The organism is Cohnella ginsengisoli (assembly GCF_029525555.1).
Taxonomy (GTDB): domain Bacteria; phylum Bacillota; class Bacilli; order Paenibacillales; family Paenibacillaceae; genus Cohnella; species Cohnella ginsengisoli.
Genome location: NZ_JAPDHZ010000006.1, coordinates 225,206 through 340,548, shown reverse-complemented (window position 1 = coordinate 340,548; position 115,343 = coordinate 225,206). Strand labels below are relative to the sequence as shown.

Annotated in this window: 102 protein-coding genes, 10 pseudogenes, 1 riboswitch and 1 other annotated feature (2 of these 114 running past the window's edge); of the genes and pseudogenes, 47 read left to right on the top strand and 65 right to left on the bottom strand. The window is 59.4% G+C overall.

Features of this window, described 5'->3' with window-relative positions; all coding sequences use genetic code 11:
- On the bottom strand, positions 1-249 hold the 5' end (the start) of the coding sequence (locus OMP38_RS28100) for an IS256 family transposase (RefSeq protein WP_277564084.1). The gene continues 954 nt to the left of window position 1, outside the view; the window shows 249 of its 1,203 coding nt (coding positions 1-249); its start codon is at positions 247-249; its stop codon lies beyond the left edge, outside the window.
- A 387-nt stretch (positions 250-636) separates the two neighbouring features.
- Here OMP38_RS28100 and tnpA point away from each other — a divergent pair, with 387 nt between their 5' ends.
- From tnpA to OMP38_RS27995, 21 genes and pseudogenes are all read left to right on the top strand, one after another.
- Positions 637-966, top strand: coding sequence for an IS66 family insertion sequence element accessory protein TnpA (tnpA, locus tag OMP38_RS28095; protein WP_277568028.1), 330 nt, complete (start codon positions 637-639; stop codon positions 964-966).
- A gap of 16 nt (positions 967-982) precedes the next feature.
- Positions 983-1,353, top strand: a pseudogene (locus tag OMP38_RS28090) (YdeI/OmpD-associated family protein); the annotation flags it as partial.
- Between the two features lie 245 nt (positions 1,354-1,598).
- A complete protein-coding gene (locus OMP38_RS28085) occupies positions 1,599-4,208 on the top strand; it encodes a glycoside hydrolase family protein (RefSeq protein ID WP_277568027.1) in 2,610 nt (869 codons plus the stop codon).
- A gap of 115 nt (positions 4,209-4,323) precedes the next feature.
- Complete coding sequence (locus tag OMP38_RS28080) at positions 4,324-5,331, top strand: LacI family DNA-binding transcriptional regulator (RefSeq protein WP_277568026.1); 1,008 nt, start codon at positions 4,324-4,326, stop codon at positions 5,329-5,331.
- 284 nt (positions 5,332-5,615) lie between these two features.
- Positions 5,616-6,980: an ABC transporter substrate-binding protein gene (locus tag OMP38_RS28075; protein ID WP_277568025.1), complete on the top strand. Its 1,365-nt coding sequence runs from the start codon at positions 5,616-5,618 to the stop codon at positions 6,978-6,980.
- 84 nt (positions 6,981-7,064) lie between these two features.
- Positions 7,065-7,712, top strand: a complete 648-nt coding sequence (locus tag OMP38_RS28070) for a carbohydrate ABC transporter permease (RefSeq protein ID WP_277568024.1) — start codon at positions 7,065-7,067, stop codon at positions 7,710-7,712.
- 1 nt (position 7,713) lies between these two features.
- Entirely contained in the window at positions 7,714-7,956 is a 243-nt protein-coding gene (locus tag OMP38_RS28065) for a carbohydrate ABC transporter permease (protein WP_277568023.1), read from the top strand.
- Positions 7,957-8,268: an ABC transporter permease family protein gene (locus OMP38_RS28060; RefSeq protein WP_277568022.1), complete on the top strand. Its 312-nt coding sequence runs from the start codon at positions 7,957-7,959 to the stop codon at positions 8,266-8,268.
- Between the two features lie 155 nt (positions 8,269-8,423).
- Positions 8,424-8,813, top strand: coding sequence for a carbohydrate ABC transporter permease (locus tag OMP38_RS28055; protein ID WP_277568021.1), 390 nt, complete (start codon positions 8,424-8,426; stop codon positions 8,811-8,813).
- A gap of 25 nt (positions 8,814-8,838) precedes the next feature.
- Positions 8,839-12,324: an alpha-L-rhamnosidase C-terminal domain-containing protein gene (locus OMP38_RS28050; protein WP_277568020.1), complete on the top strand. Its 3,486-nt coding sequence runs from the start codon at positions 8,839-8,841 to the stop codon at positions 12,322-12,324.
- Positions 12,227-13,951 carry a hypothetical protein gene (locus OMP38_RS28045; protein ID WP_277568019.1) on the top strand — a complete coding sequence of 575 codons (1,725 nt, stop codon included), beginning with the start codon at positions 12,227-12,229 and terminating at the stop codon, positions 13,949-13,951. The genes OMP38_RS28050 and OMP38_RS28045 overlap by 98 nt, the downstream gene beginning before the upstream one ends.
- A gap of 3 nt (positions 13,952-13,954) precedes the next feature.
- Positions 13,955-14,404, top strand: coding sequence for a glycoside hydrolase family 36 N-terminal domain-containing protein (locus tag OMP38_RS28040; RefSeq protein WP_277568018.1), 450 nt, complete (start codon positions 13,955-13,957; stop codon positions 14,402-14,404).
- Complete coding sequence (locus OMP38_RS28035) at positions 14,373-16,151, top strand: glycoside hydrolase family 36 protein (RefSeq protein WP_277568017.1); 1,779 nt, start codon at positions 14,373-14,375, stop codon at positions 16,149-16,151. Before OMP38_RS28040 ends, OMP38_RS28035 begins: the two co-directional genes overlap by 32 nt.
- A gap of 139 nt (positions 16,152-16,290) precedes the next feature.
- Positions 16,291-17,262 (top strand): SGNH/GDSL hydrolase family protein, encoded by a 972-nt coding sequence (locus OMP38_RS28030; protein ID WP_277568016.1) that lies wholly within the window; start codon positions 16,291-16,293, stop codon positions 17,260-17,262.
- 249 nt (positions 17,263-17,511) lie between these two features.
- Positions 17,512-17,689, top strand: a riboswitch (cobalamin riboswitch).
- 606 nt (positions 17,690-18,295) lie between these two features.
- Entirely contained in the window at positions 18,296-19,189 is an 894-nt protein-coding gene (locus OMP38_RS28025; RefSeq protein ID WP_277568015.1) for an ABC transporter permease, read from the top strand.
- Positions 19,190-19,193: 4 nt separating this feature from the next.
- The gene (locus OMP38_RS28020; protein ID WP_277568014.1) at positions 19,194-20,090 is read left to right on the top strand and encodes a carbohydrate ABC transporter permease; all 897 of its coding nucleotides are present in this window, start codon (positions 19,194-19,196) and stop codon (positions 20,088-20,090) included.
- Positions 20,091-20,159: 69 nt separating this feature from the next.
- Complete coding sequence (locus tag OMP38_RS28015; protein WP_277568013.1) at positions 20,160-21,461, top strand: type 2 periplasmic-binding domain-containing protein; 1,302 nt, start codon at positions 20,160-20,162, stop codon at positions 21,459-21,461.
- 508 nt (positions 21,462-21,969) lie between these two features.
- The gene (locus tag OMP38_RS28010) at positions 21,970-23,760 is read left to right on the top strand and encodes a cache domain-containing sensor histidine kinase (RefSeq protein ID WP_277568012.1); all 1,791 of its coding nucleotides are present in this window, start codon (positions 21,970-21,972) and stop codon (positions 23,758-23,760) included.
- Positions 23,757-24,413, top strand: coding sequence for a response regulator (locus tag OMP38_RS28005; RefSeq protein WP_277568011.1), 657 nt, complete (start codon positions 23,757-23,759; stop codon positions 24,411-24,413). The genes OMP38_RS28010 and OMP38_RS28005 overlap by 4 nt, the downstream gene beginning before the upstream one ends.
- Positions 24,304-25,368, top strand: a complete 1,065-nt coding sequence (locus OMP38_RS28000) for a helix-turn-helix domain-containing protein (RefSeq protein WP_277568010.1) — start codon at positions 24,304-24,306, stop codon at positions 25,366-25,368. Before OMP38_RS28005 ends, OMP38_RS28000 begins: the two co-directional genes overlap by 110 nt.
- 17 nt (positions 25,369-25,385) lie before the next feature.
- Positions 25,386-28,316, top strand: coding sequence for a glycoside hydrolase family 2 TIM barrel-domain containing protein (locus tag OMP38_RS27995; RefSeq protein ID WP_277568009.1), 2,931 nt, complete (start codon positions 25,386-25,388; stop codon positions 28,314-28,316).
- Between the two features lie 158 nt (positions 28,317-28,474).
- Here the strand turns inward: OMP38_RS27995 and OMP38_RS27990 are convergent, their stop codons facing one another.
- The gene (locus tag OMP38_RS27990) at positions 28,475-28,825 is read right to left on the bottom strand and encodes a hypothetical protein (protein ID WP_277568008.1); all 351 of its coding nucleotides are present in this window, start codon (positions 28,823-28,825) and stop codon (positions 28,475-28,477) included.
- Positions 28,773-29,207, bottom strand: a complete 435-nt coding sequence (locus OMP38_RS27985; RefSeq protein ID WP_277568398.1) for a DUF4405 domain-containing protein — start codon at positions 29,205-29,207, stop codon at positions 28,773-28,775. Before OMP38_RS27985 ends, OMP38_RS27990 begins: the two co-directional genes overlap by 53 nt.
- Between OMP38_RS27985 and OMP38_RS27980 the strand changes: the two genes are divergently transcribed.
- Entirely contained in the window at positions 29,103-29,555 is a 453-nt protein-coding gene (locus tag OMP38_RS27980) for a hypothetical protein (RefSeq protein WP_277568421.1), read from the top strand. The two genes, OMP38_RS27985 and OMP38_RS27980, sit on opposite strands and share 105 nt — an antisense overlap.
- A 46-nt stretch (positions 29,556-29,601) precedes the next feature.
- Here the strand turns inward: OMP38_RS27980 and sigJ are convergent, their stop codons facing one another.
- From sigJ to OMP38_RS27965, 3 genes are read right to left on the bottom strand one after another with little or no spacing between them, the layout of a single operon-like run.
- Positions 29,602-30,507, bottom strand: a complete 906-nt coding sequence (sigJ, locus tag OMP38_RS27975) for an RNA polymerase sigma factor SigJ (RefSeq protein ID WP_277568007.1) — start codon at positions 30,505-30,507, stop codon at positions 29,602-29,604.
- Positions 30,497-31,600, bottom strand: coding sequence for a phytoene desaturase family protein (locus OMP38_RS27970; RefSeq protein ID WP_277568006.1), 1,104 nt, complete (start codon positions 31,598-31,600; stop codon positions 30,497-30,499). Before OMP38_RS27970 ends, sigJ begins: the two co-directional genes overlap by 11 nt.
- Before the next feature lie 16 nt (positions 31,601-31,616).
- Entirely contained in the window at positions 31,617-31,817 is a 201-nt protein-coding gene (locus OMP38_RS27965) for an FAD-dependent oxidoreductase (RefSeq protein ID WP_277568005.1), read from the bottom strand.
- Between the two features lie 820 nt (positions 31,818-32,637).
- Here OMP38_RS27965 and OMP38_RS27960 point away from each other — a divergent pair.
- Positions 32,638-32,853 (top strand): phage tail protein, encoded by a 216-nt coding sequence (locus OMP38_RS27960; RefSeq protein WP_338130678.1) that lies wholly within the window; start codon positions 32,638-32,640, stop codon positions 32,851-32,853.
- Here the strand turns inward: OMP38_RS27960 and OMP38_RS27955 are convergent.
- The 6 genes and pseudogenes from OMP38_RS27955 to OMP38_RS35210 all read right to left on the bottom strand — a co-directional run.
- A complete protein-coding gene (locus OMP38_RS27955; RefSeq protein ID WP_277568004.1) occupies positions 32,850-33,350 on the bottom strand; it encodes a GNAT family N-acetyltransferase in 501 nt (166 codons plus the stop codon). The genes OMP38_RS27960 and OMP38_RS27955 overlap by 4 nt on opposite strands.
- 20 nt (positions 33,351-33,370) lie before the next feature.
- The gene (locus OMP38_RS27950; RefSeq protein WP_277568003.1) at positions 33,371-34,372 is read right to left on the bottom strand and encodes a glutathione S-transferase family protein; all 1,002 of its coding nucleotides are present in this window, start codon (positions 34,370-34,372) and stop codon (positions 33,371-33,373) included.
- Positions 34,373-34,458: 86 nt separating this feature from the next.
- Positions 34,459-35,565, bottom strand: a complete 1,107-nt coding sequence (locus tag OMP38_RS27945) for a mannosyltransferase YkcB-related protein (RefSeq protein WP_277568002.1) — start codon at positions 35,563-35,565, stop codon at positions 34,459-34,461.
- 343 nt (positions 35,566-35,908) lie between these two features.
- Positions 35,909-36,733, bottom strand: coding sequence for a glycosyltransferase family 39 protein (locus tag OMP38_RS27940; RefSeq protein ID WP_420869760.1), 825 nt, complete (start codon positions 36,731-36,733; stop codon positions 35,909-35,911).
- A 313-nt stretch (positions 36,734-37,046) separates the two neighbouring features.
- Positions 37,047-38,195 carry an ABC transporter ATP-binding protein gene (locus OMP38_RS27935; protein WP_277568001.1) on the bottom strand — a complete coding sequence of 383 codons (1,149 nt, stop codon included), beginning with the start codon at positions 38,193-38,195 and terminating at the stop codon, positions 37,047-37,049.
- Positions 38,196-38,286: 91 nt separating this feature from the next.
- Positions 38,287-38,559 (bottom strand): annotated as a pseudogene (locus OMP38_RS35210) (ABC transporter ATP-binding protein); the annotation flags it as partial.
- Between OMP38_RS35210 and OMP38_RS27925 the strand changes: the two are divergent.
- Positions 38,515-38,670 carry a hypothetical protein gene (locus OMP38_RS27925; protein ID WP_277567999.1) on the top strand — a complete coding sequence of 52 codons (156 nt, stop codon included), beginning with the start codon at positions 38,515-38,517 and terminating at the stop codon, positions 38,668-38,670. The pseudogene OMP38_RS35210 and the gene OMP38_RS27925 overlap by 45 nt on opposite strands.
- A gap of 222 nt (positions 38,671-38,892) precedes the next feature.
- Here the strand turns inward: OMP38_RS27925 and OMP38_RS27920 are convergent, their stop codons facing one another.
- From OMP38_RS27920 to OMP38_RS27895, 6 genes and pseudogenes are all read right to left on the bottom strand, one after another.
- The gene (locus tag OMP38_RS27920) at positions 38,893-39,807 is read right to left on the bottom strand and encodes an aldolase (RefSeq protein ID WP_277567998.1); all 915 of its coding nucleotides are present in this window, start codon (positions 39,805-39,807) and stop codon (positions 38,893-38,895) included.
- A gap of 91 nt (positions 39,808-39,898) precedes the next feature.
- Positions 39,899-40,036 (bottom strand): paeninodin family lasso peptide, encoded by a 138-nt coding sequence (locus tag OMP38_RS27915; protein WP_277567997.1) that lies wholly within the window; start codon positions 40,034-40,036, stop codon positions 39,899-39,901.
- Positions 40,037-40,065: 29 nt separating this feature from the next.
- Positions 40,066-41,991: pseudogene (locus tag OMP38_RS27910) on the bottom strand (asparagine synthase-related protein).
- 810 nt (positions 41,992-42,801) lie between these two features.
- A complete protein-coding gene (locus tag OMP38_RS27905; RefSeq protein WP_277567996.1) occupies positions 42,802-43,509 on the bottom strand; it encodes a tyrosine-protein phosphatase in 708 nt (235 codons plus the stop codon).
- A 191-nt stretch (positions 43,510-43,700) separates the two neighbouring features.
- Positions 43,701-44,078 carry a YciI family protein gene (locus tag OMP38_RS27900; RefSeq protein WP_277567995.1) on the bottom strand — a complete coding sequence of 126 codons (378 nt, stop codon included), beginning with the start codon at positions 44,076-44,078 and terminating at the stop codon, positions 43,701-43,703.
- Between the two features lie 5 nt (positions 44,079-44,083).
- Positions 44,084-44,851, bottom strand: a complete 768-nt coding sequence (locus OMP38_RS27895) for a class I SAM-dependent methyltransferase (RefSeq protein WP_277567994.1) — start codon at positions 44,849-44,851, stop codon at positions 44,084-44,086.
- A 194-nt stretch (positions 44,852-45,045) separates the two neighbouring features.
- Here OMP38_RS27895 and OMP38_RS36700 point away from each other — a divergent pair, with 194 nt between their 5' ends.
- Positions 45,046-46,461 carry a phosphotransferase enzyme family protein gene (locus OMP38_RS36700; RefSeq protein WP_277567993.1) on the top strand — a complete coding sequence of 472 codons (1,416 nt, stop codon included), beginning with the start codon at positions 45,046-45,048 and terminating at the stop codon, positions 46,459-46,461.
- A 25-nt stretch (positions 46,462-46,486) separates the two neighbouring features.
- Here the strand turns inward: OMP38_RS36700 and OMP38_RS27885 are convergent, their stop codons facing one another.
- Positions 46,487-46,954 carry a MerR family transcriptional regulator gene (locus OMP38_RS27885; RefSeq protein ID WP_277567992.1) on the bottom strand — a complete coding sequence of 156 codons (468 nt, stop codon included), beginning with the start codon at positions 46,952-46,954 and terminating at the stop codon, positions 46,487-46,489.
- 186 nt (positions 46,955-47,140) lie between these two features.
- Here OMP38_RS27885 and OMP38_RS27880 point away from each other — a divergent pair, with 186 nt between their 5' ends.
- Entirely contained in the window at positions 47,141-47,995 is an 855-nt protein-coding gene (locus tag OMP38_RS27880) for an SDR family NAD(P)-dependent oxidoreductase (protein ID WP_277567991.1), read from the top strand.
- A gap of 113 nt (positions 47,996-48,108) precedes the next feature.
- Here OMP38_RS27880 and OMP38_RS27875 read toward each other — a convergent pair whose 3' ends face one another.
- From OMP38_RS27875 to OMP38_RS27825, 10 genes and pseudogenes are all read right to left on the bottom strand, one after another.
- The gene (locus OMP38_RS27875) at positions 48,109-48,465 is read right to left on the bottom strand and encodes a hypothetical protein (protein WP_277567990.1); all 357 of its coding nucleotides are present in this window, start codon (positions 48,463-48,465) and stop codon (positions 48,109-48,111) included.
- 13 nt (positions 48,466-48,478) lie between these two features.
- On the bottom strand, positions 48,479-48,649 hold the full coding sequence (locus OMP38_RS36300; protein ID WP_420869775.1) for an ankyrin repeat domain-containing protein: 171 nt from the start codon (positions 48,647-48,649) through the stop codon (positions 48,479-48,481).
- Entirely contained in the window at positions 48,627-49,031 is a 405-nt protein-coding gene (locus OMP38_RS27870; protein WP_277567989.1) for an ankyrin repeat domain-containing protein, read from the bottom strand. The genes OMP38_RS36300 and OMP38_RS27870 overlap by 23 nt, the downstream gene beginning before the upstream one ends.
- Positions 49,032-49,297: 266 nt before the next feature.
- Positions 49,298-52,504, bottom strand: coding sequence for an ATP-binding protein (locus OMP38_RS27865; RefSeq protein ID WP_277567988.1), 3,207 nt, complete (start codon positions 52,502-52,504; stop codon positions 49,298-49,300).
- Positions 52,505-52,555: 51 nt separating this feature from the next.
- Positions 52,556-52,900 (bottom strand): GerAB/ArcD/ProY family transporter, encoded by a 345-nt coding sequence (locus tag OMP38_RS27860; RefSeq protein WP_277567987.1) that lies wholly within the window; start codon positions 52,898-52,900, stop codon positions 52,556-52,558.
- A gap of 88 nt (positions 52,901-52,988) precedes the next feature.
- Positions 52,989-53,624, bottom strand: a pseudogene (locus OMP38_RS36295) (GerAB/ArcD/ProY family transporter); the annotation flags it as partial.
- Between the two features lie 35 nt (positions 53,625-53,659).
- Positions 53,660-53,869: a hypothetical protein gene (locus OMP38_RS27845; protein WP_277567984.1), complete on the bottom strand. Its 210-nt coding sequence runs from the start codon at positions 53,867-53,869 to the stop codon at positions 53,660-53,662.
- Between the two features lie 36 nt (positions 53,870-53,905).
- Positions 53,906-54,127: a Ger(x)C family spore germination C-terminal domain-containing protein gene (locus OMP38_RS27840; protein ID WP_277567983.1), complete on the bottom strand. Its 222-nt coding sequence runs from the start codon at positions 54,125-54,127 to the stop codon at positions 53,906-53,908.
- Positions 54,084-55,100, bottom strand: coding sequence for a Ger(x)C family spore germination protein (locus tag OMP38_RS27835; protein WP_277567982.1), 1,017 nt, complete (start codon positions 55,098-55,100; stop codon positions 54,084-54,086). Before OMP38_RS27835 ends, OMP38_RS27840 begins: the two co-directional genes overlap by 44 nt.
- The gene (locus tag OMP38_RS27825; protein ID WP_477100087.1) at positions 55,097-56,593 is read right to left on the bottom strand and encodes a spore germination protein; all 1,497 of its coding nucleotides are present in this window, start codon (positions 56,591-56,593) and stop codon (positions 55,097-55,099) included. The genes OMP38_RS27835 and OMP38_RS27825 overlap by 4 nt, the downstream gene beginning before the upstream one ends.
- Before the next feature lie 176 nt (positions 56,594-56,769).
- Here OMP38_RS27825 and OMP38_RS27820 point away from each other — a divergent pair, with 176 nt between their 5' ends.
- From OMP38_RS27820 to OMP38_RS27805, 3 genes are all read left to right on the top strand, one after another.
- Entirely contained in the window at positions 56,770-57,495 is a 726-nt protein-coding gene (locus OMP38_RS27820; protein ID WP_277567981.1) for a 3-ketoacyl-ACP reductase, read from the top strand.
- 19 nt (positions 57,496-57,514) lie between these two features.
- Complete coding sequence (locus OMP38_RS36695; RefSeq protein ID WP_477100086.1) at positions 57,515-58,351, top strand: AraC family ligand binding domain-containing protein; 837 nt, start codon at positions 57,515-57,517, stop codon at positions 58,349-58,351.
- A 100-nt stretch (positions 58,352-58,451) separates the two neighbouring features.
- Complete coding sequence (locus OMP38_RS27805) at positions 58,452-59,441, top strand: aldo/keto reductase (protein WP_277567980.1); 990 nt, start codon at positions 58,452-58,454, stop codon at positions 59,439-59,441.
- A gap of 45 nt (positions 59,442-59,486) precedes the next feature.
- On the opposite strand, the gene OMP38_RS27800 is transcribed toward OMP38_RS27805, so the two are convergent.
- The 13 genes from OMP38_RS27800 to OMP38_RS27740 all read right to left on the bottom strand — a co-directional run bounded on the left by OMP38_RS27800 (position 59,487) and on the right by OMP38_RS27740 (position 73,474).
- Complete coding sequence (locus tag OMP38_RS27800; protein ID WP_277567979.1) at positions 59,487-60,812, bottom strand: LLM class flavin-dependent oxidoreductase; 1,326 nt, start codon at positions 60,810-60,812, stop codon at positions 59,487-59,489.
- A gap of 40 nt (positions 60,813-60,852) precedes the next feature.
- Positions 60,853-61,167, bottom strand: coding sequence for a hypothetical protein (locus OMP38_RS27795; protein WP_277567978.1), 315 nt, complete (start codon positions 61,165-61,167; stop codon positions 60,853-60,855).
- Between the two features lie 4 nt (positions 61,168-61,171).
- Entirely contained in the window at positions 61,172-62,713 is a 1,542-nt protein-coding gene (locus OMP38_RS27790) for a sodium:solute symporter family transporter (RefSeq protein WP_277567977.1), read from the bottom strand.
- 701 nt (positions 62,714-63,414) lie between these two features.
- The gene (locus OMP38_RS27785) at positions 63,415-63,789 is read right to left on the bottom strand and encodes a hypothetical protein (RefSeq protein WP_277567976.1); all 375 of its coding nucleotides are present in this window, start codon (positions 63,787-63,789) and stop codon (positions 63,415-63,417) included.
- 226 nt (positions 63,790-64,015) lie between these two features.
- Positions 64,016-64,645: a 6-phosphogluconolactonase gene (locus tag OMP38_RS27780; protein WP_277567975.1), complete on the bottom strand. Its 630-nt coding sequence runs from the start codon at positions 64,643-64,645 to the stop codon at positions 64,016-64,018.
- A 168-nt stretch (positions 64,646-64,813) separates the two neighbouring features.
- Complete coding sequence (locus tag OMP38_RS27775; RefSeq protein WP_277567974.1) at positions 64,814-65,215, bottom strand: hypothetical protein; 402 nt, start codon at positions 65,213-65,215, stop codon at positions 64,814-64,816.
- Positions 65,166-66,674: an alpha/beta hydrolase family protein gene (locus tag OMP38_RS27770; protein ID WP_277567973.1), complete on the bottom strand. Its 1,509-nt coding sequence runs from the start codon at positions 66,672-66,674 to the stop codon at positions 65,166-65,168. The genes OMP38_RS27775 and OMP38_RS27770 overlap by 50 nt, the downstream gene beginning before the upstream one ends.
- Before the next feature lie 52 nt (positions 66,675-66,726).
- A complete protein-coding gene (locus tag OMP38_RS27765) occupies positions 66,727-68,163 on the bottom strand; it encodes a DUF4832 domain-containing protein (RefSeq protein ID WP_277567972.1) in 1,437 nt (478 codons plus the stop codon).
- Positions 68,164-68,181: 18 nt separating this feature from the next.
- Complete coding sequence (locus OMP38_RS27760) at positions 68,182-69,978, bottom strand: hypothetical protein (RefSeq protein ID WP_277567971.1); 1,797 nt, start codon at positions 69,976-69,978, stop codon at positions 68,182-68,184.
- An 11-nt stretch (positions 69,979-69,989) separates the two neighbouring features.
- Entirely contained in the window at positions 69,990-70,436 is a 447-nt protein-coding gene (locus tag OMP38_RS27755; RefSeq protein ID WP_277567970.1) for a hypothetical protein, read from the bottom strand.
- 87 nt (positions 70,437-70,523) lie between these two features.
- Positions 70,524-72,143: an extracellular solute-binding protein gene (locus OMP38_RS27750; protein WP_277567969.1), complete on the bottom strand. Its 1,620-nt coding sequence runs from the start codon at positions 72,141-72,143 to the stop codon at positions 70,524-70,526.
- Between the two features lie 61 nt (positions 72,144-72,204).
- Positions 72,205-73,092, bottom strand: coding sequence for a carbohydrate ABC transporter permease (locus tag OMP38_RS27745; RefSeq protein ID WP_277567968.1), 888 nt, complete (start codon positions 73,090-73,092; stop codon positions 72,205-72,207).
- A 19-nt stretch (positions 73,093-73,111) separates the two neighbouring features.
- Positions 73,112-73,474, bottom strand: coding sequence for an ABC transporter permease subunit (locus tag OMP38_RS27740; protein ID WP_277567967.1), 363 nt, complete (start codon positions 73,472-73,474; stop codon positions 73,112-73,114).
- 67 nt (positions 73,475-73,541) lie between these two features.
- Between OMP38_RS27740 and OMP38_RS27735 the strand changes: the two genes are divergently transcribed.
- Positions 73,542-74,048, top strand: coding sequence for a hypothetical protein (locus OMP38_RS27735; protein WP_277567966.1), 507 nt, complete (start codon positions 73,542-73,544; stop codon positions 74,046-74,048).
- A gap of 307 nt (positions 74,049-74,355) precedes the next feature.
- Here the strand turns inward: OMP38_RS27735 and OMP38_RS27730 are convergent, their stop codons facing one another.
- From OMP38_RS27730 to OMP38_RS27705, 6 genes are all read right to left on the bottom strand, one after another.
- Entirely contained in the window at positions 74,356-74,526 is a 171-nt protein-coding gene (locus tag OMP38_RS27730) for a helix-turn-helix domain-containing protein (protein ID WP_277567965.1), read from the bottom strand.
- Between the two features lie 5 nt (positions 74,527-74,531).
- A complete protein-coding gene (locus OMP38_RS27725) occupies positions 74,532-75,473 on the bottom strand; it encodes a hypothetical protein (RefSeq protein WP_338130698.1) in 942 nt (313 codons plus the stop codon).
- Positions 75,391-76,038 carry a response regulator gene (locus OMP38_RS35190; protein WP_338130677.1) on the bottom strand — a complete coding sequence of 216 codons (648 nt, stop codon included), beginning with the start codon at positions 76,036-76,038 and terminating at the stop codon, positions 75,391-75,393. The genes OMP38_RS27725 and OMP38_RS35190 overlap by 83 nt, the downstream gene beginning before the upstream one ends.
- 13 nt (positions 76,039-76,051) lie before the next feature.
- Positions 76,052-76,417: a sensor histidine kinase gene (locus tag OMP38_RS27715; RefSeq protein ID WP_338130676.1), complete on the bottom strand. Its 366-nt coding sequence runs from the start codon at positions 76,415-76,417 to the stop codon at positions 76,052-76,054.
- 15 nt (positions 76,418-76,432) lie between these two features.
- Positions 76,433-77,830 (bottom strand): cache domain-containing sensor histidine kinase, encoded by a 1,398-nt coding sequence (locus OMP38_RS27710; RefSeq protein WP_277567962.1) that lies wholly within the window; start codon positions 77,828-77,830, stop codon positions 76,433-76,435.
- A 126-nt stretch (positions 77,831-77,956) separates the two neighbouring features.
- Positions 77,957-78,850: an AraC family transcriptional regulator gene (locus OMP38_RS27705; protein WP_277567961.1), complete on the bottom strand. Its 894-nt coding sequence runs from the start codon at positions 78,848-78,850 to the stop codon at positions 77,957-77,959.
- A gap of 124 nt (positions 78,851-78,974) precedes the next feature.
- Between OMP38_RS27705 and OMP38_RS27700 the strand changes: the two genes are divergently transcribed.
- Genes OMP38_RS27700 through OMP38_RS36285 form a run of 3 tightly spaced genes read left to right on the top strand, consistent with a single transcriptional unit; the run spans position 78,975 to position 81,344 of the window.
- Complete coding sequence (locus tag OMP38_RS27700; RefSeq protein WP_277567960.1) at positions 78,975-79,769, top strand: alpha-L-rhamnosidase N-terminal domain-containing protein; 795 nt, start codon at positions 78,975-78,977, stop codon at positions 79,767-79,769.
- Complete coding sequence (locus OMP38_RS27695) at positions 79,721-81,127, top strand: alpha-L-rhamnosidase-related protein (RefSeq protein WP_277567959.1); 1,407 nt, start codon at positions 79,721-79,723, stop codon at positions 81,125-81,127. The genes OMP38_RS27700 and OMP38_RS27695 overlap by 49 nt, the downstream gene beginning before the upstream one ends.
- Positions 81,042-81,344, top strand: coding sequence for an alpha-L-rhamnosidase C-terminal domain-containing protein (locus OMP38_RS36285; protein ID WP_420869759.1), 303 nt, complete (start codon positions 81,042-81,044; stop codon positions 81,342-81,344). Before OMP38_RS27695 ends, OMP38_RS36285 begins: the two co-directional genes overlap by 86 nt.
- A gap of 39 nt (positions 81,345-81,383) precedes the next feature.
- On the opposite strand, the gene trpS is transcribed toward OMP38_RS36285, so the two are convergent.
- Both trpS and OMP38_RS27685 read right to left on the bottom strand, forming a co-directional pair.
- Positions 81,384-82,349 carry a tryptophan--tRNA ligase gene (trpS, locus tag OMP38_RS27690; protein ID WP_277567958.1) on the bottom strand — a complete coding sequence of 322 codons (966 nt, stop codon included), beginning with the start codon at positions 82,347-82,349 and terminating at the stop codon, positions 81,384-81,386.
- A 116-nt stretch (positions 82,350-82,465) separates the two neighbouring features.
- Positions 82,466-82,757 (bottom strand) — a binding site (T-box leader).
- Between the two features lie 47 nt (positions 82,758-82,804).
- Positions 82,805-83,197, bottom strand: coding sequence for a VOC family protein (locus OMP38_RS27685; RefSeq protein WP_420869758.1), 393 nt, complete (start codon positions 83,195-83,197; stop codon positions 82,805-82,807).
- A gap of 320 nt (positions 83,198-83,517) precedes the next feature.
- On the opposite strand from OMP38_RS27685, the pseudogene OMP38_RS27680 reads away from it, so the two are divergent.
- Together OMP38_RS27680 and OMP38_RS27675 are read left to right on the top strand one after the other, a co-directional pair.
- Positions 83,518-83,903: pseudogene (locus tag OMP38_RS27680) on the top strand (VWA domain-containing protein); the annotation flags it as partial.
- 144 nt (positions 83,904-84,047) lie between these two features.
- Complete coding sequence (locus tag OMP38_RS27675) at positions 84,048-85,028, top strand: vWA domain-containing protein (RefSeq protein ID WP_420869774.1); 981 nt, start codon at positions 84,048-84,050, stop codon at positions 85,026-85,028.
- Between the two features lie 105 nt (positions 85,029-85,133).
- Here the strand turns inward: OMP38_RS27675 and OMP38_RS27670 are convergent, their stop codons facing one another.
- The 3 genes from OMP38_RS27670 to OMP38_RS27660 form a co-directional block, all read right to left on the bottom strand.
- Complete coding sequence (locus tag OMP38_RS27670; RefSeq protein ID WP_277567955.1) at positions 85,134-85,529, bottom strand: VOC family protein; 396 nt, start codon at positions 85,527-85,529, stop codon at positions 85,134-85,136.
- A 99-nt stretch (positions 85,530-85,628) separates the two neighbouring features.
- Entirely contained in the window at positions 85,629-85,859 is a 231-nt protein-coding gene (locus OMP38_RS27665; RefSeq protein WP_277567954.1) for an effector binding domain-containing protein, read from the bottom strand.
- 92 nt (positions 85,860-85,951) lie between these two features.
- On the bottom strand, positions 85,952-86,311 hold the full coding sequence (locus OMP38_RS27660) for a winged helix-turn-helix transcriptional regulator (RefSeq protein WP_277567953.1): 360 nt from the start codon (positions 86,309-86,311) through the stop codon (positions 85,952-85,954).
- Between the two features lie 133 nt (positions 86,312-86,444).
- Here OMP38_RS27660 and OMP38_RS27655 point away from each other — a divergent pair, with 133 nt between their 5' ends.
- Positions 86,445-87,077, top strand: a complete 633-nt coding sequence (locus OMP38_RS27655; RefSeq protein WP_277567952.1) for an NAD(P)H-dependent oxidoreductase — start codon at positions 86,445-86,447, stop codon at positions 87,075-87,077.
- Between the two features lie 103 nt (positions 87,078-87,180).
- Here the strand turns inward: OMP38_RS27655 and OMP38_RS27650 are convergent.
- The 5 genes and pseudogenes from OMP38_RS27650 to OMP38_RS27630 all read right to left on the bottom strand — a co-directional run bounded on the left by OMP38_RS27650 (position 87,181) and on the right by OMP38_RS27630 (position 94,817).
- Positions 87,181-88,756: pseudogene (locus OMP38_RS27650) on the bottom strand (ABC-F family ATP-binding cassette domain-containing protein).
- Between the two features lie 73 nt (positions 88,757-88,829).
- Positions 88,830-89,706 (bottom strand): annotated as a pseudogene (locus OMP38_RS27645) (carbohydrate ABC transporter permease).
- A gap of 16 nt (positions 89,707-89,722) precedes the next feature.
- Positions 89,723-90,680: pseudogene (locus OMP38_RS27640) on the bottom strand (ABC transporter permease).
- Positions 90,681-90,757: 77 nt separating this feature from the next.
- Positions 90,758-91,777, bottom strand: a complete 1,020-nt coding sequence (locus tag OMP38_RS35185; protein ID WP_338130674.1) for a type 2 periplasmic-binding domain-containing protein — start codon at positions 91,775-91,777, stop codon at positions 90,758-90,760.
- A 751-nt stretch (positions 91,778-92,528) separates the two neighbouring features.
- A complete protein-coding gene (locus OMP38_RS27630) occupies positions 92,529-94,817 on the bottom strand; it encodes a helix-turn-helix domain-containing protein (RefSeq protein WP_277567951.1) in 2,289 nt (762 codons plus the stop codon).
- A 334-nt stretch (positions 94,818-95,151) separates the two neighbouring features.
- Between OMP38_RS27630 and OMP38_RS27625 the strand changes: the two genes are divergently transcribed.
- The 8 genes and pseudogenes from OMP38_RS27625 (at position 95,152) to OMP38_RS27595 (ending at position 105,603) form a co-directional block, all read left to right on the top strand.
- Positions 95,152-95,604: a VOC family protein gene (locus OMP38_RS27625; RefSeq protein ID WP_277567950.1), complete on the top strand. Its 453-nt coding sequence runs from the start codon at positions 95,152-95,154 to the stop codon at positions 95,602-95,604.
- A gap of 31 nt (positions 95,605-95,635) precedes the next feature.
- Positions 95,636-96,517: a TolB family protein gene (locus tag OMP38_RS27620; protein ID WP_277567949.1), complete on the top strand. Its 882-nt coding sequence runs from the start codon at positions 95,636-95,638 to the stop codon at positions 96,515-96,517.
- Positions 96,518-97,085: 568 nt separating this feature from the next.
- Positions 97,086-101,498, top strand: a complete 4,413-nt coding sequence (locus OMP38_RS27615) for a fibronectin type III domain-containing protein (protein WP_277567948.1) — start codon at positions 97,086-97,088, stop codon at positions 101,496-101,498.
- Positions 101,499-102,433: 935 nt separating this feature from the next.
- Positions 102,434-104,101, top strand: a complete 1,668-nt coding sequence (locus OMP38_RS27610; protein ID WP_277567947.1) for a cadherin-like beta sandwich domain-containing protein — start codon at positions 102,434-102,436, stop codon at positions 104,099-104,101.
- Positions 104,052-104,222: pseudogene (locus OMP38_RS36280) on the top strand (S-layer homology domain-containing protein); the annotation flags it as partial. The gene OMP38_RS27610 and the pseudogene OMP38_RS36280, both read left to right, overlap by 50 nt.
- 100 nt (positions 104,223-104,322) lie before the next feature.
- Positions 104,323-104,406 (top strand): annotated as a pseudogene (locus OMP38_RS27605) (S-layer homology domain-containing protein); the annotation flags it as partial.
- Between the two features lie 15 nt (positions 104,407-104,421).
- The gene (locus tag OMP38_RS27600; protein ID WP_277568394.1) at positions 104,422-104,688 is read left to right on the top strand and encodes an S-layer homology domain-containing protein; all 267 of its coding nucleotides are present in this window, start codon (positions 104,422-104,424) and stop codon (positions 104,686-104,688) included.
- 246 nt (positions 104,689-104,934) lie between these two features.
- Positions 104,935-105,603, top strand: coding sequence for a DUF559 domain-containing protein (locus OMP38_RS27595; protein ID WP_277567946.1), 669 nt, complete (start codon positions 104,935-104,937; stop codon positions 105,601-105,603).
- A gap of 624 nt (positions 105,604-106,227) precedes the next feature.
- On the opposite strand, the gene OMP38_RS27590 is transcribed toward OMP38_RS27595, so the two are convergent.
- The 7 genes from OMP38_RS27590 to OMP38_RS27560 form a co-directional block, all read right to left on the bottom strand.
- Entirely contained in the window at positions 106,228-107,229 is a 1,002-nt protein-coding gene (locus tag OMP38_RS27590; protein ID WP_277567945.1) for a zinc-dependent alcohol dehydrogenase, read from the bottom strand.
- An 86-nt stretch (positions 107,230-107,315) separates the two neighbouring features.
- Complete coding sequence (locus OMP38_RS27585) at positions 107,316-107,564, bottom strand: helix-turn-helix domain-containing protein (RefSeq protein WP_277568393.1); 249 nt, start codon at positions 107,562-107,564, stop codon at positions 107,316-107,318.
- A 517-nt stretch (positions 107,565-108,081) separates the two neighbouring features.
- Positions 108,082-109,578 carry a hypothetical protein gene (locus OMP38_RS27580; RefSeq protein WP_277567944.1) on the bottom strand — a complete coding sequence of 499 codons (1,497 nt, stop codon included), beginning with the start codon at positions 109,576-109,578 and terminating at the stop codon, positions 108,082-108,084.
- 48 nt (positions 109,579-109,626) lie between these two features.
- The gene (locus tag OMP38_RS27575; RefSeq protein WP_277567943.1) at positions 109,627-109,854 is read right to left on the bottom strand and encodes an ABC transporter permease family protein; all 228 of its coding nucleotides are present in this window, start codon (positions 109,852-109,854) and stop codon (positions 109,627-109,629) included.
- Complete coding sequence (locus OMP38_RS27570; RefSeq protein WP_277567942.1) at positions 109,851-110,489, bottom strand: carbohydrate ABC transporter permease; 639 nt, start codon at positions 110,487-110,489, stop codon at positions 109,851-109,853. The genes OMP38_RS27575 and OMP38_RS27570 overlap by 4 nt, the downstream gene beginning before the upstream one ends.
- Complete coding sequence (locus tag OMP38_RS27565; RefSeq protein WP_277567941.1) at positions 110,483-111,388, bottom strand: ABC transporter permease; 906 nt, start codon at positions 111,386-111,388, stop codon at positions 110,483-110,485. The genes OMP38_RS27570 and OMP38_RS27565 overlap by 7 nt, the downstream gene beginning before the upstream one ends.
- Positions 111,389-111,481: 93 nt before the next feature.
- Complete coding sequence (locus OMP38_RS27560) at positions 111,482-113,116, bottom strand: extracellular solute-binding protein (protein WP_277567940.1); 1,635 nt, start codon at positions 113,114-113,116, stop codon at positions 111,482-111,484.
- Positions 113,117-113,478: 362 nt separating this feature from the next.
- Here OMP38_RS27560 and OMP38_RS27555 point away from each other — a divergent pair, with 362 nt between their 5' ends.
- The 3 genes from OMP38_RS27555 to OMP38_RS27545 all read left to right on the top strand — a co-directional run.
- On the top strand, positions 113,479-114,624 hold the full coding sequence (locus OMP38_RS27555; RefSeq protein WP_277567939.1) for a GntR family transcriptional regulator: 1,146 nt from the start codon (positions 113,479-113,481) through the stop codon (positions 114,622-114,624).
- Between the two features lie 141 nt (positions 114,625-114,765).
- Complete coding sequence (locus OMP38_RS27550; protein WP_277567938.1) at positions 114,766-115,272, top strand: apurinic/apyrimidinic endonuclease family protein; 507 nt, start codon at positions 114,766-114,768, stop codon at positions 115,270-115,272.
- A 13-nt stretch (positions 115,273-115,285) separates the two neighbouring features.
- A protein-coding gene (locus OMP38_RS27545; protein ID WP_277567937.1) for a hypothetical protein crosses the window boundary here: on the top strand, positions 115,286-115,343 show its start. 326 nt of this gene lie beyond the right edge of the window; only the first 58 of its 384 coding nucleotides appear in the window; the start codon lies at positions 115,286-115,288; the stop codon falls past the right edge of the window.

Sequence of the window (115,343 nt, the reverse complement as noted above, 5' to 3'; positions counted from 1 at the left end):
AAACCTCGGAACCTCCAGCTGCAGCTTGCCTACCCGTGTCGTTAATCCTCGCGCATAACTGCCGTTTCGCTGGCCTTGACGGGTTTGCGTACGCTCGTAAGGTTCGGCCTCCAGTTGATCTGTTGCTTGCGCCTTCAACACCTGGTTGAGCACCGTCTCCAGCAGCTTGGCCACTCCCTCGTCACGTGCCTGTCCAATAAACAATTGATGCAATAGTGCCTCGTCTAGTGTAATCTGATACTGAGCCATGAATAGCCCTCTCCCTTGAATGTTGTCTCGACAACTCCATTCTAGACGAGGTTCTATTTCATGGCTCTCCTTATTTTCAAGAGGCCATCCATTTTACACAATTATATGGACTCAACTCCCGCTCGCAACCCCGCCGCTCACCTGACACTCCAAAATAGCGCAAAATCACGCTATTCTCCCACTCACTCCTCCCGCTCGCAACCCCGCCGCTCACCTGACACTCCAAAATAGCGCAAAATCACGCTATTCTCGCGCCCACGCCCCCCCTCCCGCTACCTCGTCGCTCTCGTGACACTCCAAAAGTAAGCGTCAAATCCTCCCCCACCTTCGCAAGTGTCCATCGGCGTGAGATCATTCTCCCACAACGTCAGACGGGTAGGACTTTTAATGGCTAGAGCAGAGATTCAACAGAAATGGGAAACGCGCGTCGCTGCATTTCGTGCGAGCGGAGAAAAAGCAACGAGCTGGTGCAAAGCCAATGAGGTGGACCGTCGCCAGCTCTACATCTGGATGAAAAAGCTCAGCGGTTCATCCGAGCGTACCGTAAGCGGTGGCAACTCCATCCCCTTCCTCCAGGTCGCCGTCGCATCTGAAGCAAAAGCGAGACCAACCCCCTCGATTCGAATTCAACTCGGCTTAGCCACTATCGAAGTAGATGCTGGATTTAACGCCGCTTTACTGCGCGACGTGGTCCAGGCGTTGGAGGGCGTATGCTGAGCGACCTCACCAGCTGGATCCGAACGGGATCCTGATCCAACAGACGGAAAACGTACAAGCCGGTCGCCAGATTCGGTTCACGAACGTCCAGGAGATCGTAGAGCGTGCGGCGATATTAAAAGACTACATTCAAGATGCGGTCAATGTTGAAAAGTCGGGACAGGAAGTGGTGTTTAAAAAAGAACACCGAATTCGCCGTCGCCGAGGAGCTTCAACGTGAATTCGACGACAATCCGGCTTAAAAAAACGGCATTCGAAGCATTAACGCCTGGGCGCCAAAGGGCTTATTTGCTCCATTTTTCTCAGCCTAAGCAGGCTAAAACGAGAGAGGCCAGAGTGGAGAAATACAAACCTAAAATCCTTGAAGGGAAAGGGTTGGACGATTAGAAAGCTTAGATAAGCCGAGCGGACACATATCTTAGCGCTTGAAAGAGCTTGTTTCCCGAGGTCGGCTGATACCGCGGTCCATCGAAGTAACGCTATCCAGCGTTACATGGGATCCGTTGTCGCCGCGGTCCATCAAGTAACGCTCTATTGAACATGGGACTCGGAGTTCCCTCTTGTCAAATTAATGCGCTTACATTATGATTAAATAAAAATAAAACGTTTCACTAAAATTGGAGGGATTTTTTATGAAAACGAAATGGCTCTCGTTTGTTCCTGCAATTCTGCTTTTATTATTATGCTTGCCAATAACCGCAAGCGCCGTTTCGTCAACTTCGCAGCAGCTTGCGGTCGTTGGCTCTCCCGGTTGGGATATATACAGCGGAGCGACGATCGGCGGATATCGTTACGGTCCTTCTTTTATCGTGAATAGCGACGGCAGCATCGACATGTGGGCTTGCTCCGAGGGAGGCAGTCCGTTGCCTTACGATTACATCCGTTACCAGCGGTCTACGGACGGCGGGGTGACGTGGGGGAGCAATCAGATCGTGCTGCCGCCGACGGCCGGTTCGATGGATGCGCTCTCGACTTGCGATCCGGGCGTCATCAAGTTCGGCGGCTATTATTATATCGCTTATACGTCAACGACCAACCGCGGAGGCACGAACAACCAGATCTTTGTCGCGCGGTCCACGAGTCCGACGGGGACATGGGAGAAGTGGAACGGCACGGGCTGGGGGGGCAATCCGCAGCCTTTTATCGTCTATGACGGCAGCCCGCTCGTTTATGGCGCAGGTCAGCCTTCATTTGTCGTCAAAGGCTCCACGCTCTATATCTACTACAGCTGGATCGATAACAATATGAACCAGATGCGGGTAGCTACCGCATCGACCGTCAATGCGAACTGGCCCGGAAGTCTGACGTATCATGGCGCAGGCATCAATAAATCGTCCTTTGAGGATGCTACGGACGTCAAATACGTCGAAGCGCTCGACAAGTTCATCGGCGTGCAGACCAACAATTGGGGCTCGGATGTGTCTTATATCGAAGTTTACAGCTCGTCCAACGGCTTCGATTTTACAAAGGAATATTATATGGACGGCGATCATTATGCCAGAGCGAGCAACGCAGGACTCAGCGGAGATGCCCTGGGCCATATTAAAGCGACCGATTCCCCGTTCCTGAGCTACGCTTACGGTTCATTCGGCGCCACGTTGAACTGGAATACGCGGTTGACTCCGATCACGATGAGTTTAAAAACGAGCGGCGCCTTTAGCGATAATTTCTCCGGCGGCGCCGGCAAATGGACGGCCTACCAAGGAAGTTGGTCGGTATCGGGAGGCGCATATACGCAAAGCAGCCTTACCGCAGACACAGCCTATGCAGGCGCGTCCGGAACTGTATTCGGCAACGCCATCTACGATGCCGACGTGCGCATTACGGCTGCAGCCGATCCCGGAGAATGGGCGGGGCTCCATATCGGAAAGATCAAGGAGAACGATAATTTCACCCAAAGCGGATATCTCGTCTTTATAAGAGCGAACGGCAACATGGCCCTGTTCAAAGCCGGAACGGGGCAGGTAACGGGAGAAACGGCTAGCGGCCTGGATCCGACTGCCGGCTCCGTTCATTTGAAGGTCGTAAAGAGCGGAGGCAATATCAAAGTGTTCACGAACGGCAGCGCTTCGCCGCTAATCGACTGGACGGATAACGGACTTTATTATGACAGCGGTTATTTCGGCGCGGTAACGCGGCTTGCCAGCGCGACATTCGATAATGTCGCGGCCATCAACAACTTTAGTGACGACTTCACTTTCGGTGCAGGCAATTGGACCGCGAATTCGGGGACCTGGGCCGTGTCGGGCGGCACTTACAATCAGACGAATGTCGCGGCGGACCCCGGTTCAAGCACGCTGAACAATCTGGTGCTCGGCAATGGCGTGATCGAGGCGGATGTTAAAATAAACGCCGGCACCACCGGCAATTGGATCGGGCTCAGCTTCGCAAAGACGCTTCCCACGGACGCTTATTTTGACAGCGGCTATCTCGTCTTGCTGGAGCCGAGCGGGAATGTCTCTTTGTATAAAGGCGGAACCGAAAATAAGGTGGTCGTGAAGCCAGTAACGACAGGGACAAATCCAACGACCGGCTTTGTCCATTTGAAGGTGATGAAGCATGGCGGCAACATCCAGGTGTTCGTAGGCAATGTGGCAAGCCCGCAGATCGATTGGAACGATCCAAAAACGGTATTCGGAAGCGGATATGCCAGTCTCACCAATGTCAAAAGCAGTGTTTCGTTCGATAATATCGCATGGACGACACAGAAGGTTCCGGGAGGGTCGACGAATCTGGGCGCATCCAACATTCCCAATCTGGCCAGGTTCAAGACGGTGACCTCGAACGATTCGCTGGTCATTGCCGACTGGGACGTGTCGCGGTTGACGGACGGCATAGAGACGCCGGTATTCGGTTCGGCCGGTTATACGACAAGCTCGTATAGCGCTGCCAATATTTCCGCCACGCCGGTTTGGGTCGACATCGATCTCGGTTCGGATCAGACCGTGGACAAGGTGAAGCTGTTTCCGAGGCTGTTTACCGAGGCGGTAGGGGGAGGATCGCCGAACTTTCCCGTCGACTTCACGATTCAGACGGCGCCGGACGGGGGGGAGCTACGGTACGGTCGCAACGATCTCGAATCAGGGCAATCCCGTCGGCTTTCCCCAAGAGTACAATTTCACGCCGGTAACTGCCCGCCATGTTCGCATATTCGTCACGAAGCTCGGAACGCCGACCGTCGACGATCCCGGCAGCTATCGTCTTCAATTGTCGGAGATCGAAATTTACCACTATCAGCTTAGCTAAAGATTAAAGGGATAAAGGCGCAAGGGCGGGAGAAGTTTCTTCGCTCTTGCGCCTTTTGCTTGCACTGTGTTATGTTCATTTTATTAATTAAACGATTTAGGAGTTGTTTATTTGGCTACTATCAAGGATGTCGCCAAGGCGGCCGGCGTATCGATCGCGGCCGCTTCTCTGGCGCTCAACGGCAAAGGAAGCTTGTCCGAAGAAACCCGCGCCAAAATTATCGAGACGGCCGAAAGGCTCAATTATAAGCCGAATGCGCTTGCGAAAGGCTTGGTTACGAGCAATAAAATCAATACGATCGGCATTATCATCCCGAAGCCCGGTACCGAGTTCTTGCCTTTTGTCGGTATGGACATCCTGGGCGGCATCGGCGAGGTGGCCAACGAAAAGAAGTATAATATGCTGCTCGACTGGGAGGAAGGCCTGGGCGGCACCAAGGTGCTCGACCTCGTTCGCAGCGGGATCGTACGCGGCCTTGTGTTTTTCCTGCCGCTTAACGACGTAACGACCTTCCGGGCGCTCAACGATCTTAATTTTCCTTATGTCCTGATGAGCAGGCCGCCCGAAGGCGTATACTGCAGCTGGGTAGACGTAGACAACGTGGATGCCGCCTACCAGGCGACCGTATCGCTCATTAAAGCCGGCCATACGCGGATTTCCTTTTCCTCCCCGGGACCCATCGACTTCCTCGTCAGCAGCGACCGTCACTCGGGCTATCGCCAGGCCTTGCTCAGCCACAATATTGCTTACGACGAATCCTATGTATCGATCGGCAACGGCGATATTCAGAGCGGTAAAGCGGCCATGACGCATTTTCTTAGCCTAAAGGAACCGCCGACAGCCCTTATTGCCGGTTCCAACCTGCTCGCGATCGGCATGCTCGAATCGCTCAAAGAGCATGGACTGGACCATCGGGATAAAGCGATCATTACGTTCGACGACAGCCCGCTCGCGGAGAGCTACGGCATCTCGGCCATTCATATTCCGACGAATACGATCGCGAAGGAATCCGCGCGTCTGCTGATCAAGCGTATTGGCCACACCCGTCGCGTAGAACCGGAAAACATCGTCATCGATGCGCAGCTCATCGTCCGCAACACGTTCGTCCCAGCCAGATAATAAGCAGCCTCGTTCGGAATGTCCGGATCGCCCGGGAAATTCCCGAACGGAGGCTGTTTTTTACACAAGTCCCCTCGTTTTTAGCATTGACAATTTAATCGCCTGGGGATAAAATCATTTAAGTAAAACGTTTTATGTTTGTTTTACTTAAGCGTTGATCAACCATACAGGGGGGAAGCAAAAAAAAGGAGGAAAGCTTGAAACGAACCGCAGCCGCTTTAAATGCCATTGCAATCGTCAAGACATCATCTCAATCGCGCTGAACAATCGAGGAGGTTAACCAAATGAAAGCAGGCAAAATGAAAACAGTAGTATTGGCGACGGTCATGATCGGCTCGATGCTGATGAGTGCCGCATGCGCGGGGAATTCGGACAGCAACAATTTGAAAACGAATACAAACGGTGCGACCGGAAGCGGCGCAGCGGTTCAATCGGACGCAAGCAAGTCGCATGACCCGGTCGAACTTCGCGTAGGCGTACCCGAATGGCCGGGCGAGTCTGAAAATGTGGAAGCCGTTGTAAGCGCGTTCAAAGAAAAATATCCTTACGTGACGGTCAAAGTCGAGAAGATGGTCGGGGACCCTCACGCGAAGGTGCTCGCGCAGGCGGCGGCGAACGAATTGCCGGACGTATTCTGGCTGCCGGATACCTCGGTAAGAGAGTATCAGGATCTGGGCATCCTTGCTCCGCTCGACGCCTATTTCGAGCCGAATGGCGTTGACGTCGCCGACGTTTACCCCAGCATGCTCGACCTGGGAAAAGTAGACGGCCAAACGTACATGGTCCCGCGGGATTACGCGCATGTCGTCACGCTGGTCAATACGTCGCTGCTTAAGGAAGCCGGATTGCCGCTGCCGTCTAACGACTGGAGCTGGGATACGTTCATGGACTATGCCAAGAAGCTGACGAAGAAGGATGCCTCGGGCACGACGACGCAATGGGCGGTCAACTCCAACATTCACTGGTGGGCGGTATGGACGCCGTTTGCGCTGGGCCGCGGCGGCAAGCTGATCGACGAAGCGGGCAGCAAGGTAACGGTCGCTTCCGATCCGCTCGTAGGCCAAGGATTAAAGGATCTGTGGGATTTGTCCAAGGACGGTTATGCGCTCGACCCGAACGGCCAATATCCGGAAGACATGTTCATGGCCGGCAAGGTCGCCTTTTACTTCGCGGTGAAGTCCGTCGCCTCTTCCATCAACGACGTCTCCAAAGCCAAAGGGTTCGAATGGGATGTCGTACCTTTCCCGCGATTGCCTTCCGTTCATGCGGTCGGCGGCGGCACGAGCGGATACAGCGTCAGCTCGAAGTCGAATAACAAGGACGAAGCGGGCGCTTTCGTATCGATGTTCCTGACGGAGGCCGGCCAGAAGGCCTTTAACTCGGCAGGCAACTCGGTTCCGGTCCTCAAATCGCTGGCCGGCGACGACGTATGGCGGAACAGTCCGGTGGAGGGCAAGAACGTCGAAGCGTATACGATCGCGCCTGAAGCCGACATTCTTCCGATTTTGAGCGCGAAGCTCCCCGTATCGCTGATCAACGAATCGAACGCCGGCTACGAGGACGCGATGAACAAGTATTTGCTGGGCAAGCTGCCGTTGGAGGATGCGCTTAAGGAATGGGAAGAACGCATTAACAAGGCTTGGAAATAACCGAAGGGCAGCGCAGCAGGAGTTTCGGGGCGGGGGGAGCGAGCAGGTGTCCCTCCGCCCGAACGCGGAAAGGGGAAGAGCTTCATGAGATTCACAAAAAAAGTGCGTGAAGCGATCGCCGGCTATTTGTTCACATCGCCCGTGACGGTCGGCATACTGCTGTTCACCGCTTGGCCCGTACTGCAGTCTCTGTACTACAGCTTCACGAAATTCAATATTATCAAGTCGCCCCAATGGGTCGGCACGGACAACTACGACAAATTGCTGCATGATCCGGAGTTCTGGCAGTCTTTAAAGATTACCGGCATTTTTACCGGCATTTCCGTGCCTGCATCTCTCCTGATCGGTTTTCTGCTGGCGCTGCTGCTCCATCGCAATCTGCCCGGCATCGGCTTGTTCCGGACGATCTTTTATTTGCCGGTCGTCGTTCCGGTCGTGGCGCTGGGCATTTTGTGGAAGCAGCTGTACAGCCCGACTTACGGCTTCGCGAACAAGTTGCTGGATATGGTCGGATTGCCGCCGTACACCTGGTTCTCGCATCCGGAATCGGTTATGCCTTCGCTCATTATTATGGGGCTGTGGCAGGCGGGCGGATCGATGATCATCTGGCTGGCCGGCTTCCAGGGCATTCCCGCTCAGCTGTACGAAGCGGCGATCGTGGACGGCGCATCCCGGATGCGGCGATTCTGGACCATCACGATCCCGATGATTACGCCGGTCATCTTTTTTTAATTTGATCATGGGCTTTATCGGCTCCTTCCAGGTGTTCGGCCAAGTCATGGCCACGACGGCGGGCGGGCCGCTCAACGCAAGCAACTTTCTCATGGTGATGATTTACAAGAAGGCGTTTCGCACGCTGGAGATGGGGTATGCTTCGTCGCTGGCATGGGTGCTGTTCATTATCGTGCTGCTGCTGACGGCATTCATCTTCAGAACGAGCCGATCCTGGGTCCATTACGAAGGAGAGGTCAGATAGATGAGATTGCCCCTTAAATCTTCGTTGGTGCTTTATGCCTTGCTGCTGGGAAGCGCGGTCGTTTTTCTGTTTCCGCTGATCTGGATGGTCGCCCGCAGCTTTATGGGACTAGACGATCTGTACAAGGTTCCGCCGGTCGTCTTTCCGACGCAATTCACGGCAGAGGCGTATTCCGAAATTTGGACAATCAAGCCATTTCTTTCTTATATCGGCAACACCGGCATCGTTGTCTTTTTCAGTGTCGTCGGGGGCACGCTGTCGGCCGCTTTTTTGCGCTTTCGGATTCGCCCGGTTGCGGTTTCCCTATCGTAATCTCATATTCGGCATCGTACTTGCGACGATGATGCTACCGGGCGCGGTGACGATGATTCCGGTTTACGTGCTGTTCAGCAAGCTGAATTGGACCAATACGCTGCTCCCGCTGATCGTACCGACTTTTTTTGACGGCGGAGCGTTCAATATTTTTTTTGCTCCGGCAGTTTTTCGCGACGCTTCCCCACGATTTCGACGAGGCCGCCAAAATCGACGGCGCGAATCTCTGGCATATTTTTTGGCGCATTTCCATGCCGCTGTGCAGGCCGGGACTGACGGTTGTGGCCATCGGTGTATTCATGTCGACCTGGAACGATTTTATGGGGCCGTTAATTTATTTAAGCAAGGAAAAAAGCTTTACCCTGGCGCTCGGATTGTATGCATTGTCCCCAGGCGAAGCAGGCGGCGCAACCATCGGTTCGATTACGACGGCGCAGCTGATGGCGGCCTGCAGCCTTGCGGTCGTCCCGGTCATTCTCGTCTTTTTCTTCGCGCAGAAGAAGCTGATCTCGGGTACGGTCGTCTCGACGGGCATCAAAGGTTAAAGGTGAATGGAAGGGACTGAAGGGCGTGGCTGACAAAGCGGTACCGAAGTGGATCTGGCACGAAGCCGGCAGCGATCGCATGCAGGTCGTGTTGGAGAGAAGCTTCATTGTGGAAACGGCGGAAAACGATGCAAAGCTCTACTTGGCCGCGACAGGCCATGTCGTGATTTCTTTGGACGATCGGCTGGTCGGGGAGTTGCCGGAGCATCCGGGCAATCTCGCTTCGTTTACGGAAATTGGCTTCCCTGAAACGATCGCCCCAGGCCCTCATCGGATTGAATTGAAGATCGTCTGCAACGAGCCGATGCCGATTGTGGACGTCAATGTCCATCTGATCGAACGGCGCGTTGGCTGTATCGGCTTTCTAGAAGGAAACGGGGCGTGGCTGCCGACGGACGAGAGCTGGATCTCCGAAGACTTGCCGGCCCGAGCCGTCTGCGTGTATGGAGAAGAGCCGTACGGCGACCTGGAGAACGCACCTTCATGGTTCGTCAAAGGCGGGTACGGCGACATCGGGACGAGCGCCTTGACGTACTTCGACGTATTGGAACAATCGAAGTTAGCCGCGCAAATCGGCGAAGAAGGCATTTTAACGTTAAAAGGGATGTATGCGAAGGAAACTCAGCTCCCGGAGATAAGCCGGAACGAAAGGCATATTTTTTACCATTTGCGCAAGCAGCAGGAATGGACCGAGCTGCGCGATTTTCAGCTGCAAGCGGGCCTGGATGAGGGACCGTGGATTCGCGTAGCGATGGATGCCGAATACAATATGCGGTTTCGCGTCGACAACGACTCGGATCGGCCGGCCTTGCTCTTATGGAACGGCGCGGAATCGATTGCCGAGCTGGACAACTATGCCGGCTGCATCACCGAAAGCTTCGCGGTCGACCCTGGCGGGAGCTTCACGATATTGCCCCAGGGCATACGATACGTGCAATTTTTCATGATCGGTCCTCCGGAAGAAGCGTTTAAACTGCGCATCGCATTCGAAGCGGTCGGCGTCATGCTTGAGCCGATCGGGCAATTCCGCTCCGACCTTCCCGCTGCAGACCGGATCTATCAAACGTCGATGCATACGAATCGGATCTGCCATCAGACGGGGCTATGGGACGGCGTGAAGCGCGATCGCCTGAACTGGACCTACGATTTCTTTATGGCCGCCAAAGCCGATTACGTGCTATGGAACGATTTTGCCGTTTTGAAGCGTACGATCCGGGAGCTGGGCGATACGCCTTACGGTTATTGGATGAATTCGATTCCCGCCTATACGTGCTGGTGGTTCGTTAACGTATGGGACTATTACTTGCATACCGCCGACCGGGAATTCGTGATAGAAATGAAGCCGGACCTGACCAGGCATATGGGATGGATCATCGAAAATATCGATCCTGCGTCGGGGTTTTTGAAGCAGCGTCACCAGGCGTTTATCGAATGGGTGCCGATGACGGAGGCGGATGCCTGGCATACGCTGCATGCGGTACTCGCGCTGGCGATCAAAAGCGTGCGTCAACTGAACGAAGCGATTCCCGGCCTCGAACTGCCCGTTCCCGCGAACCCCTTGCCGGCGATTCCCGCCTCCGAATTTTTGAACAGCTCATCCTTGATTGCGCTCTTGCTCGGCGCCGAGAGCGGCTATGTGTGCGAAGCGCAGGAGGTCGCCGCCTTGAACCGCATCGCGTTAAGCGATCCGGTAACGCCGTTATCCGCCTATTGGCTGGCCGAAAGACTTGCGCTCCGTGGGAAGCAGGACCAAGGCTGGGAGGCGGTCGAGCGCGTATGGGGCCGGATGCTCGAACTAGGGGCGACGACCTTTTGGGAAAGCATTACGCTTGCGCCGGCGGACGATTTTCATCATGCCTTGACGACTTACACGGCTTACGATTCTTATCGGATCAGCCTGTGCCACAGCTGGTCGAGCACGCCCGTCCAGTGGATGAGCCGACATCTGCTCGGCATTCGGCCGCTTGCGCCCGGCTACAGCAAGATCGCCTTCCAACCGCATGCGGTGCCTGGCATGAATCGCTGCCAGGGAACTGTTAGTACGCCTCTGGGACCTGTACTTGTTAGGTGGGAGAAGCAAGCTGACGGTACGTTGGTTTCGACGATCGAAGCGCCTGAAGGCGTTGAGATTGTCGACGGCACCGGAGACGATCGCTTGCAGCCGCTAACCAGGGGGGAATCGGAAGTGAATCCATCCGAATTCAAGGAGCCGGCAGTCGAGTTCCGCCCCGTTCCGTTCTGGTCGTGGAACGGCGGACTGACCCCAGAACGTCTGCGGACGCAAATCTCTCAAATGCGCGAGGCCGGCGTCGGCGGCTTCTTCATGCATGCCAGAAACGGACTGAAGACCGGTTATCTGGATGAAGATTGGTTCGACTGCGTCCGGCTATGTATCGAAGAAGCGGATCGGTTGGGCATGAAGGCATGGATTTACGACGAAAAAGGATGGCCGAGCGGCTTCGCCGGCGGCATTATACCTTCGCTGGGGCGCCAATATCGCGCAAAAGCGCTTGTGATGCTGCCGGAGCGGCGGGAGGACGACGAGATTTGCCGGCTATTGAAAGTCTATGAAGCGGACGGCGACACCCATTTCTTATACGAATGGGTTCAACCGTTAGGCGATGCGCGATTCGAAAATGCTTCTTATGTGGACCTGCTCGATGGGCGGGTCACCGAAGCGTTTATCGAGCGCACGCACCGGCATTACGAGGCGCGGTTCGGTTCGAGCTTCGGGCGAACCGTCCCGGGCGTTTTCAGCGACGAAGCCTGCGCCTTGCTATGGCTGAATCCTGATGTTCCGGCGCTGCCATGGACGACTAACCTGGATGAGCTTTTTTTCGATAAATACGGCTACAGCCTGCTTCCTCGCTTGCATGCGTTGTTCTTACCGGAAGGCGACTTCCGGAGCGTCCGGTACGATTATTGGTCGCTTGTCGTGGAGCTGTTCGCGGAGCGCTTCAGCAAAGTGCTGTACGACTGGTGCGACAGCCGCGGCCTTCTGTACACCGGTCATCTCATGGCCGAGGACAAGCTGGTCTACCAAATGGAATGGGTCGGCGACGTAATGCGGCAATACGAGTATATGCATATTCCCGGCATGGATCATCTGGGCCGGTATTTCCAGGTGAGCCGCCCGGAGCAACGAGAACAGCCCTACACGACGGTCTTGTCTGCGAAGCAGGTGACGAGCGTCGCGAACCAGCTCGGCAGAGAGCGGGCACTGTCCGAGCTGTTTGCATGCGCCGGCCAAGGCTTCGAATTGAGCAAGCAAAAGTGGATGACGGACTGGCATCTGATCCACGGCATCAACCTCTTTAGTCCGCATCTGCTCCCTTATTCGATGGAAGGCGAGGGGAAGCGAGACTATCCCCCCGACGCTCGGCCCGCAGCAGCCCTGGTGGGGAGACTATCGCTTGCTGACGGACTACCAGGCGAGAATGAGCTATGCGCTCACGCGCGGGAAGCGAATCGCGCCGGTGCTCGTCATTCATCCGATCGAATCGGCATTTGAATTGTATTCTCCGCTCGATCATTCGCTTGTGCCCGAGTTGAACGCGGCTTTGGAGAAGCTGTCGCTGCAGCTGCTGGACGCCCATCTGAATTTCGACTACGGCAACGAACACCTGCTGGACAAATACGGCTCGGTGTCCGAGGATGGTTTGCGCATCAAGGAAGCCGTTTATCAAGCCGTTATTATTCCGCCGTGCACGCGCCTGCGAAAATCGACGATAGCGCTGCTTGCACAGCTGTCCGAGCTAGGCTTCCCGATCTTCTGCGAAAACGGGTCAGACACACCTGTCCCGCAGGACGCCCGTGACGGCCGGGTGCCTGATTCATCGATGCTTCCCGAGCAACTCAGGCAGCTTCCTCTGCTGTCATTCTCGATCGATCGATTAAGCAAGCAAGTGCCGCAGTCGATTGTCGTAGAAGGGGAGGATGGCGGCTCCATTTGGCTTCATGAACGCGAGACGGGCTCGCAGCGGCTTTATTTTCTGGCCAGCATGTCTGAAAAGAAGCGCATTCGCGTTAAGCTCAAGATTGCGTTTGCCGCGAATTTATTCGAATGGAACGCGGAGACCGGCGAAGTTCTTCCGATCCCTGCCCCCACCGAAGGCAACCGAACGGAAGTCGATTGGATTTTCGAACCGCGCGGCACGCTGCTGCTCGGCGCCACTCCGCAAGCCGGCGAAGACGGTGTCGCCGGATACCCGATTAATGGCGCGGAAGAACGCTTTTCGATTCCCCTGGATACCGCACCTGTTCCGCTGCAGCCGAACGTGCTGTTATTGGACCGATTTTCGCGCTACGAAGAGCATGCAGCGCTGTGGTCCGCGCCGCTCCCGTTGGCGGAATGGATTCATGCCGGGTCTGCCGCCGACCCAAATACGCGATTTCTCGCCAAAGCTCATATCGGCGAAGCCATGCGCGAACTGCAACTGCAGGTCGTCGTCGAGCGCCATCTGGCTCTGGAAGTCCGATGGAACGGCTGTCCGCTCATTACAGACGGTTCCACCTGGATGGATCCGGATTGGCTCTGCTATCAGGTTCCGCCAGACCTTGTGAGACATGGCAGCAACGAAGTAGAGGCACGTCTTGGCGTTCGGGATGGTGCCGGGCATATGGAAAACATGTATGTGATCGGCGATTTTTCCGTCTTGTTAACGGATGGAAAAGCGCCGATCCTTCAGCCAGCGCAAGGTACGATAAAGGATCCGACAGGCGATCTGAGCGAACAAGGTTATCCGTTCTATGCCGGAAGCATGGGATTCGGCTTCTCGTTGGACGAAATGGAAATTCACCGGAGGCAGCAGAGGCCGCCGGGAAAATGGCTGCTTCGGTTAACCAGGCCGCAAGCCGGCTCGATTCGTTTATATGTGAACGGAATCGTTAACAATGCGCGAGCTTGGGAGCCTTGGGAATGGGATATTACGGAGCAATGGACAGGCCGAGACTGCCGTTTCGAATTTAATATCACGGGCTCGCTGCGCAATCTGATCGGTCCGCATCATCTCGCCGACGACGAAGCCATTAACTTTTTTGACGCCGTCCCATTTCTTCGACCGATCCGGATGGACGGACCGCTACGTGCTGAAGCCGCTGGCGATCGGCGAATTGGAACTCGTCTACAGGGAGATTAGCCAATGACGGATAAACCGGAGACGCTGACGATCGAGCATGCCGGCATGGCGATCGGCTTTACGGATACGGAAAACGGACTCATGCAATATACGTTTAATACCGAAAGCAACCTGAAATCAAAGGTTCCCGCGATTCCTTTTCCTCCTTTCGAACTGGCGGTCGCCGGCATTCCGTACGGACATTCGCCCGCGCTGATTGCAGGACTGACGAATCTTCCGCGAGAAATGAAGCTGCAGTCTTGGAGCTCCGACGAAGAGAAGCTTACGATGGCATACAAGCATGAGCGGCTAGGCCTAAAGGTTGAGACGGAGCTGCGATTCATTCCGGGTGCGGCCGTCATCAGGCAGTCGACTGTCGTTACGAACGAAGGCACGCTGCCTGTCGTTCTGACGCACGTCTCCTCGATGTGCGTGCAGGGCATTGCCACCGACGGGGGGGCTGCCCTGGCATGATAAAAACAAAATACGCGTCCATTATTGCCGGCAGACGTGGAACGGCGAGGGACAGTGGCGCGGCGGCGACCTGGAGGAGTTGGGGCTATACCCCACGTCGACGCACCCGAGCGCGGCCGCCGTTCATTTCTCGTCCGTGGGAAGCTGGAGCACGGGAAAACTGCTTCCGATGGCTGTATTGGAGGACCTCGAAACGGGGAAAGCGTGGTATTGGCAGATCGAGACGTCCGCGGACTGGCATTTCGAGATCGGCCACCGCGGCTCCTGGAGCGACGACAGCGGAGCAATCTTTATTCATGCGGACGGCGCCGACGAGCGGTACGGCGGATGGAGCTTGGAGCTGGCGCCCGGCGAAAAATACGAGGCCGTTCCGGCTGCCTTTGGCTGCTGCAACGGAGATTTTACGGATGCCGTCAGAGAATTGACGGGCTATCGGAGATATTTGACGCGAGCGATGAACGGGACCGTGCCTATGGCACCTGTCGTCTACAATGACTATATGAACGCGCTATGGGGCGATCCCTCCAAGGAGAAGCTCGTGCCGCTCGTCGAAGCGGCTGCCGCCGCGGGCTGCGAATATTTCTGCATCGATGCCGGCTGGTTCGGCGAGCTTGGCGCGTCCTGGGGCAGCGGGCTGGGCGATTGGCGGCCAAGCCGCAACCGGTTCGGCGAAGAAGGGCTTGAAGCCTTCCTCGCCTATATCTCCGCGCAGGGGATGGAGCCCGGCTTATGGCTCGAGATGGAGGTATGCGGCGAGGATGCCGCGTTAGCCGCCAAGCCGGACGACTGGTTCATCCGGCGTTACGGCATTCGCGCAGGCGGAGGGCCGCGCTGGTTCCTTCAATTCGGCAACCCCGACGTGCGCGCCTATATGCATGAGGTCATCGATCGTCTCGTACGGATGGGCGTACGCTATATCAAAAACGACTATAATCTTTGCATCGGAACGGGCGACGACACGGGCGGAAAAGCGGCAGCGGCCGGTCTGCAGCAGGCGATGCGGGATTTCTACGATTTTATCGGACAGGTCAAATCGCGGCATCCGCACCTGCTATTGGAAAACTGCGCATCCGGCGGCATGCGTGCGGATTACGAGGCGCTCTCCCATTTCCATCTGCAAAGCTCCAGCGATCAGGAGGATTACCGCAAGTACCCTTCGATCATCGGAGGCAGTCTCGCCGCCGTATTGCCGGAGCAGCTCGGGATATGGGCGTATCCTTACCCGCTTTTGCATGCCGATCTCGCTTTTCCTGGTAAATTAATGGAAGATTCGTATCTACAAGCGATGGAAGATGGGGAACAAACTATATTTAATATGGTTAACGGTTTGTGCGGGAGCCTTTATGTATCGGGGCATCTTCATCTGGCCGACGAAACCAATCGCCGCTTGATCGCGGATGCGGTAGCCGTGTATAAAAAGGAGAGAGACTTTATCGGCGGGTCTCATCCGGTCTGGCCGCTGGGCTTTAAGCGCATCAACGACACGGAGAGCTGGAACTGCGTAGGCTTGGCATCGTCCGACCGGAAACGCATGCTGCTATCCGTATGGAGACTCGGAAGCGGTGCCGAATATCAGACGATTCCGCTTGCGCGCTGGCGGGGGCGTAAGGCGACGGTTAACCTTGTATATCCACATGAGGATCAAGGCGTCGAAGCCACATACAGCGCCAACAAAGGGCTGCTTACGGTTCGTTTTCCGAAAACCTATCAAGCCCGGCTGTTCGAGGTTCGCTTCGACACCGATTAGGAGGACGCCATGCCGGAGACACGATTCGAGACCGCTCGCTTAAAAGAGCTGACGAAGCCCTTTTGGACCGGAAATTTCATGCTTTACGAGCCTATTCTGCCCGTCGCAAAGGGAGAGGGGGGAACGGATCGAGGGCCGATTGCTGTACAAGCCGGAGGAGATCGTTGAAGTACGCAACGCCAGATTAGACACGATATACGAGGAAGGAAAGGATTGGGTCGTAGAAGACGGACGACTGTGGTTCCCTCCCCAATCGCGCGTTCCGATTACCCGTATCGAGGAAATGTTCCCGGAGGAGAACCGGGAGGGATGGGTACAGAAGAGAGTGGGCGGCGGCTACAGCTTGTTTTCGGAAGGCCGCTTTTTCCATGACAAGCAGGTCGTTGTCAGCTACAAATGCCGTAAAACTAGCAGGTATCGCGCTATTGGGGCACCTGAGGCAGCATGTCCCAAACGGACGGCCGCAAAGTTGGCGAACGCCGAGCCGCTCAACCTGCTCGTATTCGGAGACAGCATCGCGGAAGGCGCGAATGCAAGCGGAAAAACCGGTGCAGCTCCTTTTATGCCGACATGGGGCGAGCAAGTCTCGGCGATTCTGGAAGAAACGTACGGATCGAAAATCGCTTATAAAAATGGTTCGGTCGGCGGAATCACCAGCGAGGGCGGGCTTCGGATCGTGGACCGGGTATTGGAAGACTTGGCACCCGATGTGGCCATCATCGCCTTCGGCATGAACGACGGCACAAGCAAGGTCGCGCCGGACCAGTATGCGGCCAACATCTCGGCGATCATGAAGCGGGTGGAGAACGTAAACGGCGCTGCGGATTTTATACTGGTCGCGCCGATGCTGGCGAACCCGGACACTTTTTTCTCGGGAAATCAGGCGGAATATGCGGATGTCCTGCGCGATCTTGCGAGCGCAAGCGGCGGCAGAGCAGCGGTCGCCGATATGACGGCCGTTCACCGGGAGCTGCTGAAGTACAAGAATTATGCCGATCTGACCGGCAACAACGTTAATCATCCGAACGATTTCCTCATTCGCTGCTATGCCCAGGTCCTGTTGTCTTTGATCATGGGAAGAGGAGAGGAAGAGAACGTAAGCAACCGCTAGCCGAACAAAACCAGCCGACCCCCGTTAGTTCATTGGGCAGTCCGGCTGGTTTTTTGTTGTCTCCGCTCTCGCGACCAACGCGGCTTGTCTGGATTATAGTCGGAATCTTCTTTGCTCAGCTTCGTCTTGATCGTGCTCTTGTTACGGACGTTAAAGATGCTGTTTACTGGAAGGCTGCTCGACGGAAAATCCTAAAGCGGCGCAGCGCGAGATAGACAAACAGCGAGCATACGTACATGATCGTAATAATTGAATAGACCAAGTCAAGGTGCAATGTAAATACGGACATTGCTTAATAGGGAAGTCCGGTGCAAATCCGGCGCGGTCCCGCCACTGTAAATGAAGAGGGAGCCACTGGCGCAAGCCGGGAAGGACTAGGGGAGCGATGACGCATAGCCAGGAGCCCTGCCTTGACTTGTCGTTCACCTCCAGAATAGCGCAAAATTACGCTATGCTCGCGCCCACGCCCCTCTTCCGCTACCCCGCCGCTCACCTGACACTCCAAATAGCCCAAAATTGCGCTATGCTCGCGCCCACGCCCCTCTCCCGCAACCCCGTCGCTCACGTGACACTCCAAAATAGCGCAAAATTGGGCTATTCTCTCACTCACTCCCCCGCTCGCAACCCCGCCGCTCACGTGACATTTCAAAATAACGCAAAATTGCGCTATTCTCGCGCCCACGCCCCTCTCCCGGTACCTCGCCGCTCACGTGACACTCCAAAATAACGCAAAATTGCGCTATTCTCGCGCCCACGCCCCTCTCCCGCTCCCCCCGCCGCTCACGTGACACTCCAAAATAGCGCAAAATTGGGCTATTCTCGCACCCATGCCCCTCTCCCGCTCCCCCGCCGCTCACCTGACACTCCAAATAGCCCAAAATTGCGCTATTCGCGCACCGTGCCTCTCTCACACTCCCCCCGCAGTTCCCCGCCCACCGCCTCATCTCCCAATCAAAACGATAGAAATCCAATCGCCGTCTCGTGGATGCGCTTACCCTCCACCCTTTATGATGAATTCATAAGGAGGATGGCCATGTACGCTAAGTTTTACAAACATCGTTGGCAATACTTGATGATCCTGCCGAGCGTCGTGCTGCTGTTCCTGTTCAGCTATATGCCGATGGCCGGCATTCTGGTCGCCTTCCGCGACTTTCAGATCGGGACGTCCATCTGGAGCGCGCCGTGGGTCGGGCTCGACAACTTCGCCTTCCTGCACGAGCCTCAGTTCTGGACGGTCGTGCGGAATACGCTGTACATCTCCGTGCTGAAGTTTATCTTCGGCTTCCCGGCGCCGATCCTGCTGGCGCTGCTGATCAACGAGGTGACGCATTCCACCTACAAGCGGTTCGTGCAGTCGGTCAGCTACCTGCCCCACTTCTTCTCCTGGATCGTGGTCGCCTACATGCTGCAGTCGTTCCTGACGCTGGACGGCGGGCTCGTCAACCAGCTGATCGGCAAAGCCGGCGGGGACCCGGTGTTCTTCCTGGGCTCGACCGAGTGGTTCCGGCCGATCATCGTCGGCAGCGGGCTGTGGAAGGAGACCGGCTGGAATACGATCCTCTATCTCGCGGCGATCACGACGATCGACCCGCAGCTGTACGAAGCGGCCAAGGTGGAGGGCGCGGGCAAGATGGCGCAGATCCGGCATATCACGATCCCCGGCATCCTGCCGACGATCTCTATCGTGCTGATCCTCAGCATCCCTAGCCTCATCAACGTCGGGATGGATCAGATCTATCCGCTGATGAACTCGGCCAACATGGAGGTCTCGGACGTGCTCGATACGTACGTGCTGCGAAGCGGGCTGCAGCAGGGCTACTTCGGGATGTCGACCGCAGTCGGGCTGCTTTCCTCCGTCATCGGTCTCGTGCTCGTCCTCGGGACGAATCAGCTGTCGCGCAGAATAAACGGCGAAGGATTGTGGTGAGACGATGAGAAAGAATTCCGCGGAAAAAGTTGCCTACGGCTTCATCGTCGCCCTTCTGGCATTATTGTGTATAAGCGTCGTATACCCGTTCCTGTACATGCTGGCCATCTCGCTCAACGACGGCGCGGACGCGGCCCGGGGCGGCGTCTACGTCTGGCCGCGCAGCTTCACGACGATCAACTACGAGATCGTGCTCGGCAACGAGGTCATCCGGCATTCGTACCTGATCACGATCGGCAGAACGGTGCTCGGCACGGTCCTCGGACTGTTCGTCACCCTGCTCGCGGCGTATGGCCTGTCGTACAGGAACCTGCCGCTTCGTTCGGCGATTCTCGCCTACGTCCTGATTACGATGCTGTTCAACGGCGGGCTCGTCCCGTTCTACATTCAGCTCAACAACATGCACCTGCTCGACACCTTCTGGGTGTTCATCTTCCCCGGCCTGTTCTCGGCCTGGAACATGTTCGTCATGCTGAAGTTCATCCAGGGCATCCCGGAGGCGCTCATCGAGTCCGCCGAGCTGGACGGCGCCGGCCCGCTGCGGACGCTGCTGCAGATCGTCATGCCGCTGTCCAAGCCGATGCTCGCCGCGCTGGGCCTGTTCACGGCGGTCGGACACTGGAACGATTGGTTCTCGGGCGCGTTCTACGTGACCTCCCAGTCGCTCATCCCGGTGCAGACGTTCCTTCAGCAGCTGCTGTCGGCGTCGGATCTGTCGGCCGTGCTCGGCTCCAATTCGAACCAGGAAGCGCTCGCCCGCAGCGCCGAGATGCAAAATATTACGCTCATGTCGATCAAGATGGCCGTCGTCATGGTGAGCGCGCTGCCGATCCTGTGCGTCTATCCGTTCCTGCAGAAGTATTTCGTCAAGGGCGTGCTCATCGGTTCGGTCAAAGGCTAGACTTGTATCTCCCGCCGGGTATACGCAAGATGTTCATATACCAATACCACACAGAATAGGGGAAATCGAATGCGCTCCATCAAGAAGGGCAAGGGAACGGTCGCGCTGTCGCTGGCGGCCATGCTCGCCGTGCTCGCAGGCTGCTCCGGCAACGGCGGCAACAATGCGAACGCCGGCTCCGAAGCCGCGGGCACGCAGTCCGCACAGGCATCCGCATCCGCAACGGCATCCGCCAGCCAGGCTTCGGGCGATCCGCTCGCGTTCAAGCTGTGGCTGGGCTGGACGGCCACGATTAACAACGACAGCCTCGTGCAGAAGTACTGGCGGGAAAAAGAGCCCGGCGTCGACGTGAAGCTCGAGGCGACCCAGGGCGACGCGCTGACGGCGCTGAACCTCAATATTAATACGGGCGGCTTCGACGACGCCGCGATTTTCAGCCGCAACGATACGGTCAAGAGCGCGATGGGCCGCTCCAACCAGATCCAGTCGCTCGAGCAGTACTTCGACATGCCGGACAAATACCCGGGCCTCGCCTCCATTCCGAAGCAGTATCTGGAGCGGATGAAGGACAAGGACGGACATATCTGGTCCATCCCGGCCTGGTTCGACCAGAATCCGAACGATCCGTGGCCGGGCTGGTCCTCCCTGGCCTGGACGGTGCGCACGGACGTCGTCGAGAAGGCGGGCATGAAGCTCGAAGACCTGTCCACGCTGGACGGCGTCGAGACGTTCCTGAAGAAGGCCGCCGAGCAGAAGGACGCCTCCGGCAAAGCGCTGCTCCCGATGTCGTTCCTGATGGATACGAACGATACGGCGGGCTGGAACGACGAGAACGCCATCCTGACCGCCTTCGGCGTGTCGACTTCCGGCAAGGGCGTCGCGAAGAAAGGCGACGACTTCGTATTTACGTTCGACGATCCGCAGTACAAGGCCGCCTACCAGTGGATGAACAAGCTGTATCGGGAGAAGCTGATCGATCCCGAAGTCGTCACGGACAAGAAGGAACGGTACAAGGAGAAGAACAAGTCCGGCCGCGTCGCGCTTAACGTGGGCAGCTTCTTCAATATCGACACGTCGCTGTGGGAGACGCTCGACGGTCCGACGGAGCCGGGCTGGTACTATCAGGTCATCCCGTTCCCTAAGGTTCCCGGCGTCGATCAGGTCGGCACCAACCAGGTCGTCAATCCGTATCCGGGCTATGACGTCTACATCAGCAAAAAAGACGAAAAATCTCGACGCGATCCTGAAGTTCTTCGATTATACGCTGGCGCCGAAGCCGGAGCAGCAGCAGGTCATCAACGAAGGCCCTGCCGGCCTTTATTGGGACTGGATCGATCAACCGCTTGGAAAGTGGAAATACATCGACGATAATTATAAGGCCGACCGCAACTCGGGCGACGTCGCCCGCAAAGCCAAGGTCACGCCGGAGCTGTACATGACCTCCTCCTACAACAATAAGTGGTATCCGTGGTGGAACAGCGAGGTCGACAAAGCCGGCGCGGCCAAGACGCCGGCGTTCACCGAGGCCGTCGGCAAGATGGGCGGCGTGCGCGCGGCGCACAATTACGACCTGCTGACGCCGAAGGAAGGCGGCACCTGGGAGAAGTACGCGCCCGAGATCGAGAATCTTCGCAAGGAATACCGCGCGAAGCTGCTCATGTCCAAGGACGACGCGCAGTTCGAGTCGACCTGGAAGGCGTTCCGGGACGCGCTGGAGAAGCGCGCGCACTGGAGCGAGATGAAGGCCGAATGGCTGGAGACGTACAAAGCGGACGTCGCGGCGAACGGCGAATTTTAAACGAAGCAGGAGCAGCCCTTCGGGGGTGCTCCCTTTGCCTTTATTCAGGCGCGAAGTGAATTCGGGGACGGGGGGAACGGCATGAAGTTCGGACAATCGTTGGAGAGATCGATCATTCGGGCGACCAGGTCCATGAATATGCGGGGCAAGATCGTCCTTCTCTACGGATTGATCGTCTTCATCCCCACCGTCCTGCTGGCGCTGGGCGCGGGCTACCTGACGTTTCACAACGTGCGGTCCAACTACCTGCTCACCATCAAGGAAGCGGTCCGGCAGACCGCGCAGAGCATCGATTTTCGCAAACAGACCTACGATCTGCTCGCGACGCGGACGGCGACGGACGGCGAGCTGATCTCCCGGCTGTCCCGGAATTACGCGGACATGGCGGAGCAGCTCGAGACGGTGAAGTACGTGGACCGCTCCTTCCTGTTCACCGCCAAATACTTGCCCGGCATCGAGGACTTCCGCATCTATCATACGAACGGTACGCTGGTGCAGGACGGCGGGCTGCTGTGGAAGCCCGAGGACCGGACGCTCGCCGGCATGCCCGAGCGCGACTGGTACGAGCGGACGATCGGCGATCCGGGCATCCTCAGCTGGACCAACGCCCAAGACGACGCGCGCAAGCTCGTCGTGTCCCGCAAGATCATGGACGGCTACGGCCGCGCACACGGCGCGATCTACCTGCTCCTCGATTATAACGACGTGTTCGCGGAGCCGCTCGATCACCCCTTTAACGGGGCGGGCGACCTGTATATCGTCGACCAGGACGCGCGGATCATCGCCTCCTCCGAGACCGCCGCGATCGGCGCGGATCTCTCCGCCTCCTCGCTGGACCGCTACTGGGGTCATGCGAACCAGGTGAACGACGCCATCGCCGGCAAGGTGCTGATCGTGCAGCGGATCGCCGGCGGCTGGTCGGTCGCCGCGCTCGTGCATATCGAACAGTTGGAAAAGCAGTCCAAGCGAATCTACTACGCGGTCGGCGTCGGCATCGCCTTCTTCCTGCTGCTGTCCGTCTTCCTGATCACCGCCGTCGTCAAGAACGTCGTCTGGCGCATCCGCAAGCTCGGCAGCCGCATGACGGACATCTCGCAGGGGGTGTTCGAGGTCACCGTCAAGAACAGGGACCGCGACGAGCTCGGCGAGCTCGAGGTGCTGTTCAACTCGATGTCGGGCCGGCTCGGCCGGCTGGTCGAGGAAAACACGCAAGCGAACCTCAAGGAGCGGGAGCAGTCGTTCAAGGCGCTGCAGGCGCAGATCAATCCTCACTTTATCTACAACTCGCTGAGCCTGATCCGCTGGCGCGCGATGGACCTGCAGGACGAGACGCAATTGCGGACGATCGACGCGCTGACGACCTTTTACCGGCTGGCGCTTAACAACCGCGTGAACGTGACGCGCATCCGCGACGAAGTCGGACATCTCAAGGCGTACCTGGAGATTCAGCAGCTGCGCTACCCGGACCGCGTCCAGGTGGCTTGGGAGATCGACGAGGATGCGCTCGAGCTGTATACGATCAAGCTGCTGCTGCAGCCGATCGTCGAGAATGGCTATCTGCACGGCGGCATCACGAAGCGTCCGGGCGCGCTCATCCACATCGCCGTCCGGCGCGAAGGACAGTCCGTTCGCTTCCTCGTCCAGGACAACGGGAAAGGCATGACGGCAGACGTGCTGGAGCGGGTGCGCGCCGGCGACTACGAAGGCACGAACAACGGATTCGGGATGAACAACATCCGCGAGCGGCTGCGCCTGTACTTCGGCGAGGAGGGCCGCCTCGATATTGATAGCGCCCCTGACGAAGGAACGTCCGTCTCGATCCTGATTCCCGTCTGCGAGGAACGGCCCGAATTGAAGCGAGGTGAAGGATGATGATACAGGCATTGATCGTGGACGACGAGCCGCTGCATATCCAGGGACTCGTGCGCCACGTCGGCTGGGAGCGGCTCGGCTACGCGCCGCCGCTGACCGCCGAATCCGGCGAGGAAGCGCTCGAGATCCTGGCCGATGCGGACGTCGACGTGCTGATCACGGACGTCTCGATGCCCGGCATGACCGGGATCGAGCTGCTCGCCAAGTGCAGGTCGGACTATCCGAAGCTCCAGTCGCTCCACACGCTCATGATCAGCGGCTTCGACGAGTTCGAATTCGTACAGGAGGCCATTCATCTGGGCGCCAAGGCGTATGTGCTCAAGCCGATCCGCACGGAGGAGATCGAGGAGAAGCTGGCCGCCTTCCGCACGGCGATCGAGAAGCGCGAGCAGATCGAACGGGAGACCCGGGCGCTCCAGGACAAGCTCACCGGCAGCCTCGACGTGCTGCAGGACCGGTTCGTGAACGATCTGATCGAGGGGCGCTCCGAAGACGCGGAGCTGATGGATTCCTGGCGACGGCTGCTGGATCTCCCCCGAGACGGTGCGTCACATTCGGCTCATCCTCTTCAAGTTCGATCGCCAGGAGCGGGGCGCGGCTGCCGATGCGCGGCAGCGGATCCTGCTCGCGGACGGTCTGTGGAAGGCCGTTAAAATCGGGCTGGCCGGCTGGGAAGGGACGTACGTCGGCAAGACGGGCGCGAGCGAGACGGCGGTCGTTCATCTGAACGCGATGCCCGTCGACCGGGCCGGCATGGAGAAGCAGCTCCAGTTCATGCAGGAGATCATCCGCGAGCAGTACGACGCGTCGGTCACGATCGGCGTCAGCCGGGATGGCGACGGCTGGGAGGAAGTCCCGCCGCTGTACAAGGAAGCGAAGCATATGCTGGCCAAGGCCCGCCTGGGCGGCGGGGGCCGCATCCTCTACTTCGACCGGGCCGAGGCGGAGGAATACCGCGATTACCTGCTCAAGGAAGAAGAAGTGCCGGAGATCATCCGGCTGCTCGAGCGGGGCGAGGACGACCAGGCGCGCGTCATGTTCGACCTGGCGTTCGAGCGGCTGCTGGCGCGACAGCCCGTGTCCTTCTCGTACTTGCAGGCGTTCGGTATGGGGATCATCAGCGAGCTGGCGAAGATCGGCTCCGGCAAGGACGACGGCCCGGACAACGCCAACATCCTCGTCTGGCAGCGGCTGATCGACTGTACGGGCGCGGACGAGGTGCGGGAGGCGGTACTCGACTACATGGCGCGGTTCAGCCGGTCGATCAAGCGCGAGGACGCCGCGCCGCAGCACAATCTGATCCGCAGGATCGCGGACTATATCGCGGCGCATCTGCAGGACCCGATGACGGTCAAGCAGCTGGCGGAGCAGTTCCATCTGAACGCGAGCTACCTTAGCGTCCTGTTCAAGAAGGAGACCGGCCGTACGATCTCGGATTATGTCCAGGACGCGCGCATGACACGGGCGAAGGAACTCTTGCGGGACCCGAACGTCAAGATTTACGAAGTCGCCGCGCAGGTCGGCTTCCAGACCGCAGCGTACTTCACGTACTTATTCAAAAAGGTCGTAGGGCAGACGCCCCAGGAATATCGCGACTATGCCAAATAATCAGCAGAGGTGATCGCTTGTTAACGACAATCGACCTGTCCGGGTCATGGAACGTCCAACTGGATGCGGGAAAAAGCGGGCTGCGGCTGCCGTTCGAGGATACGATGATACTCCCGGGCACAACCTCCCACGCGCGAAAAGGGCCGCGGAACGAAGCGGTCGAAACGGGCCATCTGACGGACGAATACAAGTTCGAGGGCTGGGCCTGGTTCTCGCGGGAGGTGGACGTTCCCGAGACGGCTGCCGGCGGCTCGGTCTTCCTGTACCTCGAACGGACGCGGATGACGACCGTGTGGATCGACGGCCGGGAGGCGGGCGGGCGCGACAGTCTCGGCACGCCGCACTTGTACGAACTGACAGGCTTGCTTGGGCCGGGCAGGCATACGCTTACGGTCCGCGTCGACAACACGGACTATCCGACCAAGGGCGGCCATCTGACGTCGCCGGATACGCAGACCAACTGGAACGGGATCACCGGCCGGATCGAGCTGCGGCTTGCGGCGGCGACGCATCTGCGCGACGTTCAGGTGTATCCGGACGTCGCGGATCGGTCGTTCGTCGTGCGCGCGGATTGGGTCGGCCGCGGCGCGACGCGGCTCGCGGTCTCGGCGGCCGGCTTCAACGGGCACGGCCATGCCGCTGCGGAGCGGATTTACGACTTGGACGGTGGCGGCGGCGGCAGTGACGACGGTAGCGGCAGCGATGGCAGCAGCGACGGCGGCAGTAGCGGCGGCAGCAGTGACGACGGCGAAAACGCCTTCTTGACCTCCTCTGCCTCCGTCCGATACGCGCTTAGCGATGACGCCCGGCTGTGGAGCGATGCGGAGCCTTATCTATATCTTCTCTCCGTCCGACTGCTGGACGCGAACGGCGAGACGCTGGACGCGCGCGAGATCGTCGCAGGGCTGCGCGAGTTCAAGGCGGACGGGGACAAGTTCGCGATCAACGGGGTCCGCACGTTTTTGCGGGGCAAGCACGACGGCCTTATTTTTCCGCTGACCGGCTTCGCGCCGACCTCCGTCGACGAATGGCTGCGCATTCTGGGCATCGCCAAGTCCTACGGGATCAACCACTATCGCTTCCATACGTGCTGCCCGCCGGAAGCCGCGTTCGAGGCAGCCGACCGGCTCGGCATCTTCATGGAGCCGGAGCTGCCGTTCTGGGGCACCGTCACGGACGAAGGCGACGCGAATCACGACCAGGCGCAGCAGGACTATCTCGTCCGCGAAGGCTTCGCCATGCTGGACGCCTTCGGCAATCATCCGTCGTTCGTCATGATGTCGCTCGGCAACGAGCTCTGGGGGAGCAAAGCTCGGCTGGATGCGATCCTGGCAGCCTACAAAGCCCATGACGACCGCCATCTATACGCGCAGGGCTGCAACAACTTTCAGTTCGCGCCGGCCATCTTGCCGAACGACGACTTCTACGTCGGCGTCCGGTTCGCGCGGAACCGCCTGTTCCGCGGCTCGTACGCGATGTGCGACGCGCCGCTCGGCCACGTCCAGACGGACCGGCCCGGCACGCGCAAGGACTACGACGCGCAGATCGTGCCGCCGGCGAGCGGCGAACGGGCGAACGCGGGCACGGGCAGCGGGGCCGACAAAGACGGCAAGGGCGAAGGAGCCATCCAGATCCAGTTCGGCACGGGCACCAAGACCGTGCAGGCGGATGCCGCGGGCGAAGCGCTCGTGCCGAAAATCCCCGTCGTCTCGCACGAGATCGGGCAGTACGCGATGTATCCGCGCTACGACGAGATCGCCAAGTACACGGGCTCGCTGAAGGCGCGCAACCTGGAAACGTTCAGGGAACGGCTGGAGGCCAAAGGGCTGGGGCATCTGGCTAACCGGTACTTCGAGGCTTCGGGACGGCTGGCCGTGGCCTGCTACAAAGAAGAGCTCGAGGCCGCTTTCCGCTCGCGGCGGCTCGCCGGCTTCCAACTGCTCGACCTGCAGGACTTCAGCGGCCAAGGCACGGCGCTCGTCGGCATCCTCGACGCCTTCATGGACAGCAAGGGGCTCGTGGCGCCAGAGGAATGGCGCAGCTACTGCTCCGATGCGGTGCTGCTCGCGCGGTTCGACAAGTACAACTATACCGCAGGGGAGCGCTTCGACGCGCATGTCGAGCTTGCCTACTACCGGCGGGCGCCGCTCGACCGCATCGAGCTCCGCTGGGAGCTGGCGGCCGGGGACCGCGTGCTCGCCGCCGGCAGCGCGGACGCGACGGCGCAGGCGGGCGAAGCCTATATCGACATCGCGGACCTGAGTCTCGAGCTGCCTGACTTGGCGGCGATGACCAAGGTCGTCTTGAGCCTCGAGATCGCAGGGACGGACATTCGCAAGACGTACGAGCTGTGGATTTATCCGCGCGAAACGGATTGGGACCCTGCGATTGCGGGCGTTCACGTCGCGGATTCGCTGTCGGACGGAACGCTGCGCCTGCTGGAACAAGGGGAACGCGTGCTGCTCCTGCTGAAGCCGGAAGACGCGAAGCGCAGCATCGAGGGTACGTACTGCACGGACTTCTGGTGCTACCCGATGTTCCGCTCCATCTCCGAGAGCATGAACAAGCCGGTACCGGTCGGCACCCACGGCCTGCTCATCGAGCGAGAGCACCCCGCGCTCGCGAACTTCCCGAGCGAGACGCATTCGACCTATCCCTGGTGGAGCCTGGTCCAGCATTCCCGGTCCTTCATTCTCGACGATCTCCCTTCGGCGCTCGCGCCGATCGTACGGACCATCGACAACATCGAGCGCAACCACAACCTGGGTTTCCTGTTCGAATGCCGCGTTCTGAACGGCAGCCTGCTCGTCTGCGCGCTCGACGCCGGGCAAGCCGCGGACACGCCGGAGGGCCGGCAGTTCCTGACCAGCCTCGCCCGCTACGTCCGGTCCGACGCGTTCGCGCCGCAGGTCGAGGTGTCGGTCGCGGACTTGCGCAACCTGCTGTAGTTGCGCCTTTTCATTCGTCTTGCGCAAGCAGGCATGCGCCGCCGCGCTATCGCGTATTTTTGCGCGGTAGCGCGGCCGATTGCGGGCGCCGATAAACGTAAAGGGGCTGCCCCAAGTCGCCGATCGGACTTGGGACAGCCTCTCCTTGCGTCTATGGCTCAGGATTCGGCGGTCGGACTCGGCTTCGCCCGCGGCCGCGCCGGCTTTTTGCGGGGGATCAGCTTGTTCAGGTAGTGGGCGAGGATGACGAATACGCCCATCATGCCCAGGTAGGTCGCCAGCACGTTCAGCGGGTTCGCGCTCTCGCCGCGTCCGCCCTCCCGTCCGCCCTCGCCGGGACGGCCGCCGCGGAAGGCTTGCGGCGCCGTCATGCCGCTCGTGCCGTCGAAGCTGCCGGTACCGGCGCTGTTATTGCCGTCGATGTTGCCGGTGCCGGCGCTGCTGCTGCCATCAGTGCTATCGCCATTGACGCCTTTGTCGGCGCTGGGGTTGCCCGCGTTGTCCGTCATGCCATCCGCGTCCGGCCGAAAACCCCGGTCGCCTCTTCCTTCCATGCCGAATCCCTTCTCCATGCCGCCTGGACCGCCCTGCACGGAGGCGCTGCCGAACGCCGAACCGACGCTGGACAGACGCTGGACGTAGCTCGTCTGGGTCATCTCGTAAATACCGAACGCCAAGACGGCGACCATCGCCAGCTTGAGCGCGACGCCGAACGCGCGGGACGAAGAGCTGCGGCCGGCCATCTTTTTTGACCATGTTCATGACCCAATTCCAGTGGAGCCCGACGTGAACGCCGACGATCGCGAGGACCAGGAACGACACGCTGATATGCGTCACCTTGAACCACATCTCGTTGCCGACCGCGACTTGCGGAAAGACGATGCGGGAGATGACGATCCCGCTAACGATGATGAACGTCATGGAAATCAAGAGCAGCAGGTTCAGTCCGTACTCGAATCTCGTTTTCCAGGGCAGCTTGCGGTCGAGCATCTTCGTCGTGACGCGTTTGACCCAGCCTGCGTTCAACAGGACGTGCACGATAAAGGCAACCCCGATACCGAGACCGGCCATCTCGTGAAAGGACAAGCCTCCGAGCACTCTATCGTTGAACAGCAGCACAAAGGTGACCGCCATGAGCAAATCCAACGCAAATTTAAAAAATTGCTTTTTCATCTCATCCTCGTCCCATCTCTTGAGAAGTTATCCCGATCATACTCGGGACAACTTAATAGAAGATGAGCCTTGGCTGATCGTTCGCTGAATGTTGAACGCGCCCCGCCTACCGTTATCCCAGGTTCAGATGCTTCAGCTTATCCGGATTGCGCAGGAGGTACATCTCCCGGACGCGATCGCCCTTGAACGCCAGGCTGACGAGCGTCGGAAACGGCTCAAGCGGGCTGGTCAGCCAGAAGCCGAGCTGCCCATTGATCTTGACGAGACGCACTTCTCCCTGGCCGTGGCCCTTCGACACGAGTCCCTGAATGAACGCCAGGACGCGCGGGCTCGACGTAATCGGCCTGACCGCGGCCATAACCTTGCCGCCGCCGTCGCTGTACAGCACGATGTCGTCGGCGAGCATCGCCAGAAGCCCCTTCATGTCGCCCGAAGCCGTCGCATGGAGAAAACGGAGCACGAGCTGTTCGCCCCTATCGCTGGGGACCGGCTCGGAGATCGGCTCTTCCTGGATTTTGCGCTTGAGACGGCTATAAATTTTGCGGCATCCGATCTCCGTCTTGCCCACGAAGTCCGCGATGTCGCGATAGTCGTACTCGAAGGCTTCGCGGAGAATGAACACCGCGCGTTCGATCGGCGTTAACCGGTCGAGCAGAACGAGGAAGGCGTAAGATATCGTATCCTGAAGCACGACCGTTTGGAGCGGGTCATGTCCAGCCGGGGAGCCTTGGCCCACCGAATAATTCTCTACGAGCGGCTCGGGCAGCCACGGTCCGACGTAGACCTCCCTTTTCCGGCGTGCGGACTTCAGGGCGTCGAGACAGCGATTCGTGACGATTTTGCACAAATACGCCTTTAAATTGAGGATCGGTCCTCCTCCTTGGCCCGTATCCTGCTGCTGAACCGTGACGAAGGCATCCTGGACGAGATCCTCGGCCTGCGCGACCGAGCCCAGCATGCGATACGCGAGAGATAGAAGCAGCGGTCTGTACGTCCGGTACGCGGCATCAAGCTCCACGATGCATCCCTTCCTTGACTGTGTCCTTACCGGCAATTATACATCGGGCCGCCTCTCTGGCGCTCGCCAAAGATGCGTTCAGCAGCATGCCCGACGTTCCGACCCAGTCTCCCGCCACATATAGTCCCGGCCTACCCTCGACGGCCGGCCCCGGTCTGCCGGAGAAGCCGCCGCTGCTCGCTTCTACGACGGCATGCGAGACGAGCATCCGCGGCAGGAAGCGGCGCTGCACGACATGCCGGCGCCAGCCCGGTTGGATGAGGTCGAGGAATCCCTCCAGCTCCCGTTCGTCCTGCAGGGCGTCCGTCTCCTTCGATACCGGCAAATACTTCATGACGTGCACGACTTCGCGCGCGGGATGGTCGGATAGCGCGGACGCGGCCGAATGGTTGGAGTAATACCAAGGCTCGTCTGCGCCCAGCACGAACCGGGTTTTGGGCTGCGGCATGCCGGACACGACGAGATCCAGGCATGCGGCCCGAACCGGGGTCAGCCGCTCGTACAGGGCGGCTTCGGCAGGCGTCAACGCGGGGTTGAGCAGGCCCAGCGTCTCGGCCGGCCCGGCTGTCGAGATCACGTGGCGGGCAGACAGCCGCGTCCCGTCCTTCAGCTCGACCGTCATGCGGGGGGCGCTGCCTCCGATCTCCCGCACGGGCGAACGCGTGCGAATCGACGCGCCGGCCTGCAGCGCTTGCTCCGCGAGCCGGTTCACGATCGACTGCCAGCCGCCGTCCACGTACATGACCTGGGCCTGGCTAAGCTGCTCGACGACGGCGCCGGCGCTCAGCAGATGAGGGGCATGGCAATACGTAGCTAAGCGCACGAGCGCGAGCACGGCGCTGCGCACGCGCGGACTGCCGAGCTCCGATTCCAAGTAGGCCTGCAGGCTGACCTTCTGCAGGGCGGCAGCATCGGTCTTGCGGAGCTTCGCGTAAAAACGGAGAAGCTGCGTTTTCTCGTGCCACTTCAGAAACGTGCCGAGCAAGAGCTGCCCGAGCGGGAGCGCCTTGTACCCCCCGCCCGCTTGCTTGAATACGAACGCGCCTGACGTCTTGGGCGTGCCTCCCGCCGGTTCGACGCCGACCTCGCGCAAGATCGGCAGCGCGCTTTTATACAGCGCATGGCCCCCCCATGTTGACGCGCGACTCCGCGATCTCGTTCGATGCCGCGCGCCCCCCCAGGCCCGCGCCTTTGTCGAGCACCAATACGCTTCGGCCCGCCCGCGCCAAGTAGATCGAAGCCGTCAAGCCGGCGACGCCTCCTCCGATGATGACGACGTCCCATTCCTTTTGATCGCCAATTTCCGACATGCTTGATCCATCCTCTCCGGTCTGATGCCAACATGACGATCGAGGAATCGGATCTGTGACACGGCGCTCCGTTTTTTTCAAACGCGATCGAAAGCATACATTTTTGAAGCCGTCCATACATTCTAATGAAACGGCCAACGCACGGAATACTGGGGGTATAACGGTGTATTTGAGCAAAAAAGGCCATCTTGATTATGGCAGGCATTCTGGTTCTGCTGCTCTCGGGCGCGAGCGTCTACGCGGCCGCGGCCGCGACTTCGAACAAAGCGACGAGCACGATCTACGCCTGCGCCAAAAACGACGGGCAACTTCGAATCGTCGCCAAAAGCGCGTTGTGCAAAAAAACCGAAAAGGCGATCTCCTGGAATGTAGTGGGTCCTAAAGGGGATAAGGGCGATACTGGCGCTGCCGGACCGGCGGGCCAGAAGGGAGCGAAGGGCGATACCGGCGCGACTGGCGCGACCGGACCGCAGGGGCTTCAAGGCGCGAAGGGCGACACGGGTGCAACTGGACCGCAAGGGGCGAAAGGCGATACGGGTGCCGCAGGTGCCACAGGGGCGAATGGGCCGCAGGGGCCTCAAGGCGCGAAGGGCGATATCGGTCCTGCCGGCGCGAAAGGCGACACGGGTGCTACCGGCGTGGCCGGGCCGCAGGGTGCGAAAGGCGAGAAAGGCGACACGGGACCCGCCGGCGCGACCGGACCGCAAGGCCCCCAAGGGCCACCGGGAGCCCCGGCGCTTCCGGCCCGAAATTCGGAGATCCGTTCATCGCCGACGGATCGGCGGGCGAAGGCGGGAGCTCGGCCGGCTACATCGGAGAAGTGTGGCTGTTCGCGGGCAATTTCGCCCCCGCCGGCACCCACGTATGCGACGGCGCGCTGCTGTCGATCGCGCAGAATACCCCGCTGTTCGCGCTAATCGGCACCCAGTACGGCGGAGACGGGAAAACGACCTTCGCGCTGCCGGATCTGCAAGATTACGCGCCGGCGGGCGTCAGCTACGTCATTAACCTGACGGGCATTTTCCCGCCCCGCTAAAGGTTCAGCCGGAACGCCATGACCGTAATGCCGTCGTCCGCAGGCTGAAAATCGTACTGCGGAAGCCGCTCGAATCCCAGCTTCTCGTACAGCTGGCGCGCATCCTTCATGAACTCGCCGGTGTGCAGGCCGACGGCCCGGCTGCCGGATTCGCGGGCGCGGCGAATACATTCGGCGATCAGCGCCGAGGCCGCGCCCTTGCCGCGGTGCGCCGGAGCTACCGCCAGCATGCGGATCTCCGGATAGTCCTGCTTGTCGGCATGGCCGTCATAGGCATCCGTATTCGCGGGAAACAGCACGACGCTGCCTGCGATCTGTCCATCCGCTTCGGCAACGATCAGTTCAGCGCCGGGCTGCGCGTCCGCTTCCGAGCCGATCGCCCGCGCCAGCGCCCGCCAATGGCCGTCCGGGATCGACTGCGCGTGCTCTCGATAAGCATCCAACCGCTGCTCCCGGATAAAGGCCCGCTCTTCCGGCGCGGCATCGCGTATTTGCATCTTTTTCGACTCCTCCCGATTCATTCGCGTATGAGGAACTTCTCTTCCTTGCCGCTTAGCCGCTGCCGGCCGTGAGGGCTCTCCCAGACCGCGAGGTCGGGTCCCTTCGGCAGAATGTTCACTTCCTGCTTGTCCGTCGCGATGGTGATCGACAGATGATAGTGGCGCTTGATCGCGTCAAAATCGGTCGTGTCCCCGAACCCCGGGGTCTGATACAGGTCGCGGGCGTAACCCCATAAATGCTCGAACTCGCGAAGCAAATTGCGGTTGGTCCGGAACGCCGTGTAGTACGCCGCATCGAACCGGGCGAGCGTCGTATAGAGCCGCACGTCGGAGTCCGTGATGAAGTCCCCGTTCAGGAAACGGCTGCGCGACAGGCGCTGCTCCAGCTCGTCCAAACGCGCGAACAACGTGTCGTAGGCCGCGTCGTAGGCTTCCTGGGAATGGGCGAAGCCGCATTTGTATACGCCGTTGTTGATGTCGTGGAAGATGACCTCGTTCAAAGCGTCGATCTGCTCGCGCAAAGCCTTGGGATACAAATCCGGGGCTTTCGGTTTGTGAAAAGGCGCCCAGACGGTCTCGAAGTAGTTGGTGAGCTTGAAATAATCGTTGTTCGCCACCGCTCGCTTCTGTACATCCACGACGACCGGCACGGTCGGCCGGCCGCTGTAGTCCGGGTCCGTCTTCAGGTAGATCTCGCTGATATACCGGACGCCAAGCACGGGGTCGACGCCGTCCGGATCGAGCGAAAATTCCCAATCGACGCGCGGCAGCCTCGGCCGCATCGGGCTCACGGTCCCCAGGCTGATCGCTTCCTCGAGCCCGAGCACGCGGCGGACGATGACGGACCGGTGCGCCCACGGGCAGGCTGCGGACCAGAGCAGGCGATACCTTCCCGCTTCGACGGGCAGCTCGCCCGCCCGATCGCCGAACGGCGCGACGAAGCGGTTCGTCTGACGTTTGAACGAACCGTCCTTCGTAATCTCGGCCGGCTTGCTGCCGGCTTGTTCGTTTGCGGACATGGGCTTCATTCCTTTACTGGAGGATGGTAGCTTCATTGTAGCCGATCCGGGCCGAAAAGGCTCGTAAGCCGTATAACGCCGGGTCGTCAGGCGCTTACGCCGTCAACGACATACAACGTCGCGCCGCCTCCGAATCCGCCGATCCCGTCGATCGCCCGGCCTTCGCCGGTATCGGACTGCAAGGCGCCGCCGTTCGACGAAGACTGCCATTCGGAAGCGGGAATCGCCTTGCCGTGCTCCTGAATCCATTGCGTGACCTCGGCGTTCCCTCCGCGGCCGCCGCCCCCGCCCATGCCTCCGCCGCCGATCAGGAAGTACTTCACTTCGCCTTTGGCCACCAACGCTTGCAGCTTCTCGGGCGTGTAGACCTGATCCGAGCCGTTGAATCCGTTCAAAATGACGACCGACTCGCCTTTGTCGACCATGTACGGCGCGGCCGTACCGTAGTCGGATACCGCGAGCAAATATTTCTGACCCGTATTGTGCGCCTTCAAATAGGCGTACAGCCCCTCGTCCAAGCTGCCGGTCGATTCGCCGCCGCCCTGCCCGCGCCCCGAGAAGCCGCCGCCCTGCGGTCCGCCCGCCTCGCGGGACGAGCTCGGGCCGACGATCGGCGTCATGCTGCTCACGCCGTACGTGATCGGCGTCAGCGCCCAATACACGGGGCCGACCAGCAGCGTCAGCAATCCTGCGATCGCCCATATGCGGGCAGGGCGCAGGTTTTCCCTCGTCCTCCAGACGATCAGGAGCGCCGTCGCGATCACGCCGGCGAGTCCGATGCCCGCAGCCCATCCGCCGCCGATCGTCGCGTCGTACGGATGAACGATGTACCAGGCGAATACCGTCGTGGCCAAGATCGCCGCGGGGAGCAGCCAAGACGTCCATCCCGCCCGATCCCTGTATGCCCGCCACATCTCGACGAATCCCGCTCCCGTCAACGCGGCGATCGGAGGCGCGAGCATGATCAGATAGTATTGGTGGAAAAAGCCCGCGACGCTGAAGAAGGCCGCTGCGGGAAGCAGCCAGGCAAGCCAGAAAATCGTCTCCTTGTGCTTGTCGGTCCACTTTCGCCTGCGGATGCTGCCGAGCAGGCCGATCGCGCCGATGACCGCGAACGGAATGAGCCAACTGGCCTGGTCGGACAGAGACGCTTGGAACAAGCGCAGCGGTCCGGCTTGGCCCGTCCCGAACATGCCGCCGCTGCGGCCGCCGTTAGCGCCGTTTGGGCCGCCGAATCCGCCTGCGCCGCCCTCCTGCCGGAAGCCGCCGCCAAACCCGCCTGCGCCGCCGCCCTGCGGGGCACCCTGGAAGCCGCCGCGGTCCTGCTGGCCGGATGCCTGGTCTTGGCCTGGCGCCGCGTTTTGGCCCGGCGCCTGATTTTGTCCGTTCCCTTGGTCCTGAGTAGGCGCCTGGTTCTGGCTCGTTCCTTGGTTCTGGTTCGTGCCTTGGTTCTGGCTCGTGCCTTGGTCTTGGCCCGTCCCTTGGGCCTGTCCGAACCGTGGGCCCTGACCGTCCGCCGAAAAACCGCCGCCGTTTCTAAAGTTCGTCGCGCCTCCCCCCGCCCTGGCCGCGGTCGCCCGTCAGCCGGGACACGCCGTTGTAGCCGAACGCCAGATTGAGCACGGAATTCGTGCCGCTGCTGCCGATATAAGGCCGTTTGTCCGCGGGGATCGCGTCGACGACGACCGCCCACGATACCGAGATGGCCAGCATGAGCGCCGTAGCGCCTGCGAGTACGCCCGTTCTCTTTTTCCAGGAAGGGCCGGACGCGATCCAATAGAACAAGTAAAAGGCCGGAAGCACCATGTATGCCTGCAGCATCTTCATATTAAAGGCGACGCCGATGAGCGCGAACGCGCCTATCACGCTCCACGCGCTTCTTTTTCGCACGCCCCGGAAAAGCAGAGCCGCAGCGAGAAGCAGCGCGAATACGAGCATGCTGTCGATGTTGTTCGTCCGGCTGACGGCCACCGCGATCGGCGTGCAGGCCATGACGAGAGCGCCGACTCGCGCCGCGGTGACGCCGAAGGTCGGCTTGACGAGTTTGTACGCGAGGATCACGGAGCCGATGCCGGCCAGCGCCTGAGGCAGGATGACGCTCCAGCCGTGAAGTCCGAAGAGCTTGGCGCTGATCGTCTGGATCCAGAATACGACAGGCGGCTTGTCTACGGTGACCGAGCCTGCGGAATCGAGAGAAACATAGAAAAAATTGTGCAGGTTCTCCATCATCGCCGCGACTGCGGTCGTATAGTAGGTATTCGCATACTTATCCGTCCAGATGTCGTAGCCGTTCAAAAACGCGGACAGCACGACAATAAGCAGCAGAGGAATATCGATTTTCGCCTTTGCGGGAGCTTTCATTTGCAGGCCTCTCCTTTTTTTAACGATCACATCCTTTAACTATGGACATTGAAGCTAAGCCGTACATTAAAACTAACTGAATGTTTTCTGAGAATGCGACGGCGCAGCGGGGGCCAGGCGCCTTCGCTGCGGGCCGACGGCAAAAATAAGCGCTAAAAGCAGCTATTTTCACCCGTTGCACGCACTCTGGCTGAAATAACGCAAAAGCGCAGCTATTTTCCCGAGACGGGGTCCATTTTTCGCCCGCGGCCGAGATTAGCTGCACTTTTGCATTTATGTGTTCGTTTTTCCGCAGACTGAAGCGTGATCCCCGCTACCCGCTCGCCTTGGCCTGATAGGACAGCAGCTTCCCGAACAAGCCGTCTTGCTCCTCCGAGAGCTGCGTGTACCCTCCATTCTGAACGATCGTCCCGTTGTCCAGCACGATGATTTGGTCCGCGCCGCGGATCGTGGACAAGCGATGGGCGATGACGATCAGGGTCATCCTGCCCCGCAGCCGCTCCAGCGCTTCCTGAATGCCGGCTTCGCGCTCGCTGTCCAGCGCGCTCGTCGCTTCGTCCAGCACGAGGACGGACGGATTGCGCAGAATCGCACGGGCAAGAACGATGCGCTGCCGTTCGCCGCCGGAGAGGCGAACCCCACGGTCCCCCAGTATGGTATCGAGCCCTTCCGGCAATCTTTTAACAAACGCGTCCGCCGCCGCGAAACGCAGCGCTTCCCACATCCGCTCCTCGCTGGCGTCCGGGGCGGCGATCGCCAGATTGTCCCTCACGCTCTCGTGGAACAGGAAGGGATCCTGCGAGACGTAGCTGACCGACCGCCTCAATTCATATGCTTCGCCCGCGCCGAGCGGCTTGCCGTCCACGAGCACTTGCCCGCGCTCGGGCTGCACGAGTCCGATCAGAAGGTCGATCAAGGTGCTCTTCCCCGCGCCCGACCGGCCGACGACGGCCGTCATCCGATGCGCCGGGATACGCAGATTCACGGCTTGCAGGGCATACGTCTCCTGCTCGCGGTCATATCGGTAGTACACGTCCCGCAGCTCGAAGCCCTGCGCGACTTGAACGGCGCCGCCTTCCGCAAGCCGGAGCGGCTCAGGCTCCCGGGCGGCCTCGGACGCCTGCTGCAGCTCCCGCAAATGCCGGAAGGCGGGAACCGTCTGGCCGATCTGCTCCAGGTTGGACTGCAGCGCCGAAAACTTCGGCCACAGCCGCGAAAAAACGAGAACGATAAAAACGAGCGTCTCGGCTTGAACATGGAGCACCGCGAAGGCGAAATAAACGAAGACGGCGATAAGGACGCTCGCCGCGGCTTTGTAATGGAACTGGGAGGCGGACTGCAGTCTGGTGAATTGAACGAGGTTGCCTTCCAGCCGGTCGCACAGGGCGCGGAACCAGGACAAATGCTGCTGTTCCATCCGGTTGCCCTTGATGTCCTTGATGCCGTTGAAGTGGTCGGTCATCCCCCCCCACGTAGCGCTGCATCAGCTCGGTCGTGTCCTTCCCGATCTCCCTCGACTTCCTCACCTGGGACCGGGAGTACGCGGCGAGCGCCAGCCCGCATAGCAAGACGGCCAGGGTGAGCGGCGCGGACAGCCACAAGGCAAAGCCGATCTGAATCAGCGTGAACAGCAAAGTCGTGGCGAGCCGCAGGCACATGAACACACCGAAGCTCACCCGGGGCAGCTCGATCGTTGCATGATGGATAAAGTCCGACCTTCTCCTTTTCAGAAAAAAAGCCCAGTTCGATTGCAGCAAGCCTTGATAGAGGTCAAGCCTCAGATGACGGATAAAGCCCTGCTCGAGTTCGGCGCTCAGGTTGGACAGCAGACGCTGCAGCAGTCCCTGGCCGAGCAGCAGGGTCAGGAAAACGGCGAGCACGGCGGGCAGCCTCAGATCGGCGGGCAAGCGTTGAAGCGGCTCCACCGCGGCGGATAGCAGCGGGATGCCGCCCGAAGACGCGTCCATCAGTCCGATCAGCCCGAGCATCGGGGCCAACAGGAAAATGCCGATGCCCTCCAGCATGCTGACGACGATCGTCCCTGCCAGATTCGCATACAGCTTGGGCCCCGCAAACGCGCGTAGCTTTTTGAGATAGAAGAGCACGGGGGCGACGTCCAGCTTCCCTTCGCCCTTCACCCCTGCATGACCTGCTCTCCTTCAAGTACGGTACGCAGCACCGCGTCGGCCATCTTCGGCGCCGAAAATCCGCCGCCAGGCCGCTGCAAGCGGTACACGTCGATCCGGCTCGCCATCCCGGTCACTGTCGAAAAATGCCATTGGTCCCCCGCCAATCGCGAAGCCAAAAAAAGGCCGGTACGTATGGATCCGCAGGAGCGCCAGCTTTGCGAGCGCCTGACAGCGCGTGAGCGCCACCTCGTCCTCGTCCGTCCGCGACAGCTCGAACACGCCCGCCAACGGCACGGCATCGACGGAAAATCCGGACGTAACGGGTATGGCATACTTGGACAGATACAGATGGCGATAACGATCGGACTGCAAGCCCAGCTGTTCGATGCTCTCCTGCCACAGCTTCTGCTGCGGATAGGCCGGCATGACGACCGGCGTGCCGCCGTCCGCGCCGCCGGACGCCACCGCGATCACGTCGTCGGTCAGCAGCCGATAGCCGCGGCTTCGGAACGCGGCAGCCAGCGTCGACTTTCCCGCGCCGGACTCTCCGATAAAAGCATAAGCGCGCCCGTCGACGACGACGGCGCTGCCATGAAGCGGAAGCGTCCGGCGCTGCATCAGGATCGCGCCCATGCACGTGCCGAGCAAGTAAAGGCGAAGGCGCTCGTCCTCGGCGCCGGCCAGGGGCGACACGATAATCTGCCTCCCGCCGCGAATGGCGTAGACGGCCACCTCGGGCACGTAAAATAAAAACCGGTCTTCCTCGAACGCATAAAAATCGTCCTCGACATCCGCTGCGCGCCAGTCTTTCGACAAGTCCCCGAGCCTGATCTCGACGTCCGCCCCGCCGATCCGCGCGGTCGTCACGAGCTCCGGCAGGTTGATCTCGCTGGATATATGAAGGCCGAATGCCTGGTACATGGTCGGCGTGATCGTATTCCTCATAGAAAATGCACCTACCTCTCCCTCTCGCATGCGTCGAACAAGGGCCCTATACATCCTGGATGCATGAGGACCCTTGAACATTTCGATCTAATTAAGAAGCCTCCGGGGCATGAGGATGGCCGTTGTTCGTTCCTTTGCCGTTGCGGTCCGGGTACAGGCCGTTCGGTCCACCGAACGTCTGGTTGACGTCGAGCACCTCAAGCGTTGGCTGGTTCCATTCTTGCTTCATCTGGTCTCACCTCCTTTCAAGCGGGATCGTCAGGCGCTGTGCCGGAGAAACCGATATACGATCAGGCTCTGCATCAGCAATCTGGCGTGCCGGTCGAAGGCGCGGTCGGGACGAGGCGGATGGCCCAGCTCGGCCAGCGAGCCGCGAACCTGCTCTATGTTCAGCAGCCGCGAGGCCCGAGGATCGTCGCACAGCCGCCGCAGCTCCGCCGACATCTCGTCCCACGCAGGGAGCACGCGATGGATCCAGTCCGCCCCCCTGCACGCCCCGGACGCGCTGATTCAACCGAACGGAATCAGGCAGATAGCCGGCGGACGCCCGCCGGACGAGCGCGCGGTCCATCCCGTCCTGCACGTACTGTTCGACCGGCACGGACAGGCAGAACCGGACGACCCGCGGATCGCAGGTCGGGTCTCTCTCCCTGACGGCGTACCGCAGCGACAGCTTGGTCGACGACGTTCCCTGATGGTTCAGGATCGACAGGTTGTCGAACTGATACGTCCGGGCTTCGAATTCGTCCATCCAGGCGTCCGTCAATCCGACGTCGTGGCCCTTCAGCCTGTCGAATACGCCGGTGCGCGCCGCCAGCTCCGGGTGGATCAGCAGCGGGATACCCGCCAGCGGCTTCGGCGTCGGCTTGGCGAACGCCATTTTGCCGATGTAGGGAAGGAGCAGCGACCGGCCGACGCTGACGTTTCTGCCGTACTGCGCCAGCTCGCGATACAGCCGCACCCAACGCAGCCGGCGCAGGAGCAGCGCATAATAGTCCATCGCCGGCCCCCAAGAGATGGAGTAGTTGCCGTTGCCGCCATGCAGCAGGACGCCGACGTCCTGCTCGCTCGCTTGCGCGAGAATGCCCTTGAACCAGTAAGAATTTTCAAAAAATTTGTAGGGCGCTTCCACCAAATCGATCAGATCGTCGATCTCTTCGAAGGAGTTCCGGTTCGCGAAGTCCATATAGGTGTGCGATACAGCGCCTACGTGGTCCACGATGTCCTGGATGTACGGCGTCTCGTCGGCCGCCATGCTCCGCGGGGTCCAGTCCTTGAAGTCCGGGCGCGGGACATAGCTGTATGTATGCAGCGTCTTGCCTTGCTCGCGCAGCGGCGCTGCCGCGAAGCTGACGACGGCCCCCGAGTCCAGCCCCCCCGCTTAGGCTCGCGCCGACGTTCCGGCACGTCCGAAGCTTCGAGACGACGGCTTCCCTGAACACCTCGCGAAACGCTTCCTCGTATTCGCCGCTCGTCCTTAGCTTCAGCTTCGGCACCGCAGCCGCCAAGGAGCCGTAGCGTCGGACCTTCAGGCTGCCCTGTTCGAAGGTAAAGGCGTGCGCAGGCGGAATCTGGCCGATCTGGCGGTACACCGTGGAGCGAACGTCGATCGTGTCCAGGATGATCGGGATCGCCAGAAACTCGGCCAGCCAGGACTCGTCCAGCTCGCGGCCGACGCCGGGCAGCGCGAGCAGCGGGTTCATCACCGTGCAGAACGCGAATTGCTCCCGCCGATGGACGTAATACAGCGTTCGGCTGCCTGCCAGATCCCTGGCCCCGAACAAGCGGCGTCTCCGTTCGTCCCACAGGACGAAGGCGAAGTCGCCGATCAGGTAGTTCGGCGCTTCCTCTCCCCCACTTGCGGTACGCCGCCAGGATCAGGTCGCCGTCCGTCATCCCCTGCCGGCGGGCATGCTCGACCTGCAGCCGGCCGAAAAGCTCCTCCCGGTTGTCGATGATCGCGTCCGCGGCGATGACGAGCGTTTGTCCTTCCTCGCGGCAGGGCTGCCGGTCATGCACCGACTCGGGCGTGAACCACTGCGCATGGCAGCCCATGAAGATCTGCCGGTCATGCCAGGTACGCACGTGATGGGCCGGATACTTCTCCAACGCCTTCATCATCAGGCCCGCCGATTCAATGGAAACTGGCTCCTGCTCGTTTAGCAACCCGGCTATAGCGCTCATAGTTCTCCTATCTTGGACGTGGTAGCGTTTTCTTTGGGCCTGATTATATCAATTTCGACTTATGAATGTTGTCGCTTTTTGTCTTGGGGCTTATTATATCAACTTCGACAAAAATGCAAATGCCGCGGGAGGAGTAGCCGGGGATAGCGGAAAGTAGTACGGGCAAGCAAAAGGAGCGGTTCGGCAGCGATTACCGTCCCGCCCCTTTCAATATATTCCCAGCGTTCGGGCTTCGAAAAAGACGGTTATTTCACTTTCCGAATCCGGATCCGATACATCCATAGACCGGCGACCAACCGCAGCTTATCGCAACTAAAGAGAATATCGATAACTTGGATCGTTCGATCGAAAGTCGCCCGATAGCTGTCAAAAGGCATTTAATTCTACTCGTACTCGGCCGCCTGCCCCGAATAGTTGTTAAAAGGCCGTTATTTGCTTGCATATGATCTCATATCGCCTTCATCCCACGAATTAACTGCCTTTTAACACTTATCGCTTCTATGGTTGGGAGATTGGCAAAAATAGCAGCCTTTCAGCAACTATTCCACTGCAGAAGTTGGCAGAGTATCGCCACAAAGTCACTTTGCAACGACTCATTTCGCAGCCTGGAAGGCGTCATCGGCATAAAAGACAGCACGGGCGACACCTCGATGCTCAAGACGCTGACGCGGGCAACATCGCGTCCGATACGCTGCGGCTGCCGATGAGTCCGATCTCGCAGTCGCTGCGCGAGGAGCTGGAGGCCTTGCTGCGGGTGTAATAAGAAATCGCCGGGGCGGTATGCCCCGGCGATGCATCCCAAGCTGCGCGTCAGCCGGCCAGGATGCTGCGCATTCGCGCATCCAGCTCCGCTCTCGCCTGCGCGCCGGCCACTTCCTCGAAGATGGCCATGCCCGCGCCGAGATTCGGCTTCCGGTTCACGTTGTGCGCGTCGGTCGCGAGCGTGTGCGCATGTCCGGCCGCAATGAGCGCGCGCCCGTACCGCTGCGCCTCCGGTCCGAAATTGCCGACGAGACTGTCCGCCGACACCTGCGTCCATAGACCGAGCTCAATCAGCTGCGGCAGCAGCTCCGGGTCGTCCCTGAAGAACGGATGCCGCTCCGGATGCGCCATTACCGGCGTCACGCCCGCATCCAGCAGCCGCTGCACGATCTCCGGCGTCGCCGGGTCGTAGCCGCTCCAGCGCTGCTCGAACAGCAGATGCGTACCCCTCCGGCCGAGCCGGGCGTAAGAGCGATTCCTCGTGTGCTCGTCGAAAAACGCCGCGCTCACCAGCTGAACCTCGTTGCCCGGATGCAGCCGGATATCGATCCCTTGCCTGTCCAGCTCGCGCTCCAGCTCCTCCAGCTTGCGGTGCACGACGTCCGACACGGTGAGGTACAAGCCGTTGAAGTGAGGCGTCACGACGATATCCCGTATGCCATCCTCATAGGCGATCCGCGCCATCGCCACGGATTCGTCCAGATCCTTCGCGCCGTCATCCACGCCATGCAAGATGTGGCAGTGTATATCGATCATGTCTGCACCTCCCTTGTGTTTTTCCTATGTTAGCAGACGGCTCCGCGAGGGACAAGGAAGATGTCGAATCATAGACCTGCCCGGCATGGTTGAAGCTAAACGGACAACGGCAACAACAGCTTGCCGTCCTGCTTTTCGTATCATTTTATCATCGAAATATGAGTTCCATATAAAGCGCACTTGGCCCCGCTCTATCCTTCTTTCCCTCTAAAAGAATGAACCGGATAAATGTCGATCTCCCATCCAAGCCGTTCGCCCGCCTCCACCTGAACGGTCGGATGCAAGGAAGCCAGCCGGATCGCTTCCTCCATATCCCGCGCTTCGATGAGAAAGACGCTGCCTGGCGTCCCCCGCGCATCGATCGCCGGAACGTCCGCCGCCTCCACTTCGCCATTCCGCCGTCGAAGGCGCATCGGCCCCTGGTCTAGGCCGGCATCGAGCACGACCCGACCGCTGCCGTGAAACGTCTCCAGATGCGGCTTGCATTCACGCATGATGGCATGAACCTCATCCTTGGGGAGCGCATCCATCTTGGCCGCGTCCAGATACCCTATGCACATAAACTTCATATCCGTCACCCTCCTAGATCTGCAGCATTCCGCGCGCTTATCATAAATCGCTTCGCATTCGTGCGGATTCCTTTATCGGTCCGATTCTCTTCCATAAACGCTCGTAAAACCTCGAAGTCGCCCTGCTCTTGCCCGAAGCCCGGAATGATCGGCGTATGCTTGAGAAGAAAAATCAGGTCCTCGGGCGTCTGGTAGTACTCTACCGTGACGTATTCTTTCGTCCGGATGTCCCTGAAACCCGCTGCCTCCAGCTCCAGCCTGTATTTCCGCAGCAAGGTCCCGTCCGGTTCCCCATCACTCTGGCCTCGGCCGAAGGCTTGCTTCAGATTAAGCTTGTCTCCTTCCGCAACCTGCTGAGTGATGAACAAGCCTTCGCGTGACAGCACTTTGGCCACCTCGCGCGCGCTGAATCCGGCATGTCTGCATGTCGCGATATCGAAGAATTGCTCGGGAAAACCGAGCTGTTCGGCCTCCATATGAACAAAGCGCACGTTCGTGGCGCCGGCATTCGCCAGATTCGCCCTCGCCGTCTGAATCATCCCCTGCGAACGGTCGATTCCCACCAGCAGCAGCGCCGCGTCGCGTATGGCTAAAATAGCCTCGCCGCCCCCGGTTCCGATGTCCAGCAGCAGATCGGATTTCCGGCACATCCGTTTGGCTTCCTCGTAGATGTCGGCCTGCTCGCCCGCTACCCGCACCTTCAGCCTGCTGAAGTCCCAGCCGTTCGCTTGGCCGACGCGGTCGTAGAAGGCTTTGTAGTCTGTATCATTCATTAAGCATACCCGCCATTCGGATGAGGCTCCCTCTTGTACCTTTCTTAAATTTAACCGAAAATGGATAGGAAGGTAAATTCCTCGCAAAGGAGTGATGGTGTTTGATTACGAACCGCCATACAAATAAGCCAATGAGAGGTCGTTGTCTTTAAACGAACGGACCTCTCATTAGGCAATGGGAGGCCATCCGGCAAATGATGAATTTACAGCGAATGGTACGCGGCATGATGAATGACACCGTCGCGAAGCAATTCATTCAGCGTTGGGAACACGATTCGCAGACATTGAAGTTTTGGAGAGCGAGCAGCAATTTTGTCTTTACGTTCGAGAGGGATGGCGTTCGGCAGTTCCTCCGTTTTATTCATGAAGAGGACAACGCGATCAGCCATATTCAATCGGAACTCGACTTTATGCTGTATCTGATCGAGAACGGCTATCCGACCGTGGCCCCGATCCGGTCCGCCGACGGAAACTGGATCGAGACCGTTCAGGTTGACGAAGATGGCCGCTACTATGGCGTAGTGTTCGAGCAAGCTAGAGGAAGCTGCGTGCCGCTGGATCAGATGACCGATCGGCAGGCAGAGGCTTGGGGCGCGGCGCTCGGCAGTTTGCACCGATTATCCGAGCTTTACGCGCCCGGCCCGACATCGCGAGGAAGCTGGCTGGATGCGCTGACGTTCGTTTCATCCGTATTGGATCGTCATCCACGGGAAGCAGATGCACGGCACGAACTCGAACGATTAAGAGAGCAGCTCTCCGCGCTTCCTACCGGCGCCGGGCATATAGGCTTGATACATTACGATTTCGAAATGGACAACGTCTTCTTCGAAGCGGAGACGTCACGATATTTTGCCATCGATTTTGACGATTCGATGTACCATTGGTACGCGATGGATGTCGCATCCGCGATATCCGATCTCCTCGAGCAAGAAGATGCCGACGCGAATGAGAAAATCGCGCATTTTCTAACCGGCTATCGTAAGATGAAGCCTTTAGATGAATATGAAGTGCGGCAGTTTGCGTTGTTTCAAAGGTTCGAGGACCTGTATAGATTCGCGCGGATGCTCAGCAGCGTCGAGGGTTTCGAGAGCGGCGGCTCACCGGCGTGGGCGCTAGCGCTGAAGGAGAAGCTGCTGGGTGTATGCGACCGGATCCGCGAAGGTTATCGCCCCCAGGTGAGCCTCAGGCCTGTCGACCAGAACAATTGGTACGCCTGCACCCAGCTGGAAGTGACGGACGAACAAAAGAAAGTTTTCCCCGTGCCGGCCGTATACTGGCTCGCTGAGTCGGCTTATTGCGGGTTTAACCCCCCTTGCATTGTACGTGGGAGATCAATTGGCCGGATTAGCGATCTGCGCAGTCGATCCGGACGACGAAAGCTGCTGGATCGTGGCATATATGATCGATCGTCACATGCAACAACGAGGAGTAGGTCGTTCAGGCATGGAGGCGCTTATTCGTTATTGTTAGATAACTACGCTAGCGATAAAATCAAACTCGGTCACCGGCCCGAAAACGAGACCGCATCCCGCTTGTACGCTTCTCTAGGCTTTGAAGTCGTAAACAGCACCGATCGAGAAGTCGTGCGCGAATGGACGATCGCCAACTAACGAGACGTCCTTCAACAAGCTTGCGTTACGGCTTGCCCGTCCTGCCCGCTACGGAAAAATGGCTCATCTCCATTGGAGAGATGGGCCTTGTTTTCTGCCCACTCCGCTCCTCGTCGGGGCATTCCCCGCGGTACCGCCCTTCGTCCAGCTTCATGTCGATAAAGTCGACGACCTGCTGCAGCGACGCGATCTGGCTGACGATATTTTCCCGATGATGCCGCAGCTGCGCCACCAGCTCGGGGTAATCCGCAGGATCGGCATCGGCGGACACCGCCAGGAACGGCCGCATCTCCTCCAGCGGCATCCCCGTCTTTTTCAGGCAGGAGAGCAGCCGGATCGTACGGATATCCTCTTCTCTGTAAACGCGATGCCCGTTGTCCTTCCGCTCCGCCCGGGGCAGCAGCGCGATCTTCTCGTAATAACGAATCGTATCCTCGGTGACGCCAGTCTGATCCGCGGTCTGCTTGATCGTATAAGCGGGCGCGATCTTCATCTTGGTCCCTCCCGGAGATTGCTTGTGTTTGCATTGTACATCTTGGAGCCGGCTCCAAGTCAAGCGAGTCGAACGAAGGATCGGAACTTGTTTGCCGCGCTCTTGACTTGGAGCCGACTCCAACTTTTAGAATGTGCGCTACGGGGGTGAACGCCGGCCCCGGCATTCGAAGGAGGCGTACGAGGCATGAACACGAACGAACGGGAAAATATCGCTCTGGTAACGGGCGCTAATGCAGGGATCGGACTGGCGTTAACGAAAAAATTGCTGGCGTCGCAGTGGCAGGTAGCGGCTGTCATCCGCTCCGGCTTGCCCGACGATGATCCCGACATCCGGGAGGCCGTCCGGAACGGCTGGCTCCGGACTTATCAAACGTCGGACCTCGCCGATTTTGCCGGCCTGCGGCGGGTTCTGGAGGAGATCAAAGTTAAGGAACGGCGACTCGATGTGTTGTTCAACAACGCCGGCGGGTCTTTTCCCGAGCTTAGCTACTCGGCGCAGGGGCGCGAGAAGCATTACGAATTGATGACTGTCGCCCCCTATATCATCTTGATGGAGCTCATGGAGAGCCTGAAGAACGGCCGCCTCAAAACGGTGATCAACACCTCGTCTTCGGCGCTCAAGTACACAAAAGCATTGAGTATCGAAATGCTTGAACGTCCAAAAACCTTCCGCAAGCTGCTCGGTCCGTACGCCGCCTCCAAGCTGGCGCTCTCGCTGTGGACGCAAGCGGCCGCCCCGCAGCTGCTGAAGGACGGCATTCGGATTCGCAGCGTCGATCCCGGCGGCAACAATACGCTCCGAAAAGGCAAAAGATCCGGATTGCCTGTCGTCGTGAAAGCATTGATGAAGCTGTTCTTCTCCCCGCCCACGCAAGGCGCCGACCGATTGTACGAGGGCGCCCTTGGGGAGCACCGTACGAAGACCGGCATCTATCTGCAAAAGGGCCGCATAACGGAATTAAAGCATCAAGATCAGGCACGGAGCGTGCTGGATCGAATGCATGCGATTTACGAACGGGAGTTTCCCGCTCGGAGATAATTGTACGGACGGGGCGGCGCCGGTCGCTGCTCCATCCTTTTTCCGCAGCTTAACCTGCCGATTCCGCCTCATATTCCCCGTCAAGCAGGCGATCCAGGAACACGCCCGGCGTCTTAAAAAAACTTTTTCCAGGTTATGCCGCGGAAAATCGTCAGGCTCTCATGCTCGGTATCGTAGCTGCCCAGACTTTTCTGAGACGGAATCCACACCAGCATTCCCGAGGCGCCGTACGCATCTGCATCCGCCAGCAGATTGATCAGTTTGATACTATCCGCTTGAAATTCGGTAATCTCGAACAGAGAGCAGAACGCTACGTAGGCAAAGTATTTGGAGTCGGGGAGTTCGATGCGTATTCTCGTTTCAGCCAGATCTTTAATGATGGCGGTCGGCAGCTTGGCCTTCTTCAGTTCTGCGATCCGATTGTCAAGATCGTGAAGTTCCTTGGGTTCGTACCCGGCAATCAGCTCCATAATCTCGTGACGCTTATTGAATCTTGCTACGTGATAGGGTCTGTCGCCGTAGTGGTTTTTTTAATCGGACGTCCGCCCCGCGCTCGAGCAAATATCGAACGACCTCGATATGGTCGGCGCATGCTGCAGCATGCAGCGGCGTATTGGAGTCATCCGGATGTCTAGCGAAGGATTGATAGTTGATATCGACCCCCCTCCTCCACCAGCAGCTTTACGAAGGAGAGATGTCCGTTAAAGGCCGCCACCCCCAGAGCCTTGCCGCCATGGCTGGACAGATCCATGCCGTTTCGGATGAGAAATGCGCCCATCTTCACGTCCCCTGCATAAGCTGCTTGCCACAGCGCCGTGGTTCCGACATGGGTCACCGCATTGATCTGTGCCCCGCGATCCAATACATATTGAACCTCGTGAATTCGGCCCTGTCCCGCAGCAGACACAATCGAAGGATAGGCCTTGTCGTTCAGGTCCGCACCGTATGCGATAAGCAGCTTGACGATCTCAAAATCCCACTCGCGGTACCCGCCCCAAGCCCAATCCAGGTAGCTTCCCCCCGGGGCTTGGCGCATTCAAGTCAATGCCCGACTCGACGATGGACTTTACCTTATCGCGATCGACGCTTTTAATGGCTTGCATCAAGTCTTCGTCAAGATGTACCAACGCTTGAACCTCCTCATGATATCCCGATTCTAGACGGCCCCTTTGTGCAGTGCGCGGCGAAATAACGATGCGCCATCGTCTTATTTTCGCGGGATTGGAGCGATGCACGCCCGAATAGCGATCCCCCCCCCCCCGTCAAGGCGCCGGCTGGCTCCACGGTTCAAAACGTCGTCTGCTACGTTGGGAGCCGGCGTTTTGCCGCCGGTATGGGAACGACGAAGGAGACGATCGTCCCGCCGCCGGGACGGCCGCGAACGAGCAGCCCCTTGCCGTAAAGCTGCTTCAGCCGGCGATCGGTATTGGCGAGGCCGATGCCCGCAGGACGTCCCTCGGACCCGACGGGAAGTCCGCCGCGCAGCTGCGCCTGCGGCAGCCGATCGGGCGCCATGCCCACCCCGTCGTCTTCGATCGATATTTGGATCCCGTCTCCGATTTCCTGGATTCGAATCCGCACGGTACCGCCCTCGGGGCGCCTCAGCACCCCGTGCCGAACGGCGTTCTCCACCAAAGGCTGGATGGACAGCGGCGGGACGGGCAATTGGAGATGGTCTTCCGCCTCCCAGATGACGGCAATCCGGTCGCCGAAGCGTTCCTTTTCGATATATAGATAGGCCCGCACCAGGTCCAACTCTTTGCCGAGCGGCACGACCCGGTCCGAGTTGGCGGTGTCGAAGCTGGCCCGCAGATAGTCGCCGAACGCCGACAGCAGGTCGCGCATGCGGGCGTTATCGACATCGGCCAGCGCGGCGATCGAATTAAGCGTATTGAACAGGAAATGGGGCTGAATCTGCGCCTGCAGCCATGCCGCCTCCAGCCGTTTCTGTTCGCGCGCCGCCCAGGCGACGTCCGTCAGCGCCTTTACCCGCATCCGCAGCTCCTGCGCGTCGACGGGCTTGACGATGTAATCGTTGGCCTGCGCCGCGAAGCCCGCTTCGATGTCCTCCGCCCGGTAGCGAGCCGTGAGCAGCAGGATCGGCAGCTCGGAGGGGGAGAAAAACGTCCGGGCGGTGCGGGCGACTTCGTACCCGGAGATGTCCGGCATCATGACGTCCGCGATCAGCAGATCCCAAGGTCCTGAATTCAATAGAGACAGCGCTTCGGCGCCGCTGGTCGTCGCGCGGATCTCGTACAGATCGGCGGAGAGCACGTGCTCGAGCACGCGCAGATTGACCGGATCGTCGTCGACGGCAAGGATGCGGGAACGATCGCCGCGCGCGGGCGCTTCCGGCGGAGCGTCCGCCGCCGTCCCGGCGACCGCGGGCTCCGGCGTTTCCGGAACCTGCCGGGCTGCGGCAACTTCGCGATGCGCCGAGTCCGTGCCGGCCGCGGCCGAGGAGACGGGATCAAGTCGGACAAGGCTCGAAGATGCCAGATCGGAGTAGGCCGAATCCGAAGAGACCGACTCCGCCGCGGGCAGCGTAAACCGGAAGACAGAGCCGACGCCTGGCGTCGAGGCGACCGTCAAGCGCCCGCCATGCAGCTCCGCCAGACGCTTGCTGATCGCCAGCCCCAATCCGAACCCCGCCGCGTTCGTATCCGGTTGAAGCTCGCCTTGCTCGTAAGGCTGAAAGGCGCGCTTCGCCGTGTCCGCATCCATCCCGATTCCGGTATCCCCGACGCAAACGACGACCCGATCCCCTTCGACGAACGCGTCGATCCAGACGCGACCCTCGTTCGTGAATTTGACCGCATTGTGCAGCAGGTTGAACAGGATCTGCACCAGCCGATTCTCGTCCGCCAGCACGGCCGGCAGCGAATCCGGCACCCGGTTCTCAAGCCGAACCGGCTTGCCGGCCGCCATGAACCGGACCATGTCCAGCACGCCCGCGGCTTCGGTCTGCAGCCGGAGCGGTGCGGGGTTCACCGACAGGCGATTCTCCCGCAGCCGGTTCAGGTCGATGAGGTCGCGCAGCAGAAAGGACATCCGCTTGCCCATCGCGACGAGCAGCGCCAGCCGGTCCCGATTGGCCGCTTCGCCGGCGCGCTCGCCGCTGTCAAGTACGGCCTGGGCCATGTTCAGCATGCCGTGAAGCGGATTGCGAAGCTCGTGCGAAGTATGGACGAGGAACTCGTCCTTGCGCTTGTCGGTCGCCTGGAGACGCTCCGCCAACCGGACGGTCTCCGCGGCATTGCGGAAATACCGCTTGAACCAATAGAGCGCGAACATAATAAAGAACGCGAGCATATCGAACGGATAATAGCCGATATCCAGCGAGGACGCGTAGCCGAAAATTCCCCAGAGCAGATTCCAAGCGACGGCGACCACGCCTAGCAGCAAATAGATGGCGTCGGGAGCGCCTCTGCGAACCGCAAGATAGATGACGATCGGGGCGGTAACGAACGATGCCAGCAGTAGAGCCGTATGGAGTCCGTCGGCAAGGGCAAAGGTGAACACTTTGACCGGAGAAGCCAGCACGAATAGGCCGAAGAGGACGCACGCGGCGAGGTGCCAGCGCGCATGGCGAAGGATCGCGAACTCGGGCAGCAGACTTTTCAGATATTGCAGCAGCAGCGCCGCCGCGCCCAGATAGCATAAGTAGAAAGCTTTATAGAACGTCTCGAAGCCGACTCCGAACCAGGCGGACAGCAGGCGGTCCTTGTTGCAAAGGATCGATAACGCGCCGCAGATCCCGAGCAGGGAGAAGAGCAGGAGCGGCCGCTGCCGGGCGCCGATGAAGTAGAGGGCGATCGCGTACAGGACATGCATCGCCATCAGCAGGACAAGCGCCGCTTCAGAGCCGGCGGTGACCCAGCTGGCGCGGCTCATCGCCCGAGCCGTCCCGAGCTGGATGGACGCCGTCAAGCCGCCCGCGACGCGATCGTCGTAATTCGCGACTTGGAGCACGAGATCCAGCACGTCGCGATCGGCGGTCAACGCGACGGAATACGGCACGCTGCCCGCGGTATATTCGGAAGCGCGGTCCGCCGGATGGCCGGCACCGCCCCGCAAGCGTCCGTTCGCGTACAGCGCCGACGACGAGGAGATCCCCGGGACGCGGAGAGTCAGCTCCTGCCCCTGCAGGCCGCCGGGCGGGAGCAAGATGCGCAGCCGATAGGTTCCGTATCCGACCGAGCCGTCGCCCGACGGCCCGAGCGCCCCCTTCCAATTGCCGGGGACCTTCAGCGTTCGGGCGGCGCCGGCTTGCTGTTCGAGCGTGCCGTCCGAATCGGGCGTCTTCAGCTGCGAAGGGTAGAACGTCCATTGCCCGGAAAGCGAAAATAAAGGTTTGGACGCCGGATCCCAATCGCTTAAGTCTAGCAGGCCGTTCTGGACCTCCGCTCTCGCGTAATTCGTCTGTATGCCGACCCAAGTCAGGCGAATCCCCGTCAGTACGATCAGGAACAGCCCGACGACGGCTAGAATTCTTCTCTTTTTCATCATAGGGATACGGGTTCGACAAAAGCGGCTCAATTCCTTCGCCGCCACGCGACGTTAAGCCGCCCGCTTTCGGATCAACGATACCGCGTACAAGACGAGCAGCGGCATCGTGCCGCAGCTGACGACCCATAGGGGGTGGATGCTCGACACGATAAAATTCCATTTCGCTTCGCCTCGGAGGCCGACGGCGAGCGAGATGAGCGCCGTTAAATAAGCTAGCGGGAACAAGAGCTGGCGATTGTCCCGGGGCAGCTTGAGCAGGCTGTTCAGCGTCAGATTCGCCGAGAAGAGCACGATGGTCGCCTTCATGAAGGAAGCGACGATCATGGAGTAGCCCATCAGCGCCTCCATGCGTTCTAAAATTTCGGTGATATTGACCGTCCGGGCCACCTCGAACATCGAGTATTTCCGCTCCCCCCGAGAGCGGGCCGAAGACGAGCACCGTTGCCGTCGTGACCGCGAGCAGCGAAGCCGCGTTCAGCGCGACGGCCAGCGCCAATTTCCTCCCGGTAGTGTCCTTGTCCCGGGTCCTGGCGCGGATGAGCGGCAATATCATGCAGAACATGACCAATTCCCCGTACGGGAAGCCGTAAATAAAATAAATGCCGTGCCAGATCGGCTTCCATCCATCTTCGAGTTGCGGGAGCATATAGGCCGTGTGAAAGCCCGGAGAGGCCAACGAGATATTGAAGACGACGAACAGCATGACGGACGTCATCAGCAAGCCGAACATCCCCGCAAACCGGCCGATGCCGACCCGGGCCGTCAGCGCCACGGCGAGCGAGGTCAGGACGGTAAAGTAGCCGTAAGGCGTATTGCGCATCATCGAGCTTTTGAGAAACATCGAGATATCCATAATAATGCCGGCGACCGTGTGTACATGAAGGATCAGGAGCAAAATGCCGAACACGACGGCGACCGGCCGCGTCACCAGCTTGGCCCCGTACTCGATGTAATCCATATCGGGAAATCTGCGGGCGAGACCGACGAGCGGGATCAGGAGGAGCAACCCGAGCCCGGCGGCCGCGAGCAGGCAGATCCAGGATTCGTTGTCGCTGATGGCGATGAGGGGCGCCGGAATGTTAATGATGGAGGAGCCCGTCAAAAAAACGAACAGCAGCATGGCCGCCTGCTTGGGCGTAATCGCGTTTTTCAAGGCTAGGCCCCTCCTTTCGGACTCAGATAGTCGACGATCCGCTCCGCGAGTCCGCCGTAAATCCACGTGAAAACGTCGTAATAGGATGGCGCGGAGATCGCCCCCAGAACGATCAGGAAATGATAGCCGCTGGCCAGCAGCAGCAGCGCGTAAGCGGCCTTGGTCCGCCATCGAGCGCTGCGCAGCTGTCCGGCGGTCCAGTCATGGACCAAAAAAGGCGATCAGCGCGAAAACCAGCAAGGCGCGCATTAAGAATCACCCGATCGCTCGTCGACCGGCTTGCCGACATTCGTGCCCGAAGTGAAGATGGTGACGTCCGCGTGGACCTCGTAGGTCGAACGCGCGAACTGCCGCGGCCAGTCCGTCTTCCACTGCCGCCACAGCCCTGTATGCCGCTCGAACAGCCGGTTCCCCGCCCCGACGACGTCAAGCTGCTTTTGCAGCAGCCAGTCCATGCTGTCGCTCATCATCTGCTCTATCGCCTTCTGAATCCGCAGCTCCAGCGCCCGCTCCCCCCTTAGGCTTGAGCGTCTGTCCGCAGACGAGCTCGGAGAGCGCGGTGATGGCCTTTACCCGAAAAACCAGATGCACATGGTCTCCCGCCGGGCGCACCCGCATCGCGGTCTTGGTCGACAGCACCTCTACCGAATCCTCCTGCTGGACTCGCTCGGCGGCCGGAGCCGCAGAGCACGGCACTTCGACGATCCCGTTTTTGTAGCCGTTGTCCAGCAGTTGAACGCCTTCGAGCAGCTTGGCCGGGACGACCTCTTTCAACCGGCCGTCGACGAGGATCGCCGCGCCGGCTACCGTGGGAGCCGATTCGCCCAGCGAATCCCGCTCATACAAGTAAGGCAGCTTCGCGACCGCCGACGGACTGCGGGACTCAAGCGCGAGCTGCAGCAGATTGGCGGATACCGACTTGCCCGTCATCGAATCCGAGGATTTCTCGCTTAAAAAATATTGCTGGCTGACCGAATTTTCGATGTACGGCGCCGTGTCCATATAATGCGAGGCTTCTCCCTTGGTCACGAGCAGGTGGGTGGTCAGTCTGGGCTCGTGATCCCGGTACAGAAAGTCGAGCAGGCGCAAGAGCGAATACTTGCGCGCGAGCGCATCGCTTACCAAGATGATCCGCATATGGCTCCACTGGGCTTTTCGCCCGAGATGGATCGTAATATCCCTGACGGCTTCGATCACCGACTCGTCGTCGGTCTTGATATTGATGTAGGCTTTTTCCGGCTTGCCGCGCCCGACGATGTTCTGCGAGGGCTTGAAAATCTGCACGGTCAGCCCGATCCCTCCTTCCGGGGCCTCGTCCAGCGCAAGCCCCATCACGAAGCCCCGCTGCGGGATCTCCGCCCGGTCCCCGCAGCCGGCCAGCAGCGGACCGAGCAGCGTCGTCAGGAGGACGAGCCTTCCAATGGTCGCGTATCGGCGTATCATGCGGCACCTCCGCAGCGGTGGATTAGGTAGAACGGGGCGGCCTCGGCCGCCGGATCAGCGCGGGGAGCTTGGTGCGAATCAACGTATCGCGGAACTGATCCGCCTTCCAAGGCGCGATTGGCGTCAGATATGGCACCCCGAGCGAGGTAAGGGTGACCAGATGGAGCCAGATGAACAGGTAGCCGAGCAAAATGCCGAAGCCACCGAGCATCGACGCGAGCGCCATCAGCGGAAATTGGATCAGCCGCAGGGCGATGGACAAGTTGTACTGCGGCAGCGCAAAGGACGCGATGCCCGTCAGCGCGACGACGACGATCATGATCGGCGACGCGATCCCTGCGTTGATCGCCGCTTCCCCCGATGACCAGCGCGCCGACGATGCTCACCGCCGAACCTACGTTCCGCGGCAGGCGGATGCCCGCCTCCTTCAGCAGCTCGAAGAAAAAAACCATGATGACGGCTTCGACGAATGCGCCGAAGGGAATGCCCTCGCGCGAGTCGACGATCGCGAGCAGCAGGACGGTCGGGATCAGCTCGGTATGGAACGTCGAGGTCGCGATATACAGACTGGGCAGCGAGACGGCGATTAAGAGGGCGATGAAGCGAAGCCAGCGGATAAAATTCGATACGAGTATCCTTTGATAATAGTCTTCGCTCGACTGCAGCAGATCGAAGAACAGGCCCGGACAGATCATGATCGAGCCGGAGCCCTCGACCAGCAGGACGATCTTGCCGCCCAGCATCGAAGCCGCGGCCACGTCGGTCCGCTCCGTATAGCGGAACTGGGGAAACGGAGACAAAGGGCTGTCCTCGATCAACTCTTCGATGAAGGAGGTGTCGATGATGTCGCCCTTTCCCTTGCAGCGCTGCAGCCGCCGCTCGAATTCGGCCAGCAGGGCGGGATCGACGACGCCGTCCAGATACCCGTAGCCGATCATCGTATTGGAATGCCCGCCGGCTCTGAAAAACTGAAACTTCAATGCCGGCGTCTGCAGCCGCATGCGGATCATGCCGACGTTTTTCTGAAGATTTTCGACCGTGCCCTCGCGCGGCCCCTGAACGACCGGTTCGGTCTCCGGCTCCGCGACCGGACGCGTCTCGAGCCGCTTCGACTCGAAGCAGAGCGCCTGGTCCCAGCCGTCGATGAGCAAGATCGAATAGCCTTGCAGCATGAACCGGTCCGCGGCCGCCCACTCGCTCTCCAGGCTCGCGCTCTCCGCGGACACGCCGCGCGCGCCGAAAAACGCGCGGATGAGCGCCGGCGTGACGTCGAGCCCGGGGCCGATCACATGATTGGACAGATCCTGCAGGGCGCTTTTCATATAGTTCGTGCCGCTGTCGGCTAATGTCTTGAAGTGAACGGAGGCCGCCCTGTGCTTCAGGTCCGGCCCGTAACGCCAGTCCTTCATTTCCAGGTCGTCGCACTGCTTGTAGACGCGCCGCAGCCGATCCAGATTGGCGGACAGCGATTTGGACAAACGTTCGGCAGCCATACGTACCCCCTCCGTGCAGTGAGTCGGATGTTGTAAGGTTTTCCAACGCGGTGCCAATTTTATGCAGCCCGCGACCTTCCGGCAAGCGGGTTCGTGCATTCATTTGGGATGATCGAAGTAATTCGATATAATTGCGGTATCAGGTTTTCCAATCGCAAAATGAAGGAGTGTCTAACGTGGCGCAAACCATTAAAGGAAAAGCAGCAATCGTGACCGGTGCCGGGAAAGGGATCGGCAAAGCCGTCGCGCTCGAACTGGCCAGAGAGGGCGTTCATGTCGGACTCATCGCCCGAACGGAGAGTGACCTGCTCGAAGCGGCGCGCGACATTCAAGCGCTAGGCGTTAAGGTCGCTTACGCGGCAGCGGACGTGTCTTCCCTGGCGCAGGTCGAACAGGCCGTCGAAAAGATTGTCCGGGAGATCGGTGCCGCCGATATTCTGATTAACAACGCCGGGATCGGCACGTTCGAGAAATTGGTCGAGATGGATCCCGAGCATTGGAAAAAAATCATCGACGTGAACCTGCTGGGCACCTACTACGTGACGCGCACCGTCCTCCCGCAGCTCATCGCCAAAAACGGCGGAGACATCATCAACATCTCTTCGACGAACGGCCTGAACGGCGCGCCCGGCTCCAGCGCTTACAGCGCTTCGAAGTTCGGCGTCATCGGCCTGACGGAGTCGCTGGCGCAGGAAGTCCGCCGCAACAATATCCGGGTCACCGCCCTGACGCCGAGCACGATCGCGACCGATCTGGCCAAGAGCTCGTCGTTGATCCCGGAAGGCAAGGACGAGCAGTATATGCATCCGGAGGACATCGCCGAATTCATCGTCGCCCAGCTGAAGCTGCCTCAGCGCATGTACATCAAGACGGCGAGCATGCTGAATACCAATCCGTATTGAAAAAGGGAAGCGTCCGCCGATGAAAGCACTTCACGACAACCCCGACCGTCCGTTCCGGGACAATCCGGATTTTTACGTCTCCCACTTCGGCAAAGAGGATTGCTTCCCCGGCCATGCCTTCGGCCCCGGCGTGCGCGATCATTACAAGATCCACTTCGTGCATCGGGGAACGGGCATCGTGCAGGCCGGCGGCCGTACGTACAGGCTGTCCGCGGGACAAGCCTTCCTCGCCTATCCGGACAAGGTCATCTTTTACCAGGCGGATACGACGGAACCATGGACCTACTCGTGGATCGGATTTCGCGGCGATCGGGTGGCGGACGTGCTGGCACGAACGCGGCTGACGCCGGAAGCGCCCGTATTTCCGATGGATATGCGATTGATGCCGAATTTGTACGAGCTGCTGCGGGAAGCGGAAGGCCGGTCGGTCAACCGCGATCTGCGGCTGACTTCGCTGCTGATCGAGGTGCTCACGGCATTGGTCGAGCAGATGCCGGCATCCGCCGGCGGAAGTGCCGGCGACGGTCTGCCTGCACGCAAGCAGGACGCTTACGTTCACCGGAGCCTGGACTTTCTTCACTGCCACTTCAGCGAACCGATCACGGTCGAGCAGCTGGCGTCGACGCTCGGGCTGGACCGCAAGTATTTGTCGGTCATCTTTAAAGAGGCCACCGGGCTGCCCCCCGCAGCAATATTTGCTTCACTATCGGATGGATCGGGCCGGAGAGCTGCTCAGAAAAGGGCAGTACACGGTCGGGGAAGTAGCGCGTTCGGTCGGATACCGGGATGCGCTCCTATTTTCGAAAATGTTCAAAAAGCTGAAGGGCGTACCGCCCAAACAATATTGCTAGCCTAGAAGAACAGACATTATGCCATATTTTCCTTCCATGCGGATATAGGCTCATCCCTGTCGTCGAACTATAATGAGCCTAATCTCATGAGAAGGAGTGCTTAAATTGACCTACTCGGCAAGACAAGACCGATACGACGCGATGACATACAATCGCAGCGGCAGGAGCGGATTGAAGCTCCCGGCCATCTCGCTCGGCCTGTGGCATAACTTCGGCGGCATTAACACGTACGAAAATGGCAGGGCGCTCGTCAGACGCGCGTTCGACCTCGGCATCACGCACTTCGACCTGGCGAACAATTACGGCCCGCCTCCCGGATCGGCTGAGGAGTCGTTCGGCCGCATGCTGAAGGACGACCTGCGTCCTTACCGGGACGAGCTGATCATCTCCACGAAGGCCGGCTATTATATGTGGCCCGGCCCTTACGGCGAATGGGGCTCCAAGAAAAGCCTCGTCGCCAGCCTGGATCAAAGCTTGAAGCGGATGGGCCTCGACTACGTCGACATTTACTACCATCACCGGCCCGATCCGGACACCCCGCTGGAAGAGACGATGGCGGCGCTCGATCTCATCGTTCGCCAGGGCAAGGCGCTGTACGTGGGCTTCTCCAATTATCGCCCGGAGCAGACGCGCGAAGCGTCGCGGATCTTAAAGCGGCTCGGGACGCCTTGCCTTATTCATCAGCCGAACTATTCCATGATGTCTCGGTGGATCGAGGACGGTCTGCAGGACGTGCTCGACGAGGAGGGCATCGGCTCGATCGTCTTTTCGCCGCTGAACCAGGGCATCCTCACCGACCGTTACCTGAACGGCATCGCTCCCGACTCGCGCGCGGCGGGACCGAGCGTGTTCCTGCGCTCCGAGGGCATCGACGAGGCGCTCATCGCGAAGGTCCGGCAGCTCAACGAGCTGGCGGAGAGCCGCGGGCAGAAGCTGTCGCAGATGGCGCTGGCCTGGGTGCTGCGCGGCGGCCGCGTCACGTCCGCGCTCATCGGCGCGAGCAAAGTCGGCCAGATCGAGGACGCCGTCGGCGCGCTCGCCCAGCCGTCGTTCACGCAGGAGGAGCTGGACCGGATCGATCGGATATTGGCATAGAACAGCAGCAGAGGGCGCCGGATGAGCCGGCGCCCTCTGCTGCTGTCAGTCGTTCAAAAGATTTTCCCTAAGCGTCGTGCCCGGATAAGAACGGCGATAGCGGCCGCGTCTTTGCAATTCGGGGACGACGAGATCGACGAAGTCTTCGAAGCAGCCCGGCGTGTTCGTGGCGATGAGCATAAATCCGTCCGCCCCTCCCTCGTCCATGAAGCGCTCCATTTGATCGGCAATATCCGAAGGCGTGCCTACGATGATAGGCATGCCCATACCCTGCGCGTAATAAAGCGCAGCCTCCCGAATCGTTACCGGCGCGCCGCCTTTGGAATAAATCACGGACTCGAACAACCCTTGAATGCCGGGAACTTCAATATTTTGCACGTACTCGTCGGGACTGAACTTGGAGAAGTCCAGCCCGAAGTGACCCGAGATCCAGGCGAGGGCCGCTTCCGGAAGAATGCCCTCCTTAATACGGGCATATTTCTCCTCCGCTTCGGACCTGCTCAGCCCCACGACGGTCTGAAGGCCGAAGATGCGCACCACCGAATTTTCCGGACGGCCGAACTTGGTCAGACGCTGATTGATATCGTCCGTGTATTGCCGCATACGCTCCGCGTTCGGATGCACCGCGAAAATCGCTTCGGCGTATTGCGCGGCAAAGTCCCGTCCTCGGCCGGATGAGCCCGCCTGCCAGAACACGGGCCTGCCCTGTGGGGAAGGGGCGCAAAAATGCCGGCCGTAGCTTTGAAAGTATTTCCCCTTAAAGTCCACGACCCTCACTTTATCGGGATCCGCGTAGATGCCGGTCGCTTTGTCGGCGATCACGGCGTCCGGCTCCCACGAATCCCATAGCTGGCAGCATAGGTCGACATACTCTTCCATCCGTTCATAACGATCGGACCGCAGGGTCATATCCTGGCCGTAGGCATCCCATTCGCTTTTCGAGTAGGAACTGACGATGTTCCAAGCGATCCGGCCCGATGACAAGTGATCCAGGCTGGATAGCCTTCTGGCCATCGAATAGGGATGTTCGAACGCCGTAGACAGCGTCACGCCGACGCCGAGCCGCTCGGTAGCGGTCGTAATGAGGGGGACGATCGTCGACGGCTCGTGCGTCGGGCATTGCACGCCGTATTTGACGCAGGCATCCGAGCTGTCTTGATACGTGTTGTACGGCGCGAGCTCGTCGGCAATGAACATCGCGTCGAACAGTCCCCGCTCCATCGTTCTGGCCATATGCTGCCAATACGCGGGCTTCGTCCAGTCCCAATTCACTTTATCCTTGGCGTGCCGCCACATCCCGATGGCGTGGCTGTTCACGCCGTGCTGAATGAAGCCCAATAAATGCGCTTGTTTCTTTTTGTCCGGAAGCATGTGTCGCAACTCCTTCAGTTTGTCTGATCAGATTTATGATTTAGATGCGTTTGCGCCGCTCGAATGTAAAGGCGGCGATCACAGCTACCGCGGATCCGATGGCGATAAACGGTACGTAGTTCCATAGGAAGGCCCACTTGCCGATGCTGTACAATATCGCGCTGGAGGCGACGATGCTGACAAACGCTTTCCAGCTGAACCATGCTTCGTCCTCCGCAACTGCCGCCTCGGAAGCGCGCCCCCGCTGCTCCGATTGTCTGTCGCGACTGACTTGGCGGAAGGAAATCCAGACGTTGACCAAATAAGCCAGGCTGATCAGTGCGCCGACGACAATGGAGATCGTGACATAAACCATGCGACTATACCTCCCTTCCAAGCTGCGGGATCGACCCGACGGACGGCTCGACCGGGCCGCCCTTGGCGGATCCCGCGAAGAATTCGGCATCGTCCAGTTGTTTGGTATGCTTTAGGACGGCGTAATCGAAAGGCGCTTCCTTGGACAGCAGGCTCCAGATCACGGGGACGACGGCGCTGATGCCAAAGATGACCAGCGTGCCTACCAGCTCATCGTACGCGATGCGTACCGGCAGTCCGATCGCGATGCTGAGGACGATCCCCCAGAGGAAGCCCCGGCTCGTCAGGCGCGGCCAGAAAATAGCCAGAATAAGCGGAATGAGCAGCGATGTCTTGATGGCATACGTCGTCAGAACCAAGCTCACGAAGTTGACGCCGGACATGACGATAGCTGCGGCGACGAGCGCGCAGACGACGATGCTCAGCTTGGTCGCGGCGAATAAGCGCCGCTCGGACAGCTTGGGCCAAAGCGGCTTCACGATATCGACGGCTACCAGAGAGGTTAAGGCGGAGAAGGCGCCGTCGATCGTGGAATAGCAGGCGTTCAGAACAAGAAGGGCATACAGAACGACGATGATGAGCGGGAGCCCCAGATGGGATACTAGATACGGTCCGACGGCGGTCACGTCTCCGCCGATGTCGTCTAATTTTAATCCGGTGCCGAGCGCGGCCAATCCGATCAAGCCCAGCGCGATCGGGATCGGGTAGAACCAAGCCCCGCCCCAGATGAACGTCCGCTTGACATGCTGGGGCTTGATCGCCCATACCTTTTGCCAGAAGGTCTGATCCGCCACGGTAGAAGCCAGAAGGCCTAGCGCCAGCGTGATGCCGAAGCTTGCGGCGGCCTCTGGCCTGAAAATCGATAACAGCTGCGGGTCCTGCTTGTTCAACGATTCGAAGAGGACGTCCGGTCCTCCTACCTTGTACAGGACGAACAGCGTGACGACGGCGGCCGGCACCGTGATGAGCAGCGTATTGACCGTCGCCGTAATCGCGGAGGTCCAGATCCCGCCGAAATAGGAGTATACGGTTACGATCAGAATGACGACTGCAAGAATAACGATCTCCTTGATGCCGAAGATCGTCTCCATCAGCAGGACCGCGCCTTTTAAATTGATGATGATCTCCAAAAAGATGCCGAAGATCATGCCGATGACCGCAATGACGAGCGCCGGCCGATTCTGAAAACGGGAGCGGATGAAATCCGTGATGGTGTAGCCGTTAGGAATGACCTTCCGAAGCTTCAACGCAAAAGGAACCATGGCCATGACGGCGATGCCGTTGGGCACGGTGAACCAGAACAAGCCGGAAAGGCCCCAGGTGTAGGCTTGACCCGAGGACATCATCACGGCCATCGCCCAAGTCCACACCGCGATTACGGACCCTACGCCGAAGCCAAGTCCGATCCGGCGGTCCGCGATAATGTAGTCATGCGTATTGCGAACAAGTGACGATCTGACCGCCAAGGCGATGACAAGCATAAAGAGTCCAAGCCCAACCATGACGATGTATCCCACATACGGTTGAATCGAATTCGCCTGCAGCATCCGCAACTTCCCCTATCGTATTTTGATATAAAAAACAAAAAACAAAGACTCCCTCCTTGAAGGGCGCCTTTGTCTCTGGCGGTCCAGTCGACGAATATGAACCAACATTCCCCACCGGAAAGCTTGGTTTTTTTATATCTTACAGTGCTCTATCGAGGCTGTCAACTATCGTTGCCAGCGTTTATCTCCCAAGTTTGACGGTATACGTTCCGCATCAAAACTGTTTCGCCGAGAAACAAAGTCGAAGTCGTTGACGTTGATGGCGAGGTGCTCGATGCCATGGCCGTTCATCTAGTTGGTCTCCCCCGCATATGGATAAATGGGATCTCTCAATTCAAAATCCGCCTGGAGCGGCGAAGGCGTCACCCGCGTCACGATCCAAGCTGCCCTAGAGGACGATCACTCCTCTACAACGGTACACGGATTATTCTCATAATCGTCGGAGTCGCAATGAGGCGGCTCCGATGAATGATTGCTAATCCAAATAACAGTCGAATACTGACCGTAGGGAGATTCATTAAAACTCCCGTAATCAATCGATATCCTCACCTTATACTTTGCAGGAGGAATGGCCGCTATTACTGTTTTTAAATCCTCGGCGGACAGCATTCCATCCTTTTTTCTCAGCATGATCTGGATGGTATCTCCCCCGTCTTTCCAGTAACTTAATGTTTCGGCTGTACTTCCCTTATCATCGAGTTCTATTGGCGCGATCTGCTCGGCTGATGTCTTTTTTGAGCTCCTGTATGTACTTTGTAAAATAAGGCTTGGCACGATTCGCTTGGTACACATCCACGTAATGAGACCCCTTTTGAATAGCTGGCATCGTAAATATAGCAGCCCCGAAGATATTCATAGGATTCGTAAAGCAGCCTTCCCAGGAAGAGAAAACCGACCGTGACCGTCATCGCTAAAGCGGCTGCTGCGATAGCGGCTCCCTTGTTATCCTGGCCTAGCAGACTATCCCCAAGGTTAAAGGCAAAAAACAGGAATGCATAAAAGCATCCGGCTCCGACCCCTGCGGCTGAAAGCATATAGACGGTTTTCCCAAGCTTGTGCCAGAACCCCATATTCATTCTCCTTCGTCGTTTGATTCGATCATAAGGAGATTGGCGCAGTCGTCATAGTTCCAACTTTTTATGGTACCTCGGTCGGCCCTTCCGGAGAGCTGTCCGTGCCACCTTGTCCAATGGGGCGTTCTCTGCGGCGATTTTTTATTTAATGAAAGCATCTGTCATCTATCAACATAAAGGGGCCTCCCCCTAAGGAAGACCCCTCCAGCTTTTTAGGCGCCAACATATACTACAGCAACGAAGATGACTCGCGGTCCAGATACAAGTCCCAGCTCGCGTGCGTCTTGAGAATGGATGCCGGGACCCGGTTCGTGACCCCTTCGGCAAGCGCGTGCTGAATGGCCCGCGCCTTGACCTGATGCGGCACGCAGGAGATGATGTGCCGGCTTCTCAAGATTTGCCGGACCGTCATCGTGATCGCTTGGCGCGGCACGCGCTCCGCCGACTCGAACCAGCCTTCGCGCACCTGCTGCGCCTTGCACGCCTCGTCCAAGTCTACGACTTTGTACGCCGCTTCATCGTCAAAGTCCGCCGGCGGATCGTTAAAGGCGATATGCGCGTTCTCGCCGATGCCGATGAGCGCCAGATCGATCGGCGCGCTCGCGATCTCTTCGCCGAGGCGGGCGACGGTCGCGTCCAGGTCGCCTTCCCCGTCGATCAGATGCGCGCGGCCGACCGGCGCAAACGAGAGGAATCGCTCGCGCAGGTATAGGCGGAAGCTGGCCGGGTGCGTATCCTTGAGCCCGACGTATTCGTCCAGATGGAACATCTCCACCTTGCTCCAATCCAGTTTCTCGGCGGCCAGCGCGCGGAAGAACGTAAACTGCGAAGCCCCCCGTGGACAGCACGATTCTTGCATAACCCTGTTCGCGCAAGCAGTCCTCTAGGATACGAACGCTTTGCTTCGCGGCATCCCTGCCCAGCGCTTCGGCAGTATCGCACACATGCAGATTCAACCTAGTCCCCCCCCTTTTGCTTCAGTTCCTTCCCAGCTTCCGATCTTAAATCCCTACCGCTCCTTCTGTCCCTACAGATCCTGCAAATCAAAGTGGCGCAGCATCCCCGGCATGATAAAGCCAATATGATTGTATTCGTCGTAGTACCGGGACTTCACCCAGGAGCTGAAGTCGGTCGTTCCGCTCACCGCTTCCACGCGAGCGATACGCGAATCCAGCGCGTTGGCCAGATGGGCGTAAAGGCTGAACCGGCCTGTCGTATAGATTTGAATGTCTCCTTTGTTCGCCCCGCTCAGCCTCTCGGCCACGTCGAGGGCGCGGATCACGTCGTAGACGCGCATGGCCGCCAGACTGTCGCCCAGCCAGAACAGATCGGTGGTCAGCTTGTGCACGGTGCCGTAGAACGCGTACGACTCGTAACGGTTAATCGCGTTCGGACTCAGCGCGCCGCTGCCCGACACGTCGAGGACCACCAGCTGTCGGCCGCCGTCGCAGATCTTGCGTATCGTCGGCGCATGCCGATGCAGATCGCGCGTGCCCTTCTCCCATAAAGCGATCGTCACCGGTCCTTCTTCGCCGGTACGCCCCGAATCGCCGAAAAGAAACGCATGGCCGTGCAGCCCCGCCTGGCTCCACCAGACGACGCTCCGTACCCGCAGGCCGTTCCAGTGTCCGAGCAGCGTGACGCGGGGGTATAGCGGGCTCTCCCTGCGCGCCGTCCATACCCGCTCCTTCAGCCAGGCCAGCGCGTCTTCCCTGCGGACCTTGGCCGGCAGCGCTTCGCGGGCTTGCTCCAGCGCGCGCAGCCGGTCCATGGTCTCCTCGTGGACGCCGCGCGCATCCGGGATGTCGCCGCGGACCTGTCCGGACACGGTGCACCACAGCTGACGAGGGTCGACCATGACGGCTTCCCCCCGCCGTCTGCTCCTCCGAGTCCGCTAGCAGATGCTCGCGGAAGAAGCCGGCCGCGGCTTGCGCCAGCGGGACGGTGTACTTGTGATGGGAGTCGTCCTCGACGAAACGAAGCCGATCCTCGCAGCCGTACATCGTCCAGATGCGCCGGACTCGCTCGACGGTTCGGTGCGTGCCTTCGATCGGGAAGAAATCGTTCGTGACGGCGAGCACCAGCACCGGCTTCGGCGCCATCGCCATCAGAATGTCCTCGTGGTCCAGCCCCAAGGCCGTCATGCCGAACCATATCTGCTCGGCGTCCTGGGCTTGGCCGGTGACGAGATAGCTCTCTCGGCTCATGATGAAGGTGGCCGGCGCGGCCGCCGCGATGCGGGGATCGGCCAGCATCATCAGGCTCGTCTGCGTGCCGCCCCCGGAATTGCCCGTGACGCCGATCCGCGCGGGATCGACCTCGGGGCGGCCGGCCAGATAGTCGACGGCCCGCATCGCGTCGTGCAGAAAATACCGGGCTAGTCCGTCCCCGAGGGGCAAGCATTGCTGGCCGGCATAATCGTGCTCGACGATGCCGTCGGTCACGGCGAGCGAGCCGGACGACGCGTCGTAGTAGCTGAAGCGCTCGCCCTGCCCGATCGGGTCCATCGCCAATACCACCAGGCCGGCCTTGACCAGAATTCCGCATACGGTCTGATACTCTTCGCCGTGCTTCGCCTCGTGGTCGTGTCCGCACAGGAACAGCACGGCTCCCCGGGGAGAGTCGATGCCGTCCGGCACGTACAGGTTTGCTGTCACATAGGCGCGAGGCCTGGATTCGAACATCACCTTCTCGATGACATAGCCTTCGCGGGCGACGACGCCCCTCGTCCGCGGGTTAAGCGGCGTATCGCCGGAAGGCAGCCCGCCGATCGCCGCGATGAGCTTCTCCCGCAGCATCTCCCGGCGGGCTTCCAGCTGTCCCCGGTCCGCGATCGCGTCTCTGTCCCGGTCGCCTTGCGCGAAGGCAGCCATAGATCGATCGTACACGAGCTTTTTCAGCTCGTCCCGGACGTCGTAGTCAATGAAGTAGTTTTCCAGTTCAAAAAGGTTCAGGTTCAGCTGCGTCTACCTCCTCGTCTCGATGCCGGACCTCGATGCCGCCGACCGCGTACCAGCCGTCCGGGCCCCTGCCTTCGACGGCCAGCCGGATGGCCGGCTCGCCGGAATGCGGATCCAGCAGACCGAGGGCTACCTGATAATGTCCTTCTTGCAGCGCATCCGGAAGCCGGAGCGCCCCATCGTACAGATTGTCGCCGGGCAGCCACGCCCGGATGTCCGCAGCGGTTTTCAATACGATCTCGTCCCGCTCGTTCTTCAACCGCACCGCCAGCTCGTACTTGCGGTAGCACGGCGCGACGCCGAGGTTCTCCCACCATGTCGCGATCGTCATCTCGCCGCCCGGCCGGACGACGCAAGGATAAGTCAACTTGCGAAGCGCGAGCCGGTAGCCCATCCGGTTCAGCCAACGCCTGACGTTCGGCTCCCACGCCTCCGGGATCGGAGACGACTTGGCGTTGAAGGAGGAGATGTGCCACTTCAGCGATTGGTCGATGATATAGTCGATATCCCACTTGCGGTCGTACCAGTCCTGCACGACCCAGCATACCTCGAACGACACTGGCGCCTTCTGCCAGGCGTCGCGGAAGCCGTTCTGGATGATTTTCTGCGGATAGTGATCCATCATATGAGACCAGTCGAGCGGAACATCGTGATAGTCGTTCGCGCTGCCGGGCAGAATCTCCATCAGGTTGGTCCAGCTGCCGCCCATATCGCCCAGACAGTCCGCGCGGTATCCGACGTTGCGGCGGGACAAAGCATACCGGTTCGTCCGCTCGTCCGTGAGGAGCATCAAGAGCGGCGTCTCGCGGAAGCTGTCGACATAGCCGTCGACCAAGGCTTCCCGCGTCCGGTCCGTCAGCTTCTCCGTGCCTTCGCCCTCTCCCCACGGCCCGACGAAGGACACGTCTACGGCTTCCAGTCCGGGGTGGCCGTCGTAGCGCCGGCCCAATGCCCGGACCATGCCGCCGAAATATTGCGCGTACCGCGGATCCTCCGGATCGACGAGCCACTTCGGCTGGATCGGGTTGCCGGTCACGCCCGGAAGCTCCCGATACCAGTCCGGCACGTCCGTCTTCTCCGTCGACTCTCCGTAGGGCGCGATTCGCAGCATCAACGTCTGCCCGCGTTCCTTGGCGGTAGACAGCGCGCGGTCGATCACCGCCCAATCGTATTGTCCCGGCGCGGTCTCGAGGAACTGCCAATAAAGCCGGAAATAAGCGATCGTCGTGCGGGGATGCCGCTCGTTGGACAGATCCCCGCCTGCCGGCTGGTATTCGATCGGGAAGCCTTCGGTCCAGCCGTTGCCTTCGTTCAGCCGATCGCCGTTGAACCGTTGGAAGGTCATGAAGCCGATGCCGGGATTGTCCAGCACGTCGTCGATCACTTTAGGCCTGACCACGTACCGTTTGGTTTTCATGCCGCCCGTCGACTCCCCTCATTCGAATAATCCGGTCGAGCCGAGGTAGGCAAGCACCTCTTGCCGGAGCCGCTCCATCATCCGCGGCGACTTGCCTGAAGCAGGCGCCGGCGAGCAGGCCTTGTCGACTTCGCCGCCGCGGCCGAAATCCCAGTAGCGAGGCGGCGTGTCCGCGAAGTCCGGCGTTTCCTTCCACCAGCCGTCGTCGCTATCAAAGCCGTAATGCTTGTTCACGATGTCTTTGACCTTGCGCTTCAAGCCGTATTTGCTCTCGATGTCGAAGCCGTTCGTGCCCATCATCGCATCGGCCAGCTGCATCGTATTGCGCATGAACTTCAGCCGGATGGAGGGCAGCGGAGCCTCCAAGCCGAAGCGGACGCCGGGATACATGATGATCTCGTCCGATATAGGCGCTTTCAGATAATCGCTCGCGCCGTGGCCGAAGGCGTTCCAGACGCAGAAGCCGTCGACGTCCGCCATGAACGCGTGCATCGGCGAGGTGAACTGCGTGACGAAGCTGTCGGAGAGCCCGCGCAGGACGCCGCCGTAGAGCCAGACCGTCTTGCCCTTCTGCTTCAGGTTCTCGGCGGCGTCGGGGAACCAGCTGAACATCCCCGTATTGACGACCCACAGGTCGCAGAAGTCCGCATAATGGTTCTGCGCGTGAACGCCGTAATAATTGCTCTCGTCGGTCCGGAACAGGAAGCGCACGCCCGTCGTATCGTACGTTTCCTTGATGATGTCGTAGTACGCCTCGAACGGCTCCTCGTCGTGCTCGTACCAGATCTCGTCTAGCGTGAACGGGTAGAAGCGGTAGTGCTTTTTATGGTTCAGGAAAATCTCGAAGCCCGTCTCGGTCCAGCCCATCTCCTCGAAGTGACGTACGAACTCAGCCATGATGCGGCGCACTTCGGTTCGGAAGCCCTTCTTCCCCCACTTCTCGAAGCGGGCGGGCCAATTCATATGGAAGGGCAGGTACAAATATTCGATCGGATACGCGCCTCTGCGCGATCCGCGGAAGGCCGAGCCGTCCAGATAGGGACCGAAGTGGCGATCGAACCGCTCCCAGGACTTGACCCGAATGTTTTTCCCTTCTCCCTCCAGCTCGGGCGCAAAGGATGGCACGACGATGCCCGAATGCTTGTAGCCCAAGTTGTGATACAGCGCCCGATGCTCGCGGGACATCGCCACGACCTGCTTTTCCATTTCGAAAAAGCTGCCGTCGTCGTAACGGTTCGGATTGGAGGCAAGGTGCGGAAATACCGGGGAAATGGAATCCGCATACGCATTCAGATCCGCCGTCATCAGGCTCTTGTCGGGCACGGTAACGGCGTGAACGACGAGGCGCAGCCCGAATTCCTTCGCCGAACCGTTCGCTTGCGCGCGAACCGTCCCCGCGTATTCGCCCGGCACGAGCCCCTTCGGCACGAACCAGTCCACCCAGAGGGCGCCCACCTTCTGTCCCGGCAAGTAGACGTCGTCCTGCGGGACGCGGAAGGGCCGTTCCGCGGACAGCGGGACGAGACAGTCGGGAACCGCGCAGCCCTCGGTCTCGTGGAACCATTCGACGAACACTTCCGTATCCGGCGTCAACGCGCCGCCGGGCCCGCGGAGCTCGCCGAACGACAGGTCGGATGCCGTGATCGCTTCCCCTTCGGTATCGAAGATCACCTGGAACGAGACATATTGATTCATCGCGGTATGCAACTCGATGTCCCGTTCGAACGTCTCGAATTCCTCGCGGCCTTCCATTTCGATAAACGCCCCGGTAACGCCGTCAACGCGCACGTAGTCCTTAAGCAAGTAGATGTTCATCGTCGGTCTCCTTATAGATCCTCGATATAGGTCATGCCTTGCAGCAGCTCCAGCACGCCGACGATCTCGTCGTCGCTGTTTTTTACCGGGTAGTACGTGGAGATCAGGTCCGCTTCCCGCTTTCTCGTTTGCGGCGTGCCGTTGTCCCGCGTCCGGATCATCTCGGCGCAGGCGGGCGTACGCGCCCATCCTTCCGGCGGCAAGGACTTGCCGACGACGACAGGCACGGCCAGGCGGGGATTTTTCGGATGGAACTGCCAGAGAACGGCGCAGACGGCCAGGCGGGGATTGATATTTTCCAATCGGGTCAAATCGTTCTTCACGTTCGCGAATCGCTCGAAGTCATAGTCCGTATCGCCGTGGCGGTCGAGCTGCACGTCCTCGAATTGGTCGCCGTCCAGGTACATGAGCCCGATGCGGGCCACGCTGTCCAGGTCGAGCTCCAGGTAGTTCGCCATTATCTGTTCATCCTCTCTGATCCGACAAGAATCCGGAGAGAAGGGAGGAACCCAGGTAGCGTCCCTCCCTTCCTATTGTTCGAAACTTTATCTGTACGTCGGTTCCGCGCCTGCTTCCTGCATCTTTTTGTTCACTTCGTCAATGACATCCTGTCCGCCGTTTTTAAGGAAATCCTGGACCATTTTATCCCAGTTGTCCATAGAAGAATTGCCGACGATCATCTTCGTTTGTTCGTCGATCAGCTTCGTGTTCAGTTCCCAGAACTTCGTATCGTACAAGTCCGAATGAATGCTGAATACCGGGTTGATATACGTCATGCCGGGCGTCGACCACAGCTTCACCGCTTTTTCGGCGTACGCCTTTTGAATCGGGTTCGTTGCTTTTTTCTCGACCTGCAGCGCTTCGTCGCTAGGCGCCCACTCCGCGATCTCCAGATACGATTTCGGACGTTGGCTCAAGGATTCTTCCGGGAAATTCGCAATGCCGTTCTCCATCGTATAGCCTTTTCCGACGCCGCCGTTTTTCCAGTCGAAATCGGGATTGTTCTCGTTCTGCTGTTCGGGAGGAATAAAGGTAGCGAAGTAGTTGATCATGCTCAAAATGCGGTCGACTTTGTCGGGATCGTTCTTGAGCTTGCCGTTCAGCGAATACATCTGGTACCAGCCGCTCAGACCCGGCAGCGCCTGCGAGCCGTCCGGCGCCTTGAATGGCGGAATGGTCTCCACGACTGCGCTCGGAGCCGCCTTGAACAGTTGATCGAACAAGCCTTTGTTGCCTGGCGTGCCATCGTAATAGATACCGGCTTTGCCGCCATAAAACGTCGTCCGGTTGTCCTTGTAGGTCAATACCGGCCAATCCTTGGGGACGACGCCCGCTTTGAACGCGTCGCGAAGGAACTGGATGCGCTGCTTGCTGGCATCCGTAATAATGCCCGGGAGGTACTGGCCTTTATCGTTCTTCATCGACCAGGTGTCGCTGTAGAAGCCGGAGCCCATGGCCATCTCGTTATCCAAGCCGTTGGCCATGACGAATCCGTAGGTGTCGTCCTTCCCGTTGCCGTCGGGGTCGTCGAAGGTGAACGCTTTGGCTACGTTCAGCAGTTCTTCGTAGGTCGTCGGCATCTGCAAGTTGAGTTTGTCGAGCCAGTCCTTCCGGATGATCGGCACGTTCCTGTATTTGGTCGTGAAAAACCGGGGAATCGCGTAGATGTTGCCGTCTACCGTAACGGAGTCCCAGGCGGTCTTGGGAATGAGCTTCAGCACCGGATACTTGTCGATATAGTCGTTCAGCGGCAGGAATGCACCTTGCTTCGCCCACTTCAAGTAGCTGGGATCCGCGCCTCCAAGGCCTACGAAATCCGGCATGTCGCCCGAAGCCATGAGCACGGCCATCTTCTGTCCGCCTTGGTCGAAAGGGACCAGGTTAGCCTTAAAATTAACGTTGAACTTCTCGTTGATCGCCTGAACGCCCGCTCCGTTCGGATCCGGAATGGCCGACCACACGCCTTCGAACAGCGAGATGTCGAGCTTCTTGGCGATAGGGTCCGCGCTTGACGAAGCCGTCGCGCCTGCAGAGCTGGCGGCCGGGGCCGTACTGGTACTGCCGCTCGAGCTGGTCGGCTGAGCTTCTTCCTTGTTAGCGGAACAAGCGGTTACGCCCAGCGATAGGGAAAGCATAAGCAGCAAGCTTGCGTTTTTCTTTTTCATGTGGACCCTCCGATTAATCAATTTGTCCTCAATGAAACCGGCGTCTCTTCGCTTAAACGAGCTAGCCCTTGATCGAACCGAGCATCACCCCCTTGGCAAAGTGCTTTTGCAGAAACGGATACAAGAGCAGGATGGGGATCGTGGCCACGAGTACGGCCGCCATGCCGATCGTTTCGGGCGGCGTCTGCTGATCGAGCTGCGCCATCCTCGCTTCCGGAGATTGATGAAGGGTATCCGAGACATTTCCCAGGATGACGAGCTGGCGAAGGACGACTTGGAGCGTCCACTTCGTGGAGTCGTTCAAATACAGAATCGCGTCGAAAAAGGTGTTCCAGTGGCCGACCGCGTAGAACAGCGAAAAAGCGGCAAGCACCGGCTTGGATAACGGGAGGACGATTAAGACGAAGATCTTGACCTCGCTCGCCCCGTCGATGAGCGCGGCGTCGTTCAGCTCGTTCGGAATGCCCCGGAAAAATTGCCGGATAATGATCAGGTTAAAGGCGCTGATGCAGCCTGGAATGATGAGCGCCCAGTACGTGTCGATCAACCCGGTGGACTTGACGATGAGATACGTCGGAATCATCCCGCCGCCGAACAGGAAGGTGAATACCACCATCATGTTAAAAAACTTCCGGCCGGGAATGTCCCGGGACAGCGCGTAGGCCATCGAGGATGTCATGATCAGGTCTACCAAGGTTCCGGCGACCGTCACGAACACGGTGCTTCCGATGGAGCGGACAAAGGCACGGGACTCGAAGATGGATCGATAGGCATCCAGCACCCACTGCTTCGGCCACAGCACGACCCCGTGTCTCAGGTAATCGTCGTAAGAGGAGAATGAGATCACGATCATATAGTAGAACGGAAAGAGCATGAGCAAGGACGTCAGCACGAGCAGCAGGATAATGCTCCCATCGAACGTTTTTTCGCCTAATGATTTGCGGTACACCCTATATCCTCCTTTCGTCTTAAAATACGCCTTCTTCTCCGACTTTCTTAGCCAAGCGATTGGCGCCGAGGATCAGGACCAGACCGATCAGGCTCTTGAACAAGCCGAACGCGGTAGCGAAGCTGTAATCCGCGCCCTCGATCCCTTTCTGGAACACGTATAGGTCCAAGGTCGTCCCGACTTCTTTGGTCAGCGAGTTCACCATGAGCAGGATTTGTTCGATGCCCGTATCGAGCACATGTCCCACCTGCAGAATGAGCAGAATGGCAATCGTCCCGCGCAGAGACGGAAGCGTAATGTATCGGATGCTCTGCCAGCGGTTCGCACCATCGATGACGGCCGCTTCGTACAGGTTTGGATTGATCCCTGACAGCGCTGCCAAAAAAGATGATCGTGCCCCAGCCCGTCTCTTTCCACATGCCCTCGAGCGTAATGAGAGGCATGAACCAATGGGGCGAAGTCAGAAAGTTGATGGGCTGGAAGCCCAACGTCTCAAGCACGCCGTTGAGGATGCCCTCGCTGCCGAGCGCGGTGAGCGCGATGCTGACGACGACGATCCAGGATACGAAGTGAGGCAGGTAAACGATCGATTGTACCGTTTTCTTGAAAAAGCTGTTTTTGACTTCATTCAGCATGAGCGCCATCACGATGCCTGCTGGAAACGCGAACAGCAGCTGGAGCGCGTTCAAGTAAAGCGTGTTGAAAAAAATGCGGACCATGTCGGGCGAGTCGAAGATGGTGCGGAAGTGCCGCAGCCCCACCCAAGGGCTGTTCGTGAATCCCTGGAAGGCGCTATAATCTTTGAATGCGATTACCAAACCGAACATCGGCAAGTATTTGTAGACGATGAAATAAATCAGTCCCGGCAGCAGGAGCAGGTAGAGAAAGCGATACTTCCAGACCTTCGCGATGTACAAGTGTCAGCACCCCTCCTTCGCTTGTTGAGGAAATTATAATTCAGGCTTCCCGTCGGCAATAGGTGAATCCGATAACCTCAACGGCTGAAGAAAATGACTTTGTTAAGCCGGCGTAAACATATGCGCTGCTAGCGCGACCGCCGGGGCCTCGGCCCTCGCCATGGTGCACATTTTTGTGCGCCAGCACGGCAACTGCGCCGATGTGCGGCCCAGCCCTCGCCATGGTGCACACTTTTTGTGCACCAACGCGGCTTCATCGGCAACCCGCCGTGCAAGGCGAAGGGGGACAAAAAAAGCCGCCCGAAAAGTCAAAGAATATGACTTTTCGGACAGCCCCTCGTCCTGTTCATGCAGTTCCATGCTCTTCGGTCGTCCGGGAGCGGGATACCTCGCTCGGCATGACGCCCCAATATTTGCGGAACAGCCGCGTGAAATAGCTGATGTCCCGGTACCCGATCAGGCGTGAGGCTTCGTATACCTTAGCGCCCTCTTGCAGCAGTTCCTTTGCTTTTTGCATCTTTTTTATCGTGAATATAGGCGGAAAAGGTCATTTTGGTTTCTTTCTTGAACAATCTGCTGAGATACGGGGGGGCTGACGTACAGGCGGTCGGCGATCTCGTGCAGGCCGATATCCTGGTCCAGGGATTGCTCGACGATGGCCATCAGCTCGTCAATGAACCGATGACGCTTGGATACGCGCTGTTTGTCCGCATACGCCAGTATTTTGTCGATTGCTCTTCCGGCCCAGGCCGCAAGATGCTCTTGGCGAGCGAGCTCGTCCGGGTCGCGGATGGCCGCCAGCTCCTGGGCGGCGACGCCCCGAACCGACCACCCCTGCGCATGGATGTAGCGGGTCAGCAAGCTGTGCATGAACAGCACCGGCTCGAGCAAAAGTTCCGCCGAGGAGGCGGGCTCGCAGCAGCTCTTGTACCACTGCATGACGAGCTGATGCGCCTTGGCGGCGTCGCCCGACTCCAGCGAGAGCAGCAGCCGGCGCTCCAGCTCCGCGTCAGGCAGCAGGGCTTCCTCCTTCGGGCCGGCGCCTCCGTTCTCAAAGGGGATAACCAGGTTGTGCCCGTACATGTACCGCTCCAGCAGCGCGCTCTTCGCCTGACGGTACGATACGTGAACGCCGCCGCGCTTCGCCGGACGCCCGATCCCCGCGCTCGCCGTGGCCTTCAGGCAATCCAGGACGACTTCCTGGAGCTTCACGATGCCCATGTTGATCCGGTACAGCCACTGCTCCTCATCCTCGCCGGCGCCGGGGAAGACGGCCACCGTCGCCCCGTTCTCATCCATAAACGAAAAACAGCCGGATCCTTCGAAATAAGCCGCGACCAAAGTATGCAGCGACGATTGCAGCCACTGCGGATCCCGCTCTTTATCCGGCTCCCGCTCCATCTCCGTCTCCGCCGAAGCCGAAATCGAACCCGACGGCGATTCCGCGGCCGGGTCCAGGTCCACGACCGCGACCAAGTAGAGCCTGTCCGGCTCGGAGAGCGGCGCCAGCATGAATTCGTCCGCGGCCTTCTCCATGTCCGCATCCGTGGCGGAGCCCTTCACCCAACGCTGCAAAAAGCTTTTTTTGCAGCTCAGGCAAGTGCTCTTTCCACCTTCGCTGGAGCAGCTCCATGCCGTACTTTTGCGCCCTCTCCGCCTTGATCCGTTCGGTCGACTCGAGCACCGCCGCGACGACGTCCGGATTCCCCGCGGGCTTGAGCAGGTAGTTGTCCGCGTTGCAGCGAAGCGCCTTCTGCACGAACTCGAAGTCATCGTGCCCGCTGAGCACGATAAAGCGGATGTCCGGATCGATCTCGCGCACGGCCTGCATCAGCTGCAGACCGTCCATCCCCTGCATCTCGATATCGATGATCATGAGATCCGGCTTTCTCAGCGGGATCAGGAGCAGCGCCTCCTCCCCGCTGGCAGCGGCGCCTACGACCTCGATGCCGTGGTCTTCCCAGCCCATGTTGTAAGCCAGGTTGTTCTGCAGCTTGAGCTCGTCCTCCACGATCATCAGATAGTACATGTCATCGTCCTCCTTATTTGTTCGGCGTAGGACCCAGGCAAGCGTCCAGGGGCAGCCAGATCGTAACCTTCGTCCTCTCCTCCTCGTTGCTCTCGATTCGCATCCCGGCTTCGTCTCCGTAATAGAGCTTGAGCCTGCAGAGCACGTTCAGCATGCCGAAGTAATCCGGCGACGGCTTGTATTTTTCAAGATACGCGGTGGTGATCTCCGCAAGCGCTTCTTGAATGCGCTTCAGCTGCTGCGGCTCGATCAGCCGCCCGCTGTTGTAAACGCTCAGATACAGCAGGTTTTCCGCACGCCTTGCCGATACGATCAGCTTCCCGCCCGGCGGAGATTTTTCGAGCCCGTGAATGACTGCGTTTTCAACCAACGGCTGCAAAATCAGCTTCAGGACTTACAAGTCTTTGCAATCGTCGGGAATATCCAGCCGAGATTGGAAGTGGTCCGTAAACCGCAGCTCCTGGATCCGAATATAATAGCCCAGATGCTCGACCGTCTCCGCCAGCGTGAAGCTTTCCCGGCCTTTATTCAGGCTTAGCCTGAAGAAGCTGGAGAGGCACAGCACCATCTCGCAGATCTCGTCGGCATCGTAATTTACGGCGCTTGCATGGATGGAATCGAGGGTGTTGTACAGAAAATGCGGGTTGATTTGTGATTGCAAAAATTTCAGCTCGGTTCGCGTCTTTTCGACCTGATGCTCGAAGATATCGTCGACATACCGCTTTTGCTGCTCCGCCATCATATTGAACGATTCGGTCAGCGCGCCGAATTCGTCGACTCTGTCATGCTTGAGCTGCACGCTGAGGTTGCCGCGCGCGAGCTCCCGGATACCGGACAGCAAATTGCGCAGCGGCGCGGAAATGCCGGTATAGACGATCCATGCGATGCTGAGCGCGAGCAGGCAGCTGATCCCGATCACGCCGTAGATGAACCGCTGAAGCAGGCTCGACTTTTCGGTCAGATTGCGCTTGGGCTGCGCGAGTACCATGGACCATCCGGATTCGTCCGAACGAACCTTCGTCACGAACATCGAACGGTCCAGCGCGGCGTCGCGTCTCTCGAAGTAAGCCTGGTCGTTGTCGGGGATATCGTACGGAATCGCCGAATCGCCGTTGGACGATACGATCAACTCCTGATTCGCGTTCATCAGATACAGGCTGGCGTCATTTCCCTTTAGCAGCTCCTTGGCGAAGTCGACGAACGTGCTCAATTCGATCGTAACGCCGAGCGCATGCGGGCTGGGTCGAAGCGAATTGGCCGACATCCCGCGCGTAATCGTCATGCTGTCCGGAAGGTCGAGCGGATCGTAGACGCCCGGCGGATCGGGCACTTTCGCATTCCAGTTGCTTAGCAGAACCGGGCCTCCCGCATTTTCGACGGTCAGACGATACCAATCCCGATTTTTATAATCGATTCGTTTGCCCCCGTCCTGGACGGACAGCACCAGCCCCATATCGGCGTCCAGAATCCATAGATCCGATATCGACTTTTCCGCCAATAAAAAATTTTTTAGCCTCCTCAAAATTTGCTGCGCGTCGATGATCTGCTGGGAGGGATCGGCATCCGGACGCAGGAGCTCGTTCAGCTCGGCGTCGTTCGAGATCAACAGGGACAAGTGGTTCATGCTCGACATGAATTGATCGATATAAGCGAGCGAAGACGCCATCGCCGCCCGCGTCTGTTCGCCGGATTGCTCCTCGAGGATGCGCTGGGACTTCCCGATCGAGTACAGGCTGACCAGGATCAGCGGCAGGATCGCCAGAATAAAAAAAAGCGTCAACCGGTACCGCACGGATTTTTTGTAGCCCAAGCGGATCGAACGGATTGCGGCTCTCGTATCCCCTCACCTCGCCGGCATTCAAGTTACCCTTAAACATACGGTATCTTTCGATAGGCTGGTATAAGAGGATCTTGTCCTTTACTGGTACATCGTTGATCCATATGCGTGCCGATACTGCCTGGGCGCCAGCCCCGTGACGCGTTTGAACATTCGGTGAAAGCTTTTCATATCCACATAGCCTGCGCGTCTTGCGACGGCTTCAATCTTCTCGTTCGTAGCAAGCAGCAACTCGCAGCACCGCTCAATGCGCAGCTTGTTCACGTAATCGCTATAGTTCATGCCCGTACGCGCGGCGAACCGGCGCCGGAACTGCCGTTCGCTGAATCCCGCTCTCGCCGCCATCTCGCGCATGCGGACCGGCCGCGCCGGGTCCCGGCGGAGCGCATCCAGCATCGAAGCGAGCGTGTCTTCGCCGGCTCTCGCCGCCTCGGGCAGATCGCCGATCTTGGCGATGCGCCGAAGGAGCAGCAGCAGCTTGATCAGCTCGGCCTGCATGAGACTGAGCGAGTCCGGCCGTCCCGCTCTGCTCTCTTCGAAGAGCGTATTGAATATGCGTTGAAAAGCGCCGTCCTTATCCTTGGCCTGCATCCAGGGCTGTTCGGGATAAGGCGCGCTCATAAACGCGAGCATCTCGGGGTCCTCCGCGAAAAAGCCGCGAAGCGAACGGCTAAACGCGCCGTCGAACAGGCAGTTGTACACGATGAGTTGGCCGGATTCGGGCCTTGCGTGCGAGGGGCGGAAAACGTGCGACGCGCCGGTCGGCAGAAAAAACAAATCGCCTTTCGTCACCGGCAAGGTCTGCCCCTCGATGTACTGAAAACCGGTTCCCTCGCTCACGAAGTTGATCTCCATAAACTCGTGATTGTGCTCCGACATCTCGAACGACTCCTGCACCCGATTGATAAAGATCGGTTGCTCCTGCGACAAATAGCCGGCTGCGCGCGTCGTCAGCACGACGGTTCTGATGCTCAAAGACTCACTCCTCCGTGACTTAATGTCCGAATACGCCCTGTATTTCGTCCGGTTAAACCTACGTTTTCAGCTCAAGCCTAGTTTATATTATTTATAAAATTTAACAATCCGGAGGCCGAAGAGATTGAGCGACGACGCCATGAAGGAAACCCGGTGGATCTGGCTGCAGGAAGAGCAGATCATCGAAGGAAAAGGGCTGCAGGAGCAAGTCTATTTCCGAAGAAGCTTCGAATTGGAAAATGCCGAAGATGCCGCGCTGCGACTAAGGGTGTCCGCGGACAGCCGCTACCGGTTGTACGTCAACGGCGTTCCGGTATCGCGGGGACCCGGCAAGGGAGACAGCCATACCCAATATTACGAGGAGGTCGACTGTTCCCCGTACCTGCGCGAAGGACGCAACGCGATTGCCGCCCGCGTCGTTCACTTTCATGGCATGGAGGGGCCCATATCCGTCTGGAGAGCGAACCGCGGAGGTTTTTTTCTGTCCGGGGAGGTCATCGATCGGGAAGGCAGAACGATGGTCAAGCTGCATACCGACGAGCGCTGGCGTTGTCTGCAAGAGACGGCCATCGTCTTCGAGGTGACCGACTGGGAGACGGGCTTCGCGGGCGGTACGGAAAACGCGGCCGGTAAGCAGCGCATGCTGGGCTGGACGACGGCGGACTATGCGGATGCAGACTGGCACACTGCCGCGGAGGTGAGCCCGTACGAGGATCCGGTCTACGGCCAGTTAAATCCCTGGACGCTGACGCCTCGCGATATTCCGACGCTCTACGAGGGGGGAGCGCGCCTTTGCGGCGGTGACGAAGACCAGCCGTACCGACCTCGGCCCGCAGGTCGGTACGGGCGGCTTGAAGCGTCCCTTCACGCTTGGCCCCCCGCCAAAGCGTCGTCCTCGAGCTTGACGCGGGCGAGCTGACTACCGGCTATCCCGTCTTAGCGATGGCCGGCGGAAAAAACGCCAAGGCGAAGCTGCTCTACGCCGAATGCTATCGGCAATACGACGAGACGTCCGGCACCTATGTCAAAGGCGTCAGGGACGATGCCGCCGGCACGCTGATCGGCGTCTTCGATCGCTATGAAGCAGGCGGATACGGTACGGCGGAGCGGCCGGAAGCGTACGAACCGTTCTTGTTCCGAACGTTCCGGTACGTGGCGCTGGAGATCGAGACGGCCGAGGAACCGCTGACCGTCCTATCGTTTGATTACAGGGAAACGGGCTATCCATTGGCGGTCAAAGCCAGCTTCTCCAGCTCGGATGCCGGCCTGCAGCCGCTCTGGGACATCAGCGTCAACACGCTGAGACGCTGCATGCACGACACGTACGAGGATTGTCCGTATTACGAGCAGCTGCAATACGCGATGGATACGAGGCTGCAGATTCTGTTCACCTACCAGCTGAGCGGCGACGACCGCCTGGCCCGGAAGGCGATGTTCGACTTCCACAGCTCCAGGCTGCCGAACGGCATGCTCCAAAGCCGATACCCGTCGATGCTGCCGCAGGTGATCCCCGGCTTTTCCTTGCACTGGATCATGATGGTCCATGACCATTACCTGTACTTCGGGGATCTGTCGCTGGTCCGGACGTACATGCCTACGATCGACGGCGTACTGGAATGGTTCAATCAAAAGCTGGATGCCGACGGCCTGTTGGGTCCGATGCCCTCGAACTATTGGTCTTACGTGGACTGGGTCGAAGAGTGGCGGGAGCTGCAGGGCGTGCCGACGGCTTCGCGGCAGGGCAGCAATATCATCTACAATCTAATGTACGCCGCCTCGTTGAAACTGGCGGCCGAGCTGCAGGACGCGCTGGGCCGAAAAGACGGCGGCGACGAATACAGGTCCCGCGCCGAGGATCTGATACGGACCGTTAATCGCACCAGCTATTCGGCGACGCTCGGACTGTATCAGGACGCGCCCGGGATCGAGGCTTACAGCCAGCATGCGCAGATCTGGGCCGTGCTCGCGGGTGCGGTTCAAGGCGAAGCCGCCAAGCAGTTGATGGCGCGCACGCTGGAAAACCGGCAGCTGGCCAAGGTGTCCTACGCCATGTCCTTTTTCCTGTTCCGGGCTTTGGAGCGCGCCGACGCGTACGAACGATCCTTCGAGCTGTGGGACATCTGGAGAGACCTGGCCGCGCTGGGACTCACCTCATGGGTGGAGGATCCGGTGAGCCAGCGAAGCGATTGCCATGCTTGGGGGCGCCGTCCCTCTCTACGAATTCAGCGCCCGGATACTCGGCGTCGCCCCTGCCGCTCCCGGCTGTGGCACGATTAGAATCGCGCCGCAGCCGGGCTACCTGACGCGCGCGTCCGGTGACGTCGCGACGCCGAAGGGTGTCGTCAGCGTCGCCTGGGAGATCGGTGAAGAGAGACAGTTTACGATGACCGTATCCGCCCCGGTCGAGTCGCGGCTCGAGGTGGTCCTGCCGGACCGGTCCGTGCATGTGCTTCAAGGCGGGAAAGAGGTTCGCTTTAGTTGTCCGCTGCGATAGGGGCCATCGCCGCTTGCGTACAGCCAGTTCGGATTCGGCTCAGTCGAAATAGTTAAGGCTCATCGCCTCCCGAACCTCTCCCATCGTGTCCCGGGCGATACTGCGAGCGCGCCGGGTACCGCTAATCAAGATATCATCAACGGTATCCGGCCGCGCGGCATAATAAGACCTGCGCTCCCGCATGGGCTCAATAAGCTGTTCTAGCGCGAGCGCGATCTGCCCCTTGCATGCGGAACACCCCATCGTCCCTTTTTCGCAGCCCTCGCGAATTTCTGGCGCTTCGTCCAGCCTGAACGCTTGATGATAAGCGTAAATCGGGCAGACTTCCGGATGCCCCGGATCGGTGGTCGCTCTTTGGATTTTAAACGCGATCTCTTCCGTCGAGGAATCCAGCGCGACGGCGTTGCCTAGGCTTTTGCTCATTTTTCCTTTGCCGTCGGTCCCCACCAGCCTAGGCGTTTCGCTGATCAGCGCCCGCGGTTCTACGAGCACAGGCTTATAGAGTTCATTGAACCGGCGCACGATTTTTCGCGACTGTTCCAGATGAGGCAGTTGGTCGTCCCCGACCGGAACGATCGTCGCTTTGCAAAAGGCGATGTCGGCCGTCTGGCTGACCGGATAACCCAGAAAGCCGTAGTACATATCGTCCAAGCCGCTGTTCTTGGACTCCGACTTGATCGTCGGGTTATGGCGCAGCGCATTGACCGTGACGAACATGGAGAACAATACGGTTAGCTCCGCAATCTCCGGAATCATGGACTGGACGAAGATCGTTGCGCGATCCGGATCAATGCCGACCGCCAAATAATCGAGCGCCACCTCGCGCAGATGGCTTCTGATGAGATCCGGCTTGTCGAAGTGCGTCGTTAACGCTTGCACATCCGCCAGAAGGATATACGTTTCATATTGTTGCTGCAGAGCCACGCGATTCTTGAGACTGCCGACGTAATGGCCAAGGTGAAGCTTGCCGGTAACGCGATCTCCTGTCAGTACCCGTTCTGTCATTGAATAACACGCTCCTTAATTTGGATAATGCAATACGAAACCCTCGGATCATCCAGCGCCACCACCAACCATCTTCCATGGCCATCACCCCCTTTAAAATCAAAAAAACTTCATCCAATAAGGACGAAGTTATCGTGGTACCACCTTAAATGAACGTACCGTCGCGCATGCTGCGCGAACGATCCGATCGGCTCTGTACGGTGCGGAGATCCATACAGTCAGATCTCGATACCGCTCCCTTGGTAACGGCGGGATACCCGGCATTCCCCTACTGCATTCCATATCCAATGGTTCTGGGAAGCAACTCCGAAGGCCATTCGAACATACGCTGGACACCGGTTCGCAGCAACCACCGGCTCTCTGCAAGTCCATTCTGTATGCCTACTTACCCTTCTTCTGCGTTATTGTGATATGAGGGAGATTTTAACATAAAGGGATGCGGCCAGCAATCCGCATTAGTTAATCCGCTCCGCCAGCTCCAGAATAATGCCCTCCGGCCCGCGGACATAACACATCTTATAGATATCTTTATAATTCTGTATCTCACTAAAGGCTTCCATGCCTTTCTTTTTCATTTTGTCGACGAGCGCTTCGATATCATCGACGGCAAAGCAAATATGACGGATGCCGAGTGTATTCGAATGCGTTTGCTGAATGCCGTTTTCATCCGTTGGATGGATATACCGGACCAGCTCCAGCCACGTCTGGCCGTCCGGCGACCGCAGCGCGACACAGGACGTCTTCACGTTTTCAAGCCCGACGATCACATCCAGCCAAGCGCCCTCCGCTTCCCATTCCCCATGTACCTCAAGTCCGAATTCGACGAAAAAAAGCTTTGGCCGCGACAAGATCGTTGACGTTGATGCCGATGTGGTCGATGCGATGGATTTTCATGAGTTAGGCCTCCTTGGTTTTCTCAAACGCAGCTGCAAGCTTTACTTGCGTTAGCTGCACAGCTTCCTTATTTTAACATGACATCGCCTCGGAACATCCTTCATTTTAACGGATAATTTTTACATCCCTTGCAACATTGCCTTGACCTGGATCGTCTAAATACCAATCGCTGCGTTACACGACAGAAATGTGATTGTAATATTTTTGTAACATTAAGCGATTGAACCGCATTGAATAAAAGGAAGCGCTGCACAATTTATCGGGGGTGTTGAGGATGAGAAGAAGAATGAGCTTGGGGTTGGTGCTTTTGCTTGGCGCGCTAGTCGCAGGATGCAGTTCAAGCAGCGATTACGATTCATCAAATGACAGCGCGCCGCAGTCGGTATCCGGAGCCGAATCCAAGGCAGCGGAAGCGTCCCGCGCGACAGCCCCGCCCTCCTCCGCACCCTACGATATGTTTTTTCAAGATTACGGCACCAATCCCTATGTGTCTACGGCAGACGATCGGCTATCTACGTTCGCGATGGATGTGGATACGGGCTCTTATACCTTGGCGAGGAGATATATCGAGGACGGGAACGTGCCGCCCCCGAGGCGATCCGGCTGGAAGAGTTCATTAATTACTTCGACTTGAACGACGCGCCGCCCAAAGACGACAAGTTCGCCATCCATGTCGACGCCGGCCCTTCTCCGTTCGGGGAAGCGGGCACGCAGCTCGTGCGGATCGGCATCAAAGGCAAGGAGATCGAATCGGAGGAGCGGAAAAGAGCGAATCTGACGTTCGTCATCGATGTGTCCGGCTCTATGGACCAAGACAACCGGATCGGACTGGTCAAGCGAAGCCTGGCGCTGCTGGTCAATCAGCTGAAGCCCAACGACAAGATCGGCATCGTCGTGTACGGCTCGACGGCGCGTACGGTTCTGGAGCCCACATCCGTCGAGGAGGCGGATACGATTCTGTCCGCCATCGACAATATTCAGATCGAAGGCTCGACGAATGCGGAAGCGGGACTGTTGTTGGGTTACAAAATGGCAAGTAAGCTCAATGACGACGAGGATGCGATCAACCGCGTCATTCTGTGCTCCGACGGCGTCGCCAATATCGGCGAGACCGGACCCGAAGGCATTCTCCTTACGATCGAAGACTACGCCGGGCGGAACGTGTATCTTAGTACGTTCGGCTTCGGCATGGACAATTATAACGATGTGCTGATGGAGCAGCTGGCCGACAAAGGCAACGGCGCCTACGCCTATATCGGCGACATCGACGAGGCGAAGAAGGTTTTCCAGGAGCAGCTGACCGGGACGCTGCAGACGATCGCCAAGGACGCCAAGATTCAAGTCGACTTCGATCCCGCGCAAGTAAAGGGTTATCGCTTGCTAGGCTATGAAAACCGCGCCGTCGCGGATGAAGATTTCCGCAACAACAAAGTAGACGGCGGCGAAGTCGGGGCCGGGCACTCCGTTACCGCGCTCTATGAGCTTCAATTAAAGGACGGCGCCTCCAAGTCCTGGGGCAAGGTCACGATTCGGTACAAGGACGTGGACAACAATAATCGATCGCGGGAGTCGAGCGCCACGATCGGTCCCTCCGGCGAGCTGTCCGACGCTACCTTGTTCATCGCGGCCGTCGCCGAATTCGCCAAGATCATGAAGGACAGCGAAGGCGTCGGGGAGAGCCGGCTTCAGCAGGTTCTCGCGATGGCGGAAAAGCACGCGGCCAGCGAGCGGCAGGAGGAGTTTGGGGACTTGGTGAAAGCGTTCATGGAGGTCCGGGGAAAGTAGACCTCGCGTTTTGCGTTCGAATATCTTGTATGCGTCAGCAGGCCAGCGTCCCCCCAAGGACGGCTGGCCTTTTTTTATCGTTTTCCTCTAGTTCGGCTGTCACTATTATGCATTTACAGCAAACAGAGAATGAATATTGCCATCCGGGTCCGCGAAGAATCCCGTCGTATGCCCCCAGTCCATCGACTTCGGCTCCGCGATCGACTGGGCCCCCTTAGAGACAATCGCCTCAAACATAACCCGGACAGCTTCGGGCGACTCGCATTGGAAATTCAGTTCAAAGGCCTGTCCCTTGTTCGCTTCCTTGTACGAATGATGCCCGTTTGTATTGTCAGCCATCAATGACTTGGCGCAAATCGCGAAGCGAATGCCGTCATTGGCGAATTCAACGTAATGATCTTCCACAACGACACTATGAAGTCCAAGCGCTTCACGATAAAAATGGGCCAAACGGGACACATCGTCGGACAGTACGGTAATCCCTTCTAATTGCATTCTCATCTTAAAGAGCTCCTTTATCAGTTTCCCGCTCACTTTCGAGAATACCACAAATTAACTTTGAACATCCTGATTTGTCATTGATCTTCAATCTCGCATGGATCAGGAGATCGCGATATAAATCTCTACCTGTCCGTCTTTCGGATCGACATGAGGGCCATAATGCTCAAAATCGCCCGTAAAGGTCCGCTCGTTGCCGGCTTGCTGCGACCACTGCCAGATCTCTGCCCACTGGGTGCTGGAAGGCGACTTCCAGGAGAACAGCAGGTACGAGGCCATCCAGTCGCTCGTCGGACGCGGGATCGCGCCGCCTACGGCCCTGATCGCCGCCATCGAAGACGAGACTGCGGTCGCTAGAGAGATTGCATGCGACTGCAGCCTGTTCACGCCTCTTTAACGACAACGGACTTGCATGATATTGAATGCTAGTCCGTTTTCGTACGTTCATTTTCCGCCTCTTTAAGACGCTTCCGCTCAATATGGGCCACTCCCCATCGATGCAGCATCTCCAGAACCGGAGACAGGCTCATGCCGTACTCCGTGATCGAGTATTCCACCTTCGGCGGGATCTGCGGGTACACGACTCGCTTCACGATCTCTTCCTCCTCCAATTCACGCAGATAGAGCGTTAGCATCCTTTGCGTGATATCGGGCAGCAATCTCCGCAGCTCATTGAACCGCAAAGGTTTGCCTTGAAGCAAATGGTAAAGGATCGTGGGCTTCCATTTGCCGACGATCGAATCCATCGCCACGACGAACTGACATTGGCCCGGGTTCTTTTGCATGCATCGCTCCCCTTTACAGTACCTTTTTTCATACTATACCACATATTTGTGCCTACTTAACATAAGTAAGTTAATATAATATGATCACCTCAGGAAGAGTTAAGACTCCGATTACAGAAGGGAAGTTTGATTCATGGCAACTGTACTGTACATCACCGCGCATCCGCTGGATCATGAGGCATCTTATAGCCTCGCGGTAGGAAAAGCATTTATTGAAGCGTATAGCGCAGAAAATCCGGCAGACGAGGTCGTTCATCTCGATCTGTACAAAGAGAACATTCCGCCTTTCGATGCCGACGTATTGCGCGGTTGGGAAAAGCTTCGGTCCGGTTCGGCGTTCGATCAACTATCTGACGGCGAGAAGTCCAAAGTAAAGCGTCTTGAGGAAGTCGTCGATCAATTCGTGACCGCCGATAAGTATGTATATGTATCCCCGATGTGGAATTTCTCGCTCCCGCCGGTGTTGAAAGCTTATACGGATGCGACCTCCATTCCGGGGAAAACGTTCAAATATACCAAAGGAGGCCCCGTAGGCCTATTACCGGGCAAGAAAGCCTTGCACATCCAAGCTAGCGGTTCGGTTTATTCGACGGGTCCTTTCGCTCAACTCGAGATGGGATACAGCTATTTGACGAAGGTATTACGATTCTATGGGGTTGAATCGGTCGAGGCTATTTTCGTGGAAGGAACGGCATTATCCGATCAGGCGGTATCGGTAAAAGAAAAAGCGATCGCGCATGCCAGGGAAGCGGCCAAACGCTTCTAATGGGGCGCCCGCAATCGTAAAGAGGCTACAATCCGGTTACGGCCGGGTTGTAGCCTTTCCTTTCTTTCGATGCGGGATGGACGCCTTTCTGCCGCCTACGACCCTACAGACGCTGCTCGGTCACGCCCGTTACCGGATCGAAGGTCAGCATCTTCGTCCCGATCTTGTCGATGAAGAAGCGATCGTGGCTTACCGTGATGACGGCGCCGGGAAAATGGATCAGCGCTTGCTCCATGACTTGAATGCTCGTGAGATCCAAATGGTTGGTCGGCTCGTCCAGGATGATCACTGCCGCGCCCGAGAGGAGACACTTGGCCAGCGCCACCCGCGCTTTCTGTCCGCCGGACAGATGGCCGATCGCCTTGCTCAGATCCGCTTCCGAGAATTGCAGCATCGCCAGGAATTTGTTCACCTTTTTGCGCGGGGCATCCAGTCCCAGTCCGTACGTATTCACGGCGTGGCTCACGGTATCCTTGGGATCGAGCTCCTCCCACATTCGGTTGAAGTAGGCGTGGCTGACGCCCCTTTCCCAGATTACCTCTCCGGACTCCGGCTTCTCCGCCCCGGTGAGCGCCTTGATAAGCGTGGACTTGCCGCTTCCGTTCGGTCCCGCGATGACCAGACGATCTTCCTTCTGAATATCGAAGCTCACGTTCTCGAAGATCTGCCGACCCTCGTAGGTCTGCCCGATTCGCTTTACTTCGCATAGCTTGTCCGGGAAGCGCAGCCTCTCGTAAATATCGGTGATCAGCACGTTAACGGGATGCGGCTCGATCCGCTTCTTGTTGTCCGCCAGCTTGCGCGAGAGACGGTCCTTGGAGCTGGACTTCCGGTTCGCGCGGTCGTCGATCGCCTCGGACTCCATGAGCAGCAGCTCTTCCTCCCACTCGAACTGTCGGTCCAGCTCCTTCTTCCGCATCTTTTTCTTGCGGACGTAATCCGAATAGTTGCCTTCGTATTCTTGAAAATGATAGTTCTCGATCTCGATCGTACGCGTGACGACTTTATCGATGAATTGCCGGTCATGCGACACCAGGATCATGGCACCCTTGAACCGGTACAGCCACTGCTCTAACCAGGCGATGCCTTCCATGTCCAAGTAATTCGTCGGCTCGTCGAGCAGCACGACGTCGGGCAGCTCGATCAACATCTTCGCGAGCGCCGCGCGGTTGCGCCAGCCGCCGGACAACGCATCGATCGGCTGATGACGCGATCTGTCGTTGAACCCCAGCTTCGTTAGCACCGTGTCGATCTCGACGGACACGTTCCAGCCGCCGAGATGATCCATCTGCTCGAATAGCTCCGCCTGCCTTGCGAGCAGTCCGTCCATTTCGGTATCGTCGGCAACGACGCCCAGCTTATTTCCGACCTCTTGCAGCTCGCGCTCGATAAGAGCAACTTGCTCGAAGCACGCTTCCAGTTCTTGCTGAACGGACAGGCTTCCGCGCAATTCCGAGAATTGCGAGAAATACCCGATGCGCACTTGAGGATCTATTTCTACGCGGCCGGCGCTCGGCTCTTCTTGGCCCATGATGAGCTTAAATACCGTCGACTTGCCGGCGCCGTTCCGCCCGATGAGACCGATACGCTCCCCCTTGCATCACACGAAAATAAATATCGCGAAAGATCATGGACGCTTCATACTTCTTCGTGACGTTCTCCAAACGAATCACGCTCATGGCAATCACCCTTCCGGTTTCCAACCGCTAGCGTGATTATACCATTCCCGCTGCACGGTTACTTCTCCGGTAGCTAGCCTTTCACCGCTCCGATCATCACGCCCTTGACGAAGTATTTTTGCAGAAACGGGTATAGCAGCAGGATCGGCACCGTCGCCACGATGATCGCGGCGTATTTGATCGTCTCCCCGATCGGCATCTTGTCGGCGCCCCCCGACGCCGGTCATCATCGAATCCGTGCTGTTCGTGATGAGGATCTCCCGCAGAATGAGCTGCAGCGGATACAGCTCCCGGGTACGCAAGTAGATCAGCGCGTTGAACCAGCTGTTCCAATGGCTGACGCCGTAGAACAGAATCATGACCGCGACGACCGGCATGGACAGCGGCAGGATGATGCGGAACAGGACGGTAAAATCGTTCGCACCGTCCAGCTTCGCCGATTCCTCCAGGCTGACCGGCACGCTCTGGAAGGCCGTCCGCATAATGATCAGATTGTAGGCGCTCATCGCGCTCGGGATGATGAGCGCCCAGCGGCTGTCGAGCATGCCCAGGTTGTTGATGAGCAGGTACGTCGGGATCAAGCCGCCGTTGAAAAACATCGTGAACACGATCAGGAACATGACCGGGTTTTTCCACTTCACGCTTTGTCTCGAGAGCGCGTACGCCCCGAGCGACGTCATGAGAATGTTGAGCGCGGTTCCGGCGACGACGTAGAGCAGCGTGTTCCCGTAGCCCGTCAAGATCGCGGGGTTGTCGAATACGAGCTTATACGATTCCAGCGAAAAGCCGTGCGGGTACCAGATCAGGCCTCGCGCCTTCACGACCCATGCCGGATCGCTGACCGAGGCGATGAGCACATAGAGAAACGGATAGAGGGTGACCGCGGAAAGCCATAGCATGAGCACCACGTTCGAGCCATCGAATAGGCGTTCTCCCCAGCTGCGTTTCATAAGGGACCGCACCTCCTTACCAAAGCTTATTTTCGCTGGTCCGCCGGCTGATGGCGTTGGCCAGCACGAGCAGCGTGAAGTTGATGAGCGCGTTGAACAGGCCCACGGCGGAGCTGTAGCTGAAGTTGGATTCCAGAATGCCCTTCCGGTACACGAAGGTGCCGATGACGTCGGCCGTCTCATAGGTGGAGCTGTTGTACAGGAGCAGGATCTTATCGGTGCCCACGCTCATGAAGTGCCCGATCTGCAGGATGAGCAGGATCACGATCGTCGGCATGATTCCCGGCAGCGTGACGCTCAGCGTCTGCCTCCAGCGGCTGGCGCCGTCGACGCGGGCGGCTTCGTACAAGGAAGGATCGATGCCGGACATCGCGGACAGATAGATGATGGAGCCCCAGCCTACGCTCTGCCAGATATTCGAGGAGATGAAGATCGTCCGGAACCAGCCGCTCTCGCGCAGGAAGGCGACCGGCTCCGCGCCGAACCACGACAGCACGTTGTTGATGAGGCCGTCTCTGGCCAGGAAGTCCACCAGCATCCCGGCGACCACGACAAGCGAGATGAAGTGGGGCATGTACGTCACCGTTTGAACGAATCGCTTCATCCGGGCGCTGCGGAGCTCGTTCAGCAGAAGCGCGAGGATGATCGAAGCGGGAAAGCCGAACAGCAGCTCGTAAAAGCTGAGCAGCAGCGTATTGCGAAGCAGCCGCCAGAAGTAGTAGCTGTTAAAGAAGTCGTGAAAATACCGAAAGCCGACCCAATCGCTCCCCCCACATGCCGAGGCCGGGGGAATAATCCTTAAACGCGATCTGAAGGCCGTACATGGGCACATAGTAGAATAGAACGTAATAAGCGACGACCGGGACAAGCATGATGTAAATAAATTTGTTGATCCTGAGATCGCGCAGGGTACTGTATTTCCAGCCGTCCTTTTCGACCGCCGGCTTCGCCGCGGCGGGCCGCCGTTTAAGCATAAGGGACATCCGCATGCCCTCCTTTCGATATCGGGGAGCGGGCAGACTTCCCCCCCTCCCCAATTTCCGTTCGGACGCTATTGCCTTTGATTGAAGCGGTCCAACGCCGCCTGACGAACCTTGATCGCTTCGTCGATGCCCATCCCCTTGATGGTGTCGACGAACTTGTCGAAGTTATCGATCGGCTCGGTGCCCATGATGAACTTGTTGATCATCTCGTCCCGATACGTCTTCACGTCGTTCATGATCGAGGACGTCTTGGAGCTCTCGTCCGCCGTGAGGGTGACCAGCGGCATCTCCTTGCTATGGTCCGCCTGCGACCAGGCCTGCTGCGCTTCGCGCTGCTCCGGCATCGTGAAGTACTGCTCGATGTAGCGCTTATCCTGCACGATCGGACCGTTGAAGCTGGCAAGGAAGTATTTGGCCATCGCTTGCGTGACCGGCAGCTTATCCGGGTTGTTCATGATCAGATCCGTGTATTTCGGATAACCGTTGTCCATCGTATAGCTCTCGCCCTCGATGCCGAAGTTGAAGAGCATGTGGCCTGCCTCGCCGTATTTGTAGTCGAGCCACTTGACGATCTCCTCCGGATGCTGCGCCGAGGTGGTGATTGCCGCTCCGATCCCCGTGAACGGCATCGTGTACTGGCCCATCACCTTGTCGCCCGCCTTGAGCCCCGGGTACGGCGCGCCGACGAGCTGGAAGCTCGGCGTGCTCGTCTTGGTAAGCGAGGTATAGCGGGAGATGCCGCTGCCGGGATACGTGGACAAGGCGCCGAGCTGGTTGTTCGTGACCTTGGCGTCCTTCAGCTTGCCGTCGGTCGTGGCATAGTCCTGATCGATCAGGCCTTCCTTGTACCACTTGGCCATGGTGGCCAGGAAGTCTTTGAACGGCGGCTCGATGGGGCCATACTTGACGGTGCCGCCGTCATTGTAGAAGTCGGAGGCGATGCCCCACGCCCCTACGAACAGGTGGTTGAAATCCATATCCGCGATCGAGAACAAATAGGGAATCTCGTCCTTCTTGCCGTTCCCGTTCGGGTCCTCGTCGCGGAAGGCCGTGAGGACCGCCTCCCATTCCGCCAAGGTCGTCGGCACCTTCTGACCCACCTTGTCCAGCCAGTCCTTGCGCAGCACCGGTCCGTTGACGACGGCGAGGATGGGATCGCCGAGCAAAAAAAGGCATCACGTAGATGTTGCCTTCGTCCGTCGTGACCAGCTTGCGGAATTCCGGATTGTCCGCCAGCACCTTGGACAGATTCGGCGCGTACGCCTCGATCAGTTCGTTCAGCCGCAGAATCTGCTTCTCCTTGATCAAGCTGTCCGGCCCTTTGGCGGCGCCGCCCCATCCGTATTCGATCACGTCCGGCAGCTTGCCCGAGGCGAGCATCAGGTTGAACTGGTCCAGCTCCTGACCGACCGGCGGGTGCTGGAAGTCCACCTTGGTGCCCGTGATCTTTTCCATTTCCTTGTATGCGGCGATCTCGTTGTAATTTTTCATGGTGGCGGCCACGTTCGGGTTGAGCGAGACCCAGTACGTCATCGATTTCGGATAACCGACTTCCTTGGCGGACTCCGCCCCTTTGGACACGGCCGCAGTCGAAGCTGCGGAAGAAGCATCGTTCCCGCTGCATCCGGTCAATAACGCCGTCATCAAGGAAGCTGCCGCCGCTGACGCTGTAAGCACTTTCAGAATACTCTTCATACCATGAACCCTCCCGTATGTTTCGTTCGCGGGCTGCTTGCTCCGCCATTTCACTTTAATGAGAACAAGAGCGGTCTGCCTACAGTCCGTTGACTGAAGTCCCAACCGCTCTTCATATGGCCGACCAACCGTTTTTCAACCGAGCTAACCGTTCTTCATCCCGCCCCCTTGCTGCGCGGTTTCCCGATATTTGCCGGGCGTGATACCCTCCAGCTTCTTGAACACGCGGATGAAGCCGATGTCGGTCGCGTATCCTACCCGCTGCGCGACCTGCAGGACGGACAGCTCCGATTCGGCGAGCAGACGCTTGGCGTGACGGATGCGAACCTCGGCCATATAGTCGGTCAGGTTCACGCCGTTCTGCTTTTTGAAAAAACCCGAAATATACTGCGGCGTCATGCCGAAGCGGTCGGCGATCGAAGTCAAACTTAGCCCGTTGTGCGCGAGGTTATCCGTTATGTACTGCTTGAGGTTGTCGTTCAGCCGGTCCTTCTGGTCCGTCCTCGCCTCCAGGACGCTGTCGCACACGGCCCGGCAGAGCGACTTGAGCCGGCCGAGACGATCCTCCGCGGACTTGCCCGCCGTCACGAACTTGGCGGGATCTTGGACGGTCTCCGGCAGCTGCTTCTCGCCGAGCTTCAGCGCGTGGATCACCTTGAGCATCGTGCCGAGCAGATCGAAGAAAAGCGCGTTGCCCATCTCCGGCGTGATCGCCCGGCTCCCCATGTTCGTCTCGTACAGCTCGTCGAGCAGCCGCAGGGCGTCTTCGCATGCGCCGCTTTTCATATAGTTGATGAGCTGCGACTCGATCTCCATCGGATAGTCGTAGTAGCTCCGCTCGCTCCTGTCGATCTGCTCGTAATAAATCACGGAGTCGGCGCCATGAATGATCCGGTAGTCCAGCGCGTTCACCGCCTCCGTGTAGCAGCGGCTGGCTTCCCGCAGGCCGGACCGGACCGAGCTGATGCCGATGACGATCTTCATATGGAATCGTTCTTCGACGACCTTCTTCAGGCTTTGGACGAGCTCGTCCAGATGGTCGCCGCTGTCCGGCACGCTTAGCAGCAGCGCCAGCCGGTTCAGCTCCATCTCGGCCGCGTAGCCGCTCTCCCCGATGAATTCGGTGCTCACGTTGAACAGAAACCGCACGAGCGCCCAGTCCCATTCGCCGCCGTCGCGCATGAATTCGCCGCTCTCGTCCAGCTCGACGAGGATGACCCTTACCTGCTCATGCGGGAAGCGAATGCCCATGAAGGCGAGCGATTCCTTCGTCAGCGCCGCCGTCTCCGCCTGACCCTTGAGCAGCCGGGAGAGAAAGTGGGCGCGTACGACGGGAATGTACGCGTTCAGCTGTTCCTTGGCCTCCTCGCTGTCCGCCAACGTCTGGGCGATCGACGTCTTGATGAATTCATACTCGTTCAGCTGAGCGGGCCGCTCCGCGATTTTTCCCTTCATCAGGGCGAATACCAGGTCCTTGATCGGGCTGTAGCTCCGATAAGCCATCCAATAAGCCGCCAGCGTCCCCGCCCCGACGGCAAGCCCGAGCAGCAGCAAGGCCCATACTTTGATATCGTGCACCCGGGCCAGCACGACCTTCTCGGGTACGATGGATATGTACTTCCAGCCGCTTTTTCCCGTCGTATACGAGATCAGGTCCGCGTCGTCCTTCTTATAGCCGTTGCCCGCCCGGAGCCATTCGTCCCGGAAGCCTTCCGGCAGCCGCCCGCCGCCCGACGAAGACAGGATGACCCTGTCATTCTCGTCCAAGATAAACATGGAGCCGCTGTTCGCCCATTCGATCTGCTTCAGCAGGTCGAAAAACTGCCGGTCCTCGATCATCATCACCAAGGTGCCCCAGATGTGCTGCTCGTCCCCCAGCGGCAGCGATACCGCGCACAGAATGACGTTCTTCGCGGACGAGTCCACCTTCAGCTGCTGCACCGGCCAGAATGTCTTGAAGTGGTAGTCCCCCAGCAGTTCGGATCGGATCCGGCTCATGCTCATCCCGGGGAACATGTAAAGATTGTTGAAGTACAGGTTTGTATCCGTTTTCATAGATGGCGTTAAAATCACGTCTTGCTGTCGCAAATGGATAAAGAAATCATCGACGAAGCCGGTGCCGCTGCGTATATTCTTAAGCGCCTGCACCGCCTCTTGATACTGGATGTACTTGCTGCTCTCTTCGATCGTCCACATCGTCTGCAGCTTGGGATGCGTCGCGACCTGTACGACCAATTGATCGATATCCATCAGATGGTTGTCGGCAACCTGACGGACCTGCTCCAGCATCGCCAGATTCGAACGGCTCGCACTTCCGATCATCCGGGTCTCCATCCGCGTGTACAGGACGACCGAAAAAGTGACGGGAATGATCAAAATGACGATATACGAGAGCCATAGCGTCAAAAAAACGCTTTTGCGATTGCGAAGCACCGCGACTCCTCCCTCGGGTACGAAATGACACAGCCACCGGAAAGTATACGATGGGAAGAAGTTTAACATAGGATACCGCGCGTGAATAGCCGATCTCATCCAGCTATTGAATGGGATAAAGAAGTTTGACTAATCTCCGGACAGCAGCCCGCAACTCAAGCAAAACTTTTGCAGGATAGCGAGGATACCGCGCTTCCTACATAACGGCAGACTGCTGCCAACGCGTCATTGACAACGCTTTAAGACCCTGTGTATGATAATTAAACGTATCATAAACGCGCGTTCACACATTGCCCGCAAGCTTCCCATCCACCGAAGGAAGGACAGACCTCTCATGCAAAATCCGCTCGCCTTTGACGGCTTCATCCAGATCGCTATCGTCGTGCAAGACATCCAAAAGGCCGCGGAAACGTGGGCCCGTTTCTTCAACATCCCCGTCCCCGAGATCCGCTATCAGCCGCCCGCGCCTAACCCTGATCTGACTTACCGGGGCAAGCCGGCCGAATACGGCCTGAAGCTGGCGAATATCGAAGCCGGCCCCTTCGTCATCGAGCTGCACGAGCCCGACGAGCGGGACAGCACGTTCCGCGAATTTCTCGACAAGCATGGCAACGGCGTCCATCACCTTGGCTTCCAGGTCGGCGAGAAGCGCGACGCGATCGTCGGGGAGCTGGAGGAGATGGGCTACGCGATGCGGACGATCGGCTACTATCCGGGCAGCAGTTGGACGATCGTGGACAGCGAAGACGATCTGGGCGTCAATCTGAACATTAAGCCGCGGGCCTAGAGCCCCGGCACAGACAAGGGAGACGAGCGCAATGAACAGATTGAAGGAACCGCGCAAGCTTGATAGCCGCCCGATCGTCAGCATCCTCGAGACGGTCGACATTCACGGCGGCGAGCGCCGCGTAATGGCTGAATTCGATCACCTGATCGAAGCGCCCAATTGGACCCGCGACGGCAGCCGACTGATCTTCAACAGCCAGGGACGCCTTTTCGAATTCGACCTCGCGTCAAGGAGCAGCAGATTGATCGAGTCCGGATTCGCGGTTCAATGCAACAACGATCACGTCCTGTCGCCCGAAAACGACCGCATCGCCGTGAGCCACCATACGTTCGAAGACGGCCAGTCGCGCATCTACGTCCTCCCCTTGCAAGGCGGGCATCCCGAGCTCGTCACGCCGATGGCCCCCAGCTACCTGCATGGCTGGTCGCCCGACGGCAGCACGCTCGCTTACTGCGCGGAGCGAGACGGCGAGTACGACATCTATACGATCCCGGCGAACGGCGGCATCGAGACGCAGCTGACCGACGCGCCTGGTCTGAATGACGGCCCGGAATATTCGCCGGACGGCCGGCACATTTGGTTCAATTCCGTACGGTCCGGACTCATGCAGGTGTGGCGCATGAACGCCGACGGCAGCGAGCAGGTCCGCATGACGCACGAGGAGAGCAACAATTGGTTTCCCCACGTCTCGCCGGACGGCCAATGGGTCGTCTATATCGCGTACCGCAAGGGCGACGTCGCACCGGGCGATCACCCCGCGAACAAACACGTCGAGCTTCGATTGATGCCCGCCGCCGGCGGGGAGTCCCGCACCCTCGTCTCCCTCTTCGGGGGACAAGGGACGCTTAACGTAAATTCCTGGGCGCCCGACAGCCGTACGTTGGCGTTTGTTAGCTACCGGCTTCCCGAGTAAATCATCGATCGCATCCACGATCCGACCGCCGCGAAGCTTGAAGCCTTCGGCTTCCCGCTCATTCAGAACGGCGACAAGTACGCTGTCGACAGCACGGCCGTCTCGGCGTTATTCTGAGCTGCAGGACATCGATTGAAGGCCGGCTCGCGCGGCGCATAGTCAAAGAGGGGCGCAGACACCGTCATGGTGTTTGCGCCCCTTTTTGTCGACCCTAAAACTTCCACCCGCCCCCGCCGCATCCTGGTAAATAGGCCCAGCGGCATGCTCGGCGAACGGCCGGTCACGTGACGCCGGTCACCGGATTCGGCTGACCGAATCAGCGACGGCGGTCACTTGTTCGTCCTCCCCCATTTGTTAAGATGATACAAAACGTATTACACATGGAGGAGACTTTTGATGAGATCGCAAAGAAAGCGCGGATCCGGCAGGCGATGGACGGCCGGCGGAATGGCGTTCGCGCTATGGTTCACCAGCCTTTTCGCAGTCTGGGGTCACGCGCAGGCAGCGCAATCGCTGCCCGCGGGGCTTAGCCCGGTAAAGCTGGGGACGCAGCTTGCGGCCGTAGCAGATGCGGGCGAAGCGACGTGGAATCATCTCACGCGGGTATTCGCCCCCCCTGTATCCGATCGTGGACGACAATGTCCGCGTGACGCCGGACGGACGATTTGCGGCATTTATCGAATACAAATTCGTCGGCGGCGAGCTGCATTCGACGCTTGAGCTGTACGACCGGGAGACCGGATCGCTTGAGGCATTGCTGCAGGACGCCGAGGCAAAGGAACCCCTGAGCTTCGAGATGTCCGCTGACGCGCGCTGGTTCGCCTATACCGGCAAGCAGCGTTTTAGCGACATGGTTGATGCGCAGGTGTACCTGTATGACCGCCAGACCAAGGAGAATCGCCTTGTCAGCGCGCAGCCGGACGGCCTGCCGGGCACGGAGCAGAGCGAGAATCCCTCCGTAAGCGCGGATGGCCGGTATGTGGCGTTCGAATCGTCGGCGCCCGGTCTGGTTGAGGGCGATACCGATAACTATGACGTTTTCGTATACGACAGGGAGACGAACGTCATCGAGATGGTCAGCAAAGCGGTCATCGCCGAAGACTCGGTCGAGATCTCGTATGCCAACAGCAACAAGCCGTCGATCAGCGCGGACGGCCGGTACGTCGCCTTCGAATCGGACTCCGCGTTCCTGACCGAAGGGGATACGAACGGAACCACGGACGTCTTCCTGCACGACCGCACGGACAAGACGAACCGGCTCGTCAGCCTTCCCGCGTCGGGCGGCCAGTCGGCCGAAGCGAGCGGCAACCCGAAGATCAGCGGCGACGGCGGAGTCGTCGCCTTCGAATCCGAAGGCGCGCTGGTCGGGGAAGACACGAACGGCGTAACCGATGTCTACGTGTATCGGACGGCGGACGGTTCCGTGAAGCGCGTATCGGTGAATACGGACGGCGCTCAGTTCGACTACGAGAGCGATGAGCCGCTCGTGACCGCCGACGGCCGCTACGTCACGTTCGACACCCTTCCCGAATCGGTCGAACTTGACCAAGCGATGATCGCCGATCTTGCGGCCGGCGTCACCAGGGAAGTATCCGTCGCGCCGTCGGAAGAGACGTTGACGCTACCGCTGACGCATCTCGCGCTCTCGGACGGGGCGACGGTCGGCATCTTCAATGCCGGCTACACCTATACCGATTCCGACAGCGGCGAGGAGATTCCGATGAGCGGCCTGTTCATCGCCTCGAAGGTCAAGGGAGACGGCGGGACGCCGACATGGCCGGACGGCAGCAAGCTGGAAGCCTCCGGCCTTCAGCCGGACCGGGCGACGCTGACCTGGACGCCCGCCTCCGCTGCGGGCGGCATCAAGGAATACCGCCTTTACGCGAATAACGAGCGAATCGCCGTCGTGAACGGCACGGCGCTGACTTATACGGCCGAGGGGCTCAAGCCCGCGACGGAGTACGTATTCCGCATCGAAGCGGCGAATGCCGACGATGTCGCTACAGCCGGCGGACCGAGCGTGCGGGTGACGACGCCGGCCGGCGACCGCACGCTCGCGCTCGGACTGACGTTCGACCGGCTGTCGCCGAAGCGCCAGCCGGTGCCGGACAGTACGCTGACCATCGAGGCGCGGGCGGTGACGGGACGCGCGATCGCGGCCAAGATCGTCTATGCCACCTGGCTGGCCGAAGACGGCAGTCGTCTCCCCGCTCCGCGCGCGGCGGAAGCATCGGTGGACCTGACGGAAGCGGCTTCGGGAACCGGCGTATACACGGGCGCCTTTCACGTGGAGGAAGGCATCTCCGAGTTGTCCAAAGTGACGGCGGTCATGACGGGCGCTGCTGGCGGTCCCGTAGAGAAGGAAGCGACCGGCCTGCCGCTCGCCGTCTCCGGCAACCTGAAGATCGCGTTCGACAATCCCGGCGGCATGGATCTGAACGGCGTCTACCTGTCGGCGACGAGCGCCGAGAGCGGCGGCTATGCGGTGAAGACGCTGACCGGCGAAGACGATGTTCTGCTGGAGGGACTCAAGCCCTCGGATGCCTACGCGGTGACGCTCGTGTCGCCGGCCGGCAAGGTCCTGGGGCGGGCATCGTCGGTCCACGTGACGTCCGGATGGCGTACGGATCTCTCGCTCAAGGTGATCCAGCCGGCCCGTTACCGGTACAAGGTGACCGACGAAGAAGGCAAGGCCCTCGCCGGCATGCATATCGAGACGTGGGACGAAGCGGGCGCCTATGTCCTGGGCGGCTACGATACCGATTCGAACGGCGAGACGAGCTGGACGGGCGTAGACGACAGCGACAAAAAGTATACGGCCAAGGTCGATCTGAACGAGATGAGCTACGAGCCGATGACGCCCGTTCCCTTCTCGCTAAAAGGCGGGGACAACGTGATCCCGCTCGTCTTGACCCGCTCGCCCCAAGGCCAGCTGCAGGGCAAGGTGCTGGATCCCGGGGGCAAGCCCGTGTTCAACGCGCTCGTGACGACGACACAGATGTACAAAGGCAAACCCGTCGTGCAGCAGGCCTACACCGACTTAAACGGAGCTTATCGCCTCACGGCCTACGAAGGAGAAGTCGCCGTGCAGGCCGCGCAAAACGCCTATCATTACAATTCCGAGCCCGGCCTTAAAGCGAGCGTGGCCAAGGGCAAGACGACGACGCTCGACATTCCCGTCGCGATGGCGCCAACCGGCATGGTCACTTTCAAGGTGCACGTCAAAATGATCGGAAGCGAATGGGCAGGCCCCGTCGATATGGAGCAGGTCCGCTTCTCGGCGAGTCTGCGGGGCAGATTCGGCGGACGGATCAGCTATTATCAAAATGCGGTCAACCTTCAGGGATCGCCTGGCGAAAAGGTCGAGGTATGCATAACGGGCGTACTCTCCAGCGCGTTCCAAGCCTGCAAAGATATCGTGCTCGACAACGATGCGAACGGCACCGCCGAGGTTTGGGTCGAGGAGGCCGGCGGGCTCATAACGGGCAAGGTGGACGCGGATTCGAACACATGGACGTTCGCGACCCTTTACGAGGTGACTGGCTCCGGCCTTGTCAACAGGGAGTACAAAACCTTCCGCGGGGATCACTTCCTGCTGCACGCGCCGAAGGCCGGCACGTACCGGATCGAGCTCACCCGCTGGAACTCGCAGACGAATTCGCAGTGGACCGCGTCCAGGCAGGTGACCATCGCCGAGCAGGAGACGCTCGAGCTCGGCCTGTTCGAGCTCGCGCCCGCAGCCTATTTCGCGCAAAGGGAGACGAACGGCTTGATCGCCGAGCCGAACGAGGTGTCCCCGGGCGGGACGGTCAATCTGAAGGCCTTCTACCAAAACGGCGACGCCGGCGCCCTGACCGGCGCCACGATGAAGATCGATCTGCCGGAAGGCATCTCCCCGGTAGGCGCGTCGGGAGGCAACGTTCCGGTCAAGGTGAATGGAACGAACGCGACGGCCCAACTCAACGGCCGGTCATTGTCGGTAACGCTCGGCGCCGTCGGCAAGAAAGCGCAGGGCACGGTATCGCTGCAGGCGAGACTGGATGCGGACTACGCCCAAGATAAGGCGCGGCTGTCCGCCCGGATCGAAGGAACCGCAGACGCCGGAACGGTCAGCGAGACGATCGGCACCGTACAGCTGGAGGTGCCGCGGGTGACGCTCGAGGCGCCCGATATCGTGACGGCGTCCGGGGTTCAGGTGATCGGCTTGGCGCCGGCATTAAGTACGGTCAAGATTTACGACGAAGACCTGCTACTCGGAACGGCGACGGCGACGTCCGCGGGCACCTGGCGGGCTAAGGTGGATCTTCGCAACGAGAGTGCCTCGGATATCCATCTGCTGTGGGCGGAAGCGAAGAGCGGCAGCAGGACGCTGCGCTCGGACCGGGAGCTCGTGGCCTACAAAGCGGGCGAGCCGGTGCTGCGGGAGCTGGCCCTGGCGCAGTATCCGAACGGAAAATGGCTGCAGCTGAACGTGGAGAACGGCATCGCGCAGCTTCCCTATACCGTGGTGCCGGGCAATCCGTTCTCGCTCGTGCTGAAGTTCAGCGATCCGGATAAAGTCAAAAACGTGAAGCTGTACATGGGCGGCCAGATCGGCGGTCCGGTGACGGCGGAGAAGGGCGACGACGGGCTGTACCGGGCGACGATCCCGACCGGCTCGGGTACGCTCGGCGGTCTGTATGTCGACTACGACACGGTGAAGCCGAAGGTCGTCATCAGCCGGGAGGCGCCGACCGAAGCGGAGACGAACGCGCTGCTGCCCCCCGAAGATGAGGACGTTTCATATCGCCGACAAGCAGCCGTTCAAGCAGGAAGGCAACGTATACGCGGGCAGCGCGGTCATCGAGTTCCCCGAGGCGAACCATATGCGCATCGAGGCAAGCGAGCGGATCGATCTGACGCCGACATCCTACATGCCGACGGTGGAGGAGATCGTGGAAGCCGAGGCGACTGGCATTCTCCTGTACAACGCGACCCTTGACGTACAGGAGACGCCGGACGGCGTCAGCGTGAAGATGAAGGGCTATATGCCGAAGGGAGCCCTCTTCCCTGAATCGTCTCCGAAAGCCCGCGCCTCGACGCTTGCGGCATTCGACGACGGATTCGATCCGCTCGAAGCGCTCGACGAGCTCGGGATCGATGCGACCCCTTACCAGCAGGGGATGATCCAGGTCTCCGCGGATTACAAGGCGATCTCTTCGGATGCGCTCAGCCCGTTCTCGGACCTTAAGGGGCAATACGAGAGCTACCAAGGGTACGCGGGCAAAATCACGAAGATCATGGGCAACGTGGAGGCCGCCATCCAGTGTCCGGAGAACATCGAAGCGACCGGCGATCAAGCGGGCAAAGCGCTGCTCGTGACGGTGGGCGGCGAGATCGCGAAGACCGCGATCGGCGCCTGGACGGGCGCGATGATGCTCGAAGGGCCCGTCGGCTTCATCGGCGGCTATGCCGGACAATACGTGTCGAACAAGATCGACAGCTACGTCGACGAGCAGATCGACAAGGTCTCCTCGGTCGGACCTACGAATCCGCAGAACTGCCGGAACAACGAAGACGATCCAGAGGAAGAGAATATTTATAAAAAGAAATTGAAGCGCGTGGCGCGTCTGAGATGGATCTACGATCCGAGCGGCTATGTCTACGAAGCGGTCCCGGGCAACCGGATCGAGGACGTAAAGGCGACCGTGCTCTTCAAAAACCCGGACAACGGCGAATGGAAAGTCTGGAACGACGCCGCGGACTACGGGCAGATCAATCCCCAGGCCACCGACAAGGAAGGCCGCTACGGCTGGGACGTGCCGGAAGGCATCTGGAAGGTCGTCTGGGAGAAGCCGGGCTACGAGACGGCCGCAAGCGAGGAGCTGCCGGTTCCCCCCTCCTCACTTCGACGTCAATGCCGGCCTCGTCTCGAAGGTGCCGCCGGCCGCCACCGGGTTCGAAGCCGTCGTCGGCGACGGCGGCAGCTATATCGACATCGCATTCAGCAAGTACCTGAAGGCGAGCGATCCCGTCCCTGCCGACGCGCTCGTCGTGACGGGACCGGACGGCGCTCCGGTGGAAGGCACCTACGCCTACCTGGAACCGCAGTCGGCCGGCGGCGAGACGCTCGCCCGCAAGGTGCGCTTCACGCCGAACGGCGACGGGCTCTCGGAAGGCGCCGAATATCGGGTCGCGATCGAGCCGGGCGCCTTCGTGAGCTACGCAGGCACGCAGATGCTCGCCGGCTTCGACGGAACGGCCAAAGCCGCACGGCGCGACGCGACCGGTCCGGTGCCCGCTTCGGCCGAATCCGCCGGCGGCGGTGCCGCCATCCGCATCGTCTTCGACGAGCCGCTGGCTGCGGGATCGCTTCTCGACCCGGGCGCGTTCGCTTTGAGCGGCACGGGCCGCAAGGTGCTGTCCGCCGTCGTCGAGGTGCCGGAGAACGGCAAGCAGCCGATGTCGGCCGTCCTGACGCTGAGCGGTCCCGTGGCCGAAGGCGCAGCCGTGACGGTCGCCGTCGCGGCCGGCGCCGCGGCAGACCCGCTGGGCAATCCGTCGGCGGAGAAGACGCTCGCGCTGAACAGCCCCAACGCCCTGCTGAGCGGCCTCGAGCTTCAGGGCGGCTCCCTGAGCGAAGCGTTCTCGGGCGAACGGACCGACTATACGCTTAAGGTCACTGCCGACGCCGCATCGGTGGAGCTCAAGGCGACGCTGGCACAGGCGGGTGGCCGGCTGTCCATTCGGGGCGTGCCGCTCGGCGACGCCACGTTCAAGACGGTCGCCATTCCAAGCGACGGCATCATCCCGATTCGGGTGGAGGCCGCCGGCCATCCGGACGTGGCGAAGGTCTACACGCTGACCGTCGTGCGGTCTGCAGATCCGGGACCGACGCCGAGCCCGTCTCCGTCGCCGACGCCTGGACCGACGGAAGGCTCGACCCCGACGCCCTCTCCGGGGAACATCGCGGACATCGGACGCGGCGCCAATGTGACTTCCAAGGACGTCGAAGGCCGCAAGACGGCCATGATCACGCTGCAGACCCAAGTCGTGATGGACGCGCTGAAGGCGGCGAAGAGCGGCGCGGAGTTGTACCTCGATGCGCCGGCGAATTTTGAATCGTACGACGTGAGCATGACGGCCGACGCATTTAAGGCGCTCGCCAAGATGCAGATCAAGCTTAAACTGAAGGCCGCGCCGCTATCCGCCGCGATCCGGACGGACGCTTGGTCCGGCATGAGCGACGGGGCATCGGCCGTGCATCTGCTCGTCGCCAGGGCTTCGGTCCAGGAGGAACCGGCATGGCTGGCCGATCTGAAGAAAAAGTCCGCCGGGCTCCGCGCCATGACGGGGCTGTACCGCGTCGCCCTCGCGGCGGAAGACGGCGGACGCAGCGTGACGCTGACCGCCGACCGTCCGGATGCCGCGACCGGGGGGATGGACGCCGCCCCAATCCGTGCCGGACGGCGCATCGGTCGCCGTCTACCGCTACGATCCGTCCGCCAGCCGTTGGCGTTATGCGTCCTCCCTCTCCTCCGGCGAGGAGCGGCCATTGGAGAGCGGGACGGCCAACTCGCCTTACTGCGGCGTCTTCGTCTATGACAGTCCGTTCGCGGATATCGCGAACCACTGGGCGAAGGCGGATATCGACTGGCTGGCTGCGCGGCTGTCAATCACAGGCCTATCCGCCGATACGTTCGAACCGAACCGCCGGGTGACGCGGGCGGAGTTCGCGGCGATACTCGCCCGTATCGTCGGAGAGACGCAGCCGAACAGGCAAGCGCAGCTCTTCAGCGACGTGTCGCCGGGGGGATTGGTTCTACGAAGCGGTGCAGACGGCTGCGACGCTCGGCCTGATCGCCGGCGACGGCTCCGGCAAGTTCCGCCCGGGCGACTTCATTACGCGCGAACAGTTGGCGGTCATGGTTTGGAGAGCCGTCTCGAAGCTGGACGGGGATGCCGTCCCGGCCGCCGGCGAGGAAGCGGAGGCGCTGCTGCTGCCGTTCGCGGACCGAAGCGCGATCCGCAAATGGGCGCTCAAAGAAGTCTCGTCTGCCGTCAAGTACGGCTTGATGCGAGGCGTCAAGGCAGACCGCTTCATGCCGGACGGCGCGGCGACGCGCGCTCAAGCTGCGGCCATTCTCCGTCGAATGACGGAGAAGGCGGAGAAGGCGGACGGCGGCATGTGACGCGTCGGAAAGACCTTAATTCAAAAAATGCCGCAAACGCTGAATGAGGCCAAGAAGGTACAGATCCTCCATTTTTCCTGGGGGCTGTACCTTTTTTTGGCTCTCAGGTGGCGGTCCGCTTCATCCCGCGTATGGACGATGCCCATCGGTTATCGTATACTCCTCTTACGAGACGAAGCACGTCCCTCTTCATTCCTTGAGAATGCAGACGGGGCGTTTTTATTTTTAAGGAGGCTGCTAAGAGAGATGAACTTTGAACAAGCGCATGCCGAATTTATTCAATCTCATCTGGCACGGCGAACGGGCGAACGCAGAGGCCGGTTGGAGCGCGGACACCGCGAAGCCGAACGGCTGTTTTGCCAAAATGTATGGTGGAAACTCCGAGGCAGCTTCGAGGGTCTGCACCCTGAGTACGAAGTAACGGACTGGCGCGGGCTGGCGTATTTTTGCGACTTTGTCTGGATCCATCCGGCCGTTAGGCTGGTCATCGAGATCAAAGGATTCGGACCGCACGTAAGGGACATGGACAGAAGGAAATACAGCAACGAATTAAACCGGGAAACCTTCCTGACCGCCATGGGGTACCGCGTCATTTCGTTTTCCTATGACGACGTTGCCGAGCGGCCCGAGTTGTGCATCACCCTTTTAAGGATGCTGCTTGGCGGATTTTACGCGCACGAATCGCCGGTCAACCTAACGGGACTCACTGAACGCGAGACGATCCGGTTGGCGTGCAGACTCTCCCGGCCCCTGCGCCCCATCGACGTGGCCGAGCGCTTGCAGATTAACTATCGGACGGCGGTCCGAACGCTTCAATCTCTATGCAGTAAAGGGCTGTTCGCCGTGGCCAGTCGTCCCGACAGCAAATACGTAACCAAATACGAGGCTCGGCCGGCGGCGTTGAAGCTTCTGTAGACGCCAAAGATCATCTCGGCGATAAGGCGGACCCCCATCACGGTGATGGCTATCCTGCAAAAGTACATCATCTACGGCTCGAATGGTGGATTTTTGCGATCAATCGTGCAAAAGTGCACGATTGATCGCCTATTTGGGGGAGGTCTAGGGTGTTTCGCGAGAAAATCCTGCACTTTTGCGCGATAGGCGGGACGATGGGATGGGGGTGGTGGCGATCGTGTACTTTTGCACGATAGACGGGCATGGGAATGTTGATGGTGGCGACGATCGCACTTTCGCGCGATAGACGGTCAGAGGCGTAAAGGAGCTATCCTGCAAAAGTACATCATCCACGGCTCGAATGGTGGATTTTTGCGATCAATCGTGCAAAAGTGCACGATTGATCGCCTATTTGGGGGAGGTCTAGGGTGTTTCGCGAGAAAATCCTGCACTTTTGCGCGATAGGCGGGACGATGGGATGGGGGTGGTGGCGATCGTGTACTTTTGCACGATAGACGGGACGGTGGGATGGTGTTGACGGCGCTCGTGCAATATTGCGCGATAGTCGAGACGATGGATAGTGGCGATGGCGATCGTGTACTTTTGCGCGATGGACGAAATGGTGAAGCGGTTGAGAGGTGGCCCCTACCCGTACCGGATCAGCGTCCCGATCGTCCGCGTACCCTTCTCCGCGTAGTTCGCGTATGCCTCTGCGGCGCGTTCGAGCGGGTAGACGTCCGTGATGAGCGGCCGCACGGAGATTCTCCCCTCGGCCAGCAGGCGGATGTACGCGGCCAGATTCCGCCCCTCGGTCCACCGCACGTGGCCGAGCGGGTAGTCCCGGTTGTCCCGCTCGTACGACGGATCGTATCGGCCCGGGCCGCCGGCGCGCGAGATGAGCACCTGCGCTTCCTTGGCGAACATGAGCCCCCGGCTGAAGTTCATCGTCAGGTCGCCGACGATGACGACTTTGCCCCGGTCGCGGACCCATTCGAGCGCCTTGTTGATGAGCGGCTCGCCCGGACCGCTGGCGCACAGCAGCACCGCGTCCGCCCCCGCGCCGCCGGTCTCCTCCGGCAGCGCCGCCTCCAGCTCGGCCGCCTCCGCGTACGCGCTCGCGCCTCTCAGCTGCCGCAGCCCGCCGGCGCGCTCGGCGCTCAGATCGTAGCCGACCGCGCGGCAAGCGGCGGCATGGGCGATCTGGGCCACAAGATTGCCCAGGATGCCCAGCCCTACGACGATCGCGGACTCGCCAAACCGCAGGTCCGCGACCCGCAGCGCGTGGATCGCGATGGCGCCCAGACCGCCGAAGGCCGCCTCCTCCGGCGACACGCCGTCCGGTACCACGGCCGTTAGGTTGGTCGGCACCGCGAGCCATTCCGCGTGCCGCACGTACGGCACGCCGTAGCAGGCTACGCGTTCGCCGATCCGACGGTCCGCCACGCCCTCGCCGACCGCTTCGACGATGCCGACGGCGCTGTAGCCGATGGCCGCGGCCTCGTCCGAGGCGCGGCCCATGAAGCCCATCTCCGTGCCCGGGCTGATCGCGGAGTACTCGGTGCGAATCAGCACATGCCCCGGCGCCAAGTCGGGTCGATTCAGCTCGATTACCCTGATGCTCCCGCTTTGCGTTACAAGAGCGCGCATGAATATACCTCCCGCTTATACAATCTGCCGATCGTTTTATCTCCCCGCGTTGCGCTACAATAGCGCGCATCGCTATCCCTTCAGCCTTACACGATCTGCTGATCGTTCTGCTTGCGATAGTCGCTCGGCGACACGCCCATATACTTCTTGAACGTCGTCGTGAACGTCGACGCGTTCAAATATCCCGTTTTCTCCCCGATCTCGGCGATCGACAGGCTCGTGCTCCGGAGCAGGTCACGCGCATGCGACAGCCTTACTTTGTTCAGATACTCCACGTAGTTCACGCCGAACGTCTTCTTGAAGTAGTTGGAGAAATACTTGGGCGTCGTCTCCATGACCGCCGCGATCTGGTCCAGATACAGGTTATCCATATAATGCAGCTCGATGTATTGCGAGATGAAGGCCGAATTCAGCTTGTTCTTCGGCTCCGCTCTCCCAGAAGCGGACAGGCGGCCCGCCACCGCGACCAACGCCTCCTCAATCTCCCGATAATCGAAGGTCTGCTCCGCGCGGCGGCAAAATTCGGTCTCGATCGCGTACAGCTCCTCGCGCATATTCGCGGAGCTGCCGGCATAGCGGAGCATGTAGAAGAGCATCGACTTGGCGATATGAACGAGCTGGTGGCGGTGGACGTTGCGCGCCGCGTTCTCGCCCATCGTCTCCCGGATGATCTGGACGCTCTCCTGCAGCTTGCCGTTCAGCAGGTAATTCGAGAGCTTTTCGAGCTTCTCGAACGGAAAGTAAACGTTCCATACGTATTCGATCTCCTCGACGTCGAGCACGCTCGCCGTGTCTCCGACGCCCCGGTACAGCATGCCGTTCATGACGTCGCGGTAGCCGCGATTGGCGTTTTTAATCTCCGCGGCGTACGCCTCGCTCACGCAAGCCCACAGGTCGTAGCCGAGCAGCGCCTCCCGCTCGGCCGCCACGATGCAGCCGCGCAGCCGCTTGATCAGCCTCGCCCGCTCCTCCGCCTTCGGCAAGCCGACGACGGCGATGAACTCCGCGCGCGACACATGGAAGACGCTGGCCTCCGCCCCTTCCCGCCGCAGTTCCGTCTCCAGCCGGTCCGCGATCGTCTCGACGGGCAGCGGCGCTTCTCCCGCGTCCGGCCTCGGCCTTGCCTGGAACAGTACCATGACGAAGCAGTGCTCTCCGAACAACGCCGGATAGTAGGTCTGCAACTGAATGTCGTGCGCCTTGGCATGCGCGCTCTCGTCGAGCGCCTGCAGGAACACGCCTCTGCGCAGCTCCTTGTCGGCAAACGCCAGCTGATCCCGATACAATTCGTTGTCCGCCTGCAGCTTGACGATCCCGCTGTAAATTTTCCGAAAGTCGTTGCCTTTGCTGTGCCCTCCCCCCGAGCAGCCGGAGAATCCGCTTGACCGGACGGTTCAGGTAGAAGCTGAGGAAGACGGACAGCGCGACCGCGCACACGATCGCGGTGAGCATGATCGAATCGTTGGCCTGCGTCACCGGATTGAGATTCTGGAACTGATAGGGCACCTTGTCGATATAAATAAATCCGTTGTAGTCCGATTTATAGAAGTTGTATTCGTAGTTCTCGCGCGTCAGCGAGGCCTCCTGGTCCGCGTTGAAGTAGACGTCGTTCAGCACGTCGACGAGTCCCCATTGTTTGTCCGTGCTGTAGATGATGTTCCGATCCTGATCCAGCAGAATGAGCGAAGCGCCCGGAATGACCGACTGCTGGTTCACGTGCTTGAGCAGCGCGGCCACGTCGATCATGACCATGACGTTCTTGCTGGACGTCGCGAGCTTGTTGCCGCCGAAGGCGATCATCAGGTTGCGGGTCTGCGGCTGCTGGTTGAAGTCGAGCACCTTGAAGCTGTCCGCCGGAAAAATCTTGAACGCGTGCTTCGTCGACGCGTACGTCTTCCAATAGTTCGCGTTGTACGTGTCGTGCCGGTACTTGCCGTCGAAAAAGCGCTCGAAGCCGCTCGTGCCTTCGGACGTGATCGCGAGGCGCGCGTCGTCGTAGAAGACGACGACCTCCTCGATATAGTCGACCGTCGAGGTCAGCGTAGACAGATTTTTGACCAGCGTGTAGACCTTGGTCATGTCCAGGCTGTCGTCGTCCGGCGAGATCAGATTGTCCGAGGGCGGCAGGCTGTGAACGGAATGAATGATGTTGTCCACGGTCCGGAAGCTGTCGTCGAACGACTGGACGACCGATTTGAAGACCAGCGTATTGTTCTGCGTGACCTTGTCGTAAATGCCGGATATGGAGTTGCGATAGATCAGATAAGTGGATACGAACATAATCGCGATGACGAGCAGCAGAGAGAAAAAAATTTGCAGAACGCCGAGGTTCGTTATGATCCGCTTCATGATAGGCCATCATCCTTCGCGTCGCTGGTGTATCCGTTTATTCTACCATCAGCCTTTTTCCGCGCCCAGCATGACGCCCTTGGCAAAATATTTTTGCGCGAACGGATAGATCAGCAGCACCGGGATCATCGCGAGGATGATCGTCGCGTTTTTCTTCGCCTGCGGCGCCAGCGCCGACGCGTCGACGAGCGAGGACGAGTTGCCCTCGTGGAAGATCAGCATGCCTCTCAGCACCACCTGCAGCGGATATTTCCACTGGTCGTTCAGATAGATCATCGGGAGAAAAAGCTGTTCCAGTGGCCGATGAAAAAGAACAGGCCGACGGACGCGAGCGCGGGCTTGGAGAGCGGCAGCACGATGTTGAAGAGAATGCGGTACTCCGAGGCTCCGTCAATCAGCGCCGCTTCGCGAATTTGCGCCGACATGTTTTCATAGAAGCTCTTCAGAATGATCAGCTCGAACGTCCAGATCGCGTTGGGAATGACGAGCGCCCATACCGAGTCCAGCAGGCCAAGCTTCTGCACGATGAGGAAATTCGGGATGATGCCCGGCTGCAGGAACATCGTCAGCACGATCGCGAGCATCCAGAACTTCCGTCCGACGAACTGCGGCTGGGACAGCGGATAGGCCGCCACCGAGGTGAACAGCAGATTGATGAACGTGCCCAGAAACGTGTAGTAGATCGTGTTCAGGTACGCTCTCGGAATTTTCGGATCGAACAGGACGTCCTTGTACGCCTCCAGGTTGAAGCCGTGCGGCCAGAGGAACACCTCGCCCTGCGTCACGCTTGCGGTATCGCTGACCGACACGGCCGTGATGTACAGCAGCGGATACAGCGTGGAGATCGCGACGGCGATCAGGATCAGCGCGTTGACGACGCCGAAAACCGTGAATCTGCGCTGTCCTACCATAGTCCCTTTCCTCCCATCCGCTTGCTGATCAGATTCGCGCCGAGCAGCATGATCATCGCGACCAGCGCTTCGAACAAGCCGACCGCCGCGCCGTAGCTATAATTCGACTCGAGCAGGCCCTTGCGGTACACGAAGGTCGAGAAAACGTCGGCGACGTCGTAGGTCATCGAATTGTACAGGAGCAGCACCTTCTCGTAGCCGACGCGGAACATCGATCCGGTCTTCAGGATGAACACGACGAGAATCGTCGGCAGGAGGCCCGGCAGCGTGACGTGCCACATCATCCGCAGCCGGCTCGCGCCGTCCACCCGCGCCGCCTCGTACAGCGTCGGATTAATCCCGGCGATCGCCGCCAGGAAGATGATCGCTTCGTAGCCCGTATTGGCCCAGATGTCCGAGAGCACGTAGATGGGGCGGAACCAGGCCGGGTCGATCAGGAAGTACTTGGACTCGAAGCCGAGCAGGTTAAGCAGCTTGTTCACGATGCCGTTGTTCGGGGACAGAAAATCGATGATCATGCTGCTGATGATGACGACGGACAGGAACGTCGGCAGGTAGCTCGCCGTCTGGACGAATTTCTTGAACCAGCGGACCCGCACCTCGTTAAGCAGAATCGCGAGCAGAATCGGGAACGGGAACGAGCACACCAGCGCGAAGAAGCCGAGCAAAAAGGTGTTGCGGAACAACAGGAAGAAGTCCGGGCCGGAGAAGAAGCGTTCGAAGTGCTTGAGGCCGACCCAGGGACTGTCCAGAATGCCCGTGTACACGCTGTAATCCTTGAAGGCGATGATCAGACCGTACAGCGGCCCGTATCGGAAAAGGGCGTAGAAGACGATGCACGGAATAAATAGGACGAGCAGCTGTCTGTCGCGCGCGATTTTGCGGAGCATGGTTCGCATGAGGTTCCCTCCTGTCGGCGAAGGACGGGCGCGGGAACGGTCGTTCCGCGCTCCGTCTCCCGCGATGCCGGGTGTGACGCAGCCTTATCGGCGTTATTTGGCGCTGTCGTAGCGCTGCTGGGCGTCGTTGAAAATCTTGGCGAGCTTCGCCGCGCCCAGCTTGTCGGCGTTGGTCTTCCACGCTTCCCACTCGGCGTCGCCGTATTTTTTGTCGAGCACGTAGCGGGTGTTGAACTCCTCGGCCGCCTTCTGCAGCGAAGTCTGCAGCTCGGCGATCGTCGCGGTCTCGTCGTCGGTGAAGTTAAGGACGGGATCCAGCGGCTCGAACTTGTTGCCGCTCGTGATCTTGTCCTGCGCCTCCTGTTCCTTCTCCGTGTAGTTGAAATACACGCTCCGGTGATCCGGCCGCAAGTACGCGCCTTCGAGCCATATGCCGTATTTGTTCTCGAGCACCTTGATGTCGACGGCCGGCTCATTGGCGAGCTCCGGATACACCGGCTTGCCGTTCGCGTCGAAGTTGAACGTCTCGCCTTCGACGCCGAGCGTCATGAGCGCCGCGCCGGACGGGCTGGTCAGATAGTCGAGCAGCTTGAGCGACGCTTCCTTGTTCGCGTTGTTCGCGACCGTGATCGACCATCCCGCCTCGATCTTCGGCAGCGACCGGACGTGGCCGGTCGGCCCGACGGGATTGCCGTAGCGCAGGTCGTATTTGGGGTTCGAATCCTTGACCTGGTTGTAGAAGAGGTCGAGACGGCCGATCCAGTCGAAGGTGACGAACGACTTGCCCGACGTCATCTTGGACGTCCAGGAGTCCTGCGTATCGGTGATAAATTCGGGGTCGAGCAGCTTCTCGTTATACAGCTTTTTCATAAAGTCCAACATGGCCTTGCTCTCCGGCTGCGTGGAGGCGAACTTCCACGTCTTGGCCGCCTCGTCGTAGTAGACGGGATAGTTCGCGCCGCCGATGCCCCAGCCGTACGCGAAGTCCTTGAAGATGTTGACGGTGCTTTTGGAAGCGTACGGGTACGAATCCGGGTAGATTTCCTTCAGCTTTTTCAGCGCCTGGTAGAAACCCTCCGTATCGGTCCATTCCGGAATGCCGTTTTTCTGAAAAATATCCTTGCGGTACAGGAAGCCGTGATTGACCGCCCGGTTCATATCGTAGATCGGCCAGGTGTAGATCTTGCCGCTCTCGTCGCCGTAGGACTTGACGACCCAGTCGTTCTCCTCCATATACAGCTTCTTGAAGTTCGGCAGCATATTGGCATAGTCGTTGATCGCGACGACCGCGCCCTGCTTGCCCAGCTTCTTGAGCTCGGCCGCCGTCAGGCCGTGGAAGATATCGGGCAGCTTGCCCGAAGCGACGGTCACCTTCAGCTTGTCTTGGAAAGTAGAAGACGCGTAGGTCTGAAAATTAACGGTGATGCCCGTGCGCTTCTCGATCTCCTTGACGATCATCTTGTCGTTCGGCGGCGTTTCGCCGACCAGCATCCAGTTGATCGTCGTCGGCTTGTCGACGAGCGGCAGCTTGAGCCCGCCCGTATCTCCGTAGTCGGCGGAGGCGCTTGCCGCGCTGCTAGCCGTGCCGCTTGCCGAAGCGCTCGCAGCCTGCGAGCTTGCCGCGGGGGAAGCCGATGCCCCGCCGTTTTCATTGTTGCCGCCGCAGGCGGCCAGCGCCGCGGCCGTCAGCGCAAGAACGACGCCGCCGCTTATCCGTTTGATGACCATTTTTCTTTCCTCCCCCAAGCGAAGTTTGTGAGGCTGCCTTACAAACCCCATCCTACGAGACGTCCCGCGGCTCGTAAATTCAGCGTTTTGACGAAGGTTGGGATTTTCCGGCCCTTACCGCTTAGAAAGCGCTTAATCCCAGTCCCATCAAGGGTTTTTCCCGTGTGGAAGATGCTAAAGAGATAGAAAACCGTAAACAATCGAACGAATTTCCGATACGTTCCTCCGTCCACGCCGGCATGCGGGAACGAATCCCCGTCCCTTGCCGCTTCGGTTTGCCTGCAATCGGCAAAGCCGCTAGTATAAGGTCAACGGAGAAACCTGTAGTTAACCTATTTTAACCGCGCTGGAGGGCAAGGGGAATGAACCGCCGAGAGAAACTGGTAAAGGGTCCGGTCGTGCTGTACGAGCAGATGCGAACCAAAATCATAGAGCTGATCCGCGAACGGAATCTGCGCCCTCATGACCCCATTCCGTCCGAGGCCGAACTCGCCGCTATGTACGGCGTCAGCACGCGGACAAGCAAGGAAGCGCTGGCCGCGCTGGCGAAGGAGGGGTTGGTGTATCGGCTTCCTCGCCGCGGCACCTTCCTGGCGGAGCGCCCGGGCGCCCCGCAGCGGAGCAATCCGTTGCCAATCGCGCTCGTCGTGCCCGATATGGACGAATATGCGGGCGCGATCGTTCAGTCCGCGGTCGGCGCCGCGCGGCAGGCGGGGGCCGAAGTGCTGCTTCGGGTAACCGGCGGCGATCTCACGGAAGAGGAGCGGACGTTGAAGCAGGCGGCAGCCGAGGCGAGGGGCATCATCCTGTTCCCCGGCAACCGGCGCACTTGTCCCGACGAGTTGCTTCGCCTTCATCTCGCGCAATTTCCGATCGTCATCGTGGACCGCGCCTATCGGGAGATCGGGCTGCCAAGCGTCTATCACGATCACTACCAGGGCGGCTATGAGCTAACCGACTATCTGATTGAAGCAGGCCACCGCCAGATCGGATTCATCACGGCGGACATCGAAGGCGTCATGAGCCGCGAGGACCGCTACTATGGCTACATGCAGGCGCTGCTTAACAACCGCATCCCGTTTGAGGGCTCCATGGTGCTAACCTTGCCCGGACCCGGCGACGGCTTCGGCAACCGTTCCGTCCCGGCCTTGGACGAAGCGGGTACCGCCGCGGCGCTGGAACGCTTTTTGCAGGCGCATCCGCGGATGACCGCCGTCTTCTGCGCGAACGACGAGCTTGCCGGCCAGACGATGGCCGCCTGCTTCCGGCTTGGCGTGAAGGTGCCGTTGCAGCTATCCGTCGCCGGCTTTACCGACTCATCGCTCGCCCGCAGGCTGCCCGTCCCGCTGACGACGATGCGCAAGCCGGCCGATACGCTGGGGGAAGCCGCCGTCCGCCTGTTGCTGGAGCGTATCGACAATCCGTCCGTGAGCCCGCCGCCCTCCGTCAAATATCCTACGCAGCTGATCGTTCGGGACAGCGTGCGCACGCTAATTTCGCCAAGCTAGAACAATTCATCGAAGTACAAGGTGCAGTCTCTCGAGAAATTCGAGAGGCTGTACCTTTTTTCGGTTCACGCGGCGTATGTATTGAATGTATCAGTGATACATAATAGTATTAGACTAAACGCAACGACTGGAGGAATGTACGTGGCGGTTAAATTGAAGCTTGGCATCAATTTGGGATTTGCCATTAACAAATACGCGGAGCCCGAGGTGTGGAGCCGGATCGTCGCCGAAGAAATGGGCGTCAAGACCGTGCAGTTCGTGGCCGACCTGCTCAACGTATTTCTGCCGGACGAGATCGTAAAGGAGCAGGTGGAGCGCATCAACCGAAGCACCGAGCGGCATGGGCTGGACATCACGAGCACCTTTACAAGCGCTTTTACGCGCGTCAACCATTTCATGCATCCCGACGCCGCCGTGCGCAAAGTATGGCTGGACTGGTTCAAACGGTTCGCCAAGGTGTCGCGCGAGTTGGGCGCGGTTACGACGGGGAGTCATTTCGGCATTCTGACGTTCGCCGACTACGACGATCAGGCAAGGCGGGAATTCATCATCGGCGAAGCGTTGAGAAACTGGCAGGAACTGAGTTGGTACTGTAAAGACCTGGGCATGACTCACCTGCTGTTCGAGCCGATGTCCATCCCCCCGTGAAATGGCGAATACGGTGGAAGAGACGAAGGAACTGCTGGAGCGGCTGAACGACGGGGCGGGCATACCGTTCA

What these genes read in the sequence shown, in the direction of transcription:
- OMP38_RS27760 (WP_277567971.1), bottom strand. Translation starts at nt 69,978, where the DNA reads ATGAACATCTACTTGCTTAAGGACTACGTGCGCGTTGACGGCGTTACC.
- OMP38_RS28020 (WP_277568014.1), top strand. Translation starts at nt 19,194, where the DNA reads ATGAGAAAGAATTCCGCGGAAAAAGTTGCCTACGGCTTCATCGTCGCC.
- OMP38_RS28015 (WP_277568013.1), top strand. Translation starts at nt 20,160, where the DNA reads ATGCGCTCCATCAAGAAGGGCAAGGGAACGGTCGCGCTGTCGCTGGCG.
- OMP38_RS28070 (WP_277568024.1), top strand. Translation starts at nt 7,065, where the DNA reads ATGAGATTCACAAAAAAAGTGCGTGAAGCGATCGCCGGCTATTTGTTC.
- OMP38_RS28060 (WP_277568022.1), top strand. Translation starts at nt 7,957, where the DNA reads ATGAGATTGCCCCTTAAATCTTCGTTGGTGCTTTATGCCTTGCTGCTG.
- OMP38_RS27895 (WP_277567994.1), bottom strand. Translation starts at nt 44,851, where the DNA reads ATGAATGATACAGACTACAAAGCCTTCTACGACCGCGTCGGCCAAGCG.
- OMP38_RS27865 (WP_277567988.1), bottom strand. Translation starts at nt 52,504, where the DNA reads ATGATGAAAAAGAGAAGAATTCTAGCCGTCGTCGGGCTGTTCCTGATC.
- OMP38_RS27835 (WP_277567982.1), bottom strand. Translation starts at nt 55,100, where the DNA reads ATGATACGCCGATACGCGACCATTGGAAGGCTCGTCCTCCTGACGACG.
- OMP38_RS27575 (WP_277567943.1), bottom strand. Translation starts at nt 109,854, where the DNA reads ATGATCTATCTGAACGACCAGTGGAAATATCCGCTGCAGGTGGTGCTG.
- OMP38_RS28005 (WP_277568011.1), top strand. Translation starts at nt 23,757, where the DNA reads ATGATGATACAGGCATTGATCGTGGACGACGAGCCGCTGCATATCCAG.
- OMP38_RS27840 (WP_277567983.1), bottom strand. Translation starts at nt 54,127, where the DNA reads ATGATGAGCGACAGCATGGACTGGCTGCTGCAAAAGCAGCTTGACGTC.
- OMP38_RS27905 (WP_277567996.1), bottom strand. Translation starts at nt 43,509, where the DNA reads ATGATCGATATACACTGCCACATCTTGCATGGCGTGGATGACGGCGCG.
- OMP38_RS27935 (WP_277568001.1), bottom strand. Translation starts at nt 38,195, where the DNA reads ATGACCGACCACTTCAACGGCATCAAGGACATCAAGGGCAACCGGATG.
- OMP38_RS27620 (WP_277567949.1), top strand. Translation starts at nt 95,636, where the DNA reads ATGAACAGATTGAAGGAACCGCGCAAGCTTGATAGCCGCCCGATCGTC.
- trpS (WP_277567958.1), bottom strand. Translation starts at nt 82,349, where the DNA reads ATGACAGAACGGGTACTGACAGGAGATCGCGTTACCGGCAAGCTTCAC.
- OMP38_RS28025 (WP_277568015.1), top strand. Translation starts at nt 18,296, where the DNA reads ATGTACGCTAAGTTTTACAAACATCGTTGGCAATACTTGATGATCCTG.
- OMP38_RS28010 (WP_277568012.1), top strand. Translation starts at nt 21,970, where the DNA reads ATGAAGTTCGGACAATCGTTGGAGAGATCGATCATTCGGGCGACCAGG.
- OMP38_RS27580 (WP_277567944.1), bottom strand. Translation starts at nt 109,578, where the DNA reads ATGAAGCGGATCATAACGAACCTCGGCGTTCTGCAAATTTTTTTCTCT.
- OMP38_RS27790 (WP_277567977.1), bottom strand. Translation starts at nt 62,713, where the DNA reads ATGCTGCAGGCGAATTCGATTCAACCGTATGTGGGATACATCGTCATG.
- OMP38_RS36285 (WP_420869759.1), top strand. Translation starts at nt 81,042, where the DNA reads ATGCTTGGGGGCGCCGTCCCTCTCTACGAATTCAGCGCCCGGATACTC.
- OMP38_RS27735 (WP_277567966.1), top strand. Translation starts at nt 73,542, where the DNA reads ATGGGGCGAAGTCAGAAAGTTGATGGGCTGGAAGCCCAACGTCTCAAG.
- OMP38_RS27560 (WP_277567940.1), bottom strand. Translation starts at nt 113,116, where the DNA reads ATGGTCATCAAACGGATAAGCGGCGGCGTCGTTCTTGCGCTGACGGCC.
- OMP38_RS27655 (WP_277567952.1), top strand. Translation starts at nt 86,445, where the DNA reads ATGGCAACTGTACTGTACATCACCGCGCATCCGCTGGATCATGAGGCA.
- OMP38_RS27915 (WP_277567997.1), bottom strand. Translation starts at nt 40,036, where the DNA reads ATGAAGCAAGAATGGAACCAGCCAACGCTTGAGGTGCTCGACGTCAAC.
- tnpA (WP_277568028.1), top strand. Translation starts at nt 637, where the DNA reads ATGGCTAGAGCAGAGATTCAACAGAAATGGGAAACGCGCGTCGCTGCA.
- OMP38_RS27600 (WP_277568394.1), top strand. Translation starts at nt 104,422, where the DNA reads ATGGTTTGGAGAGCCGTCTCGAAGCTGGACGGGGATGCCGTCCCGGCC.
- OMP38_RS27950 (WP_277568003.1), bottom strand. Translation starts at nt 34,372, where the DNA reads ATGTCCGCAAACGAACAAGCCGGCAGCAAGCCGGCCGAGATTACGAAG.
- OMP38_RS27795 (WP_277567978.1), bottom strand. Translation starts at nt 61,167, where the DNA reads ATGGTTTATGTCACGATCTCCATTGTCGTCGGCGCACTGATCAGCCTG.
- OMP38_RS27615 (WP_277567948.1), top strand. Translation starts at nt 97,086, where the DNA reads ATGCGGGCGAAGCGACGTGGAATCATCTCACGCGGGTATTCGCCCCCC.
- OMP38_RS27780 (WP_277567975.1), bottom strand. Translation starts at nt 64,645, where the DNA reads ATGCAAGAATCGTGCTGTCCACGGGGGGCTTCGCAGTTTACGTTCTTC.
- OMP38_RS27625 (WP_277567950.1), top strand. Translation starts at nt 95,152, where the DNA reads ATGCAAAATCCGCTCGCCTTTGACGGCTTCATCCAGATCGCTATCGTC.
- OMP38_RS27585 (WP_277568393.1), bottom strand. Translation starts at nt 107,564, where the DNA reads ATGGAGACGACGCCCAAGTATTTCTCCAACTACTTCAAGAAGACGTTC.
- OMP38_RS27570 (WP_277567942.1), bottom strand. Translation starts at nt 110,489, where the DNA reads ATGGTAGGACAGCGCAGATTCACGGTTTTCGGCGTCGTCAACGCGCTG.
- OMP38_RS36700 (WP_277567993.1), top strand. Translation starts at nt 45,046, where the DNA reads ATGATGAATTTACAGCGAATGGTACGCGGCATGATGAATGACACCGTC.
- OMP38_RS28085 (WP_277568027.1), top strand. Translation starts at nt 1,599, where the DNA reads ATGAAAACGAAATGGCTCTCGTTTGTTCCTGCAATTCTGCTTTTATTA.
- OMP38_RS27990 (WP_277568008.1), bottom strand. Translation starts at nt 28,825, where the DNA reads ATGACGGACAACGCGGGCAACCCCAGCGCCGACAAAGGCGTCAATGGC.
- OMP38_RS27595 (WP_277567946.1), top strand. Translation starts at nt 104,935, where the DNA reads ATGAACTTTGAACAAGCGCATGCCGAATTTATTCAATCTCATCTGGCA.
- OMP38_RS27765 (WP_277567972.1), bottom strand. Translation starts at nt 68,163, where the DNA reads ATGAAAACCAAACGGTACGTGGTCAGGCCTAAAGTGATCGACGACGTG.
- OMP38_RS27750 (WP_277567969.1), bottom strand. Translation starts at nt 72,143, where the DNA reads ATGAAAAAGAAAAACGCAAGCTTGCTGCTTATGCTTTCCCTATCGCTG.
- OMP38_RS35190 (WP_338130677.1), bottom strand. Translation starts at nt 76,038, where the DNA reads ATGTACTATCTGATGATCGTGGAGGACGAGCTCAAGCTGCAGAACAAC.
- OMP38_RS27675 (WP_420869774.1), top strand. Translation starts at nt 84,048, where the DNA reads ATGGACCAAGACAACCGGATCGGACTGGTCAAGCGAAGCCTGGCGCTG.
- OMP38_RS27555 (WP_277567939.1), top strand. Translation starts at nt 113,479, where the DNA reads ATGAACCGCCGAGAGAAACTGGTAAAGGGTCCGGTCGTGCTGTACGAG.
- OMP38_RS27880 (WP_277567991.1), top strand. Translation starts at nt 47,141, where the DNA reads ATGAACACGAACGAACGGGAAAATATCGCTCTGGTAACGGGCGCTAAT.
- OMP38_RS27785 (WP_277567976.1), bottom strand. Translation starts at nt 63,789, where the DNA reads ATGAATATGGGGTTCTGGCACAAGCTTGGGAAAACCGTCTATATGCTT.
- OMP38_RS27755 (WP_277567970.1), bottom strand. Translation starts at nt 70,436, where the DNA reads ATGGCGAACTACCTGGAGCTCGACCTGGACAGCGTGGCCCGCATCGGG.
- OMP38_RS36695 (WP_477100086.1), top strand. Translation starts at nt 57,515, where the DNA reads ATGAAAGCACTTCACGACAACCCCGACCGTCCGTTCCGGGACAATCCG.
- OMP38_RS27870 (WP_277567989.1), bottom strand. Translation starts at nt 49,031, where the DNA reads ATGCGCCAAGCCCCGGGGGGAAGCTACCTGGATTGGGCTTGGGGCGGG.
- OMP38_RS27565 (WP_277567941.1), bottom strand. Translation starts at nt 111,388, where the DNA reads ATGCGAACCATGCTCCGCAAAATCGCGCGCGACAGACAGCTGCTCGTC.
- OMP38_RS28075 (WP_277568025.1), top strand. Translation starts at nt 5,616, where the DNA reads ATGAAAGCAGGCAAAATGAAAACAGTAGTATTGGCGACGGTCATGATC.
- OMP38_RS27920 (WP_277567998.1), bottom strand. Translation starts at nt 39,807, where the DNA reads ATGAGGAATACGATCACGCCGACCATGTACCAGGCATTCGGCCTTCAT.
- OMP38_RS27800 (WP_277567979.1), bottom strand. Translation starts at nt 60,812, where the DNA reads ATGCTTCCGGACAAAAAGAAACAAGCGCATTTATTGGGCTTCATTCAG.
- OMP38_RS27670 (WP_277567955.1), bottom strand. Translation starts at nt 85,529, where the DNA reads ATGAGAATGCAATTAGAAGGGATTACCGTACTGTCCGACGATGTGTCC.
- OMP38_RS28040 (WP_277568018.1), top strand. Translation starts at nt 13,955, where the DNA reads ATGACGGATAAACCGGAGACGCTGACGATCGAGCATGCCGGCATGGCG.
- OMP38_RS27825 (WP_477100087.1), bottom strand. Translation starts at nt 56,593, where the DNA reads ATGGCTGCCGAACGTTTGTCCAAATCGCTGTCCGCCAATCTGGATCGG.
- OMP38_RS27925 (WP_277567999.1), top strand. Translation starts at nt 38,515, where the DNA reads ATGACGGATAAAGCCCTGCTCGAGTTCGGCGCTCAGGTTGGACAGCAG.
- OMP38_RS27885 (WP_277567992.1), bottom strand. Translation starts at nt 46,954, where the DNA reads ATGAAGATCGCGCCCGCTTATACGATCAAGCAGACCGCGGATCAGACT.
- OMP38_RS27900 (WP_277567995.1), bottom strand. Translation starts at nt 44,078, where the DNA reads ATGAAGTTTATGTGCATAGGGTATCTGGACGCGGCCAAGATGGATGCG.
- OMP38_RS27860 (WP_277567987.1), bottom strand. Translation starts at nt 52,900, where the DNA reads ATGTTCGAGGTGGCCCGGACGGTCAATATCACCGAAATTTTAGAACGC.
- OMP38_RS27940 (WP_420869760.1), bottom strand. Translation starts at nt 36,733, where the DNA reads ATGAAAGCTCCCGCAAAGGCGAAAATCGATATTCCTCTGCTGCTTATT.
- OMP38_RS27875 (WP_277567990.1), bottom strand. Translation starts at nt 48,465, where the DNA reads ATGGAGCTGATTGCCGGGTACGAACCCAAGGAACTTCACGATCTTGAC.
- OMP38_RS27945 (WP_277568002.1), bottom strand. Translation starts at nt 35,565, where the DNA reads ATGTTCGGGACGGGCCAAGCCGGACCGCTGCGCTTGTTCCAAGCGTCT.
- OMP38_RS27660 (WP_277567953.1), bottom strand. Translation starts at nt 86,311, where the DNA reads ATGCAAAAGAACCCGGGCCAATGTCAGTTCGTCGTGGCGATGGATTCG.
- OMP38_RS27730 (WP_277567965.1), bottom strand. Translation starts at nt 74,526, where the DNA reads ATGCAAAAAGCAAAGGAACTGCTGCAAGAGGGCGCTAAGGTATACGAA.
- OMP38_RS27965 (WP_277568005.1), bottom strand. Translation starts at nt 31,817, where the DNA reads ATGTCGGAAATTGGCGATCAAAAGGAATGGGACGTCGTCATCATCGGA.
- OMP38_RS27590 (WP_277567945.1), bottom strand. Translation starts at nt 107,229, where the DNA reads ATGCGCGCTCTTGTAACGCAAAGCGGGAGCATCAGGGTAATCGAGCTG.
- OMP38_RS27955 (WP_277568004.1), bottom strand. Translation starts at nt 33,350, where the DNA reads ATGCAAATACGCGATGCCGCGCCGGAAGAGCGGGCCTTTATCCGGGAG.
- OMP38_RS27665 (WP_277567954.1), bottom strand. Translation starts at nt 85,859, where the DNA reads ATGGCGGCGATCAGGGCCGTAGGCGGCGCGATCCCGCGTCCGACGAGC.